99 protein-coding genes (1 of these 99 running past the window's edge) are annotated in these 115,343 nt (G+C 53.4%); 47 read left to right on the top strand and 52 right to left on the bottom strand.

Features of this window, described 5'->3' with window-relative positions; translation table 11 throughout:
* The 4 genes from PAG01S_RS18420 to PAG01S_RS18405 all read left to right on the top strand — a co-directional run.
* Nucleotides 1-214: the 3' end of a response regulator gene (locus tag PAG01S_RS18420; protein WP_010256840.1), read on the top strand. The gene continues 485 nt to the left of window position 1, outside the view; 214 of the gene's 699 nt are visible here — the last part of the coding sequence; its start codon lies off the left edge, out of view; it ends in the stop codon at nucleotides 212-214.
* Entirely contained in the window at nucleotides 211-1,380 is a 1,170-nt protein-coding gene (locus tag PAG01S_RS18415) for a sensor histidine kinase (protein ID WP_062759541.1), read from the top strand. Before PAG01S_RS18420 ends, PAG01S_RS18415 begins: the two co-directional genes overlap by 4 nt.
* Before the next feature lie 93 nt (nucleotides 1,381-1,473).
* Nucleotides 1,474-2,607, top strand: a complete 1,134-nt coding sequence (locus tag PAG01S_RS18410) for an efflux RND transporter periplasmic adaptor subunit (RefSeq protein WP_010256842.1) — start codon at nucleotides 1,474-1,476, stop codon at nucleotides 2,605-2,607.
* Nucleotides 2,604-5,648 (top strand): efflux RND transporter permease subunit, encoded by a 3,045-nt coding sequence (locus PAG01S_RS18405; protein ID WP_062759540.1) that lies wholly within the window; start codon nucleotides 2,604-2,606, stop codon nucleotides 5,646-5,648. Before PAG01S_RS18410 ends, PAG01S_RS18405 begins: the two co-directional genes overlap by 4 nt.
* A gap of 50 nt (nucleotides 5,649-5,698) precedes the next feature.
* On the opposite strand, the gene PAG01S_RS18400 is transcribed toward PAG01S_RS18405, so the two are convergent.
* Both PAG01S_RS18400 and PAG01S_RS18395 read right to left on the bottom strand, forming a co-directional pair.
* Nucleotides 5,699-5,944, bottom strand: coding sequence for a hypothetical protein (locus PAG01S_RS18400; protein ID WP_010256845.1), 246 nt, complete (start codon nucleotides 5,942-5,944; stop codon nucleotides 5,699-5,701).
* Nucleotides 5,945-6,015: 71 nt separating this feature from the next.
* Nucleotides 6,016-6,921, bottom strand: a complete 906-nt coding sequence (locus PAG01S_RS18395) for a LysR family transcriptional regulator (RefSeq protein ID WP_022624205.1) — start codon at nucleotides 6,919-6,921, stop codon at nucleotides 6,016-6,018.
* 104 nt (nucleotides 6,922-7,025) lie between these two features.
* Here PAG01S_RS18395 and budA point away from each other — a divergent pair, with 104 nt between their 5' ends.
* The 8 genes from budA to PAG01S_RS18355 all read left to right on the top strand — a co-directional run bounded on the left by budA (nucleotide 7,026) and on the right by PAG01S_RS18355 (nucleotide 15,303).
* Entirely contained in the window at nucleotides 7,026-7,808 is a 783-nt protein-coding gene (budA, locus tag PAG01S_RS18390; RefSeq protein ID WP_033781025.1) for an acetolactate decarboxylase, read from the top strand.
* A 14-nt stretch (nucleotides 7,809-7,822) separates the two neighbouring features.
* Nucleotides 7,823-9,502, top strand: coding sequence for an acetolactate synthase AlsS (alsS, locus tag PAG01S_RS18385; RefSeq protein ID WP_010256852.1), 1,680 nt, complete (start codon nucleotides 7,823-7,825; stop codon nucleotides 9,500-9,502).
* Between the two features lie 21 nt (nucleotides 9,503-9,523).
* On the top strand, nucleotides 9,524-10,297 hold the full coding sequence (locus PAG01S_RS18380; RefSeq protein ID WP_062759539.1) for a (S)-acetoin forming diacetyl reductase: 774 nt from the start codon (nucleotides 9,524-9,526) through the stop codon (nucleotides 10,295-10,297).
* Nucleotides 10,298-10,502: 205 nt separating this feature from the next.
* Entirely contained in the window at nucleotides 10,503-11,954 is a 1,452-nt protein-coding gene (locus PAG01S_RS18375; RefSeq protein WP_073970698.1) for a flagellin N-terminal helical domain-containing protein, read from the top strand.
* A gap of 341 nt (nucleotides 11,955-12,295) precedes the next feature.
* Nucleotides 12,296-13,609: a CitMHS family transporter gene (locus tag PAG01S_RS18370; RefSeq protein ID WP_031292261.1), complete on the top strand. Its 1,314-nt coding sequence runs from the start codon at nucleotides 12,296-12,298 to the stop codon at nucleotides 13,607-13,609.
* Between the two features lie 167 nt (nucleotides 13,610-13,776).
* The gene (locus PAG01S_RS18365) at nucleotides 13,777-14,616 is read left to right on the top strand and encodes an MBL fold metallo-hydrolase (RefSeq protein ID WP_062759537.1); all 840 of its coding nucleotides are present in this window, start codon (nucleotides 13,777-13,779) and stop codon (nucleotides 14,614-14,616) included.
* 184 nt (nucleotides 14,617-14,800) lie between these two features.
* On the top strand, nucleotides 14,801-15,052 hold the full coding sequence (gene yefM / locus PAG01S_RS18360; RefSeq protein WP_010256861.1) for a YoeB-YefM toxin-antitoxin system antitoxin YefM: 252 nt from the start codon (nucleotides 14,801-14,803) through the stop codon (nucleotides 15,050-15,052).
* Nucleotides 15,049-15,303, top strand: a complete 255-nt coding sequence (locus PAG01S_RS18355; protein WP_010256862.1) for a Txe/YoeB family addiction module toxin — start codon at nucleotides 15,049-15,051, stop codon at nucleotides 15,301-15,303. The genes yefM and PAG01S_RS18355 overlap by 4 nt, the downstream gene beginning before the upstream one ends.
* A gap of 55 nt (nucleotides 15,304-15,358) precedes the next feature.
* Here the strand turns inward: PAG01S_RS18355 and PAG01S_RS18350 are convergent, their stop codons facing one another.
* Nucleotides 15,359-17,905: an excinuclease ABC subunit UvrA gene (locus PAG01S_RS18350; protein ID WP_062759536.1), complete on the bottom strand. Its 2,547-nt coding sequence runs from the start codon at nucleotides 17,903-17,905 to the stop codon at nucleotides 15,359-15,361.
* A gap of 663 nt (nucleotides 17,906-18,568) precedes the next feature.
* Here PAG01S_RS18350 and PAG01S_RS18345 point away from each other — a divergent pair.
* The 3 genes from PAG01S_RS18345 to PAG01S_RS18330 all read left to right on the top strand — a co-directional run bounded on the left by PAG01S_RS18345 (nucleotide 18,569) and on the right by PAG01S_RS18330 (nucleotide 20,507).
* Nucleotides 18,569-19,027 (top strand): STM2901 family protein, encoded by a 459-nt coding sequence (locus PAG01S_RS18345; RefSeq protein WP_031292265.1) that lies wholly within the window; start codon nucleotides 18,569-18,571, stop codon nucleotides 19,025-19,027.
* Complete coding sequence (locus PAG01S_RS18340; RefSeq protein WP_022624214.1) at nucleotides 19,021-19,314, top strand: DUF1493 family protein; 294 nt, start codon at nucleotides 19,021-19,023, stop codon at nucleotides 19,312-19,314. Before PAG01S_RS18345 ends, PAG01S_RS18340 begins: the two co-directional genes overlap by 7 nt.
* A gap of 99 nt (nucleotides 19,315-19,413) precedes the next feature.
* Nucleotides 19,414-20,507, top strand: a protein-coding gene (locus PAG01S_RS18330; protein WP_088234242.1) for an IS3 family transposase whose coding sequence is annotated in 2 segments (ribosomal slippage) — nucleotides 19,414-19,645 and nucleotides 19,645-20,507 — 1,095 coding nt in all. Because the reading frame shifts where the segments join, the coding sequence is not laid out codon by codon here.
* Between the two features lie 213 nt (nucleotides 20,508-20,720).
* Here the strand turns inward: PAG01S_RS18330 and PAG01S_RS18325 are convergent.
* Nucleotides 20,721-22,199 (bottom strand): YsnF/AvaK domain-containing protein, encoded by a 1,479-nt coding sequence (locus tag PAG01S_RS18325; RefSeq protein ID WP_062759533.1) that lies wholly within the window; start codon nucleotides 22,197-22,199, stop codon nucleotides 20,721-20,723.
* A 286-nt stretch (nucleotides 22,200-22,485) separates the two neighbouring features.
* On the bottom strand, nucleotides 22,486-23,055 hold the full coding sequence (locus tag PAG01S_RS18320) for a pyridoxamine 5'-phosphate oxidase family protein (RefSeq protein WP_062759532.1): 570 nt from the start codon (nucleotides 23,053-23,055) through the stop codon (nucleotides 22,486-22,488).
* Between the two features lie 258 nt (nucleotides 23,056-23,313).
* Between PAG01S_RS18320 and PAG01S_RS18315 the strand changes: the two genes are divergently transcribed.
* Entirely contained in the window at nucleotides 23,314-23,886 is a 573-nt protein-coding gene (locus PAG01S_RS18315; protein ID WP_010256885.1) for a GNAT family N-acetyltransferase, read from the top strand.
* 55 nt (nucleotides 23,887-23,941) lie between these two features.
* On the opposite strand, the gene PAG01S_RS18310 is transcribed toward PAG01S_RS18315, so the two are convergent.
* The 3 genes from PAG01S_RS18310 to PAG01S_RS18290 all read right to left on the bottom strand — a co-directional run bounded on the left by PAG01S_RS18310 (nucleotide 23,942) and on the right by PAG01S_RS18290 (nucleotide 28,517).
* Nucleotides 23,942-26,077, bottom strand: a complete 2,136-nt coding sequence (locus PAG01S_RS18310) for a putative bifunctional diguanylate cyclase/phosphodiesterase (protein ID WP_062759531.1) — start codon at nucleotides 26,075-26,077, stop codon at nucleotides 23,942-23,944.
* 405 nt (nucleotides 26,078-26,482) lie between these two features.
* Complete coding sequence (locus tag PAG01S_RS18300; RefSeq protein ID WP_010256895.1) at nucleotides 26,483-26,722, bottom strand: hypothetical protein; 240 nt, start codon at nucleotides 26,720-26,722, stop codon at nucleotides 26,483-26,485.
* 361 nt (nucleotides 26,723-27,083) lie between these two features.
* Nucleotides 27,084-28,517 carry a methyl-accepting chemotaxis protein gene (locus tag PAG01S_RS18290; protein ID WP_062759528.1) on the bottom strand — a complete coding sequence of 478 codons (1,434 nt, stop codon included), beginning with the start codon at nucleotides 28,515-28,517 and terminating at the stop codon, nucleotides 27,084-27,086.
* Nucleotides 28,518-28,863: 346 nt separating this feature from the next.
* On the opposite strand from PAG01S_RS18290, the gene PAG01S_RS18285 reads away from it, so the two are divergent.
* Complete coding sequence (locus PAG01S_RS18285) at nucleotides 28,864-30,645, top strand: sensor domain-containing diguanylate cyclase (protein WP_029519494.1); 1,782 nt, start codon at nucleotides 28,864-28,866, stop codon at nucleotides 30,643-30,645.
* A 24-nt stretch (nucleotides 30,646-30,669) separates the two neighbouring features.
* On the opposite strand, the gene PAG01S_RS18280 is transcribed toward PAG01S_RS18285, so the two are convergent.
* Together PAG01S_RS18280 and PAG01S_RS22485 are read right to left on the bottom strand one after the other, a co-directional pair.
* Nucleotides 30,670-32,253 (bottom strand): sensor domain-containing diguanylate cyclase, encoded by a 1,584-nt coding sequence (locus tag PAG01S_RS18280; protein ID WP_062759527.1) that lies wholly within the window; start codon nucleotides 32,251-32,253, stop codon nucleotides 30,670-30,672.
* Between the two features lie 398 nt (nucleotides 32,254-32,651).
* Nucleotides 32,652-32,825: a hypothetical protein gene (locus tag PAG01S_RS22485; RefSeq protein WP_010256913.1), complete on the bottom strand. Its 174-nt coding sequence runs from the start codon at nucleotides 32,823-32,825 to the stop codon at nucleotides 32,652-32,654.
* 518 nt (nucleotides 32,826-33,343) lie between these two features.
* Between PAG01S_RS22485 and PAG01S_RS18270 the strand changes: the two genes are divergently transcribed.
* Nucleotides 33,344-34,255 carry a GNAT family N-acetyltransferase gene (locus PAG01S_RS18270; protein ID WP_010256914.1) on the top strand — a complete coding sequence of 304 codons (912 nt, stop codon included), beginning with the start codon at nucleotides 33,344-33,346 and terminating at the stop codon, nucleotides 34,253-34,255.
* A gap of 1 nt (nucleotide 34,256) precedes the next feature.
* On the opposite strand, the gene PAG01S_RS18265 is transcribed toward PAG01S_RS18270, so the two are convergent.
* Nucleotides 34,257-34,502 carry a hypothetical protein gene (locus PAG01S_RS18265; RefSeq protein WP_010256916.1) on the bottom strand — a complete coding sequence of 82 codons (246 nt, stop codon included), beginning with the start codon at nucleotides 34,500-34,502 and terminating at the stop codon, nucleotides 34,257-34,259.
* A gap of 382 nt (nucleotides 34,503-34,884) precedes the next feature.
* Here PAG01S_RS18265 and PAG01S_RS18260 point away from each other — a divergent pair, with 382 nt between their 5' ends.
* Entirely contained in the window at nucleotides 34,885-35,430 is a 546-nt protein-coding gene (locus tag PAG01S_RS18260; RefSeq protein WP_010256917.1) for a chorismate mutase, read from the top strand.
* Nucleotides 35,431-35,452: 22 nt separating this feature from the next.
* Nucleotides 35,453-36,643 carry a cytochrome P450 gene (locus PAG01S_RS18255; RefSeq protein WP_062759526.1) on the top strand — a complete coding sequence of 397 codons (1,191 nt, stop codon included), beginning with the start codon at nucleotides 35,453-35,455 and terminating at the stop codon, nucleotides 36,641-36,643.
* A 20-nt stretch (nucleotides 36,644-36,663) separates the two neighbouring features.
* On the opposite strand, the gene PAG01S_RS18250 is transcribed toward PAG01S_RS18255, so the two are convergent.
* From PAG01S_RS18250 to PAG01S_RS18220, 7 genes are all read right to left on the bottom strand, one after another.
* The gene (locus tag PAG01S_RS18250; protein ID WP_033759898.1) at nucleotides 36,664-37,668 is read right to left on the bottom strand and encodes a substrate-binding domain-containing protein; all 1,005 of its coding nucleotides are present in this window, start codon (nucleotides 37,666-37,668) and stop codon (nucleotides 36,664-36,666) included.
* Nucleotides 37,669-37,697: 29 nt separating this feature from the next.
* Nucleotides 37,698-39,113: a sucrose-6-phosphate hydrolase gene (locus tag PAG01S_RS18245; RefSeq protein WP_062759525.1), complete on the bottom strand. Its 1,416-nt coding sequence runs from the start codon at nucleotides 39,111-39,113 to the stop codon at nucleotides 37,698-37,700.
* Entirely contained in the window at nucleotides 39,113-40,483 is a 1,371-nt protein-coding gene (locus tag PAG01S_RS18240; protein WP_010256928.1) for a sucrose-specific PTS transporter subunit IIBC, read from the bottom strand. Before PAG01S_RS18240 ends, PAG01S_RS18245 begins: the two co-directional genes overlap by 1 nt.
* 67 nt (nucleotides 40,484-40,550) lie before the next feature.
* Nucleotides 40,551-42,086 carry a carbohydrate porin gene (locus tag PAG01S_RS18235; protein WP_062759524.1) on the bottom strand — a complete coding sequence of 512 codons (1,536 nt, stop codon included), beginning with the start codon at nucleotides 42,084-42,086 and terminating at the stop codon, nucleotides 40,551-40,553.
* A gap of 157 nt (nucleotides 42,087-42,243) precedes the next feature.
* A complete protein-coding gene (cscK, locus tag PAG01S_RS18230; RefSeq protein ID WP_022624231.1) occupies nucleotides 42,244-43,170 on the bottom strand; it encodes a fructokinase in 927 nt (308 codons plus the stop codon).
* Between the two features lie 219 nt (nucleotides 43,171-43,389).
* On the bottom strand, nucleotides 43,390-44,361 hold the full coding sequence (locus PAG01S_RS18225) for a ParB family protein (protein WP_010671957.1): 972 nt from the start codon (nucleotides 44,359-44,361) through the stop codon (nucleotides 43,390-43,392).
* The gene (locus tag PAG01S_RS18220; RefSeq protein ID WP_010256940.1) at nucleotides 44,358-45,560 is read right to left on the bottom strand and encodes an AAA family ATPase; all 1,203 of its coding nucleotides are present in this window, start codon (nucleotides 45,558-45,560) and stop codon (nucleotides 44,358-44,360) included. The genes PAG01S_RS18225 and PAG01S_RS18220 overlap by 4 nt, the downstream gene beginning before the upstream one ends.
* Before the next feature lie 2,040 nt (nucleotides 45,561-47,600).
* Here PAG01S_RS18220 and PAG01S_RS18215 point away from each other — a divergent pair.
* Complete coding sequence (locus tag PAG01S_RS18215; RefSeq protein WP_010256943.1) at nucleotides 47,601-48,674, top strand: RepB family plasmid replication initiator protein; 1,074 nt, start codon at nucleotides 47,601-47,603, stop codon at nucleotides 48,672-48,674.
* A 1,368-nt stretch (nucleotides 48,675-50,042) separates the two neighbouring features.
* Here the strand turns inward: PAG01S_RS18215 and PAG01S_RS18210 are convergent.
* From PAG01S_RS18210 to PAG01S_RS18195, 4 genes are all read right to left on the bottom strand, one after another.
* Nucleotides 50,043-51,230, bottom strand: a complete 1,188-nt coding sequence (locus tag PAG01S_RS18210; RefSeq protein WP_062759523.1) for a diguanylate phosphodiesterase — start codon at nucleotides 51,228-51,230, stop codon at nucleotides 50,043-50,045.
* Nucleotides 51,231-51,481: 251 nt separating this feature from the next.
* Complete coding sequence (locus PAG01S_RS18205; protein ID WP_033759908.1) at nucleotides 51,482-51,691, bottom strand: YdgH/BhsA/McbA-like domain containing protein; 210 nt, start codon at nucleotides 51,689-51,691, stop codon at nucleotides 51,482-51,484.
* A gap of 199 nt (nucleotides 51,692-51,890) precedes the next feature.
* Nucleotides 51,891-53,675 carry a sensor domain-containing diguanylate cyclase gene (locus tag PAG01S_RS18200; protein ID WP_062759522.1) on the bottom strand — a complete coding sequence of 595 codons (1,785 nt, stop codon included), beginning with the start codon at nucleotides 53,673-53,675 and terminating at the stop codon, nucleotides 51,891-51,893.
* 520 nt (nucleotides 53,676-54,195) lie between these two features.
* Nucleotides 54,196-54,420 carry a DUF3606 domain-containing protein gene (locus PAG01S_RS18195; RefSeq protein ID WP_010256955.1) on the bottom strand — a complete coding sequence of 75 codons (225 nt, stop codon included), beginning with the start codon at nucleotides 54,418-54,420 and terminating at the stop codon, nucleotides 54,196-54,198.
* Between the two features lie 368 nt (nucleotides 54,421-54,788).
* Here PAG01S_RS18195 and PAG01S_RS18190 point away from each other — a divergent pair, with 368 nt between their 5' ends.
* Together PAG01S_RS18190 and PAG01S_RS18185 are read left to right on the top strand one after the other, a co-directional pair.
* A complete protein-coding gene (locus PAG01S_RS18190; protein ID WP_062759521.1) occupies nucleotides 54,789-55,028 on the top strand; it encodes a hypothetical protein in 240 nt (79 codons plus the stop codon).
* A gap of 175 nt (nucleotides 55,029-55,203) precedes the next feature.
* Nucleotides 55,204-55,692 (top strand): Hsp20 family protein, encoded by a 489-nt coding sequence (locus PAG01S_RS18185; protein WP_010256958.1) that lies wholly within the window; start codon nucleotides 55,204-55,206, stop codon nucleotides 55,690-55,692.
* Nucleotides 55,693-55,765: 73 nt separating this feature from the next.
* Here PAG01S_RS18185 and PAG01S_RS18180 read toward each other — a convergent pair whose 3' ends face one another.
* The 3 genes from PAG01S_RS18180 to PAG01S_RS18170 all read right to left on the bottom strand — a co-directional run bounded on the left by PAG01S_RS18180 (nucleotide 55,766) and on the right by PAG01S_RS18170 (nucleotide 58,324).
* Nucleotides 55,766-56,530, bottom strand: a complete 765-nt coding sequence (locus PAG01S_RS18180; RefSeq protein WP_010256962.1) for a MerR family transcriptional regulator — start codon at nucleotides 56,528-56,530, stop codon at nucleotides 55,766-55,768.
* Nucleotides 56,531-56,725: 195 nt separating this feature from the next.
* Entirely contained in the window at nucleotides 56,726-56,935 is a 210-nt protein-coding gene (locus PAG01S_RS18175) for a CsbD family protein (protein ID WP_010256969.1), read from the bottom strand.
* 171 nt (nucleotides 56,936-57,106) lie between these two features.
* Nucleotides 57,107-58,324, bottom strand: a complete 1,218-nt coding sequence (locus tag PAG01S_RS18170; protein WP_010256973.1) for a diguanylate phosphodiesterase — start codon at nucleotides 58,322-58,324, stop codon at nucleotides 57,107-57,109.
* A 958-nt stretch (nucleotides 58,325-59,282) separates the two neighbouring features.
* On the opposite strand from PAG01S_RS18170, the gene PAG01S_RS22680 reads away from it, so the two are divergent.
* Nucleotides 59,283-59,516: a hypothetical protein gene (locus tag PAG01S_RS22680; RefSeq protein WP_033781058.1), complete on the top strand. Its 234-nt coding sequence runs from the start codon at nucleotides 59,283-59,285 to the stop codon at nucleotides 59,514-59,516.
* 75 nt (nucleotides 59,517-59,591) lie between these two features.
* Here the strand turns inward: PAG01S_RS22680 and PAG01S_RS18160 are convergent, their stop codons facing one another.
* Nucleotides 59,592-59,921 carry a hypothetical protein gene (locus PAG01S_RS18160; RefSeq protein ID WP_010256979.1) on the bottom strand — a complete coding sequence of 110 codons (330 nt, stop codon included), beginning with the start codon at nucleotides 59,919-59,921 and terminating at the stop codon, nucleotides 59,592-59,594.
* Nucleotides 59,922-60,563: 642 nt separating this feature from the next.
* On the opposite strand from PAG01S_RS18160, the gene PAG01S_RS18155 reads away from it, so the two are divergent.
* Both PAG01S_RS18155 and PAG01S_RS18150 read left to right on the top strand, forming a co-directional pair.
* Nucleotides 60,564-62,222, top strand: a complete 1,659-nt coding sequence (locus PAG01S_RS18155; RefSeq protein WP_010256982.1) for a methyl-accepting chemotaxis protein — start codon at nucleotides 60,564-60,566, stop codon at nucleotides 62,220-62,222.
* A gap of 602 nt (nucleotides 62,223-62,824) precedes the next feature.
* A complete protein-coding gene (locus PAG01S_RS18150) occupies nucleotides 62,825-64,750 on the top strand; it encodes a methyl-accepting chemotaxis protein (RefSeq protein WP_062759520.1) in 1,926 nt (641 codons plus the stop codon).
* A gap of 55 nt (nucleotides 64,751-64,805) precedes the next feature.
* Here the strand turns inward: PAG01S_RS18150 and PAG01S_RS18145 are convergent, their stop codons facing one another.
* From PAG01S_RS18145 to PAG01S_RS18135, 3 genes are all read right to left on the bottom strand, one after another.
* Nucleotides 64,806-65,606 (bottom strand): MBL fold metallo-hydrolase, encoded by an 801-nt coding sequence (locus tag PAG01S_RS18145; protein ID WP_010671947.1) that lies wholly within the window; start codon nucleotides 65,604-65,606, stop codon nucleotides 64,806-64,808.
* 77 nt (nucleotides 65,607-65,683) lie between these two features.
* Complete coding sequence (locus PAG01S_RS18140) at nucleotides 65,684-66,799, bottom strand: metallophosphoesterase (RefSeq protein ID WP_062759519.1); 1,116 nt, start codon at nucleotides 66,797-66,799, stop codon at nucleotides 65,684-65,686.
* 237 nt (nucleotides 66,800-67,036) lie between these two features.
* A complete protein-coding gene (locus PAG01S_RS18135; protein ID WP_062759518.1) occupies nucleotides 67,037-69,364 on the bottom strand; it encodes an FdhF/YdeP family oxidoreductase in 2,328 nt (775 codons plus the stop codon).
* Between the two features lie 267 nt (nucleotides 69,365-69,631).
* On the opposite strand from PAG01S_RS18135, the gene PAG01S_RS18130 reads away from it, so the two are divergent.
* Nucleotides 69,632-70,162, top strand: a complete 531-nt coding sequence (locus PAG01S_RS18130; RefSeq protein ID WP_245006274.1) for a cyclophilin-like fold protein — start codon at nucleotides 69,632-69,634, stop codon at nucleotides 70,160-70,162.
* A gap of 173 nt (nucleotides 70,163-70,335) precedes the next feature.
* On the opposite strand, the gene yajD is transcribed toward PAG01S_RS18130, so the two are convergent.
* Nucleotides 70,336-70,683 carry an HNH nuclease YajD gene (gene yajD / locus PAG01S_RS18125; protein WP_003850685.1) on the bottom strand — a complete coding sequence of 116 codons (348 nt, stop codon included), beginning with the start codon at nucleotides 70,681-70,683 and terminating at the stop codon, nucleotides 70,336-70,338.
* 120 nt (nucleotides 70,684-70,803) lie between these two features.
* Complete coding sequence (locus PAG01S_RS18120; protein WP_170933490.1) at nucleotides 70,804-71,085, bottom strand: helix-turn-helix domain-containing protein; 282 nt, start codon at nucleotides 71,083-71,085, stop codon at nucleotides 70,804-70,806.
* Between the two features lie 254 nt (nucleotides 71,086-71,339).
* Here PAG01S_RS18120 and PAG01S_RS18115 point away from each other — a divergent pair, with 254 nt between their 5' ends.
* The gene (locus tag PAG01S_RS18115) at nucleotides 71,340-74,444 is read left to right on the top strand and encodes an efflux RND transporter permease subunit (protein WP_045139847.1); all 3,105 of its coding nucleotides are present in this window, start codon (nucleotides 71,340-71,342) and stop codon (nucleotides 74,442-74,444) included.
* Nucleotides 74,445-74,503: 59 nt separating this feature from the next.
* Here PAG01S_RS18115 and PAG01S_RS18110 read toward each other — a convergent pair whose 3' ends face one another.
* Together PAG01S_RS18110 and PAG01S_RS18105 are read right to left on the bottom strand one after the other, a co-directional pair.
* Entirely contained in the window at nucleotides 74,504-75,529 is a 1,026-nt protein-coding gene (locus PAG01S_RS18110; protein WP_062759517.1) for an alpha/beta hydrolase, read from the bottom strand.
* A gap of 68 nt (nucleotides 75,530-75,597) precedes the next feature.
* A complete protein-coding gene (locus tag PAG01S_RS18105) occupies nucleotides 75,598-76,722 on the bottom strand; it encodes an MFS transporter (RefSeq protein WP_081114162.1) in 1,125 nt (374 codons plus the stop codon).
* Between the two features lie 202 nt (nucleotides 76,723-76,924).
* Here PAG01S_RS18105 and PAG01S_RS18100 point away from each other — a divergent pair, with 202 nt between their 5' ends.
* On the top strand, nucleotides 76,925-77,821 hold the full coding sequence (locus PAG01S_RS18100) for a LysR family transcriptional regulator (RefSeq protein ID WP_062759515.1): 897 nt from the start codon (nucleotides 76,925-76,927) through the stop codon (nucleotides 77,819-77,821).
* Between the two features lie 63 nt (nucleotides 77,822-77,884).
* On the opposite strand, the gene PAG01S_RS21955 is transcribed toward PAG01S_RS18100, so the two are convergent.
* Entirely contained in the window at nucleotides 77,885-78,061 is a 177-nt protein-coding gene (locus tag PAG01S_RS21955; protein ID WP_010257023.1) for a con-10 family general stress protein, read from the bottom strand.
* A gap of 124 nt (nucleotides 78,062-78,185) precedes the next feature.
* Here PAG01S_RS21955 and PAG01S_RS18095 point away from each other — a divergent pair, with 124 nt between their 5' ends.
* Complete coding sequence (locus tag PAG01S_RS18095; protein ID WP_245006275.1) at nucleotides 78,186-78,371, top strand: hypothetical protein; 186 nt, start codon at nucleotides 78,186-78,188, stop codon at nucleotides 78,369-78,371.
* Between the two features lie 44 nt (nucleotides 78,372-78,415).
* On the opposite strand, the gene PAG01S_RS18090 is transcribed toward PAG01S_RS18095, so the two are convergent.
* Nucleotides 78,416-78,703 carry a type II toxin-antitoxin system RelE family toxin gene (locus PAG01S_RS18090; protein ID WP_010257030.1) on the bottom strand — a complete coding sequence of 96 codons (288 nt, stop codon included), beginning with the start codon at nucleotides 78,701-78,703 and terminating at the stop codon, nucleotides 78,416-78,418.
* Nucleotides 78,703-78,942: a type II toxin-antitoxin system RelB/DinJ family antitoxin gene (locus PAG01S_RS18085; protein WP_062759514.1), complete on the bottom strand. Its 240-nt coding sequence runs from the start codon at nucleotides 78,940-78,942 to the stop codon at nucleotides 78,703-78,705. The genes PAG01S_RS18090 and PAG01S_RS18085 overlap by 1 nt, the downstream gene beginning before the upstream one ends.
* 359 nt (nucleotides 78,943-79,301) lie before the next feature.
* Here PAG01S_RS18085 and PAG01S_RS18080 point away from each other — a divergent pair, with 359 nt between their 5' ends.
* Nucleotides 79,302-81,275, top strand: a complete 1,974-nt coding sequence (locus tag PAG01S_RS18080; RefSeq protein ID WP_062759513.1) for a methyl-accepting chemotaxis protein — start codon at nucleotides 79,302-79,304, stop codon at nucleotides 81,273-81,275.
* Nucleotides 81,276-81,379: 104 nt separating this feature from the next.
* A complete protein-coding gene (gene ahr / locus PAG01S_RS18075) occupies nucleotides 81,380-82,396 on the top strand; it encodes an NADPH-dependent aldehyde reductase Ahr (RefSeq protein ID WP_010257039.1) in 1,017 nt (338 codons plus the stop codon).
* 49 nt (nucleotides 82,397-82,445) lie between these two features.
* Here ahr and PAG01S_RS18070 read toward each other — a convergent pair whose 3' ends face one another.
* Complete coding sequence (locus PAG01S_RS18070; RefSeq protein WP_062759512.1) at nucleotides 82,446-83,114, bottom strand: DUF2268 domain-containing putative Zn-dependent protease; 669 nt, start codon at nucleotides 83,112-83,114, stop codon at nucleotides 82,446-82,448.
* Nucleotides 83,115-83,464: 350 nt separating this feature from the next.
* On the opposite strand from PAG01S_RS18070, the gene PAG01S_RS18065 reads away from it, so the two are divergent.
* Both PAG01S_RS18065 and PAG01S_RS18060 read left to right on the top strand, forming a co-directional pair.
* Nucleotides 83,465-84,244: an MBL fold metallo-hydrolase gene (locus PAG01S_RS18065; RefSeq protein WP_010671936.1), complete on the top strand. Its 780-nt coding sequence runs from the start codon at nucleotides 83,465-83,467 to the stop codon at nucleotides 84,242-84,244.
* Between the two features lie 74 nt (nucleotides 84,245-84,318).
* Nucleotides 84,319-85,311 (top strand): GlxA family transcriptional regulator, encoded by a 993-nt coding sequence (locus PAG01S_RS18060; protein ID WP_062759511.1) that lies wholly within the window; start codon nucleotides 84,319-84,321, stop codon nucleotides 85,309-85,311.
* Between the two features lie 91 nt (nucleotides 85,312-85,402).
* Here the strand turns inward: PAG01S_RS18060 and PAG01S_RS18055 are convergent, their stop codons facing one another.
* Nucleotides 85,403-85,804 carry an H-NS family histone-like protein gene (locus tag PAG01S_RS18055; RefSeq protein WP_010257048.1) on the bottom strand — a complete coding sequence of 134 codons (402 nt, stop codon included), beginning with the start codon at nucleotides 85,802-85,804 and terminating at the stop codon, nucleotides 85,403-85,405.
* Nucleotides 85,805-86,079: 275 nt separating this feature from the next.
* Here PAG01S_RS18055 and PAG01S_RS18050 point away from each other — a divergent pair, with 275 nt between their 5' ends.
* A complete protein-coding gene (locus tag PAG01S_RS18050; protein WP_062759510.1) occupies nucleotides 86,080-87,642 on the top strand; it encodes a sensor domain-containing diguanylate cyclase in 1,563 nt (520 codons plus the stop codon).
* Between the two features lie 68 nt (nucleotides 87,643-87,710).
* Nucleotides 87,711-88,157 (top strand): VOC family protein, encoded by a 447-nt coding sequence (locus PAG01S_RS18045; RefSeq protein WP_010671933.1) that lies wholly within the window; start codon nucleotides 87,711-87,713, stop codon nucleotides 88,155-88,157.
* Between the two features lie 229 nt (nucleotides 88,158-88,386).
* On the opposite strand, the gene PAG01S_RS18040 is transcribed toward PAG01S_RS18045, so the two are convergent.
* Nucleotides 88,387-88,788, bottom strand: a complete 402-nt coding sequence (locus PAG01S_RS18040) for an H-NS family histone-like protein (RefSeq protein ID WP_010257055.1) — start codon at nucleotides 88,786-88,788, stop codon at nucleotides 88,387-88,389.
* An 872-nt stretch (nucleotides 88,789-89,660) separates the two neighbouring features.
* Between PAG01S_RS18040 and PAG01S_RS21950 the strand changes: the two genes are divergently transcribed.
* Complete coding sequence (locus PAG01S_RS21950) at nucleotides 89,661-89,846, top strand: DUF2256 domain-containing protein (protein ID WP_010671932.1); 186 nt, start codon at nucleotides 89,661-89,663, stop codon at nucleotides 89,844-89,846.
* Between the two features lie 52 nt (nucleotides 89,847-89,898).
* On the opposite strand, the gene PAG01S_RS18035 is transcribed toward PAG01S_RS21950, so the two are convergent.
* The 3 genes from PAG01S_RS18035 to PAG01S_RS18025 all read right to left on the bottom strand — a co-directional run bounded on the left by PAG01S_RS18035 (nucleotide 89,899) and on the right by PAG01S_RS18025 (nucleotide 91,149).
* Nucleotides 89,899-90,201 (bottom strand): hypothetical protein, encoded by a 303-nt coding sequence (locus PAG01S_RS18035; RefSeq protein ID WP_029519489.1) that lies wholly within the window; start codon nucleotides 90,199-90,201, stop codon nucleotides 89,899-89,901.
* 105 nt (nucleotides 90,202-90,306) lie between these two features.
* Nucleotides 90,307-90,849 (bottom strand): YfaZ family outer membrane protein, encoded by a 543-nt coding sequence (locus PAG01S_RS18030; RefSeq protein WP_033770122.1) that lies wholly within the window; start codon nucleotides 90,847-90,849, stop codon nucleotides 90,307-90,309.
* A gap of 63 nt (nucleotides 90,850-90,912) precedes the next feature.
* A complete protein-coding gene (locus PAG01S_RS18025) occupies nucleotides 90,913-91,149 on the bottom strand; it encodes a YgdI/YgdR family lipoprotein (RefSeq protein ID WP_010257065.1) in 237 nt (78 codons plus the stop codon).
* Between the two features lie 971 nt (nucleotides 91,150-92,120).
* Here PAG01S_RS18025 and PAG01S_RS18015 point away from each other — a divergent pair.
* The 3 genes from PAG01S_RS18015 (at nucleotide 92,121) to feoB (ending at nucleotide 95,548) form a co-directional block, all read left to right on the top strand.
* The gene (locus tag PAG01S_RS18015) at nucleotides 92,121-92,501 is read left to right on the top strand and encodes a YgiW/YdeI family stress tolerance OB fold protein (RefSeq protein WP_010671929.1); all 381 of its coding nucleotides are present in this window, start codon (nucleotides 92,121-92,123) and stop codon (nucleotides 92,499-92,501) included.
* A 495-nt stretch (nucleotides 92,502-92,996) separates the two neighbouring features.
* On the top strand, nucleotides 92,997-93,221 hold the full coding sequence (locus PAG01S_RS18010) for a FeoA domain-containing protein (protein WP_010257073.1): 225 nt from the start codon (nucleotides 92,997-92,999) through the stop codon (nucleotides 93,219-93,221).
* Entirely contained in the window at nucleotides 93,221-95,548 is a 2,328-nt protein-coding gene (gene feoB, locus PAG01S_RS18005) for a Fe(2+) transporter permease subunit FeoB (protein ID WP_062759508.1), read from the top strand. Before PAG01S_RS18010 ends, feoB begins: the two co-directional genes overlap by 1 nt.
* 436 nt (nucleotides 95,549-95,984) lie before the next feature.
* Here the strand turns inward: feoB and PAG01S_RS18000 are convergent, their stop codons facing one another.
* The gene (locus PAG01S_RS18000; RefSeq protein ID WP_033759959.1) at nucleotides 95,985-97,022 is read right to left on the bottom strand and encodes a tyrosine-type recombinase/integrase; all 1,038 of its coding nucleotides are present in this window, start codon (nucleotides 97,020-97,022) and stop codon (nucleotides 95,985-95,987) included.
* A gap of 932 nt (nucleotides 97,023-97,954) precedes the next feature.
* Here PAG01S_RS18000 and PAG01S_RS17995 point away from each other — a divergent pair.
* A complete protein-coding gene (locus tag PAG01S_RS17995) occupies nucleotides 97,955-98,425 on the top strand; it encodes an SgcJ/EcaC family oxidoreductase (protein ID WP_045139858.1) in 471 nt (156 codons plus the stop codon).
* Nucleotides 98,426-98,722: 297 nt separating this feature from the next.
* Here PAG01S_RS17995 and PAG01S_RS17990 read toward each other — a convergent pair whose 3' ends face one another.
* The 5 genes from PAG01S_RS17990 to ssuD form a co-directional block, all read right to left on the bottom strand.
* Nucleotides 98,723-99,940: an acyl-CoA dehydrogenase family protein gene (locus PAG01S_RS17990; protein WP_062759507.1), complete on the bottom strand. Its 1,218-nt coding sequence runs from the start codon at nucleotides 99,938-99,940 to the stop codon at nucleotides 98,723-98,725.
* Nucleotides 99,933-101,393, bottom strand: a complete 1,461-nt coding sequence (locus tag PAG01S_RS17985; protein ID WP_033781082.1) for an MFS transporter — start codon at nucleotides 101,391-101,393, stop codon at nucleotides 99,933-99,935. The genes PAG01S_RS17990 and PAG01S_RS17985 overlap by 8 nt, the downstream gene beginning before the upstream one ends.
* Before the next feature lie 384 nt (nucleotides 101,394-101,777).
* A complete protein-coding gene (locus PAG01S_RS17980) occupies nucleotides 101,778-103,163 on the bottom strand; it encodes an LLM class flavin-dependent oxidoreductase (protein WP_062759506.1) in 1,386 nt (461 codons plus the stop codon).
* A 68-nt stretch (nucleotides 103,164-103,231) separates the two neighbouring features.
* Nucleotides 103,232-104,644 carry an FAD/NAD(P)-binding protein gene (locus tag PAG01S_RS17975; protein WP_062759505.1) on the bottom strand — a complete coding sequence of 471 codons (1,413 nt, stop codon included), beginning with the start codon at nucleotides 104,642-104,644 and terminating at the stop codon, nucleotides 103,232-103,234.
* Between the two features lie 19 nt (nucleotides 104,645-104,663).
* Nucleotides 104,664-105,836: an FMNH2-dependent alkanesulfonate monooxygenase gene (gene ssuD / locus PAG01S_RS17970; protein WP_062759504.1), complete on the bottom strand. Its 1,173-nt coding sequence runs from the start codon at nucleotides 105,834-105,836 to the stop codon at nucleotides 104,664-104,666.
* A 274-nt stretch (nucleotides 105,837-106,110) separates the two neighbouring features.
* On the opposite strand from ssuD, the gene PAG01S_RS17965 reads away from it, so the two are divergent.
* On the top strand, nucleotides 106,111-108,000 hold the full coding sequence (locus tag PAG01S_RS17965; protein WP_050680244.1) for a sigma-54-dependent Fis family transcriptional regulator: 1,890 nt from the start codon (nucleotides 106,111-106,113) through the stop codon (nucleotides 107,998-108,000).
* Nucleotides 108,001-108,119: 119 nt separating this feature from the next.
* Complete coding sequence (locus PAG01S_RS17960) at nucleotides 108,120-109,046, top strand: sulfonate ABC transporter substrate-binding protein (RefSeq protein WP_170933491.1); 927 nt, start codon at nucleotides 108,120-108,122, stop codon at nucleotides 109,044-109,046.
* Between the two features lie 315 nt (nucleotides 109,047-109,361).
* Here PAG01S_RS17960 and yahO read toward each other — a convergent pair whose 3' ends face one another.
* The 3 genes from yahO to PAG01S_RS17945 all read right to left on the bottom strand — a co-directional run bounded on the left by yahO (nucleotide 109,362) and on the right by PAG01S_RS17945 (nucleotide 111,371).
* Nucleotides 109,362-109,631, bottom strand: coding sequence for a DUF1471 family periplasmic protein YahO (gene yahO, locus PAG01S_RS17955; RefSeq protein ID WP_010257103.1), 270 nt, complete (start codon nucleotides 109,629-109,631; stop codon nucleotides 109,362-109,364).
* A gap of 275 nt (nucleotides 109,632-109,906) precedes the next feature.
* On the bottom strand, nucleotides 109,907-111,043 hold the full coding sequence (locus PAG01S_RS17950; RefSeq protein WP_062759503.1) for an HlyD family secretion protein: 1,137 nt from the start codon (nucleotides 111,041-111,043) through the stop codon (nucleotides 109,907-109,909).
* 1 nt (nucleotide 111,044) lies between these two features.
* Nucleotides 111,045-111,371, bottom strand: coding sequence for a DUF3302 domain-containing protein (locus PAG01S_RS17945; protein ID WP_033759973.1), 327 nt, complete (start codon nucleotides 111,369-111,371; stop codon nucleotides 111,045-111,047).
* A gap of 594 nt (nucleotides 111,372-111,965) precedes the next feature.
* On the opposite strand from PAG01S_RS17945, the gene pqiB reads away from it, so the two are divergent.
* The 4 genes from pqiB (at nucleotide 111,966) to PAG01S_RS17925 (ending at nucleotide 114,971) form a co-directional block, all read left to right on the top strand.
* Complete coding sequence (pqiB, locus tag PAG01S_RS17940) at nucleotides 111,966-113,618, top strand: intermembrane transport protein PqiB (protein WP_062759502.1); 1,653 nt, start codon at nucleotides 111,966-111,968, stop codon at nucleotides 113,616-113,618.
* A gap of 140 nt (nucleotides 113,619-113,758) precedes the next feature.
* Nucleotides 113,759-114,010: a type II toxin-antitoxin system Phd/YefM family antitoxin gene (locus tag PAG01S_RS17935; protein WP_022624281.1), complete on the top strand. Its 252-nt coding sequence runs from the start codon at nucleotides 113,759-113,761 to the stop codon at nucleotides 114,008-114,010.
* Nucleotides 114,007-114,294: a type II toxin-antitoxin system RelE family toxin gene (locus PAG01S_RS17930; protein WP_010257115.1), complete on the top strand. Its 288-nt coding sequence runs from the start codon at nucleotides 114,007-114,009 to the stop codon at nucleotides 114,292-114,294. The genes PAG01S_RS17935 and PAG01S_RS17930 overlap by 4 nt, the downstream gene beginning before the upstream one ends.
* A gap of 362 nt (nucleotides 114,295-114,656) precedes the next feature.
* The gene (locus PAG01S_RS17925; RefSeq protein ID WP_062759501.1) at nucleotides 114,657-114,971 is read left to right on the top strand and encodes a hypothetical protein; all 315 of its coding nucleotides are present in this window, start codon (nucleotides 114,657-114,659) and stop codon (nucleotides 114,969-114,971) included.
* Here PAG01S_RS17925 and PAG01S_RS17920 read toward each other — a convergent pair.
* Nucleotides 114,968-115,343 (bottom strand): DUF4225 domain-containing protein (locus PAG01S_RS17920; protein ID WP_155724513.1); only part of this gene is annotated, 376 nt, incomplete at its 5' end. The genes PAG01S_RS17925 and PAG01S_RS17920 overlap by 4 nt on opposite strands.

Genomic DNA, 115,343 nt, shown 5'->3' with positions numbered 1-115,343 from the left:
GACCGAATTTTCCCTGTTGGTCACCCTGATGCGCGCTCCGACGCGTCCGTTTACCCGCCTGTTTCTGCTGGAGCACTGTCTGCCGGAAAGCGATGCGCTTGAGCGGGTGGTCGATACCCACGTCTATAACCTGCGTCGCAAACTGGAAGCCGCGGGCATTTCAGATGTCTTACCGGCGGTTCGCAGCGTCGGTTACCGGTTCAGACAGCCATGAAGAACGATACGCATACCTCACTGTGGCGCTGGATCTGCATCCGGGTGCTGTTTCTGGCGATTGGCAGCGTGGTACTCATCGCCATCTGTATGTGGCTGCGCTTCGCAGTGCAGGCGTACTGGGTCTATTACCGGATGCCGCCCGCGCTGCTGGAGGAGTTCACCCAGCTGCGCCACCACCCTGCCAGCGATCCGGCACGCTTTCATCAGATTATCGACCAGTGGTGGGGTATCAACTTCTCGGATCCCTCGCTGGCCTCGTCGGACTGGCTGACCGTATTCGTGCTGGTGGTGGTCATGATCCCGTTTATGGTGGTGATGGCGCTGCGTTTCGCCCGTCCGCTGTCGGCGCAGTTCAGCCAGCTAGCGACCGCAGCGCGAGCGGTATCGAAAGGGGAATTTGGCCGAACGGCGGCGGTGGTGAAAGAAGCGCCACAGGAGCTGGTGCGCTTTACCGAAGATTTTAATCAGATGACGCAGCAGCTGGCGCGTTACGAGCGTGAGCTGCGCACCTCGCATGTAGCGATGGCGCATGAACTTCGCTCGCCACTGACGGCCGCAATGGGCCGCCTGCAGGGCATTCTGGATGGCGTCTTTCCTGCCGAACCGCAACAGCTGGCGATGATCATGAAGCAACTGATGCAGCTCAGTCGCCTGACAGACGAACTGCATCTCTTGTCACTGGCGGATGCCGGGCAGCTTACCCTGAACCACGAGTGGTTTAATCTCAGCGAGTTACTGCGCGAGCGCTCCGGCTGGCTTCTGCCGCAGGCAGAACAGGCGGGGATTGCCATCAGCGTGACATCACCCAACGATCTGCGGCTGTATGCCGATACCTTCCGGCTGGGCCAGGTAGTGACCATCATCTGTGAGAATGCAATGCGCTACGCTGCCGACGGTGGCGCGTTGCTGATCACCGCCAGCAGGAACGATCAGGCGATCACAATGACCTTCCGCGATTACGGTCAGGGTGTGGAGCCGGACTTCCTGCCGCAATTGTTTGACCGCTTTACCCGCGCTGACTCCTCACGCGCCCGCCACTCCGGCGGCAGCGGTCTGGGACTGTCGATCGCCAAAGCGATCGTCGAGGCGCACGGCGGGTCGCTTCACGCCACACTGCCCGCCGACGGCGGTCTGCTGATCGGGATAACGCTGCCGGCGAGATAAATTGTTCTGGCTTGACCATTTCTTGATGGTTCATGGAACGTTTCTGGACACATGCCGGGTTCAATGAGCACAACTCATTAAAGGAACCCGGTTATGACAGACTTCTTATCGGATGCTGCCCGCCAGGTGTGGCGTCATCTCTTCGGTATTCACATCTTTGCGCCGATCATCTTCGTGCTGCTCGGGGTATTCATCATGACCGGTTGCCGGGACAATAGTTCTGCTCCGCCTGCCGCCCCGCTCCGCCCGGTTAAATCGGTGATTGCTCCACCGCTCAGCAGTGATGCATCGCTGGTGCTGACTGGCGAAATCCGCGCTCATGAAGAGGTCGCGCTAGCCTTCAGACTGGATGGCCGGGTGGTGAGCCGTGCGGTTGAGCTGGGCGATCGCGTCAGCGCCGGGCAATCGCTGGCAGCGCTGGAAAATGATCAGTCACGCAATCAGCTAAGCAGCGCACGGGCCGATCTCGACAGCGCACGCGCCGCCGAACGGGTCGCCGCGCTTAACCTGCATCGGATGCGGCTGCTGATGCCCGGAGGGGCCATCGCCCGCAGCCAGCTGGACAGCGCCCAGGCGGACTGGCAGAGCGCACAGTCCCGCCGTCTCAGCAGCGAAGCGGCTCTGAAAAATGCCCAGGATAACCTCAGCTGGACTCAGCTGACTGCGCCTGCAGCAGGCCGGATCACCGCCATCACGGTTCAGCCAGGTCAGGTGGTCAGCGCCGGACAAAATGTGATGACGCTGGCAGCAGGGGATGCACGCGATGCGGTGTTTGACCTGACAACGCCTGCGCTGCTGCATCCTGATGATCGGACACCGCTGAAAGTGACGCTGCTCGCCGATCCCGGCGTGCAGGCCAGTGGCACAGTGCGTGACATCAGCCCGCAGGCCGATCCACAGACCCGCACATGGCGGCTGCGCATCTCACTGAATCAGCCGCCTGAGGCGATGGCACCCGGTGCCACAGTCATTGTCACCCTTCCCGATGCGCAGCCGCCGGTCATCGCCCTGCCCGCCAGCGCCCTGACCCGCTCCGCAGACAAACCCGCGCTGCTGGTCGTTGATGCGGCGTCACGCCTGCAGCTTCGTCCGGTAGTGCTGGCCCGCTTTAACGCGCAGCAAATCTTCGTCACTGCCGGGATCAAGCCGGGAGAGCGCGTCGTCACCGCCGGAGTCAGCACCCTGCAACCTGGCGAAAAAGTGGCGCTTTCGCAGGAGGCTCCATGAAAAAAACGTCTGGCTTTAACCTCTCCGGCTGGGCGCTGGCGCATCAGCAACTGGTGATCTTTTTCATGCTGCTGGTCATGGCGGCGGGTGTGCTGAGCTATGAACATCTGTCACGCAATGAAGACCCGGCGTTTACTATCAAAACCGCCGTAATATCAGCCCAATGGCCAGGCGCTGATGTGAACACCACGGTGCAACTGCTCACTGACGTACTGGAACAGAAAGTGCAGGAGATCCCGTCGCTGGATGCGGTTGAGAGCGAAACCCGGGCCGGACAAACCGTCATCTATGTCAACCTGCGCGATGACACGCCGCCCTCTCAGGTGGCCGGCATCTGGTACCAGCTGCGTAAAAAGATGCAGGATGTTGCCCCTTCACTGCCGCAGGGCGTGCAGGGTCCGGCCGTTAACGACGAATTTGATGACACCTTCGGCACCATTTATGGCTTCACGGCGGAGGGTTTTACCGCCAGAGAGCTACGCGACCGGGTCGATAACCTGCGTCGCAATCTGGCCAGTCTGCCCGACATCGGTAAAACCAGCCTGTTAGGTGTACAGGAGCAGCAGGTGGTTATCGCCTTTTCGCCGCGCAAGCTGAACGGCATGGGGCTCGATTTACAGCAGGTCAGCGACGCCATTAAAGCTCAGAACGATGTCGTCCCGGCGGGCAGCCTGCGTACCGACCGCGAGAATATTGCGCTGCGGGTCAGCGGCACCCTGACTTCGGTTGAAAATCTGCGGGCGATTACCCTGCATATCGGTGAGCGTTTTATTCCGCTGACCGATCTGGCCACCATCAGCCTGCAACCTGCCGAACCTCCGGCGCCGACGTTTAGAGTTAACGGCGTTCCGGCTATCGGGCTGGCGATCTCCATGGCCGGCAGCGGCAACATGCTCGATTTCGGTCAGCAGCTCAGTCAGCGCATGCAGATGCTGGCCAGTCAGTTACCGCACGGTATTACTATGACCCGCGTGGCCGACCAGTCTTCCGTGGTGAAAAACGCGGTCAGCGGCTTTGTCCGGATACTGGGCGAAGCAGTCGTCATCGTGTTAGCCGTCTCCTTTGTCTCGCTGGGACTGCGTGCCGGTCTGGTCGTTGCGGCGGCGATCCCGCTGGTACTGGCAATGACCTTTACCGGCATGTTAATGGCAGGCATCGGACTCCAGCGCATCTCGCTTGGCGCGCTAATCATCGCGCTGGGGCTGCTGGTGGATGATGCCATGATCACCGTCGAGGCAATGGTGGCGCGACTGGAAGCGGGCGACAGCAAGTGGCAGGCCGCCACCTATGCTTTTAAAACCACCGCCTTTCCGATGCTGACCGGTACGCTGGTAATGATCGCCGGGTTCATTCCGGTCGGGTTCGCCGCCTCCAGTGCCGGAGAGTATTGCTACTCATTGTTTGTGGTGATCGCCCTGGCGCTGCTCTGCTCGTGGGTCGTCGCGGTCATCTTCTCTCCGCTCACCGGCTGCTGGCTGCTGTCGGCCAGGCACATCAAGGCCGATAAGCCGCCGGGCGTGCTGACGCGCAGCTATCACCGGCTGCTGGAGGTGATTCTGCGTCACCGGCTGGTGACGATTGGCACAGCGATGGCGGTGCTGCTGGTCAGCCTTTACGCCACCACTTTTATGCAGGGTGAGTTTTTCCCTGCATCGGATCGCCCCGAGCTGCTGGTCAGCCTGACGCTTCCCGCCAGTGCAGCCCAGGCTGAAACCACCCGCCGAACCGCACAGCTGGAACAGATGCTGCGCAACGATCGGGATGTGGCGAACTACACCAGCTACGTTGGCTCGGGCGCAATACGCTTTTATCTGCCGATGGATGTGCTGCTGGATAATGAAAACATCGCGCAGCTGGTGGTGGTGGCGAAAGATCTGGCGGCACGCGATCGGCTGCGCAGCAGGCTGGAGCAGAAGCTGGCGGTGGATTTCAGTGATATCACTACCCGGGTATCGCCGCTGGAGCTGGGGCCACCGGTCGGCTGGCCGCTGAAATATCGCATCACCGGCCCGGATAATGCCAGGGTGCGTCAGGCGGCCGATCGGCTGGCGGCGCTGATCGCCCGCTCATCGCTGACACGCGAGGTCAATCTTACCGCCGGAGAGCCAGAACGGGTCATGACGCTGGCGGTGAACCAGACCGCAGCCCGCGCAGCCGGACTCTCTTCCGAAACGATAGCCACCGCGCTGAATACTCTGATGTCCGGCAGCGTGGTGACCACCCTGCGCGATCGTAACCGCCTGATCGACGTCGTGCTGCGCAGCAATGACCCGGAGCGGCAGGACACTGACACACTGGCAGGATTGATGATCACCAATGCCAGCGGACAGAAAATCCCGCTGCGACAGGTGGCAACCCTGAACTGGGGAGTGGATGACCCGGTGATATGGCGACGTCAGCGGCTGGCTTACATCACCGTACAGACCGATATTGCGCCCGGTCAGCGGGCTGAACAGGTCTCGCAGCAGCTCGCACCAGCCGTCGCCGCCCTGCGCGCCTCGCTGCCGGCCGGATACGGTATTGAAGAAGGTGGCGTGGCGGCCGAATCGGACAAAGGCAACGGTTCAGTGTTTGCTCTGCTGCCGGTAACAATCTGCGTCATGCTGGTCTTGCTGATGATTCAGCTGCAACGCTTCTCCGGCATGCTGCTGGCGCTGAGCATGGCACCGTTTGGCCTGCCCGGCATCGTATCCGCAATGCTGCCGGCTGGCACACCGCTGGGGTTCGTGGCGCTGCTGGGGATTATTGCCCTGGCGGGAATCATCATCCGCAACGCGGTAATCATGATCAGTGAAGTCGATGCGAATAGCCGGGCCGGACTGTCCGCGGGTGAGGCAATCCGGCAGGCTGCCCATCACCGTGCACGTCCCATTCTGCTGACTGCCTGTGCGGCAATACTCGGCATGATCCCCATCGCCCATCAGGTTTTCTGGGGGCCCATGGCACTGGCGATTATTGGCGGTCTGATCAGCGGTACGCTGGTAACGCTCACGGTGCTGCCCGCCGCGTTAAGTCTGTTGATGCAGCGCGGCTCACGTTAAAACAACACCCGGCGATCCCGTGCTGAGAACGGCGGGATCGCCGGAAAGGATCAGTTCATCACCTCGACCAGAATCAGCGGGCACTTTCTGACTTTGCAGGCCTGACTGTAGGCTAGCGAGCAGACCGAGCAGAGATCGCGCACGTCAGACTGGTACTCATACTCCATGAAATAGCGGAACTGGCCGCCCGCAGAATCTGTTCTCCAGAATCGCTGCGGCTCCAGAATTTCATCCAGTTGCCTGAATGTCAGGGCTGACGGGTTGTGAAACCCGACTCTTACGCGGTATGTAGTCATGCACCGATTATTGGCATCCCGGTCCATGGCCGCCAGTTGGTTATTGTTTTCAGTTCAATAGCTGGCGCTTATCAACCCGCTTCGCCTGGTGCGGCAGGCTGCTCTGCCAGCAGCGCCAGCAGGTGCAGTACTGCTTTTGACGGGTGAAGCCGACGCCAGGCAAAGGCAACATCCGTAAATAGCGTGTTGTTTTCGATATCGCAGAAGCTGACCCCGGGGTTATCGACGCAGCGCATCGACTCCGGCACCAGCGCAATCCCGCAGCCCGCCGCCACCATGCCCAGCGACGTAGTGATCTGCGGAGCCTGCTGAAAAGTGTGGCGCGAAAAGCCCGCCCGCAGACAGGCAGTGACAATCAACTCATACAGGCTGGGCGAGACGTCGCGCGGGAAGATCACCAGGGTTTCTCCCGCCAGTGCGGATAGTGCCACGGTGGGTGTGCCGCTGAGGGGATGGCAGCGCGGCAGCGCAATCAGCATCTTTTCGGTGGAGATGACGCGCAGATTAAACGCCTTGCTGCTTTCACACGGCAGCCGGATAAAAGCGGCATCCAGCAATCCTTCCTGTAAATCCTGCATCAGCAAAGACATATTCTCTTCGCGGGTCAGCAGCTCCATCGCCGGATAACGTTCTTTAAACTGGCGGATCAGGGTGAAGATGCGTGGATTAAACGCCACCGAGCTGGCAAAGCCCAGCGACAGCTGACCACTGATCCCGCGCGCAATACCGCGTGCGTTCTCCAGCGCCTGATCGGCCAGTTGCACAATCTGCCGGGCATCCGCCAGAAACGCTTCGCCCGCTTCGGTGAGTTCCACTCCGCGCGTCAGGCGCTTCAGCAACGGTGTGCCAATTTCCTGCTCCAGCCGCAGTATCTGCTGACTCAGCGGCGGCTGCGATATGCCCAGTATCTCGGCGGCACGAGTGAAGTGAAGCGTCTCGGCTACGGCAACAAAATAACGCAGATGGCGAAGTTCCATATCAAAAACGTCTCAAAGTTAACAGGTTTCGCTATTGGACCCACCGACTGAATCGGTTCACCATTAGGTTAACACGGCTTAACGGTTAATCGATGAGGCATCAAATGAGCAATTGTGTAACTGATTGTTCCTGTGAGGATCAACTAAAACATACTGTCCTGACGCTTTCACAGGATGCACCAGAAAGCGTTATCTATCAGACCTCTTTAATGAGTGCGCTGCTGAGCGGCGTTTACGACGGCAATGTCCGTATTGCCGACCTGCTGCGTAAAGGGGATTTCGGCCTGGGTACCTTTAACCGGCTGGATGGCGAAATGATCGCGTTTGATAGCAAGGTCTATCAGCTGCACGCCGACGGCAGCGCGCACCCGGCCGATCCGGCGCAGAAAACTCCGTTCGCCGTGATGACCTTTTTTAAACCGCAGCATCTGTATGAATTTGACCGGCCGATGTCGCGTGAGGCGATCCATCAGGTGATCGACAACGAAATCACCTCCGATAACCAGTTCTGCGCGCTGCGCATCAGCGGTCGTTTCAGTCGCGTCGAGACCCGCACCGTGCCATGCCAGTGTCGTCCCTATCGCTCAATGCCGGAAGTTCTGGGCGATCAGCCGACCTTTGCCTTCAGCCAGCGCGCGGGCGAACTGATCGGATTCCGTACACCGCAATATATGCAGGGCATTAACGTTGCGGGCTATCACGAACATTTTATTACCGACGACCGCGAAGGCGGCGGCCACATTCTCGATTATGCGCTGGAACAGGGCACCCTGACCTTTGGTGCCATCAGCAAGCTGGTCGTGGATTTGCCGCAGGACAGCGATTTTCTCAATGCCGACCTGAACCCCGCCAATCTTGACGCCGCGATTCGTGCGGTAGAAAGCTAATCAGAGGAATGACGATGAAAACTCCAACCGATACCACACTCTGGACCTGTGGCGCTGACCTGGTGGTGGCGCAACTTGAGGCACAGGGCGTCCGCCACGTCTTTGGTATTCCTGGCGCAAAAATTGATAAAGTCTTCGACTCACTGCTGGATTCCTCCATCCAGACCATCCCGGTTCGCCACGAAGCTAACGCTGCATTTATGGCCGCCGCAGTGGGCCGCCTTACCGGCAATGCGGGCGTGGCGCTGGTCACCTCCGGGCCGGGCTGCTCCAACCTGATCACCGGCATGGCCACCGCCACCAGCGAAGGCGATCCGGTGGTGGCTATCGGCGGTCAGGTGAAGCGCTCCGACAGCGCCAAGCAGGTTCATCAGAGCATGGACACGGTTTCAATGTTTCGCCCAATCACTAAATATGCGGTTGAGGTCACCGACCCCGCTGCACTTTCTGAATGCCTGTCGAATGCGTTTCGCCACGCCGAACATGGCCGGGGCGGCGGTGCCTTTATCAGCCTGCCACAGGATATTGTCGATCAGCCGGTTACCGGCAAAGCGTTGAGCAGCAAAGGCCGCCCTGTACTGGGCGCCGCACCTGACTCAATGATCGACGCCGTCAGCGAAGCTATCGCCGGGGCTAAAAATCCGGTCATCCTGTTGGGATTAATGGCGAGCCAGACAGAGAACAGCGAAGCGATTCATGAGCTGCTGACACGCAGTCACATTCCGGTTACCAGCACCTATCAGGCAGCAGGAGCGGTCAGACAGGATCACTTCTCACGCTTCGCCGGGCGCGTCGGGCTGTTTAACAACCAGGCGGGCGACAGGCTGCTGCAACAGGCTGACCTGATCGTCACCATCGGCTACAGCCCGGTGGAATATGAACCGGCGATGTGGAACAGCGGTAACGCCACCCTGATTCATATCGACGTAATACCCGCTGAGACCGACAACCGCTATCTGCCGGACGCAGAACTGGTGGGTGATATCGCCGCCACGGTGCGTAAACTCGCCGCGCGCATCACTGCCCCACTCCAGCTGACCCCGGAAGCCGCCACCATCCTTGAGGATCGTCAGCAGCAGCGCAAATTGCTGGCGATGCAGGGTGCCAGCCTCAATCAGTTTGCTCTGCATCCGCTGCGCATTGTGCGCGCCATGCAGGACATCATTAACAGTGACGTCAGCCTTACCGTCGATATGGGCAGCTTCCACATCTGGATCGCCCGCTATCTCTACAGCTTCCGCGCCCGTCAGATCATGATCTCCAACGGTCAGCAGACGATGGGTGTGGCCCTGCCGTGGGCGATTGGTGCCTGGCTGGTCGAGCCGCAGCGCAAAGTGGTTTCAGTTTCCGGCGATGGTGGTTTCCTGCAATCCAGCATGGAGCTGGAAACTGCCGTCCGCTTAAAAGCCAACATTCTGCACATCGTCTGGGTCGATAACGCCTACAACATGGTGGCGATGCAGGAAGAGAAAAAATATCACCGCGTCTCGGGCGTCAATTTTGGGCCGGTCGATTTCAAAGCCTATGCCGAAGCGTTTGGGGCAGCGGGCTTTGCGGTGACCAGTGCGGCAGAGCTGGAGCCGACGCTGCGTAAAGCGATGGATGTTCAGGGGCCCGCCGTGGTCGCGGTGCCGGTCGATTACACCGACAACCCGCTGCTGATGGGTCAGCTGCATCTGAGCCAGCTTCTTTAATTTCTCAAAAAGGAAATCATGATGAAAAACAGAGTGGCATTTGTGACCGGCGCAGGCCAGGGCATTGGTGAAGCGATCGCCCTGCGTCTGGCGAAAGATGGACTGGCGGTTGCAGTAGCCGATTTTAATCAGGAGACCGCACGCCAGGTCGCGGAGAAGATCAACCAGCAGGGTGGCAAAGCGATTGCGCTGAAAGTCGATGTCTCGCAGCGTGATCAGGTGATGGAAGCGGTAGAAGAGGCGCGCCGCACGCTGGGCGGCTTTGACGTCATCGTCAATAATGCCGGTATTGCGCCCTCCACGCCGATTGCTGAGATCACCGAAGCGGTGGTCGACAAGGTCTACAACGTCAATGTCAAAGGGGTGATCTGGGGCATGCAGGCCGCGATTAAAGCATTTGCTGCACAAGGTCACGGCGGCAAAATTATCAACGCCTGTTCTCAGGCGGGTCATGTCGGTAATCCGGAGCTGGCGGTTTACAGCTCCAGTAAGTTTGCCGTGCGCGGCCTGACGCAGACCGCTGCGCGCGATCTGGCACCTGCCGGCATCACGGTCAACGCCTTCTGCCCTGGCATTGTCAGAACACCGATGTGGGAAGAGATCGACCGCCAGATCTCTGAAGCAGCCGGCAAGCCCGCCGGCTACGGCACCGAGGAATTTGCGAAACGCATTACGCTGGGACGTCTTTCTGAACCGGAAGATGTGGCTGCCTGCGTCGCCTACCTGGCCAGTCCCGATTCCGATTACATGACCGGTCAGTCGCTGTTGATTGATGGCGGCATGGTGTTTAACTGATCTTCGTTCGCCTGCTGCGTCATCGCGTGGCAGGCGTTTTTCCTGACCGGGTTGAACCGTTAATTTTTTTTATCTGAAAAGCGGTTAACCATCAGCCTCTTGACCGTCTGCCCCCGTATTTCCTGCCTTTTTGTCGCCACAGAGATTAAAGCTGCTTATCACCCTGCCGATAAAACAGAGACTCCTCTCCCTGTTCGAAGCGACCATGTTAACGATCAACCATAACGAAACCGCCGCGATTACGAACAAAACGCGGTACAGCACTGACTCTGTTCTGGGACGAACGGTTGAACGGTTATCATCAGGGATGAGAATTAACAGTGCCAAAGATGACGCGGCAGGTCAGGCGATTGCCAACCGCATGACGGCCAATATCAACGCCGATGCGGTGGTAGCGCGTGGCCTCAATGACGCCATCAGCTATTCCCAGACCGCCAGTGGCGGCCTTGGCAGTATCGTCGATCTGCTGATCCAGGCGCGCACCCTGTCGGTCCAGGCAGCCAACGGCACGCTGTCGGACGCCGATCGACAGAGCATCAACGGCCAGTATCAGCAGATTATGGCAGGCATCAATGAAGTGGCAAACCACACCGAGATTTTTGGCCGCTATCCACTGGCGACTAATAATCCCGATCTTCCCCCTGCGAAACTGGGTAACGTTGACCCTATCAACACGAAGTTTCCGGTGCCCGGCAAGAATTACTCCTTCACCTCGGGCGTGATTCCGCTGGCCTATATCCCGGCAGGCTCGACGGCGATAAGCATCACCATCGACTCACTGGGTATGGATGACGATCTCCAGCTCTTTACCCGCGACGGTAAACACCTGGTCGGTACACCACTGGACGGCAGTGCGCCTGATTACACCTGGGCCAGCAAAAGCATCACTAATGCGGCTACCGCGGATAGTCGCCTGCTGACCAGCAGTAACGGATTTGCCAGCGGTGCGGCTTATGACAGCTCGCAGTTGCTGGAGGGCGGCCCGAGCTGGACGCTGGCAGGCAGTAACAGCAGCACCTACAACGGCATGAACATCACTTACAGCGGTGACGGCGATCGCTATGAGGATGTCGCCAGCGGCGATTTCAACAACGGCACCATCACCAGTAACCGGCTTGAGCGCATCACGCTGGATACCGTCAGCGAGGATTTGATTGTGGTGGTGGTGGGCAATGGTTCCTTCACCGGTAATCTGACCTGGGGAAATCTGCCGGAACCCAAAAGCCTGCCTGCAACGCCGCCGAAGAAGAGCGAACCTATGGAGGTGGTCACCAGCGCCGATTACGGTCAGCCTATTCAGTCGGATACTATTCCGGCAACGCCATCGGATACCAAAACGCTGGGGCTGAACAACACAACGCTGCTTACAGAGGGCGATATCTCAACCACCATGAAAGCACTGGATAGCGCGCTCGAGAAGATCAGCGGTTATCAGTCGACCTATGGCGCAAAGATCAACCGTTACGAATCGAACCGTAATGTGTTATCGCAGCAGGGTGTGGATACCTCAGCGGCTCGCAGCCGCATACAGGATGCGGACTATGCTGAAGAAGCAAGCCAGCTGGCACGTAGCCAGATTATTCAGCAGGGTCAGACGGCCGTCAGCAAAATGGCGAATAAAACCCCTGAGATGATTATTCAGCTGTTAGGCAGCTAATAACGTTAACTGGCTGAGCATCAAGGCTCAGCCGGTTACCCTGTTTCTCCACCACTCTACTACCCGCCTGATTCAGCCCCCAGCTGGCCCGAAACCCCGGTTACACTTCGACACCCTTTGATCTCAGTCACACAATCTCGTTTAAGAACCGTTTAAAGATGATCATGATCACCCTTCTTTGTTAAAGAAATGCTAAATACTGACAACTATTTATTATCATCTTTGAATGCAGGGTTAATTAAAACAACAGGTTAATCATTACCACGCTAAGTAATTACCTGAATTTTCCTGTCGATATGTAACTTTTTCATTACTTTTCCGCCATTGCGAGGGCTGTTAATTTGCTGACGATACTGGGTTTTTCCATGGTTGTTTGCTTCATGTATCTGATCATGACCAAACGCATGTCAGCCTTGATTGCGCTGATCCTGATACCAACCATATTTGCGCTGATTGGCGGTTTTTACGCAGGCCTGGGTGCCATGATGTTGGACGGCGTCAAAAAGCTGGCCCCTACCGGCGTGATGCTGACCTTCTCCATTCTCTATTTCGGTCTGATGATCGATGCCGGATTGTTTGACCCACTGGTGCGCTTTATTCTTCGGATGGTGCGCGGTGACCCACTGAAAGTGCTGGTCGGAACGGCGGTACTAACGCTGCTGGTTTCGCTGGATGGTGACAGCTCTACCACTTACATGATCGCCATTGCCGCATTCCTGCCGCTCTATCACCGGCTGGGCATGAACGTGCTGATGATGACCTGTCTGGTGAACCTTGCCAGCGGCATCATGAACCTCTCACCCTGGGGAGGTCCGACAGCCCGTGCCGCGGCGGCACTGCGCATTGACGCCCTTGATATCTTTATTCCGATGCTGCCAGCCATGCTGCTGGCCTGTGCCAGCCTGGTGGCGATGGCGGTGCTGTTTGGCCTGCGTGAGCGTAAGCGCCTTGGCGTGATGACCATGAAAGATCACCATCTCGACAACATTGAGCTGGGGCTGGGCGATGCCGAAGAGTGCGCAGCCAATCGCCGTCCGAAAATGTTCTGGCCTAACTTCATCCTGACCACCGTGCTGCTGGTGCTGCTGGTGATTGGTTTAATGCCGATTCAGATCCTGTTTATGCTGGCGTTTGCGATTGCGGTGATGCTCAACTATCCCACGCTGGAGGAGCAGAAAGCCCGCATCAGCTCCCATGCCGGTAACGTGCTGGCGGTGACCGCATTAATTTTTGCCGCCGGTATTTTCACCGGCATCCTCTCCGGCACCGGCATGGTTGACGCCATGGCGAAGAGTCTGCTGGCTGTGATCCCGCCCAGTTTCGGCCCTTTCCTGGCGGTGTTCACCGCGTTGGTCAGTCTGCCGTTTACCTTCTTTATGTCGAATGATGCCTTTTACTTCGGCATTCTGCCGGTTATCGCCCAGACGGCGGCCAGCTACGGCATTACCGCAGAAGAGATTGCCCGCGCTTCTATTGTCGGCCAGCCATTCCACCTGCTGAGTCCGCTGGTGCCGTCAGTCTACCTGCTGGTGGGTCTGGCGAAAGTCGACATCGGCGACCACCAGCGCTTTGCAATTAAGTGGGGGATTCTGGTCAGTCTGGTGCTGATGGCGGGCGGTCTGCTGACCGGTGCTTTCCCGCTGTTCCACACCTGATAATCCTCTGCTTTCTGGCGGATAACCGGCAATTTTTCCCGGTTATCCGCTTCACCGCTCCGCCTACTGCGTCATCCCTCTCTACACTCTATAGCCAGGCTGATGTGCTACGCGCCGGACAGGCCGTAGCCTCTCAGAGATATCCCCATTGCCCCTATGGAGGCCCGATGAAAATTCACCACCTTAACTGTGGCTGTATGTGTCCGCTGGGCGGCGCGTTCTATGATGGATTCAGTAAAGGCCTGAAAGCACATCTGGTCTGTCACTGTCTGTTGATTGAGACGGATCGCGACGGGCTGGTGCTGGTGGATACCGGCTTTGGTCGTCAGGATATCCATGCGCCCGGCAGCCGCCTGTCCGGCTTTTTCCGCGCATTAAACAATATTCAGCGCCGCGATGAACTGACCGCACTGTCACAGTTTACGTCACTGGGTTTCCGGGCTGAGGATGTGCGGCATATTATTCTGACCCATCTCGACTTTGATCATGCTGGCGGACTGACCGATTTTCCGCAGGCGCGAATCCATCTGTTGCAGCAGGAGGTTGATACTGCGCATCAGCGCCATAGCTGGCTGTCACGGGAACGTTACCGGCCCGGACAATGGGGTGGGATCAGCAACTGGGAGACCTATCAGCCGCAGGGAGAAAAGTGGTTTGGTTTTGAGGCGGTTAATCGCCTGCGTGACTTACCGCCGGAGATTTTGCTGGTGCCGCCGGCGGGCCATACGCCGGGTCACGCGGGTATCGCGATTCAGCAACCCGATGGCTGGCTGCTGCACGGCGGCGATGCCTGGTTTTACCGCGGCGAAATGCGGCAGCAGACGCGACACTGCACGCCGGGACTGCGCTTTTACCAGTGGATGATGGGCATGGATAACGTGGCCAGACGACACAATCAGCAGCGACTGCGTGAGCTCTCCTGCCAGCGCGGCGGCGAAATCACCTTTTTTTGCAGTCACGACGCCCGTGAGCTGGATGCGTTACAGGTTAATGCGCCGCTGCGCTGATGAGAAAATACCCGTATTCACTGATTCGAGCAGCATGGTGACCGGATGAAAACTCAGGGTTATGGTTTGTCAGGCGCCTGTTACTTTGTCGCTTTCGCGATTTCATATCCAGTCTTCTCACTTAAGCTTCCTTGTCATAGCTTATCATTGTACAATGATTTGTATTACTTACTACGGAGGTACTATGAGAGCAATCAGTTACAGCGAAGCCCGACAGAATCTGTCTGCCACTATGGTTCAGACAGTTGAAGATAAAGCGCCGGTATTGATCACTCGCCAGAACGGTGAATCCTGCGTGCTGATGTCGCTTGAGGAATATAACTCACTGGAAGAGACGGCATACCTGCTGCGGTCACCTAAAAATGCGCGCAGGTTGATGGATTCTATCGAAAGCCTGCAAAGCGGTAACGGGACTGACAGGGATATTATTGAGTGAAACTAACCTGGTCCGCAGAAGCCTGGGAAGATTATCTCTACTGGCAGGATGCCGATAAAAAAACCGTTAAAAAGATAAACGAGCTGCTCAAAGATGCCAGCAGGACGCCTTTTGAAGGCAAAGGAAAACCCGAGCCGTTAAAGCATAATCTTGCAGGTTTCTGGTCACGCAGAATCACGGCAGAACATCGGCTGGTGTACGCTGTCAGCGGGGATGCTCTATTGATTGCCTCATGCCGTTATCATTACTGACGGGCTCAGGAGCTTGCGCCTGAGCCCTTACAATGCACCAGTTTCAGCGGCGTAATCATCCACCGCAATCCGGATCGCCCGCCCTCTTTTTCAGCTGTGCGGAAAGCCAGGGCGCAGTCAGACTCTCTTCAGATGCGCTGACCTCTTCCGGTGAGCCGGAGGAGACAACCCTTCCTCCTTTAAGACCCGAGCCGGGACCCAGATCAATCACCCAGTCCGCCTCTGCCACTATGCGCATGTTGTGTTCCGCCATAATTACGGTATGACCACGCTTTACCAGTTCATCCAGCACTACCAGCAGCTTATCCATGTCAGACGGGTGCAATCCTGTTGAAGGTTCATCAAGCAGATAAAGCGTGGGCGTACGCTGGACCCGCTGCAGCTCCCAGGCAAGCTTGATACGCTGGCACTCGCCGCCCGACAGTTCAGTGGCGGGCTGACCCAGGGTCAGATATCCCAGCCCCAGCGACGTCAGTGCCTTAAGCGAACGCTGGATCCCGTCATGTCCATGAAACACCTTAGTGGCGTCGTCCACGGTCAGATCAAGCACATCCGCTATCGTCAGGTTGTTCCATTTCACCTCCAGCGTTTCGGGGTTATAACGGCTTCCCGCGCAGACGGAACAGGTTGCGGTAGCGCTCGGCATGAAGAGCAGCTCAATCGAAATCTGTCCCTGCCCTTCACAGGCAGGACAGCGTCCGGCTGGCAGATTGAAGGAAAACCGGCTGGCGCTGAAGCCTTTGGCTTTCGCCGCGTCGGTGTCTGCAAACAGCCTGCGGACAATGTCGAAAAATCCGGTGTAAGTGGCCAGATTCGAGCGTGGCGTCCGGCCGATAGGACGCTGATCGATTCTGACCAACCGGCCGATGGCGTCACTTCCGCTGACAACCTGACCCTTAACGTCCGGCACCAGATCCTCTTCCTCACCCTCCTCGATGTCAGGCGTTTTGTCAAAACGTCCGAGCATTTCCGGAAGCACGCGATTCAGCAACGTCGATTTTCCGGAGCCGGACACGCCGGTGACGGCCGTCATTCTCCCCAGAGGGATGGCGATATCCACTCCGGCAATATTGTTGCAATAGACCTGTTCAAAGCAGAGCCAGCTCTCTGCAGGCCGGCGCTGGCGCAGCCCGGTATAGCTTCGTGAGAAAAGATAGGCCGAGGTGGGTGACGCACTGACTTCTTCAAGCCCTGCTGGTTCGCCGTTATAAACGATCTCACCGCCATGCGTTCCCGGACCGGGGCCGACCTCAATGAGCCAGTCTGCCTCGGCGATGAGGTCAATATTATGTTCGACGACCACCAGAGAATTACCGGCACGCACCAGGTTCTTCAGGGATGCGAGCAGCGATTTGACATCATCGGGATGCAGTCCGGCTGACGGCTCATCCAGCACATAAAGCACGCCAAACAGCCGCGATATCAGCTGGGTGGCCAGACGCACGCGCTGTAGCTCGCCGGATGAGAGTACGGTGGTACGGCGTCCCGGCGCCAGATGACCCAGACCCAGCGTTTCCAGCTGCTCAAGCCGCATACAGATATCCGACGCCATCCGGATGACCGCCTCACGCAGTGCCGCCTCTGCCGGCAGGTCCGGTGATGCGCCACGCGCATAAGGCTTCAGCAGTTCAGCGAGCTTTGAGACCGACAGCTCACTCAGGCTGGCAATGTCATGCCCGGCAAAGGTCACGGACAGCGCATCCCGGTTTAGCCTTTTACCGTGGCATTCAGAACAGGGAGTGACCGTCACAAAGCGCGCCAGCCGTTTCTTCGTCGTCTCGCTGCCACCCGAATAACTCTGCAGCACGATTTTTGCTGCACTGGTGTACGTGCCGGTATAAGCCGGCTCTTCGCCCGCCGCCAGCGCGTTTTCGCGCTGCTCAGCATTCAGACCGACAAAAATTGGCACCGATGGCTGTTCGTCAGTCAGCAGTATCCACTGCTGATCACGGGCTGAAAGCGTATTCCAGGGCGCATCAACATCGTAGCCGAGCGTCTCAAGGATGCTGCGCAGATTTTTGTTATGCCAGCCTCTGGGCCAGGAAGCGATAGCTCCCTGGCGGATGCTCAGTGAGCTATCCGGCACCATCGACTCGGTTTTAACGGTGTGCACTCTTCCCAGTCCCTGGCAATGCGGACAGGCACCTTCAGGATTGTTAGGCGAGAAAAAATCGGCGGTCATAAAGGGAACGCCTTCAGGCCTTACGCCCGCACGGGAAAACAGCAGACGCAGCGTGACAGAAATCCGGGTGAGGCTGCCCACCGTTGAACGCTCCTGCGCGCCAGCCCGGCTCTGCTGAAGCGCCACCGCGGGTGGAAGTCCGTCAATATTATCCACATCCGGTGCAGCAGCCTGATCGATCAGACGACGCGCATGTGGCGACACCGACTCGATAAACCGGCGCTGGGCTTCCGCATAGAGGGTATCAAAGGCGAGGGACGATTTACCGGAGCCTGAAACCCCGGTGAACACCACCATGGCGTTGCGGGGAAATCGCAGCGAAACATCTTTGAGATTATGTGTTCTTGCACCCTGTACCGAGATATAAGGATCAATGTGCTCATCAGCGCGGTAATGATCGGCGTTGCGTTGTTCTGTCATGATTTCCCTGATTGATAATGCACGGCAGATTCACGATCGCCTGCCGTTAATGACTAAAAATTGCAGATGCTAATCCGGCGTTCAGGCTATCCGGCCCGCTTTGGGAATAGAAACAACAGCAAGGGTAGTCAGGGATCGCGGTCTGCACAACGCGAGGGGGGTTCATCGCTTCGTGGCAGCACAGACTGGTAACCAGCGTGTACAGGAAGCCTTCTTATCTCTTAAGAAAACCCTGGAGCAAACTTAAATAAGGCAAAGCCGTCACTAGCAAATCGCTTATGTGACTCTAATGTAGATTCCTGTGGTATCGATAAATGCAGGTCTATGTAAGGTATGGATATAGACAATGGGAAATGTTTAATACCCCAGGAACCTTTCTATAACCTTTATCTCTCTATGGCCAGGTATGCGCCCCAGAGTGCCTGATGACGCCCCGCTCCCGTTATTCAGCGCGCTGACGGCATAAAAAATCATTTAAGACATAAGGATAGCGAAACCATGCCCATTTCTGAAATGATGCCGCGAGTGCCTGTAGGGAGATGAGGTGAAATTACCGTTTTTTATTATCCTGTCCCAGACCGTCAGGTTGTCAAGCATGAACGCGCGAGGTATTGTTTAAAAAGCATCAGGATGATGAATGAAGTGAACTTGTGGGAGCTGGCAGTGGATACGACTGAAGAACTCAATAACACCTATTTCTACGCAGGTAGACCGAACCTCACCGCTGGTGAGCTCTTTTTCATGATTTTCTGTGAAGAAGTCGCTGAACAGCTGGGCATTGATGACTTCGGAGCGATCGTGGCCATCCTGTCTGGACGTAATGTCCTGACTACCCGCACCAAACCGCGCGATGCTCTCAAAGGTACCTCCTATGCCTCACGGGCAGCACGCAGAGTATTCCCTAACGCCAAGTTTCCTTTCGGCATACAGCTCCCCACCATCGTAGGGGGATACCCGCCCCGGACCGCGCGTATCCTTTTTACGCATAAGCTCAGCACCTTTGTTGGTCGGGCGATACCCGTCGTGGGCTGGGTGATTCTGGCAAGAGACGTTGCCGATATCAGTTTCAATTCGGTCAGACTGTACAATGCCATCGCTCGCGGGGAGGATAAGTTATGGTAGATGACACACAGGCACGCGTAATGGCACTCATTGAGCCGTGGAACGGCCGATCGCTGCTTACGTTCCGGAAAAAAACACTCACGCCAGAGATGTCGCTTAATCAGGACATGAAGCTTGACCCGGAGGACGCTGCGGAATGCCTTCAGAACGTCTTCGATGCGTTTGGAATGGATTCTGATCTGGTGACTTTCAGCCTCTACTATCCAAAAAACCCGCGCGAGGCCATCCCTCTTACTATCGGGATGGTAATCGAGTCAGCCCGTGCCAGGCGATGGTGCTATGACTGATATGACCTGCTCCCCGTTGATTAGTACACCCCGATGTTAGTAATGTCTTCATAAGCCACATGAGGGCATCCCCATGAAGAAGCGTTTTCCTACGAACAGATCATCAGTATCCTCCGCGAGGCCGAAGCCGGGGTTTCTGCACGGGAACTCTGCCGTAAGTATTCTATTTCAGACGCTACTTTCTACACCTGGCGCAAGAAGTTTGGCGGCATGGAAGTCCCTGAGGTAAAGCGGCTTAAGTTACTTGAAGAGGAGAACGTCCGCCTTAAGAAGCTGCTCGCCGAAGCCATGCTGGATAAGGAGGCGCTTCAGGTGGCTTTGGGTCGAAAGTTCTGACGACAGACCAGAAGCGGGAAGCCGTGGAAGTCATATGTGATGCAACGGGTCTGTCGCAACGTCGTGCCTGCAGGCTGGCAGGTCTGTCTCTTTCAACCTGCCGTTATTCAGCTCAGCGTCCGGCTGCTGACGCGCAGCTATCTCTACGCATCACAGAGCTGGCACCTGAACGCCGTCGCTTTGGTTACCGGCGGATCTGGCAGTTATTGCGTCGTGAGGGCCTTCACGTCAACCACAAGCGGGTATACCGCATTTATCACCTTAACGGCCTGAGTGTGAAGCGCAGACGACGTCGTAAGGGTCTGGCGACTGAGCGGCTTCCGCTGCTTCGCCCGGATGCGCCCAATCTGACCTGGTCAATGGATTTCGTCATGGATGAACTGGCCACCGGTCGCAGGATCAAGTGCCTTAACTGCGTCGATGACTTCACAAAGGAATGCCTGACTGTCACTGTTGCCTTTGGGATTTCAGGCGTGCAGGTCACGCATATTCTGGACAGTATTGCGCTGTTTCGCGGATATCCGGCTACGATAAGAACTGACCAGGGGCCGGAGTTTACCTGTAGAGCACTTGACCAATGGGCCTTTGAGCATTGCGTGGAGCTGCGGCTTATTCAGCCCGGTAAACCGACACAGAACGGATTTATTGAGAGTTTTAACGGACGCTTTCGCGATGAATGTCTGAATAAGCACTGGTTCAGCGATATTGTTCATGCCCGGAAAATCATTAATGACTGGCGGCAGGACTATAACGAGTCCAGACCTCATTCATCGCTGAATTACCAGACGCCGTCTGAATTTGCAGCAGGCTGGAGAAATGGAAAATCAGAAGGTGAACAAACCGACATTACTAACTGATCGTTGTATCTAATACTAGGGGCAGGTCACGAATAACGTACACACACTTAAGACGAGAGCTCTATACAACTTTCAATGTGGCCATTCTCCGTCAACGGGTGTCAGGTCTAAGTGATGCCATTAAATTGCCTACAGAATTTCAGTGTGATTTATGAAAAAAACCCGTCTGCGACGGGTTTTCAGGCATAGAAGGCGACAATCACCGCTCCGGTATTACGGCTTTTCAAACTTGTTTTCGACTTTCTCTTTCGCTTCCGCGATTTTATCACCGGCCTTTTCCGCGAAACCCTCTTTATGCGCTGGCTCGCTGCCTGGCGTTACCGGACGGGTGTCGTGGTCAGCGCGGGCCTGACGCGTGCTTTCAAGCAACGGATCGGCCACAGTACGATTCCCGGTCAGCCGATCTGCGCCGAGAGGATCTGTACTGGCATGGTCAATATCCACTTCCTGACGGCGTACCGAATCGTTGATAGTTTCAACCCGATCGCTTGTCTCTTTGCGTAACACCACCTCTTCAATGATCTCCGCGGTCTTATTAATCACGGGCTGCTCATGCGTCTCTTCCACTTCGACAGTTTTTTCAGACCAGTCAACATGGGTGGGTGAACCTGATTCATTCACCGGACGACGGAAGATTGCGGCGTGCTGCTCATGCAGCGAGACATTTTCTGAGACCTGATCGGTGACAGTGTAGCGGCGAACGCGGGTTGAACCTTCGCTGACCAGACGTTTACCCACTTCCAGTCGCTCCTCTGCCAGACGCAGTACATCCTCGTCACTTTCGTCACCGGTCAGGGCGGTACGGGCAGCGCCACGATGGGCAGGATCGCTAGAGAGCGGATCGGCGGCGGCATTATCCTGAAGCGTTCCACTGGCAGGTGCTGTCAGACCATCACTGGTCGCGTAACCTGGCGCGTAATCATCGGGCAGCGCCGCACTGCGCTCGGTAAGTTCTTCATGTGCATCAAGGATGCCCAAGGCGCGAGGTAACTCATCTTCATCGGCCCGCAGCGACAGCACTACTCCGCCGGTTCGCATCGCGTCTTCATACACTTCGGCCTGATCCTCCTCCAGCGTATTGCCGAACAGGCGTTGCCAGAAACCAGGGTGACGGGCCTCCTGACCTTCGGTACGCAAACGATCACCGGAGATGATATCAATGTCATCATCAAGGAACCCGGCCTTGATCAGGTTACGCTTTGCACCCTCTGCCAGTGAGATATTGCTGAACATTGTTACGATTGTTTCACGCGCCATGTTGTGTTCCTCGGTGATGGATTCGGACGGCTCTGAATAGCGTGTTCGGGTCAGGTGAGCGTGCTGTTTGCGCAGGGAGACGACCTGTTCTGTCGCTTCCTCACTGACAACTTTGCGGATATGCCACTCCTCTTTCAGCACCAGATGACGAACGATCTCGATTTCCTCTTCAACGACAGGAATGATCAGAACGCCATTTTCTTCACGGATCTCCGGCATCTCAGCCAGCCGTTCCGATTTAGGAATGCGTTCTATTTCCGCCGTCTGATGCCGGAGCATCAGCGCAATCTTCTGCTGATGCTCAGTGACCTGTCGGGTAACCCTGACATGACCGTCGATGACCCGCTGTTTCGAGACCTCAACGGTTTCCTCCGCCAGGCTTAGCACCTGGTCGCTACCCTCTGACCCTGGTTTTTCAGGAGGTTGATTGTTCATGTTTAACCTGCCTGTGATACAGAGCGATCATTTGTACTTTTCTTTACCTTGAGCATAAGTCACTGCTTTTCGGTTAGTTAAAGCCTGGCACAAACAATGACAAAAGATAGGAAAAAGCAGAAAAACGCCATCATATGAAGATAACGTGGTGCTAAAATCGGATAAGCGGTGAGGCAGATAAAAAACAGCTAACGAAGCGGCAGACAGTGAAATCTCTTTTATCGTGTGCGCGAAAAGAGGATCAATCAGGCGTTGACCTGACCTGAAGTGAATCAGGCACATCGGGTCAGGGATTGAGCCACTCGCTTTCCTGCAACTCGCCGTTAGCCGAATAGCGAAACAGGCCGCGCTGATTTTCGTTTCGCTGAAGCTGATAAGCGTCCAGCACACCGGCCTGCAAAATCACCACGCCAAAACGGGATTCCCCGGTTTCCGCTGCCGTCGCGTCAGACGTCTCGTTAGCCGTTGTCCGCGCTTCCCCAGGAGGTCCGCCGGTGTAAGTCTGCCGCGTGTGCTGCGGTAACGCACGCCAGGCTGCCCGGGCAACATCACTTCCCGCCGCATAACACGCAACCCGCCCTGCCAGCCGTAACTGCAGGCGACGCTGATGGCAATATCCCAGCACGGTGACCTGCGGATTCGCCGCCATCTCCTGCCACTTCGGGCTGCGAACATCCGTATGAAATGTCAGCATCCTGCGGTCGTCGGCACACTTGCGCAGAACCACGGTGCGCGCCTGAGGTTGTAGCAGAGCATCGACCGTACAGAGCATCAGATAACGAAATCCACCCTGTGGATCGGTTGCAGATTCCTGCAGCGCAGCCCAGGCTCCAGTTTCAAACGTTTTCAATTCCATGGGGATTACTCTCATCAGGGTCAATTTCAGCCATCTGGCTAAAAGCGTAGCAATGAAGTGGGCAGAAGGCCTGACAGCGCAGCGATAAGAGCAAATGTGGCAAGCGGGAGCTGGACAATGCACGAGAGCAGGAGCTGGTGAAATAGCGTCGGGATTGCGGGATACCTCGCAGAGCGGCAAAAGCGCGTCCCGCCAGTCAGCCACTCTGTGTTATTTTGCGCCATCGCCACAGAGATCCGATCCGCAGGGAGTTGCACGATGACAACTGAAGAGTCTGCTGAAATACTGCTGAAAGTCACCTCGCCGCGCCTGACTTATCGGTCACTTCGGCAGGAAGACTGGCCCTTCTATCTGGCAGTCAGTCAGGATAGATCGGTGATGCAGTACATCAGCGATCCGCGCAGCGCTGAAGAGATCAGAACCCACTCATTTGATGTCCGCCTGCCCGCCTGGTACAAGGGCTGCAGGCACTGGCTCTGTCTGGTTATCGGAGAAAAAACATCCGGTGCTCCGGCTGGCTTTTGCGGGTTTATCGATCGTGGAGAGGGTATTGCGGAGTTTGGCTTTATTCTGGCCGCAGATGCGCAGGGCAAAGGCTACGGCAGCGAGTCTCTGCATGCCATTATCACCTTCTGCTTTGAGCAACAGGAATACCGCAAACTGATCGCGACGGTGACGGCAGGCAATGCGGCCTCACGCCGGACCCTGATTTCAGCGGGCTTTGTGCAGGAGGGGACGTTGCGGCAGAACTTCTTCCTCAACGGCCAGTGGCAGGATGACTGGATCTTCGGCTTGCTGAAACAGGAATACCAGCCCGCACACTCACCCTGAGGCGCAGACTATCAGCGTCGGGCATCCTCCGCTACGCTCGCCACAATCAGACCGATTAGCGTGGCGTAACGTCATAACCGCTGGCGATAGCGACAGCGGGCGCACAGTACTCCTCTCCGCACAGCATCGCCTCAAAGTCCGCCGGCGTCAGTGGCTGGCACAGGCCATTGCCCTGCATAATGTCGCATCCGGCGGCCGTAACAAAAGCGATCTGCTCTTTATCTTCCACGCCTTCGGCGGCCACCCGGATACCCAGGCTTTTGCCGAGCGCGGTAATGGCCCGGAACATCATACGCACCCGCATGCTGGAACCCAGCTCGTGCGTCATCGACTTATCGATTTTAAAACCCGTCACAACGCTATAGCGCAGCAGGTTAATCGCCCCCAGCGTACGCCCGTAATGATCGATAACGAACGAGGCTCCCGTTCGGCGTACGGCGTCAACCTGAACCGGCATATCCTGCATCAGCACGGCCAGCAGTGGCTCATCCACTTCCAGCTCAACAAAACCGGCATCGCCTCCGGCACTCTCACGTATTACCGTCTCCAGGCTGTTCCCTGCAAGCTGGCGCGGAAACAGGTTAATGCTGACGCGAAGCTGAGGAGAGCGAACCTGCCACTGCCGGACCTGTGCCAGAGCACTGCGGATGATCCATTCACCCAGCGTGACTGAAAGCGGACTTTTAACCAGCATGCCGATAAATTCAGCCGGCAACAGCAGCCCGCGCGTCGGATGCTGCCAGCGTACCAGTGTCTCGCAGCCAATAAGCTTTCCGCTTTCAACGTCGTAGCGGGGCTGATAGTAAAGAGTGAACTGCTGCTGCCGCACCGCCGTTTCCAGTTCGCGCTCAAAGCGGCGGCGCTGCTGCTCCGCTTCACGAAACGCGGGCATAAACAGCATGCTGCAGCCTTTACCCGACGCTTTGGCGCGATAGAGCGCCAGATCAGCGGCGGACATCACCGAAGAGGGATCCCTGCCGTGCTCCGGATAGGAGGCGATGCCGGTGCTGGCACCGACCACCACCGGTGAGTCGTGATAGCGGAACGGCGTCTGAACGGCCGCAATCAGTTTCTCCGCCGTGATCGCCGCCTCTGCGCTGCCGCCCGCTAACAGGATCACAAATTCATCACCGCCCAGGCGCGCAGCCGTCACGGCACTGGCGCACACCGCACGAATCTGTTCGGCAACGTGGCACAATAACGCATCGCCTGCAGCATGCCCCAGCGTATCGTTAACCTCTTTAAAACCATCGAGATCGGTCATCAGTAACGTATAGGGGACGCCCGCCCTGGTCAGCTGGCCGACCTGATCCATAAACGCGCTGCGGCTGGCGAGACGTGTCAGCATATCCAGTGAGGCCAGCTCACAGAGCCGCGCCTCACTCTCATAGCGGGCCGTGACATCGCGGATGATCATGCCCACCAGCCGTTCGCCCTCTTCACGCCAGCCCGAAAAAGAGACCTCTGCCGGAAATTCACGACCTTCACGCGTAACACCCCATATCTGCAAAGAGCGTGGGTGCGAGATAGCTGCTTCGTCAGAGGTAATCCGGACCAGTTCATTACGGTAGTCAGTCTGACAGCGAGCAGGGATCAGCTCGCTGATATACTGGCCTCGCATCTCCTCTGCGCTGTAGCCGAACAGCGCGGTGGCGGCCGGGTTCCAGAAGGTTATGCCACGCCGAAGGTCGGTGCAGACAATGGCGTCAGGCGAAGTGGATGAGATCGCCTCGAGTCGCTGCTGGCTGGTGTAGCGCAATAACTCCAGACGATGCATCTCCATGCGATCCATCACCAGGGCAGCAATATCGTTCAGATGCTTTCGATCCTCTGCAGTTAACGGCTCACGAGGATGGCTGTCGGTCAGGCAGACCGTGCCAATATGATGCCCATCCGGGGTCGAGAGCGGGATTCCCGCGTAAAAGCGGATAAAGGGGTAGCCGTGAACCAGCGGACTGTCGCGGAAGCGCGGATCTTTCAGCGTATCGGGCACGCAGAGGATATCGCCCTGCGCCAGGGTATGGTGGCAGAAGGCGACGTTGCGCGCCGTACCTGAAATATTTAAACCGTAACGGGAGGCAAAAAACTGCCGCTTTTCATCAATAAGCGAGACAAAAGCGACCGGCACCCGAAACAGCCGCGCGGCAAGCGTAGTGAGGCGATCCAGCGCATCGGTCGGCGGTGAATCCATCAGATGATACTGCTTAAGTGCGTCGAGGCGAGCCGCCTCGGCATCATGATAAACTGGACGTTTCAGCGTAACTCTCCTCTGGTGTTATCTGCTGTGGCTGGCCTGACACAGCATAAAGAGGACACGTTCAATCAGACAGAACGCGCAGAGTTCGCTGCCGATCCGTTGCCGGAAGAAAGGCCCGTCAGTAAACCCGGCAGCAACAGGTTGCTGCGCTGAGCCCGATAAAGATGACACCGCAGACAGCGAGGCATCAGTTAACACGTTATCCCTGCCAGAGAGGGTGCGGCGGACCGCACAGTATTATCTGGCCAGAGCATATCAGACAGGCGGTAATGCGCCTCGCTTAGCTCTGTATATCGGCCCGACATGACTTTACTTAAGAGAAAACAGAGGATGAACGCCTTACTTTTTCAGCTTTGGTACCAGTTGATAGTGCGGATGCTCTCCGGCGAGCAGCATCAGCAGTTCATACTCTCCCTGACTGAGCAGCGCAGGATTTTTCGATGCTTCTTTCGTCTGCCAGACACGCTGGCTAAGATCGAAACGCTCGGCTGCAATCTCCTGAGAGAGACCGGCCGCAAGGCGCAGCTCACGCACGTTGTGCTGGACGGCGACAGGCCGCTGTAAAATCTGATTTCCCATATAAACGCTCCGCATACGGTGCCCCGGCGAGATGGCCGGGCAGAAGTACACGCCTGCGGCCAAAACATAAATTTGAGTTAAGTTTTAACAGCCCGGCGTTTTACACTTATCAGGAAAGCGTAACGCACCAGTAAAAACAGAGAAAATAACCTGAATTATATTTAAATCACTGCCCGGATAATTTTTGCACCGCTGAGAATAGTAATTGTCATTCTGAATGGTGGCGTTGATCGAATGATGATCAACGTCAATCACAGTCACAAAAAATGACCGTTTCATTCCTCTTTTAAAAAGAGTGAACGTTAATCGTTATTCCGTGCCGGACAGACATTATCTACAGTTCAGAAAAAATACGTTCAGGCTATGCCCGCGCAAACGTTGCCCAGCCGCCTTTTTCATCAGGCGTGACGCGTTTAGGCTCTACGGCAAGAGGGTGATGCGGCAGGGTAAAGCGCGTAATCACGCTGCCCAGCGTTTCAGTCTGTCCACTGAGACTGCCTGCCGTCGCCGAAACCTGCTGAACCAGCGTCGCATTCTGCTGCGTTACGCGGTCAAGTTCTGCAACGGCGACCGTGACCTGGGCAATCCCTTTGCTCTGTTCATCCGAAGCCAGCGCAATCTGTCCGATCAGTTCATTCACGCCGCCGACGCCGCGCAGCACGGCCTCCATGGTGGTTCCTGCGCTCTCAGCCGCCCGCCGTCCATCGTCAACGCGTGCCACGGTATCGGCAATCAGCTCTTCGATCTCTTTAGAGGCAGCAGCACTTCGCTGTGCCAGTGAACGCACCTCACTGGCGACCACCGCGAAGCCGCGGCCCTGTTCGCCCGCACGGGCGGCTTCTACAGCGGCGTTTAACGCCAGAATGTTGGTCTGAAACGCAATACCATTAATAGTGGTGGTGAACTGCCGGATTTTTTCTGATCCCTGAGCGATGCTGGTGATGGCTGCCGATACCAACTGAACCAGTTCCACGCCCTGCTGAGTCGTATCCGTGGTGCTGGCAGCCAGTTCACGTGCCTCGCGGGCATTCTGTGCATTGTGACGCACGGTGACGGTAATCTCCTCCATGCTGGCTGCGGTCTGCTCCAGCGCAGCAGCCTGAGTGGATGTCCGGTCGGAGAGATCGGCGTTACCCGCAGCAATGTCCCCCGCTTCACGATGAAGAATGGCTGCGTTGTCTCGGATAGCGCTGACCGTCTGCAACAGACTGTGCTGCATCTCTTTGACCAGCGGCACCAGTTGCCCGACACAGTTGCGCCCCAGATCTTCCGGCTCGCGCGTCAGATCGCCATCGGCAATAATTTTTAAATGACCGCGAATTTTACCTACCGGACGCACCAGATGGACGACCAGATAGCGGTCACAAAACAGCAGCAACGCCACTGCCGCCAGCAGTGCTGCCAGCAATACTCCCTCAAGCCGATGCCGGTCAGCCTTCAGGGGTGCCTGATTCCCGGCCAGCTGCTGCGTCACCTTGTCCAGCTGCGCACGTGCAACCGTTGCGTATTCTGAGGGGGTTGTCGTAAGTGCCGCGCGGACGTTATCCCAGTCAGCATCGGCCGGGGTTGAGGCGACGAGCGCGTTTTTATCGGCTGACGTACCGCTCTGCATGACGATAGCGCTGTGCGCCAGAAAGCTCAGTTGCTGCGTCAGAACGGCTGAACGATCGGTTTGACGAAAGATATCGCGCACGACCTGGCTGCTGTAGCCACCGGCCAGCACGACGATGCCCAGTGAGACGATCATCATCCACAGCACAACGCGGCGGATAGTGAAATGCCTGAGTGAATTCATGAGGTTTCCCCGATGTTGTCATTGGTGTAGTTAAAATTAAACAAAAATAAGTTATGTCATCTACTTTAGTGCGTTATTATATAGTGCACTATGTTTATACTCTGTATACTGGCAGGATATTTAAGAAATTAAAAGTTTTTAACGACAAAATAATAGAATCGTGATTACTAAAATATTTCGTTAAAGAAAAGTGATTTGCTATTCTGACCAGCAATGCCGTGCAGTGGGATAAAAAATAAATGGTCATGACTCTTTCTTTTTGCAGAATTTGCCTGTAGTCATGACATCATACCCTTCAATTTTTCTGTTTAATTTCGCGCCGTAACCAGCCGGTGCGGAGGAATCCATGCTTATGAGTCTCAGCGGCGGCGACGATTGCCGCACGCGAACCCTGCACGCGCTGCGCAGTAACGACGAAAGTCGTGACGATGTGTTGCGACAGTTCGTCCGGCTGGCCAGCCAGGCACTCGGTATACCCGGCAGCTTTATCTCCGTACTGGATGATGAGATGCAGCATGTTAAGGCTGCGCAAAATTTCACACTCACTCAATCCTCCCGGCAGGACTCGCTCTGCCGGCATGCAGTGGACAGTGACAGCACCGTGGTAGTACCCGATACGTTGCTGGATACCCGCTTTGCTGAGCATCCGCTGATTGTTGGCGCGCCTTTTATCCGCTTTTATGCCGGCGTACCGCTTAAAAGCAGCACAGGTCTGATACTGGGTACGCTGTGCGTGACTGACACCGCGCCTCATCCCTTTAATGCGGATCAGGTCGCCATGCTAAAGATGCTGGCGGCACTGGTGATGTCATTTCTTGAGGCCTGGTACTCGGCTGGCTTTGCCGACCCGGTAACCGGTCTGCCCAACCGCCAGCGTCTGATTCGCGACCTGCAGTTTCTTGCCGCCTCCGGTGACACCACGCCACGGCGGCTGGTGCTGATTGACTGTATCGATATGCCGCGCGCCTACGAGCTTGCGCGCTCAATGGGCATGGGACCGGTTGAAAGCCTGTTGAAAGATGTGGCGACACTGCTGCCGCTGCGCCTGAGGCCTGCGCCAGGAGAGATGCTCTACACCGTAGCCACCGGGCGCTTTGCCCTGCTGACACGTCAGGAGAGCAGACTCACTGCCAACTGGGTGGCAAACAAGCTGGCCGGGATCAGCGCGGATCTCGGCGATGGGCTGTCGGTTGCACTGATGACCCACACCGGTGAGGCGAGTTTCAATACCGGGGAGATGCCTGCCCAGGAGATCCTGCGGCGTGCGGTCAGCGCGCTGCACGAGGCCATCACACGCGACGTCGCCTCGATGCCTTTCAGCGAGGCCACTGATACGCGCCATACGCAGGACTTCACCCTGATGCATGACCTGGCCATCGCGATACGCCAGGATAAGGGGTTATGGCTGGCGTATCAGCCTAAAATCTGTCTGCACAGCGGCAAGCCAATTGGCCTGGAGGCCCTGATCCGCTGGCAGCATCCGCAGCGCGGCGAACTGTCTCCTGCACAGTTTTTACCCTTTGCCGTGCAAACCGAGCTGCTCAGCGAACTGACCACCTGGGTGACAGAGCACGCAATCGCCCGGCTCTCCCGGCTGCGCAACAGCTATATTCAGTTGCCCATCACCATTAACGTCAGCAGCAGCGATTTTTCACGTGACGGTTTTGCCGACGAGCTGGAAGAGCAGATGATCAGGGCGAAGCTCCCGGTTTCGCTGCTGGGCATTGAGTGTCTGGAGACGGAACGGATTCTGGAGAGCGCGACCGCAATGCGGGGGCTTGAGATGCTGAAACTTCGTGGATTCGGTATTTCACTGGATGACTTTGGTACCGGCTACAGCAACATCAGTTATCTGCGGCGCATTCCGCTGGATGTGATCAAGCTGGACCGTTCACTGATCAGCGAAATTTCATCTGACACCGCATCGCGCGTCATCGCCCGCAGTATTATTGCGATGCTTAAAGATCTCGATTATATGGTGCTGGCTGAGGGCGTGGAGAATGCGGAAACCGTTACGGCGCTGACCGAGTTCGGCTGCGACCAGGCGCAGGGCTTTTTCTACTCCAGGCCGCTGCCGGAAGCGGCACTGGATGAGTGGCTCGGCTGGCGATTACGCAGTAAGTGCTGAGCCTGTCCCACCCACCCCGGAATCTTACCCGGCCGAATCAGACGCGCTGAAATCCTCAGCTCCGGCAATGATGACGGTATTACGCCCGGCGGCTTTTGCTTCGTAAAGCGCTTCATCGGCACGCCGCAGCAGAGAGTCGCGATCGCTATCCTGATCGCTCCGTGAAGCCACCCCGGCTGATATCGTCATCGTTCCGGCAAACGGGAAGGTGGTGGCGCTGACGGTTTCACGGATGCGTTCCGCGGTGCGGACGGCATCAGCCAGCGTGGTATGCGGCAGCAGCAGAATAAACTCCTCGCCACCAAACCGGCTGACGATATCGCCGGTGCGACAGGCCTGACGCAGCAACGCTGCCAGGCTCACCAGAACCGCATCGCCCGCGTCATGCCCGTACCAGTCGTTTATCTTCTTAAAATGGTCAATATCAATGGCGATGGCACACTGTTCATGCTCACTGTCTGACTGCGCCGCCAGCGCCGAAAATCCGCGTCGGTTGCAGAGCCCGGTCAGCGGATCGGTCATCGCTTCATCGTTTAACGCGGCAAGATGACCCGCAACGGCGTGCCGATGAGCCTGCACGGCTTCTTTGAGCCGATCAGCCTCGTAATACCAGGTTTTGACTGTGGCGAGAGATTCCGCCTGGGCTTCGCTGCCGCCATCGCGCACTCTGTCCGCCAGCTTTTCCAGTGGAGAGGCGATCCGACCGGCCATAAAGGCAATAATGGCCGCTGTTACGGCAATAATGCCCAGAACGAACCAGACGGCGCTTTCTGCCGTGCGCATCAGAATATGCCTGACCGTTTCAGAGGTGCCGGTAATAAAAACGTTCCAGCCGGTTTTATGCAGTGTGCCATAGCCGGTCAGATAGTGCTGCCCCTCACTCTCCAGCGTGAAATGCCCGCTTTCCGTCGTGGCGAGCCGTTTCTGCAGTGCCAGACTCAGCAGCATCTTTGTTCCGACGCGCGCCGCGTCATGACTGAAAATAATCAGCCCTTCATTGCTGACCACGCTGACCGTTGAACCATTGGAATAGAAATGCTGGCTCAGGATTTCGCTCAGCATGCTCTGTTTCTTGAGATAAATAGTCCCGCCAATGTAGCCCAGATAGCGGCCATCTTCGCTGAACAGAGGTTGTGATAAAAACACCACATAGTTACCGGCCGCGGAGGTAAAAGGAGCTGAGATAAAAGGCTTTTGGGTCGCTATGGCCTGCAGGCTGGCAAGTGAGTGCAGCTTCACGCCAATAAGATTCAGACTATCGGGTGAGGTTGCTGCAATAATGGCACCATGATTTACCACCACCACCGAGTTGAAAAAACCCGACTGCATTCGCAGGCGATCGCTCTCTCCTTCCAGTCGTTTAATATCACTAAGCCCCTTGATCTGCGACGCACTCCAGGCCAGTTCACGTTGTGCTGTCGCCAGGTAACGATCGGTGGTATCAGCCAGCTTGCGGGCATAGGCAATGTTCCCTTCAAGCAGACTGTCTTCGATGTTGGCCTTCTGAAACAGCAGCAGCGCACTCAGCAGCAGACCGGAGGTCAGAATGACGCCCCCGATGGAAAGCAAAGTCAGCAGCGAGCGAAGGCGCATTTTTTCATGGGGCATTGCAGTAGGGATCCGGATTAAGTGTCATCTGAGTGTAACAGTAGACGTTTCACGTCAAGGGCCGAACAGAAGATGATTTACACAGGATCACGGCGCATTGCCGGGCGCAGCACACAACCGTCCAGCCCTGCATAAAGGATTGTTTAGCGTTTCGATAGCCCTGATAAGCAACAGCAGAAAATGATTAAGCGGTAATAATGATACTGAGCAGGCCGGTATCTGTGCAGATGACGCACTATTATTACCGCTGACCGTGATAACAACGCCATATGGTCGCTGAAAATAACGGGGCAGGCTCTGCCCCGTTTATCATTACGTTAAAAATATGCGTAGAACAGTTAAATAAAACCTGCATCAATAATAAGTAATTGTGCATCAGCCTTATCTTTTAAGCGAATTTAACGCCAGAACGATTTAATATAAGAGCGGCTGCTGAGCCTTTTAATAAAATGATGCGGACAGGTATAGCGGCGCCCTTCCCACTCCAGATTAAACCACTGAAATTCATCATTTTTAATTTTTTCCAGCAGGGTCATTGCCTGCATCGGCGTCTGAAAAGCATAAGCTTTCATCACGCCCTCCTGGGTGCATAAATCAATATGAACCATGTAACCCCCGGGTGTTAAAAAGATCGAACATTTTATAATTATTGAAAATCCTCTTTATCATAATCCATTTATCGGCTGCCGATTATCTGATTCCGTATTATTTACGTAAAAATTTCGCATCTATTCCCCATTTAAATTTTTGGGCAACCCTGCCTTATTTCATCAATTAATTTGACCATGTATACGAAATCCAGCCAGACCCGAATAGATCGTAACCCATGTTTAATGCAGCTCAGAGGGTGGCGACGATAAGCGATCGCAGAAGATGACGTATACCTGCTCACATTGTCAGCATTGCACCGTCTGGCAGGTCCAGAGCCGTCATGCAGAGGGGATGTAATGGTGCTGGCTGAGAGGTTGAGATGGTCATAAACAGAGCACATCGTTTACACTCTCATCAGCCTCATCTGCAATCCGGTAACGGTACAGATGTATCGCGGAGCGAGGCAGGAGATCACTGACGGCGGGCAATAAGGAATCTTATGCTGGATTATATGGTGTCGCTCTACCGTACTGTTCCTGTCTCATCTGAACGTCTCAGCGACTGGCTTGCCAGCTGGCTGGCGCAGCAGCAGACACGATGCCACGATCACCATTTTTCTGCCGCCTTTCCATGGCGTGAAACCGGTCTGCCCCAGCACGCCTTTTTGCAGCGAGAACTGACGATAAACGGCCAGCGTTATCTCACCGGGCCGCGCTATCTGGGTGGCGATCCTGCACAGCCCTTTATTGAGGTTGTTGCGCGTGACGGCATCATCGATTACAGGGTCGCTAGCGCCATTATGCAGGCATGGCAGCCGCTGAAACCTCTGAAGCTGCGCATCCTGTTGCCTGCGACTTATCCTGACATCGGTATAACAGATCAACTGCTTTTCCTCAGCGACCTGGCTTCACTCTCTGTTCCTGTCGACGAAGATATTTCACTGGTGACAGCCCGCCGGAAGGATTATCCCGCCTGTATCACGGCGATTAACCGCGCCTATCGTGCCAGCTGGCACACGCTGCCGCATCTGCGCGATCAGCTACTGGCAACCAGCAGGCAGGAATTACGGGAGGATATCGCCGCGGGACATGTGTTTCTGATTATCTGGCAGGGAATAGTGGCAGGGCTGATGATTTGTGTCCCCCGGCGACTGACCTTTATTGAGGGGTTTCAGATTATGGATGAGGTGATTATGCCCGCTTATCAGGGCCGTGGACTCGCCGCGCGCGCTCAGCAGCGTTTGCTGCAGCAGCTTCATCATCATTATGGTGAGAAGGCACTGCTGACCGGTACCATTCTGCCCGGTAACACCCCTTCACTGCGCAGCGCGCAAAATGCCGGGCGACGCTGCGTGCTGAAATATCAGTTTTTTACCCCTGCCGATTTACGTGCGAGCCGACGGGCAATTTAAATCACCATAAAGCCAGCTCAATCAACTTATCCTGCACACTGTAAACGCGCTGCTTAAGGCTCAGGCTCTCGTCTGCGCTGATCCATTTTGCAGCAAACGCACCATTAATTTTTTCCAGTGCGATTTTGGTGCTGCTTTTCAGACCTTCGTGCCAGTTCGCGTCTGAACGTTTTGCCGCCTGTTTTTCCAGGCTCTCAACTAACGCCGCGACACTTTTACCACCGGTAGTAGCTTCGGATACAGACATACCTACCTCGTTTTGCTGCTAAAAAACGGCCACACTCGCGGAACATATTATACCTGAACCCTGATCGGCATGGCGCTTTCCTGCGCGCACTACCCGGCATGCCTCGTAAACTCATTCTGGCATCACAGAGATGACTTAAATGGCGCAACGCCACCTGCATCAGGGGGGAATCCACTCAAACGTCATATCCAATCAACCCGCCAGCATTGCAAATTAATGTGAATTTTTAATGACCATAAAGATAAAAAATAACTTTAAAATTAATGACCTGTTCTCATTTCACTGACCCGCCTTGTGATTCACATTTTGAAAACAAAATAATCACACATAGTTATTTTTTCATGCATAAATTAGTGCCAGTTTTCATTTATGGAGCAGGCAAATGACTCACTTTGTGGCAATTTTTTTCTCTTCACTGTTTATGTGCAGTAACGTTTTTGCAGGTTCGGTTTCATCTGTTTCTCTTGGATCACTCTCTTCTGCGCTCAATGAACGGATGCAGGTGATGAAAGCGGTGGCGGGTTATAAAGCACTGCATCATTTACCTATTGAGGATCTGCCTCGGGAGCAGGTGGTGCTGGATCATATGCTGCAAAACGCACAACAGGCCGGGCTTGAACCCCACTCAGTGGAGCCGTTTGTGCACGCTTTGATGAACGCCAGCAAGGCGATCCAGTATCGCTATCGGGCTGACTGGCTCTCATCACCAGACAGCGCTGTTCCTGTCAGGGATCTGGCCGAGACCAGACAGCAGATACAACAGCTGGATACCCAGCTCCTGACGGCGATCAGCCAGCGGCTGATGACCGGCGCCTTCTCGCAGGAGGACAAAGAATTTCTGATGTCACACCTCACGGCACCTCACCTCAGTGAGAGTGATAAAAACAGCCTGTTCGCTTCCCTCTCCCGCATTCAGCGCCAGCACTAATCCTCTATCAGCGGAGTACGCTATGCAGCTTCATGAACTCATGGACCCCGACTACTCTGACAATCCCTTTCCCCTTTATCGAAAACTGCATCAGCAGGGACCGCTTATCCCTGCCGGAGATAAGATCATCATCAGCGGCAGTCACGCCGTGGTGGACGCCCTGCTGAACGACCGGCGGGTCGGTAAAAATTATATGGAAAGTGTCAGAGTAAGATTTGGTGATGATGCAGCCGGACTGCCGATGTTTCAGGGTATCAGCAGAATGTTTCTGGTGCTGAACCCACCCGATCATAACCGGTTAAGAGGACTGGTTATGAAGGCGTTCAGCGGCCGGGAGATTAAATCTCTTCGGGAGATGGCGCTGACGATAGCCAATGAACTGGTTGATGAACTGGAAGGGCGTCGTGCCTGCGATCTGGCTCAGGCATTCGCTTTTCCGCTACCGGTGCGCATTATCTGCCGGATGCTTGATGTCTCAGAATCTGATGCACCAGAACTGGGTCGCCTTACCTCTGCGCTGGTCAGGGTTTTCGATCCTCAAATCAGTCCGCCAGATTTGCTGAAAGCCGCTGAAGCTTTTGCCGTACTGGAAAGTTATTTCAGTGCCGTGATCGTATCCCGACGTGATAGCACCGCCAGCGATCTGGTGTCGCTTTTTCTGCGCAGCGGCAGTGACGGCGACCGGCTGGATCACGATGAGATCATCGCCAATGTGATACTGCTGTTTCTTGCCGGTCATGAAACTACGTCAAACATGCTGTGCAACACCATTCTGGCCCTGCATGCTCATCCGCAGGAACTTGCGAGCCTGAAACAGAATCATGCGCTGATACCCGATGCCATAGAGGAATGTCTGCGCTACGACAGTTCGGTCCAGATGCTTTACCGCACGACTCTGGAAGAGATTGAGGTGGCAGGAGAGCTCATCCCGCCCGGAACCCGCTTCTTCCTTAGCCTTGGTGCAGCCAATCACGACCTGCTGGTATTTACCTCTCCGGAACGGCTGAATATCCGGCGGCATGAGGGGCGCTGTCTGGCATTCGGTGGCGGTATACATCACTGTATGGGCTACCGGCTGGCACTGGCAGAAATGGAGGTGGCGCTGGAAGTATTACTGACGCGATTGCCAGAGATGCGGCCCGTGGCCGCTGGTGTTCGCCGCAACCACAGAGCTAATCTGCGCGGCGTCAGCGCCCTGCCGGTCGAATGGTAAAGCACTGCAACGCCCGGCGGTTAACCGCGCAGCCGCAGCGTGGCGGGCAGGATAAGCTGACTGTCAGCGGGATCCTCACCAGCGATCATCGTGGTCAGCATAGAAAAGCAGGCCTGCGCCAGTGCCGGGACATTCTGCTCAACCGTGTCGATCGGAATGGAGAGTGAATCATAGAGATAGTGATCGTCGAAACTGGCAATGCGGATGTCGCTGGTCAGCAGGTTATGCTCGCTAATGTAGCGCAGTACTCCCTCCAGCAGACCGCAGGCGGCGGTGAACATCGCTTTAGGGGGGCGTCCCAGCCTGCGACAGAGCGCGGCAAACATCTCATAGCCACTGCCGGGATGGTAGTTACCCTGAATTATCCACTCCGGCCGCAGCGTCACACCCGCCCGCATCAGTCCCTCTTTGAATCCCGCCAGACGATCCTGGGTCGGGGAGAGGTCAGACTGTCCGCCAAGAAAGTAGATCTCCTCCGGACAGGTGCGCGCCAGCTTTTCGACCAGCTCAGCGGTGGGCGTCACAGAGTCGGTGATGACCCAGGGCAGCCTGGTATTGTTCATGTGGCGGTCAAACAGCAGCACCGGCAGCTGTTCGCTGAGGCTGACATAGTCGCTGTCGCTCAACATACTGGAGGCGACAATCAACCCGTCGACCTGACGCGCCACCAGGTTATTGACCACGGCCATCTCCTGACCGGCATTTTCATCGGTGCAGGAGATCAACAGTTGCAGACCGGCGGCGCGACAGAGATTTTCCAGCGCATGGGAAAAGGCCGCAAAGCCGTGGTTGGTGATCTCCGGCACCACCAGCCCCAGCGTATGACTGCGGGCGTCATGTAGCATACGGGCGTGTATGCTGGGCTGATAATGGTGTTCACGGGCCAGTGTCAGAACCCGCTCACGCGTCTCCTTCGCCACCCGTAACTCTTCGCCACGGCCGTTGAGCACCAGGCTGGCAGTGGCTTTAGAAACCCCAGCCAGCCCGGCGATGTCACTGATGGTAACGCGTTTGGTTTTTCTCACGGCAAGGCATCGGTTAGTGAAACAAGGGCTTATTCTACCATGCAGCGACGTAACGACCAGTAGCGGGCCTGCAGTTCTGCGCGACCGCGCAGGGTTAGTATCGCCGGATGGTCCGGAAAATAACGGCTGCTCATCACCCCTTCCCCGTCGTTGATGAAGATCTCAACGCTGGAGTGGTCACACAGGATCTGCAACCGGCGTGCAGCCCCTGTCCAGTAACGATAGGTCCATTGACCCGATACCAGGCTGCGACGGGCAAGCCGCAGTTCATTCTGCTGCCACGTCAGGATCAGCGTATCGGTGAAATTGAGTTCTATATCGCCCAGGCTCTCCAGCTCAAGCTCAAGCTCCAGCCGCTGCGCGGCAATCGGCGGCGCGTCATCGGCGCGGCCCTGATAATGCAGCTCCCTCTCCCGCAGCGCCTGCAGTTCTGCAATCGGCTGCTGACAGAGCCGGCCATTGCGGGAGCTCAGCTCGCGCAGACAGGTCATCTGATGGATCCAGTGATGCGCCACGGTTGGCTGGGCCATCTCTTCACCGTCTGGCGTTCCCATCCAGCCCACCAGCAGACGCCGGCCGTCAGCGGTCAGCGTGGTTTGTGGTGCATAGAATTCAAACCCGGCATCCATTTCGTTCAGCGGGCCATGCAGGTAGGCAGGCTGCTGATAATCCAGCGAGCCACTGAGCCAGGCGCAGGCGTGACTGTTCAGGTAGCGTTTCTCTTCAGGCACAACACCCTGCGGACAGCAGATCAGATACGTGCTGTCGCCGAGGGTGAACATATCCGGGCACTCCCACATGTAGCCAGCGGCGTCCAGCCCGCCCAGTTCGCTGCCTGCAATCTCGCCGAGATTCTGCCATTCGCGCAGATTATCAGAACGCAACAGCAGCACCCTGCCCTGCAGCTGGGTAGTCTGCGCGGCCAGCACCATGTACCAGTAATCTTCATGACGCCACACTTTGGGATCGCGAACGTGGCCGGTGTAACCCTCCGGCACGGCGATAACCGGACCGAATTTGTCAAAACCGTCCGCGCTGTTCTGCTGCGCCAGACACTGCCACGCGGTGCGTGAACCATCATCAAACTTCACATTGCCGGTGTAGATCAGCGTCAGTACACCGTTATCGTCTACCGCACTGCCCGAGTAACAACCGCCGCGGTCATACTCCTCGTCCGGCATCAGGGCGATGGGCTGATGCTGCCAGTGCAGCAGATCGGCTGAGCGCCAGTGTCCCCAGCATTTTTGCTGATGCGCGCACTCCAGCGCGTTCCACTGATAGAAGAGATGATATTCACCGTCGAAATGGATAAAACCATTGGGATCGTTTAGCAGGCCGGTTACCGGTGCCAGATGCCAGCCAGGATAGTGGCTGTCGCTGAGCGCCTTTGGCATACTCTGCATCACCGCCTGCAGAATGGCGGCAAGACGTGTTGATGAGGCCATTATTCAGAATCCGTTTTGTATTTAAGCAGGTAAGAGATCACAAACGCAGTGGTAAACGCGATTGCGATGCCGATGACATAGTTGAGCAGAGAGCCCGCCTGGACAATCGCCATGCCCGGCAGACCGGTCAGCCCGACCGCAGTCATATAAACATGGACCGACACCACCCAGGCACCACCGAGCGCGCCACCCACCAGACCCGCTATAAAGGGTTTCATAAAGCGCAGGTTAATACCAAAAATAGCCGCCTCGGTAATCCCCAGCAGCGCGGAAAACGCTGAAGGCAGCGAAATCGCTTTGATCTTCGCATCGCGGGTTTTAAACCATACGGCCAGACAGGCACCGCCCTGAGCCACGTTCGCCATCGCCCAGATAGGCAACAGGAAGTTCACGCCGATGGAAGGATTGCCCAGCAGTCCGGCTTCGATAGCGTGAAAGCTGTGATGGACGCCGGTAATCACAATCACCGAATAGAGTCCACCAAACACCAGTCCTGCCAGCCAGCCGGCGTGCGCAATCAGCGTACTGAGAATAAAGGAGATGCCATCACCCAGCATACGACCCGCCGGACCGATAATCAGCAGCGCAATAAAGCCGGAGATAATCACCGTCAGGAACGGGGTCAGGATCAGATCCAGCGCATCCGGGATAACCCGACGCAGCTGCTTTTCCAGCATGCTCATAAACCAGACCGCCAGCAGCACCGGGAACACCGTGCCCTGATAGCCAATCATCGCCACTTCAATGCCGAAGAAGTTCATGGTGTGGAAACCGGCGGCGACGCCCCAGGCGTTGGTCAGCGCCGGATGAGTGAGAATGCCGCCCAGTGTCGCACCAAGAAACGGGTTACCACCAAACTCGCGGGCAGCCGTAAAGCCAATCAGGATCGGCAGGATAATAAAGGCCGCCGAGCTGCACATATCCAGCATGATATAGAGCGCATTTTCCGGATTGACCCAGCCGTAAGTTTTGACCATCCCCAGCAGGCCCATCAGCAGACCTGATGCCACAATCGCCGGAATGATCGGCACAAAGATGTTCGACAACAGGCGGGCGATGCGCTGGAAAGGGTTGAGCTTACGTGCGGCTATATCAGCGGCCTCAGATTTGCTCGATTCACTGATGCCCGCCTCGGCGATAAAGGCAGCGTAGACCTTGTTCACCACGCCGGTGCCGAAGATAACCTGAAGCTGGCCCGCATTGCGGAAGCAGCCTTTAACGCCTTCAATCCGGCCAATCGCGGTCGTATCCGCTTTTTCATCATCCGCCAGCACCAGCCGCAGCCGGGTGGCACAGTGAGCAGCGCTGGCGATGTTTTCTTTACCACCCAGCAGGGGCAGCAATGCCCGCGATATTTTTACATAGTCCATACACACCTCAATCTTGTTATGTTTTTATCCATCCTGATCTCTGGCCCCGGCATCCGGGGCCGCCCGGTCAGAACCAGGTTTCCATCTGTACGCCGAAGTTCCATTCGCCACCGGCATCGAATCCTTTACTGCCGAAAGCGTCGTCACTGGCATAGTTATCCAGCCGGTGATCCCAGTTCATCCAGGTTGCAAAGAGACGAATTTCCGGACGTTTGAGGAAGTCACCGACATCACCGGCTTTCAGGGTTGGCGCAACGGTGAGTTTGGTAAAGCTGCCGCTGACCGCATTACGGTTGTTGTAGCCTTCGGGACGCAGATCCATGTACTGATAAGAGCCTTCATACTGCATCTCAAAGTTCTGGGTGATTTCCTGAATCAGCCGCAGGTTGACTGTCGCCCAGTCATAGCTGTCACCTTTGACGTAACGATCCTCACTACGCTGAGCCAGTAAAGCAGGTGCAATGTGCCAGCCACCGCCCAGCGGGGTAATACCGTAACTCGCCAGACGCCAGGTGTCCGCTTCCGGCAACAGTGCGCCATCAGAACCAATCGACTTCACCTCTGCGCCCAGTCCATGACCATAAAGCAGTGCAGTTTTCGACGTGCCTTCTCTCAGCCCATAAAAGCTGTCGTTATGCAGGCCAAGCAGCGCATGTACGCCGGTTTCTGCCGCATCGATTTTGACTCTGAGGCCGTCGATGTCACGGCGATCGTCGTTATCCTTTGCCCGCATACCGCTGACCATCAGCTGTACCGGCCCGACAAAGTTATTCAGCGACAGGATGTAGTTCTGCGCAGTGTTTTCATTGTTTTCAATGTCGCCAAAGGTACGACCATAAAGGGAAATGTTATTGCGCGCCTGATCGCTCCATTTCATGTCGTAAATACCGGCACCGGTACCGGCAAGAAACACCACATCGGAGTCGATCCAGTGAATATCAAAGTTATCGCGATCAAAACGCTTACCGGCCCAGACCGTGGCGTTATCGAATGCGCCGCTGAAGGTGGGAAGCTGCCCGAGCTCGACAAATGCCTGACGCAGGTTAAGATCGCTGCTGGCGGCGGTCCAGTCGTTGTAGGTGCGCTGTCCATCGGCCAGCATCGCTTTGAAACGGGTGGTCGCGCCGTTGTCCAGCGTCTGTTTATGTTCAAGGTTGAGCTCAACGTAGGTATCCGGTTCATTACCAAGGCGACCAACGTGACCGCCGGTTTCCCCGGCAGGGGTAACGGTCGGGCCACCCTGAGTTTTGGCGGCCGAGCTGTTCATCAGCAATCCTGAACGGGCATAACCGTGGAACTCGAAGCCACCTTCATCGGCTGATTTTTGTTCCAGTTTCGCGGTGCGCTGCGCGACCTCAGCGGTGGAGTTTTGGGTCTGTTGTTGCACGGCAGCCAGCTGCTGTGCCTGCTTCTCAGCCATCTGTGCCTGTTTCTCCGCGACCTGTGCGCGGGTTTCCGCTGCATTCGCTCGCTGCTCGGCTGCCTGCAGTCGCTGCTCCATGGCCGCAAGGCGTGCTTCAATGCTGCTCATACTGGAGTCGGCCCAGACTGATGTGGAAAGTAATATCGTTGAGAGACTCACTGCTAACGTGCTTTTTTTCATTTTTTTATGTCCCTGAAGAGAGGCTATCATCACCGGATTTTTTGCTAAACCGGTTTAGGCGCAAATCATAGCCACGGGTAATTTCCCTGCGCAATGAAAATTGCTAAACCGGTTTAGTGATTGTGAGATAGCTCCCAAAACAGGGGCAATAAGATAATCAGCCTGGCAGGTCGTCCAGCTGGTGGAGTCGCGGAAGTGCTGTCATGGCCCCTTTAGCCGTGGTTGCCAGTGCACCGCAGCGTTGTGCACTGGTAAGGCAGATGGCCAGCTGCGATTCATCGGCAGGAAGACCCGACTTAGCCAGCCCCCAGAGTAATCCGGCCACGAAGGCATCACCTGCGCCCGTGGTGTCGATGCTGGCCACGGGCGAAGTAGCATAGTGGTATAGCTGGCCCTGATAGCAGGCGATCACACCTTCCCTGCCCCGCGTGACCAGCAATAATTTTATGCTGAATCGCACTGCCAGCTGCGGCATGGTGATAGCCGGTTCCTGATCCGGACAGAGAAAATTGAGTTCCTCGTCGGACAGTTTAACCACGTCCGCATGGCTCAGCGCCTCGTTCACCACCGCATGCAGCAGTTCCGGATCGGGCCAGAGGTCATGACGCAGATTTAAATCGAAACTGACATGCCCGCCTGCTGCCCGGATCTGCTCCATGGCAGTCAGGGTCGCCGTGCGTGAAGGTTCAGCTGATAAGGCAATCGAACAGCAGTGCAGCCACTCCCCGTGCCGGAATACGGGCAGGTCTTGCACCTCAAGAAACAGGTCAGCACTCGGCCTCACCATAAAGGTAAAGGAACGTTCGCCATGGTCATCCAGTCCGACCACCACGGTTGAAGTGCGGTGCTGCGTATCAGCGATCATGTAGCGGGTATCAACCTTCTCTTCAATGAGCGTTTGCCGCATAAACTCACCAAAGGGATCATCCCCTACCCGCCCGATAAAAGCGCTGTTTCCCTGCAGACGGGCAACTCCAACGGCGACATTGGCGGGCGCCCCACCCGGACACTGCATCAGGCGACCCGGCATTTCGGGAAGCAAATCAACCACGGCATCCCCGAGGCACCATACGCGTACAGACATAAAAAACTCCTCTGATTAAACCTGATAGCTAAACCGTTTTAGCTATAGCGATAAACCGTGCTGAGTTCAAGTATTACCCTGCGGAAATGATGCGTAATTAACAGAAGTCGTTATCAGGCGAAGCGATAAGGTACGCATTGCACAATCGGGAGGCCGGTGGAGGAAAGAATTAAAAAACCGGCACAGGGGCCGGTTCTGGTATCAAAAACGTAAAGAGGATTATTTTAATGTGGAGAGTATCTGTCTGATTGACGCGTCGATCTGTTCAGCAATCTCTTTTGGCAGACGGCTGAATTCATACTGCACAGTGCGCTTCTCATCATTAGTTTTACGACGCGCATAGGTATTAGCTGTGGTAAAAGTAGCCAGCTTTTCCGTCACCGTCTTGCTGACGGGTGCAGGTTTTTTTAACTGACGACGGGCGCTTTTAAAGCCGTTAAGAATCGCGCTCTTCTTCTCATCCGCATTGGCGCTTAGCAGGGAATCATCAGCTTTAAGCGTTTGCTTAATATCGCTGACCAGCGCGGTGACATCAACCGCTTCCGCTTTCGCCTCTTCCCAGACATCGAGCAGTAGTTGGTAATCCTGAAGTGTCAGCTCTGATACGACCGGAAAGAGTTCAATAAATTCAGCGGGTACGGCTGCGGCCTGGAACGCACGTGAGACCTTTGCGTTTGAGATGCCTTCTGCTTTAGCAATCTCTGTTTTGCTCATGCCATTTTCGTTCATCAGCATAAAGCGCAGGCCTAATTCACGCAGGTTATGCTCTTTTGCTGTCTGAATGTCCGCAGCCAGCTGACGCGCATCACTAAGGCTCAGTTCATCAGCGGTGACCAGTACTTCCAGACTGGCACCGGAAAGGATGCATGCGGCGCGGCGGCGCGAACCATCCATGATTTCAATCCGGTCACCGTTGACACGACCAATAGCCGGAAAAAATTGCTGCAGCGTAATAGTACGGGTGATCTCCTGAAGCGATTCCGGCGTCAGCGTGCTCTGGTCACGTCCGTTGATTTTTGGGTCAACGCTGGTTCTGGTTTCAATATCATCATGCAGGATTAGCTGGCGCACAAAGGTGGCCTTCGCGCCCGACTTCAGCGTAAATGTGCGCGACTGGCTGCTGCTGTCGATCATGTTTGCGATAGCAGAATCACCAAACTTGCGCCCGATGCGCTGTATAGGTTTGCTCACAGGGTACTCCTGATATATTCAATGCGGTCAAACACAGCCCTTGAGAACTGCTCGGCTTCATATTTAGCTTTGCGCAGAGCGTCCGCACTGCCCGGATAAGAGGAGGGATTGGCACTGATCACCGTATCAAAGGATTCGCCGCAGCGTTCAAATCCATCCAGTCGCGGCAGGCTGCAGTCGAGCATCGATTTAGTAAACACTTCCCTGGCATAGCTTTGCGAAGTCAGGTGATCGTGTTTAGAAGTCATTTTGGACATAAAGCCGATATTGGCTTTAAGCCGTGGCTCAATGCCTTCGGACTCAATACGCTCCAGCATTTCAGGCAGACGCGTCAGATACTTCATAGTGGAGTGGAAATCGACCTGTGCCGGGGGCGTCGGCGTCAGCAATACATCACTGGCCGCAATTGCATTCAGCATGAATGAATCAAGGTGAGGTCCGGTATCAAGGAAGATAAAATCGTAGTCACCCGCCAGACGATCAATCACGTTGCGGCGTAGTACTTCCGAAGGCGCAACGCCTGGCAGATGCTCAGCAACCAGCTCTTCCCAGTCGCTTGCAACAAAACCATCGTCGATAGAGGCTGGGATCACATCAACGCCTGGCATGACAGTAGGTTTAATGAATTGTTTACGAAGCTGGTCAGCATCCAGATCGTTCAGCATCGCCTGCGCTGCCGTCTCCAGAACTGAACCGACACTGTTGGTATGGCTCAGGAACATCGTGCTTGATGCCTGTGGATCCAGGTCGATAACCAAAATACGCAGGTCATTATGTAACATAGAAGGATGTGCACGCATACCGTGGGCCAGCGTGACTGTGCTCACTGTTTTTGAGACACCACCTTTAAGGCTGACAACGAATACGACAAAGGGGCCATCGTGCCGATCGCGATATTTCGGAACTTTACGATGCTGATAGATGTCGACCACATTCTGGATAGTCAGGGCATATTGTGAGGTGCTGCCGGTCTGTTTTTTCCCAAACTGATAACCTGCTGCTTCCATATCACCAATTGCGGCGACAACAGCATGCTTACTCAGCAATGGCATGTTGGCGACAGCATTTCGGGAGAAGGTCTGGTAAAAACCGGTCTGGTTAAATTCCTGACGCTGCTGCTCAATATGGTTACTCAGTCCATGTAACATGGAATTGGCACGTGTGGCCATTTCCAGCACTCCACCATAATCACGCTTCATAAGCCCCTCTGCGTTAATGTTTTTTGCATACTACACAAAAAGCACATACCTGCCAATTTTTTAGAAAAATGCCAAAAACCTGGATTTTTTCTCCGCGATGGTGAGATGCAAGCAGCATTACTTTTGTGAATCACTGGAAAGTGAATCGCTCTGCTTTTTTGTCTTACAGGCTGGTTGAGACAGAGAACTTAAAATGGCGACATTAAACGAATATTTTAAGGACTAATGATTCGGAGCGGTGCATTCCGATTCTGATAAATCATCTGCCAGTCTGCAGGTTGCTCGTTAAATTGTTTTCGTGTTTTCAATGGTGTTTTCAGCATGAAAATTCAATAAAAGTTATTATAAATCATTTAATTACGTGTGAAATGCCCTGGTGAAAAATTTCCAGGATTAATGCACTTTCACTCAACATTTACTGCTGATGTAGAGTTTTACTCAGAAGCTATTACAGTGCTTTTGAACCTGAAGGAGTAGGCATAACGGTAAAGTACGCAAGTATTCGTTACCGCTATCATTGCTAAATTAAGATCACTGCTTCCAAATCTATACCTTTTATGCCTTGTCATTATGTAGCGTTCATAATCTGCGTTGCTGCCTGTCAACATAATGTCAGGCGTTTTTCCGCATAGGATTTTTATTGCAAGGCTTAATCCAGAAAAGATAGGGATTTAATTCCCTTCATCATTATGTGATGTCACGAATCAAAATCATGGAAGAGTTAAGACTGCCGATTTAAGAGCATGAGTAGGAGTAGGAGTAGAGAACAGGCTTAATGCGGCAAGGCTTAGAGCAATATTAATTGAGGCAAGTCACCATAATGTAGCTATGCCGGACAGTCAGAATTAACGCTCTGCTGTGCTTGATTCAGATCCGGATACTATCTCTTCATCTTCATCTTCATGTCATTCTTACATTCCTGAAATTACTTCATTCATGCTAAGCCTATTTATTAGTTTAAGTTATTATGCCGAAAGCATTTTTTCTTACTGTCGTTCTTCCTGTTGTTCCTTCACTGGCGCTTTATTAATTTCTTCCGGGAACGTTATTTTAAGTGCTTTTTTAGTATGTCTGACAGATTCTGAGTACTGACAAAACAAAGATATTACGTTAAGTAAAAATCGCATGGTGTTTTCATCATGAAAATAAAAAATAATTCATTATTTATCAAATAGATAGGCGGTTAATGTCATGGTAAGTTTCTGTATTTTCACTGGCCGATCTTCTGAGACCTGATTCAAACTCATTAACCTTATAGATTTAAAGGTTATAGGTGTATGCAACATTCCAGTCTTACCTATGCTCAGCGTTAGATCGTTTTAGCAGTAAAAGACCTTCTCAGATGTGCTTCTGATAAACCGCACATTCAGAACTGAAGGTGAAAATCACTTCTGACCGGGACTCTCAGCTAATTCTTTGTTTTGTGTGTTTTATCCCCGTTATCCACAGGCCAGATCCAATTGGTCGATCCTCAATAGATCAAATTGAGATCCTTAACAGATCCCTGCAGCGTCTGAAGCCTTGTGACACAAGGCCTGGAAGGGGGTCAGTAACCACTGTAGCGAGAAGAATAACCACTATAACGAGTATAACAACCACTATAGCGAGAAAAGCAACCGCGCTGGCGAGTACTCAACAACCACTATAGCGAGTAAGTGGCCTGAATCGGTGTGCATAACCCTGATTATGTGTAGATGACGGCTTTTTCCAGAGTGCTTGCGATGAAAGAGGGAGATCCAGTAAAGGGGGAGGGCGGTGGCTCGACTCTTTTTCAGTTAGTTTTCTCAGGTTATCCACTGAATAGATCCAATAACAGATCCATTTAAGATCCTTATTAAGTTCCTTAAAGATCCCAGCACCGCCTCAGGCCACGGAATGACTACGTTAAAGCCGGGTCGCTAACCACTATAACGAGTAAAACAACCACTATATCGAGAGAAATAACCACTATGGTAAGTAGATTAACCGCTGTAGTGAGTGATAGTATCCACTGTATCGAGTAACAGCGGCTCTCGCCTGTTCACATCACGGATCTTCCTAATGCCAAGAAAAGAACCAGATATCCTGAACATAGCTGATGCGTTTAGCGAAACAGATAAACGTACAGGTGAAGTTGTTACTCTTACCCCCAACAGTAACAACACCGTCCAGCCGGTAGCATTGATGCGACTCGGTTTATTTGTTCCGACGTTAAAATCCACAGCGCGCAGTCAGAAAAACCAGATGAACGCCATGGATGTGACCCAGGATCTTAAACAGTTATCCCTGGTCAGGTCAGAAGGCTATGACAACATTAAGATTCTGGGTGCCCGCCTGGATATGGATAATGATTTCAAAACCTGGGTCGGGATCATTCGTGCATTCGCTACGCATGAGTGTCTGGGAGACACGGTAACGCTCTCTTTCGTTGAATTTGCCAAACTATGCGGCATACCCTCAGTGCGTCTCTCCTCGAAGCTCAGGAGCCGTCTGGATGCTTCGCTGACGCGTATTGCCTCTAACACCCTGACTTTTACCAGCAAGGGCGGAGAGAACTACACGACGCACCTGGTGCAGTCTGCGAAATACAGCATCAAGAAGGACACGGTAACGCTGCAGGCCGATCCCAAGATCTTTGAGCTGTATCAGTTCGACAGAAAGGTTCTGCTGCAGCTTAAAGCCATCAATGAGCTGGCACGCAAAGAGTCTGCTCAGGCGCTCTACACCTTCATTGAAAGCCTTCCGCCGAAGCCTGCGCCGATATCTATGGCGCGTCTGCGCGCAAGACTTAACCTGACATCGCGTGTGATTACCCAGAATGCCACCGTCAGAAAGGCCATGGAGCAGTTAAAAGAGATCGGCTATCTCGACTACACCGAAACCCGACGTGGCTCATCAGTCTACTTCTGGGTTCATTATCGTCATCCTAAGCTGCGCCCGGCCGAACTGCCGCTCAGTAAGTCAGGCCTGATCGATGATGAGATGGATGAGTTTGACGATCTTGATATCGATTCCGACGTAATTGACGTCAGCCTGCCTGAACCGGTGATTGAAGAGGATAGCAGTGAGCTGGTGATGGTCTCGCGTGAAGAAAAAGAGCTACTGAACAAAATCAGGAAGCAGAAGAAGCAATGACACGCTTTCTGCTAGCATGCATGCTACTCCGCTTTCAATCTCTTATCGGGAACGCCGGGCTGAAAGACAATAACCACTGTAGCGAGTAACGTTACTCACTATAGTGGTTACCAGCACGACAGCAACATACGTAACGCCTGTCTGAACAGGGCTAATCGCGCTATTCATTACTCTCCATCGGCAAGACCTGAATTGAGTCCGGTGCTGTGTTTACTCTCTATAGTGGTTAGTCTCTCCCGGAAGAGCTGTCTCAAAAAGCGTAATAGCCAGAATGAGACCCAATGTTCACTCGCTATAGTGGTTACTTACCTGATCACAGCACAGAAAGTACGCCCGTCATGAAGTATTCACGCAGGCTGTGCAGGGGAATCGGTGTCATTACTCTACTCGCTATAGTGGTTATCTCCTCCGTTACCGCGCTTTTTCATCTCCCTTTTGTCCATCCAGGGTGGGTAAACTACTCGCTACAGTGGTTATCAGGTTGTTTTATCGCTAAAGCGTTCAGTTAATGATCGGATATTGGCGCTGATGAATGCGATATTCTCGCTACAGTGGTTGTTAATTGGGAGCAGAAATGGGGAGCATACTCGCTATAGTGGTTGTTATTGTCACTGGCCTATGCTCGATATAGTGGTTACCTTAAATATAGTAAGCACTCACTATCATTTATTGCACTGTCAGTAAAAGACTTCCTGTTAAATTGCCAAATGCCCACACTTAAAAATGGTTACTCGCCACAGCCGTTAAACGGTGTGCCGTGCTTCAGATTTTTGCAGTTTTAGAGCTTAGCTGCATTCATAAAAGCACCTTTGCGAGGCCCCACACAGGGCGGATTCTGCAATCAAGGGTCAAAATTCATTGTTGAGAGGGAGATCGGTTTTTTACTCGCTATAGTGGTTATGACTGAATGAAACCGTACCTGGAGTACCTGAAACAAAGGGTAATGCGCCTTCGCGCTGCAATTTAGAAGGACGGATGACGATTTACTTGCTCTGCTTACTCGCTACAGTGGTTTCCGAACCCTGAATATCGTTACTTTACTCACTACAGTGGATAGGCGATGAAGTTTGATCCTAAAGAAGGATCCGCCACTGATTTGCTTACTGGAAGAGTTAAACAGGTAACTTTACTCGCTACAGTGGTTATCAAATAGAGCTAAGCCAGGATGAGTACAGAGATTAAGGTATGGCCGGAACCATCAGGAAGGCGCTGCCGTTATCCCTGTCACAAGAACGGGTCCGATGGGGGCGCGGGGGAGGGGAGGTGTTTAGCGGGGCCGCTGCGGCTATGATACTGCTCTGCAGGACATCGGTGAAGAAAGCGGCCTCGCGCTGACGTACCGCTTTATCACCGTTGGGACAGAGAGTGTTACATCGCCTCCCGGTATTCCGGCCAGGCAACGGATTGTGCTTCATAGCGCCCTGCGGCTGCGAACAGCGTGCCCTGGAAGTTGATCACACCTGCAGCCTCCAGCCACATCCACTCTTCTGCCTGTACGATCCCTGCCGCGATGACGGTAATTTCCAGCGCGGAACAGCATTTAATAATCGCCTGAACCACCGCCTGCTTTGGCCCACTGCGATGAACATCGCGGGTGATACCGGCATCAATACGAATGCGGTCGGGCTGAATGTGAGTCAGCAAGGACAATCCCGCGGAGCCGTCACCAAAATTGTCGATCGACAGACTGATTCCGACCGCTTTTAGCGCGCGTACGGCTTCAGAGAACGCTTCCAGCTGCGAGATCACTGCGGTTTCACTTACGCCAACAACAACCTGTTCAGGAACCAGTCCCGCCTGCTGAATAGCGGTCACAATATGATCGACGGCATTGGGTATCACCACCAGCGTCATAGGCAGCAGGCTGACGTACAGTGTCATACCGTCCGGGCAGACCAGGCCAGCATGGGCAAACGTCTTTTTCACGGTTTCCAGATCGTTAACATAAAGCTGATCGCCTGAGATGTCGTCGGCGGGAGCAGGTCGCAGAGTGGTCGCTTCAATCGCTGTGACCTGACGAGCGAGGGGATCCACCACCGGGCGAAAGCTGACGCCTTCTGTCTCCGGACGGGAGTCCGGCACATCATTGTGCTCAGAAATAAACTCCCAGTAACCCGGGGGGAGGACCTCGTAGTAGTTCTCTTTCTCACGAGACTCTACAAACGTGCGCAGGAATTGCAGTGCCCGATCATCATAGGTCAGACGATATTTTGACGTCCCTTTATCCAGCACGGCCTGCAGGAGCGATGAGCGATCGTGTTCACGCAGGTCAAAGAGTGCCATGCCCGCATTACCAAAGCGGCGGTAAGGCGCATAGTCGCGCATCAGCTCCACCACATTGTGGTGCCGTCGATCTGCACAAATTCTCTGATAGACTGCCTGAATGCCCGCTTCCGGACCCTCAAGCAATTGAAAAAAATGGGTACCGTTAAATAATAATATGCCGGTCACGTCGTGAGCCGCATTTATTTTGCTGGCGTTGTCGACCATCGCGGGCAGGGTTCTGATGGGAAAGTCATCTGAAATATGGCTGCGGTATATTATGGTAGTCAGCATGTGCAGCTCCGTTTTATAAGATTGTTGCGCACACGCTAGCATTGTTCAAAAAATGTTTCATCTCTCCTTATTCACTGTCGCACAGACTGCACCACGGCAGGTGACAATAAGCGAAACGGCAAATTGTGGGGCACGGTTCCAACAATCGTAATGGGATCAGAGACGCTGAACCTGAGCAGACGAACTCATGCTTCCTGCATAATAAAAAAGGCCGCCGTAATGGCAGCCTCATCGTATTGAAGGGGTAAATGTTATTTGATCAGTTCAGCAGAGACATAAGCTCGATTATCAACGCGTGCGCCGGTAATTTTATAGGATGCACCTGCATCTTTGGCCTGTGCCGCGACTTTAGCTTCAGCAGCATCCAGGGTAGACGCGGTAGCGGTAATAGTCTGGGCAAAACTACCGAATGAAATCAGAGAAAGTGCAGTAACAGCAACGAAAATTTTGATGGGGTTCATGGTCAATTCCTTAGCGTATTTCAGTCAGGGAGAGGCGTTTTGCCTCGATGGAATGAATGATAGGCGCGATCTCGCCAGACTGACATAGCTAACTTTTGCTGATATTGATCAAATATTTTGAATATGACTTATAGGGAATATCAGAGCTCGATCTGATAGCTGAAAATGCAATCTGATATCAGATTGCGCCAGCTCCAGATTAATGACACTCGCCACGCAGCTTCCAGTGCAGCCAGTGATCCAATGCTTCTTCGTTTAACGGCTTCGAATAGAAATATCCCTGAGCCTGATCGCAGCCATACTCGGTCAGGGATGTTACTGCATCCGGACACTCAACCCCTTCTGCCACCACGGTATAGTCCAGCTCTTTAAGCATGGCGATGATGCTGCGTGCAATAATGCGTGAAGCCGTGTCAGAGGAAAGCTCACTGATCAGGGAACGATCCAGCTTAATCACATCAAGCGGCATGCGACGCAGATAACTGATATTGCTGTGGCCGGAACCGAAATCATCGAGTGAAATAGTGAATCCTCGTGCTCTGAGCATCTCCAGCCCGCGCAGGGCGGTCGGGCTTTCAAGGATACGTTCGGTTTCCAGACATTCGATTCCCAGCAGAGAGGTCGGGAGCTTAGATTTGACCATCTTACTTTCCAGTGCTGAAGCGAACCCCTCGCGCGCAAAGTCACGTACGCTGACGTTTATCGTTAGCGGCAGCTGGATACAGTTATTCCTCAGCCGGCTAAGGCGCTCAACCGCCCGATCGATAATCCAGGCTGTCAGCACAGAGAGCAGATCGGTCTGCTCAGCCAGCGGGATAAAGGCGGCAGGTGAAAGTTCGCCCCGGCTGGGATGTTGCCAGCGGATAAGCGCTTCCAGACCCACGGGTTTACCACTTTGCAGGCAAATTTTCGGCTGATAGACCATATATAGCCCGGTGTTCTCGCGTAATGCCGTTTTAAGATCGGTCATCAGCAGGAAATCTTCCGAACGCTGCGTTTCAGCCTCAGCGTCAAAGCGCTGAGAGGGCAGGCCGCGGCCGACCGCTTCATGCAGCGCACTGACCGCACGGCCTAATATTTCAGATGCTGGCATGCTGCCAGCGACAAAGTCAGCCTCACCAGTATGGGGAGTCAGCGCGACTGACAGACCTTCATCCATGTCCGCACTGATACCTTCCAGACGACCGGCTACCCACGCGGCACTGAGTCGGCTATCCGCTCGGGTCAGGATAGCAAAGCGGCCGGTGGCCACCGTATAGATCATCTCCCCAACCGCCGGACGCAGGCGTAGCGGCAGCAGAGTGGCCATATCTTTCAGCAGGCTCTCAACCGGGCTCATTCCCATGGTGCGGGCCAGTTCATAAGCACGCGACATATCGATGCAATCAATCAGAACCAGACGGCGTGGCGTGGTATCGCCGGCAACGGCAAGATATTGCAAATCACGTATCAGGCGCTGACGGTTAGGCAGCCCGGTCACCGGATCGGTAAAACCCGCCGAGTGCCAGGCTTCAAGAAAAGACATTACCAGCGTAGAGAGCAGCGTTAAGGTCGTCACCTGGTCACTGGGAAACGCATGCGGCTCGGTGTCGGTCACACATAGTGTGCCCAGAATAATGCCATCGCGTGTTTTCAGTGGCACACCGACATAAAAGCGGATAAAGGGTGAGCCAGTGATCAGGGGATGCGTGACAAAACGCGCATCGTAATAAGTATCAGGGACGATCACCGCACTGTCGCTATCAACCACGTGTCGACAAAGTGAATCCGCACGCGTTGAGCGTTGCAGTTCAAAATTGTGTGATGCCTGAACGGTCTGGAACTCATCATCCAGCACCGATATAAAGCTGCCCGGGATACCCAGGGCCTGACTGGCTAACCGGACAAACTTCCGGAGAACTTCATCGCGGCTTTCATCAGGGTCGCGCAACGCCTGTAAGGCGCGGCTGCGGCGCTCATTGTCGCCGTTTAAATTGTTTAACATGTGTGTAGAACCCCCGCACCGGCTGATTACGGAGCGAAAAAAGAAAACTGTCCGGAGCGAAATGTGATTCGGGCGGCAGGAAATATGGCGTGATTTTTTATTTTCAACTGGATAATAAGGGACTATGCAGCGGGTGTCTCTTAATATTTTCTTTAACGCATTAAAGGGGTTGTTACGATTCGAAAATTTAATCGAAGATGCGCCTGATTATTTACATTTGTACATTTTATATAGCCAGGAGAGGGTTTTTACGGTTGTTAATGTTTATGTTCCATCAGGAGATGAATAAGCATTCAGGGTGGTTAATGTTATTTCTAAGTCAGTTTTACAATTAAACAGGTCTGCAGCCAGAGACGGATCGCTATCCGCTGGTTGATCAGGAAGATAACCTATTAAAAATACAGGTAAAAGCCTGTAAAGATGAAGACCGGCAGATATGACCTGTCAGTGTACTCCTGACTGCTATAGGTCAATCCACCGCAAGATTGCCAGTAACGCGTCGCTTCAGAAAGTAATCAATTTAACCTTTCATGCCGTGTGTGAATTGTGTCGGACGACGTGGCGGCGGGTTTTGCTCCAGCCAGTCACGAACCTGTTCGGTCCGCGGCCCTCGCTCGCGGATCGCGCGTGTCAGCCTTTCCTGAGTTGTCCTCAGTTCCTGGGTCCAGTAGGTGATTTGCCACTGTTCACGAATTTCCACCTGCGACAGATCGTCGGGCGAGCGACGCTGGATAGGATTTTTCATTCATTATCCTCCTCTTTTTCAATGATTCTGCCTGAACATGACCCTCAGGCTATACCTCTATCCTGATGAAGAAAGGGCGCTTGAGGTAGCGGAATAATCCCTGAATGGCCCTTAAGGCAAATAACAGGATAATTCCTGGCAGGAGGAATAAAGCACTCTATGGAAATAGAAAAGTCTCCGTCAGGGCGAAATATGCCGCTTCGCTTATAAAAAATCATGCATAATTTTTAAACCTGAAATTTGACATTTATTTAAAATAGTCAATTATTCTGTGGTCTTTTCGTTATGGCCGCTCTCAGGTTGCTTCGCTTTTATTGATGGTGAAGCGCTGTGCCTTTGCGGTTTAATCATGTTGAAGGAGTCTTTGTTTGGTGAATCGTCCCCCCAAGCCGCCTGTGGTCGTCCAGAGTAATGTGCGTGAACTTCGTCTTGCCGCCGGGCTCTCACAGCAGAGCGCCGCTGAGCGTTTTGACCTTAGCCTGCGCGTCTGGCAAACCAAAGAAGCCGCAGGTAACCCGACACTATTAAGTCAGGGAGAATATGAGTTGCTGTTATTACTGGCTGGCTGTCATCCCCATTTTGCTCTTGCACCTCAGAGCAAAAAGTAACGGCTGCGTTAATACCCTGAAATTTATTTCTGTGGTAACCGGCTGTCTGATAACGGTAAAAAAATTATATTTACCAACTTGAAAACTGACTACTGATCCCTATTTATGGAGATGATCGGAAATATGAGCCCGATCAGATGAACTTTTGGATGAACCTGTTCAGGAGATTATCACCATGTCAGTACAACAATTTTCAGTGTTCCCTTCGCTGTCTGATTCAGTCTTTTCAGACCGCTTTAACCGCATCGATAAATTGTTCAGTCAGCTTACTGGCGACAGCCCGGTAACGTCGGTTCCCGCTTACGATCTGCAGCGGGTAGAGGATAATCGCTATGCGTTGACCGTCAGTGTACCTGGCTGGAAAGAGCATGAACTGGAGATCGAGTTACGAGGCGGACGGCTTTCAGTGGCCGGTCACAGAGAGAAACCGTCACAGGAAGCGTCTGGCGAGGCCCGGGAAGAGAACACCAGCTGGATCCACCGCGGCATTTCCCGACACGATTTCCAGCTGAGCTTTTCCATTCCAGAGCACATGAAGGTCACCGGAGCCAGCCTGGCGGAAGGTCTGCTTAGCATTGATCTGATCCAGGAAATACCGGAGAGCGAGAAACCGCGCCGTATCCCGATTGCGATCGGCGGTCAGCGTACTCTTGAACATCAGTAATATGAACAGGGCGGAAACGGCACAGGCTGTTTCCGCCTTTTTATTCACTGGCAGGTAAGAAAGTCAAAAGAGTTCAGGCGCTGGCTGCCATAAGGCTGATTTGCGACGGTAAGCCGGTATTCGTTCCGGTCAGCATGATCGGTTCACCCGCCTCAAGACTGGAGTGAAATGCAGCCTTCATCGATGCACTGATACCATCACCACACCACATCAGATGATGCTCAAAGCGGCGTTGCGCCACGGCGGGGATACCTGACGCATCTGCTGCAACTTCAACCCGAAAGCCCTGTCCGTTAAGCCGTATCGCTTCCATCCAGATCTCGGTTTCATCTGTGACGCTGACTGCTTCAAGAAACAGCGGTACGGTGCTGCGTCGTTGTGAGGCCAGCGCCAGGCGCTCCCACTGACTGACTACCGCTGAATGAAAGCGCTGCTGGCGCCGCGCCGCACCTTCGCTGAGGTCAGTGCGCAGCCAGAGGTTGAGCGGCCGCAGGTAGCGATTAACATAATCATCACCACAATAGTCGGTATTCATCATCTGTAGTTCGCGATCAACATCTGCGTCCGTATTATGCGCCAGCAGATGCAACATATCCTCTTCCCGGCAGGCCCAGCCGCCAGGCAGCGCAACGCTGGGCCAGTTAAATGCAGTATGGATATCAAAGAGCGTATGGCCCCCTGAGGTCATTTCACGCACACAGAGCGCACGCGTAAGCTGATTATCTGAGTAACCAGCAGGGCCAGGCGGCGTTATCAGCCCAGCACGGCGCCAGCGGCGCAGAGTTTCAGGAAGAACACCGACGAGACCACATACGGTGTCGGTAGAGTGCTGGGGCATAATTGATATCCGAAAGGCATTGAGATCCCATGAACAGGGAAGATGACGCAGTATGCGCGTCAGGAATAAATAAAGAAACAATCATTTCCAAAATCTGCCGGTTTATCGTGTGCTGAGATGGCAGTGGGTGAGGGGGATTAAACAGGGGTACAGGGCAGATGCCGGACGCAGAGACGCCCGGCGATTAAGCACACGTTACCAGTGGTACTTGTTGGAATCTTCCCACTCTTTCACTTCTTTTTCGGCACGATCTTTCTCGTAGCCGTAGCGTTCCTGAATTTTACCGACCAGCTGATCGCGCTTCCCTTCTACAACGGTCATATCATCATCCGTAAGATCACCCCATTTTTCCTTAACTTTACCTTTGAACTGCTTCCAGTTACCGCCAATGCGATCTTCGTTCATGGTGACTCTCCCATTTCCGGTTGTTGTCCAGTGACCTGATGAATATCTGTGTTGCCTGAAGGCTGTCAGATGAATCAAGCATGGCACAGCTTTTGCCTTTTGCAGCGAAGCGGTGTGAGCCGCATCAAATTATGGGCAAAAGGGAAGGAAAGGGGATTATCACGGCGGGGTCTATTCCGGGCGTCGTGCTGGCCAGCTTACTGCAGGCAGGGCATTGAGGGCTGGACGGGCAAACAGAAAGCCCTGGTAATAGCGTACCCCGGCACCTTCCAGCCAGAGCCACTCTTCAATTTTTTCAACCCCTTCCGCAATAACCGTAATTTCCAGCGCCTGACAGCATTTAATGATGGCCATCACAATCGCCTGACGCGGGCCACTGCGGTGGATATCGGTGATCAGCTTGCGATCGATTTTAACTTTGTCGGGCTGGAAATCGGCTAACAGCGACAGGCCAGCGAAACCGGCGCCAAAATCGTCGAGCGCCAGGCTGATCCCGGCCGCTTTCAGCTGCTGGACAGCAAACTGGAATGCGTCGAAGCGCGAGATGATCTCATCTTCGGTCACCTCAACCACCACCTGCTCTGGTCGCAATCCCTGCTGCCTGATCTGCTGGATAAGATGTTCAACAGCATCATCGATTACCACCAGCGACATGGGCAGCAGGTTGACGGAGAGCGTCTGCTCGCGCAACCCCAGATGTCTGGCCAGCTGGAAAGCGTAGGTTTTAGAGTGCAGATCGCCCTGATAGCGCTCGCTTTCTGGCAACTGCGAAAAGTAATCAGCGGGCGATGCGCCGTGCTGGCCACGTATCAAGGCTTCACAGGAGACAATCCGGCGATTCGCTGTATCCACAATAGGCTGTAGCGCAAATTCACAACGCTGACCCGGTGCCGGTTGCCAGGCTGGCTGAGATTCGGAGGTGACGGGTGTTGTCAGCGTCCACTGACTGGCAGGATCAATTTTGATAAACGTCTCTTTATCCCGCCCCTCGACGAAAGAACGCAGGAACTTCACCACCCGGTCATCTCTGATCCGTTCATCACTCAGGGTAACCCGCTTAAGCAGGGCATCCACTACGGTGTGTTTCTGATAATCACGTAAATCAAATAAGGCCATACCGGCATGACCGAAGCGACGCGCAGGGGCGTAATCCCGCATCAGCTCAATCAGGTTAAAATGCCGCTCATCCTGACTGATACGCTGGAAAACCGTGTGAACGTTGTCGACGCTACCCTCCAGCACCTGAAAAAAGTGCTGTCCGTCATAGAGCAGTATCCCGGTGACTTCAGCCTCAGCATTTTTGATACTGGCGCGCTCCACCAGCGCTTTCAATCTCTCTGGCGAGACAGAACCCGCAAGCTGGCTACGGTAAATAAGGGTGGAGAGCATAATCAGACTCACGTGGCAGAAAGTTACTGATTAAACATATCACAGAAATATTGCTGGTTAAGGGCACAACTACGACCATTATGCCGTTATATTTGCAGCATTAATTTAATCGTAGATTCAGGTAGTACTAAAGGATTCGACAATCAGGACATCAGATCGCAGTGCGGCAATAACCGGGCATAGAAATGAAGGGAAAAGAAAAACCCCCATAAAATCGGGGGCGAACAGCAGATATAGCGCATTATTATAACGTTACAGCATCCCTGGTGAGGCGCTGGTCAATCTGATATTGCCAGATTATTACGCACTTTTTATTCTCCTTACCACGTCATTCTGGCGAGGCTTTTAAGCGGGTAAAAATCCGTTTATTTGCTATTTCGGAAAATTGTTTTGAGATTCAATCCACTGTTTCAGGCTTCAGGCGATGTCAGCACAACCAATGAATTATCAGGTTACAAATCAACCACTTTTCCAGACACTCCCTTAACGTCATCAGCACAGTAGTCAGCAACGCATGAACGTTGTCGGTCTGCAGAGACAATCAGATGTTGATATCTGCCTTATCTGAAAAAAGTGCCCCCTGTAAAAGGGGGCAAGGGTAGGAGTCAGATCGCTCTGTAAAAGAAGTGGATTTCATTACAGAGCCATTCAAAGATAGGGCAAAAACGATGTTTATGCCGCTACGGTTAACTCTTTTTTTAATTAGATATCAAACAATTAAAAAGCTAACAATATTCAATGGCTATTTAAATCAATACTTTAATCAGATATGAAAACGATTTCTAAGATTAGGATTAAAGTCCTGTTTCGGCTGCTGCTTCTGCTATAAATGGCCACAATTAAGCCATTGCTTAGCGATCTGAGACTGGTAAACAGAGCAGACTTGACCCTTAAAGCGAATAATTGTACTGTTTATATATACAGCATGTTATCGATTGAGAGCCGGTGTGGGGTAGAGATGTCACAGGATGATGAGGTCTGGTCAGCATTCAAAGAGGCGGTGAGGCGGGATGATACCGGTCAGTGCACAGTGAGTACCCGGGATTTTGTGGCTGAACTGGAACAACGCAAATCACCTCACACGCTTCGGGCCGCGAATACCTGGATAGAGATGCATATCACGACTTTCAGTGATATCTCAATTGAGCCCGGGGAATGTCGACTGTTCCGTGTGCCTGCGGCGCGTGATTAAAACGTGCCGCAGCGCAGACAGGATAAGAAAGGGTTTCAGCCTGACTGCTGTAACAGATACAGGCTGAAGCAGGCATCAGAGCCTGGATGTGTTCCGACGCATGTCAGACCGATCCTGGAATTTAGGATTCGCGGGGAAGCTCTTCTCGCACGCCATGCGCGCCAGATTCAATGCGACTTTGCGTTTTTTAAGCTTTAACTTCGGCAACCACTCTTTGAACTGTGCCGTTAGCGACGCTGCCTGCTGCTCGTTGGTGACACGACAGATAAATAGCTTGCTCTTGGTCTGACGACTGACATCAATGGCATAGATCTCTACACCTGCGCTGCACACTTCATATTCAACATCCGTAAACTGCATGTGTGGCCAAAGACCGGTTCTGGTTTCAAATGTGGCTAAATCCATGACGACTACCTTTTTTTATTTTAAGCGTTATTGCTACCCAACAGACTAAAGCCTGGTCGGGCCAGTGAGCATAGACCAGATTCAGCATTCCGCCAGCGATTTCACTGATTTAATCTGGCCCTGACACAAAAGGCTAAAATCTCCCACCGTCGCCTGTTATCTGACAGGTAGCCAGTCATCCTCTTATCAGAAAATCTGATGACAGACTGTCATGCTGGTTTTTCACCCCTTCAGCTCTTCAGCTTTACAAGCCCTGCCTTTGCTGCGTCTGCGACGGTATCCCACGAATTTAAATCGCCTTCTCCTTAACAATTATCGTCAGCATCGCTGTTGAATTAGCGGGCTAATTATCAGATCCAAATGAATGGCTGCTTCCGCTTCATTGTGACCATCCGGCAGTGGAAATCTTCTGACAGGAGATGTGGCAAATTTATCTCAGATGATGAGATGTAAAAAGGTGTGTCAAAATAAAAATGAATAAATGGCAGAGTAGTGTTCTGGCTAGTTCACTCTGTACCATTCGCAAGGAAAAATAAAAAAATATATTCGCCATGCTTAATTAAAGCCCTGCAGACAAGAGCCGATAAGAACGATCCAACTTTAAATTATGTCCAGATTATTCTTTTTTTGCCGGGGGCAAGTATGACTATTACACAACGTCTGGTATTGATTTTCTCACTGCTTGCAATGTCACTGATTGCGCTGGTGATTATCTCTTTATCAGTAATTTCGGGCTTTCAATCCCGCTTTGAATATGTACAGATGAACGCAATACCCAGCATTCGCGATCTCAATAAATCGATCAGCGTGACCAATCAGTTGGGTATTGCGCTTTATCGCCACCACAGCACCAGCGATGCGGCAAAATTCCCTGCTGCAGAAGAGCGCATTGAGAATCTGCTTACGCAGATTAAGTCGCTCAATGATTACTACATGGCTAACGACATCTCGAACGATGAAGACAAAGCGATGACGGAACAGGCCTATAAAAATCTGGATGCGGTCCGCAGCGCATTGCCGGCATTTCTTGCCGCGTCACGCGCCCATAATGATGCGGTCACGCTGCCGTTATTGCAGAGTGAGGGCGGTATTGGTGCCGCATCCCGTAAGATGGAAGCGGATTTCACTCGTCAGATTCAGCTGAATATCGATATTGGCGAACAGCTCAGGGCGGAGAACAAGCGCGTTTATAGCCAGACCCTGTGGGCGATGTCTGGCGGATCGCTGCTGCTTATTCTGATACTGGCCGGTTTCTCCACTAAGGTGATTCTCGGCATCAAAAAGAGCCTCTCAGGCATGGTCAATACCATGACGCAGGTGAGTCATACCCTCGACCTGACTCATACCGCGGAGGTCCGCAGTAAGGATGAGATCGGCAAAACGGCGATGGCATTTAATCAGCTGCTGGCGCGCGTTTCCGGCACGCTGCTCTCCGTCAGTCACGCCGCGCAATCGGTGAGTACCGGATCAACGCAGATAGCGGCGGGCAACGAAGATCTCTCTGCACGCACGGAAGAACAGGCGGCTTCACTGGAGCAAACCTCAGCCAGCATGGCGACACTGAGCGAAACGGTGCGACAGAACTCAGAAGGTGCGCAACAGGCCAGCAGCCTGGCAAATAACGCGAATCACATGTCAATCCAGAATGGGACGGCGGTGAAGCAGATGCTCAGCACCATGGATGAAATCCGCGCCAGCTCTGCCAAAATCTCTGAAATTACCGGACTGATTGAAGGCATCGCGTTTCAGACCAATATTCTGGCGCTGAATGCGGCAGTCGAGGCAGCGCGTGCAGGCGAGCATGGTCGCGGCTTCGCCGTTGTTGCCTCTGAAGTGCGCAATCTGGCGCAGCGCTCCTCTTCTGCCGCCCGTGAAATTAAGGATCTTATCTCAACATCGGTTTCACAGGTCGAGCACGGTTTAGAGCAGGCCAGCGGCGTTGGATCTAACAGTGAAAATGTCCGTCAGGCGATTCAGCAGGTGGCCGATCTGGTCAATGAGATTGCGGCGGCTACCTCTGAGCAGAGTAAAGGCATTGAACAGGTTCATCAGGCCATTGGCCAGATGGATGAAGTGACGCAACAGAACGCCTCGCTGGTGGAAGAGGCCTCATCCGCCTCTAAGTCGCTGCAGGAGCAGGCAGAAACGCTGTCGGGGCTGGTGGCGACCTTTAAGCTGGAAAGCGATAACCGTGCAGTACAGTCGCAGCAGACCGCTGCAGTACGGCGTCCGGTATTACACACAAAGCAGCCTGAGCACCAGACCATCGACCTGACTAAGGCGAACTGGGAAAGTTTTTAATAGTTGAGCAGTAACTTAAGGGCCTCCACAATGTGGGGGCTTTTTTTATCTTAAATCAAAATAAATAAAGCGGCTTTTCCTGAAATAAATATAATATGAAATCGATTTCATTTTAAAATCGCAAATAACTCTTTAGGGTTATAAGGTTTAAATTGGAATTTGCCGGGCGTAGATATTTGTTTTGATAGTCTGGTGATAATGAGTCAGATACAGGCAGGATGTCAGTTATCGGCTATTCATGATGTAACTTGAATTTATTTATCTTCAAAACAATAACGCTGAAGTCAGGCTCGTTGCTTAATGCTTTTTGCCAGGTGTTTTTATTTCAATTTTATGATTTGTAAGGTATTTTTTTAAGTTTGGCTTAGGCGGATATTGAAGTAAATATTGTCATTTTATTCACTGTAAAATAACGCAGCGCAATCTATACTCCCTTCCGTGTTATATGTACTTCTGATTTTTTTACGAAACTCCTTTCTTCATAGCGACATTGTGCTGCATGAGGCATCTCTGGCTATGTCAAAGAAACGGTAAAAATAATATTACGAAAGCTATTTCGTGCGCTACACACCTGCACGTCTCACACATCAGAGCGGAAAAGAATGAAAAAAATACTCGACCGGATTAATTTGCCAGCGAAATTCCTGTTACTCGGATCCTTTGCGCTGGTGCTGTTTATTTTACCCACCTTTCTGTTTATTCAGACGGGCAACCAGCTTATCGATACAAAGAAAGTTGAGCTCACCGGGATTCCGGTTGAGAAAAAAGTTCTTCAGTTACTTAACCTGCTACAGCGTCATCGGGCTGAAAGCGCAATCGCAATTGGCCAGAATAAACCAGATAACCCGCCGCGTATGGCATTAGTGGCCCAGATTAATAGTCTGTCTGAGAGCATTGCTGCCGATTTGCGCCAAAGCGATGAGCAGGCGCAGCCATTAAAGCGCCTTGAGCAGGTTAATCAGGAGTGGCGTCAGTTACAGGAGGACCTCAATGGCGGCCGACTGACGCTGGCGAGCAGCCTGACGAATCATACTCATCTGATTCAGGTGCTGCTGGACACCAATCAGGATGTGCTGGATTTTTATCAACTTTCACTGGATGCCGATTTAAATACCTACCAGCTGATCGTGAGTATCTTTAGTCGCCTGCCGCTGCTCACTGAAACGCTGGGTCAGATTCGCGGCAATGGTGCCTCGCTGATTGCCAGCGGTAAAGTATCTGATGCCGAGCGTAGTCGTCTGGCATTTCAGCTTGATAATGGCAAAACGGCACTGTCGCAGTTCAGCAGCAATATGGATAAGGTGTTTATGATTGAACCGGATCTCAAAGCGACCTTTGGTGATCTGGCGCAGAATGCGAAACAGCAGGCCCTGAGTGCATTGCAACTGGCTGAAGGCGCTATCGTAACCGGACAGGTCAGCATTACGCCGGTTGAATACGTGCGGGTCTTAACTGAGGCGATTAACCGCTACGGCATGCTGGGTAATCAGAGCAGCGATCGACTGCAGGGATTACTGCTATCGCAAATTGATGAGCGTCGTCAGGGACAGTATCTGTTACTGGCAGGTCTGTTTGCTGTCGCGCTGCTGGCCATTCTGCTGGCCGTCATGATTACCCGTTCAGTGACCCGTCCGGTTAAAGAAGCGGTCGAAGTTGCCAGCCGCGTCGCGGCGGGCGATCTGACGGCACAGCTGAACGTTTCCGGCAGCAATGAGATGGCTGAGCTGCTGAATGCACTGATGCGGATGCAGCAGCGTCTTGCTCAGCTGGTGTCGGATATCAAAGGTAACGCGGCTACCATCGCCAACTCCTCAGAAGAGATTGCCCGTGGCAATGGCGATCTGTCGTCGCGCACCGAGCAACAGGCGGCTTCACTGGCTGAAACGGCTGCCAGCATGGAGCAGCTGGCGGCAATCATTCAGCAGAACGCGGATAACACGCGCTTTGCCTCTGCCCGTGCAGAATCTGCCACGCAGGCTGCACTCTCCAGTGGTGCAGCAATGGATTCGGTGATGGAGACCATGCACAAAATTCGTGGCAGCTCAGGTAAAATTGAAGAGATTACCTCGGTGATCGACAGTATCGCCTTCCAGACCAACATTCTGGCACTGAATGCGGCCGTTGAAGCGGCACGCGCCGGTGAGCAGGGTAAAGGTTTTGCGGTCGTCGCGTCGGAAGTGCGGGCACTGGCACAACGTTCAGCCAGTGCAGCTAAAGAGATCAAGGGTCTGATTGAGCAGTCAGTCGGCCACGCGCAGGAAGGGATCGCCATGGCGCAGAACGCAGGCGATAAGGTGAAACAGAGCGTCAGCGCCATTGAACAGACCTCTCAGCTGATGCGCGACATCACTTCTTCATCCGAAGAGCAGAGCAGTGGCATCTCGCAGGTCAATATTGCGGTGAACCAGATGGATCAGGTGACGCAGCAGAACGCCGTGCTGGTAGAAGAGTCGGCCTCCTCAGCTGATGAACTCGCCGCGCGCGCAGGGCAGTTACGTACGATGGTTGCGGTGTTCCAGACCGCATAATGGTGTTAAACAGCCGCCTGTGGGCGGCTGTTCTCTTCTCAGCATTTATTCCGCGCTACGCCTGATGATCCTGCAGACAGGCCAGATACTTCTCTCCCGACCGCATCACCTTCTCTTTTGCCTGCTGATGGATATCCTGCCCTTCAAACGCGCCATACAGTTGCCCGAATGTCACGCCGGAGAGCCTATGCAGTATGTCGCCTACCGTAGCGGCTGACAGCGGCAGCATATTCGGGTAGCTCCACATAAACGACACGCCATGCGCACCCGGCGTGACCTGGATAATATCACCCGCCAGAATCATCCCATCACCTTCGTCCCAGTGCAGCACGCTGCCGCCGGGAAAATGGCCGCCCAGCCGTAACAGCGTCACAGAGGGCATCAGCGTCAGCGACTCGCCCTGCCATAACTGGATATGCGGACTCTTCCGCACAATCCATTGGCGATCCCGGGCGTGCAGATGAATGGGCGCATTAAACGCTTCAGCCCACTCCTGCATGGTGGTGTAGTAGTGCGGATGTGAAATCGCGATAGCATCAATGCCGCCCAGCGCCGCGATCAGCGTGTAGGTGGCATCATCAAGGTTGGCAATGCAGTCCCACAGTACGTTGCCATGCGGCGTGCGCAGCAGAAAAGCGCGCTGGTTGATAGCAAACTCAGGCACGGTTTTAAGACTTAACAGCGCATCGCTGTGAGCCGTCCACTTATTGGCGTGGCTGGCGCGCAGTTCATCAAACGCGATCCAGCGCTGACCGGCGGCTGGAACGTACTGGCGTTCATCATCACAGATTTTACAGTGCTGATGAGTGGAATGAGCGGGATAAGCTGTTCCGCAGGCGGTACATAACATCGTCATGGTGATCTCCTTTGTCTCACTCAATCTTATGCACACCTGCGAAAACCGCACTTTCCTGACGCCATTTTGTTACGCGATTACGGCTGGCGGCGAAGGGTAATCCGGGTGAGTTCTGAGGGACGACCCAGCCTCACCGCCATGCCTGGCCAGAGTGCCGTGCCGTTATTCACATAGAGCTGCATTCCGCCGACCTGATAAAGCCCGGAAACAAACCCGGCGTTGGGTTTAGCAAACAGCCTGTCCAGCCCGATAATCAGGCCGCCATGTGTATGTCCTGAGAGCTGCACATCCACGCCCTGCGCTGCGTTCTGGCGTGCATTGCGTGGCTGGTGATCCAGCAGGATTACCGGCGCGTTTTCAGGTGCCTGTTCCAGCGCGCGGGCCAGATCCGGGCCGACCGCGTTTCTGCCGGGTGCGGAGGCGTCCGGCAGGCCGGCAATCACCAGCTTTGCGGTTCCGCGCTGGATCACGGTATGGCTGTTGAGCAGAGGTTGCAGACCCAGTGAGGCCAGATGCGCCGTCCAGATTGCCTGATGGAAGAAATATTCGTGGTTGCCGGTGATAGCCCATACGCCGTCAGGCGCTGCCAGCCCGCGCAGCGGCGCAACGTCCTGCCGCCGATGCGCCAGGCTGCCATCGATCACATCGCCTGTGACCACAATCAGATCGGCTTTGAGAGACATTGCCCGTTCAACCATTGCGGCGGTCCAGGCCGCATTAAACAACCGGGTGATATGCAGGTCGGTCAGCTGCAGCAGCTGATAGCCATCGAACTCAGCGGGCAGGTTGGGCAGCGCAAGAGTCACATCTTTGACCGGCGGCACGCGTATCGCCTGCTGAACGCCAAAGGCAGCCAGCCCCATCGCCAGCACAACGGCCAGATAGCGAACACCGGGAACCAGCTCCAGCGGATGACGCAACAGCAGGGCAATCAGCATGACCGCATCCATCAGCATCTGAAGCAGCGCCAGCAGCAGCACTGTGCTGTACGCCCAGTTAAACAGAATGATGATGATGCGGGGCATTTCAGCGGAGAAGATCCCGCCCGAGGTAAAACGGCTCACCAGAAGATATTGTGAAGCCAGCAGCACCAGAGCGGAGAGCAGGATCTTTATAGCCAGTGGCAGGGACAAAGGAATAATGACGCGCGCAATTACATACCAGCTGGGTAAGCTGAAAATCAGGTGAAACATGGCATTTTTCCGGTAGGGCGCTGAACATCTGCGCAGGCAAAAAAGAGTCGATCGTTTATAGAGCCGTTTTCAGGACTGTAGTGTATATGATGTTACCGTCAGGCTTGCTTCACGTCGGGTGCTTTACAGGCGGTAAAGCAGGCAGAGAGGATCGATAAAACTTCAGGGCGCAACAATGAGAACAGCGTGACCGGAGCACCGGCCACGCTGGCAACATTCACGTATTGAGACGCCTGACTAGCGTAAAACGCTTGAGGTCGTCCGGGTCTCGTCAGTGACACGTTTCATGGATATCGGAATACTTTTATAGGCGGGAATGCCGCTTTTGGTATCGTGGCTGTCGAGCGGAACCATCACATTGGCTTCGGGATAGTAAGCGCCGACCGAACCTGGGGCCATATCAATAATCACGATGGTCAGGTTTTTCATCTGGCGCGAGGTGGGATTGCCATCCGGGTCCAGCGCCATCAGATCGACACGGTCACCGACCCGTAACTGTCGCTTCTCCGCCTCTTCTGCATTGATAAACAGCACATCGCGGCGGCCTGTCACGCCACGATAGCGGTCATTCAGCCCGTAAAGCGTGGTGTTGTACTGATCGTGACTGCGCAGGGTAGTGAGCACCAGATCATGGCACTTCAGCGAGCGGGGATCTTCATTGATGCCCTGCATCACTTTAAACTGCGCACGGCCAGATGGCGTCAGCCATACGCGCTCTGAGGCGGCATTATAGAGCCGGAAACCTCCCGGATGCTTAATCCTCTCATTGAAGTTTTCAAACGCCGGGAACACCGCTTCAATGGCATCGCGGATGCGGCTGTAATCGGCTGCCATGGCCGACCAGTCAACCACGCTGTCCGGCAGCGTTGCCTTCGCCAGTGAGGCGACCAGCGCCGGTTCAGACTTCAGATGGGGTGAGGCGGGATCCAGCGAACCGCGTGAGGCATGCACCATCGACATCGAATCTTCCACGGTGACGCTCTGCGCGCCGGTTGCCTGAACATCGGTCTCTGTTCGGCCCAGCACCGGCAGCAGATAATTATGTTTACCCAGTAACAGGTGCGAGCGGTTCAGTTTGGTCGCCATATGCACCACCAGATCAAGATTGCGCATCGCCGGGAATGTGACCTGGGGATCGGAAATCGCTTCCGCCAGGTTGCCGCCCAGACACAGCAACGCTTTGGCTTTGCCGTCGCGCATCGCCTTTATTGCCTCAATGGCGCCGTGACCATGCTTCTGCGGCGGGCGGAAACCAAACACCCTCTCTATGCCATCCAGCAGCGACTGCGGCGGGATCTCTGTGATGCCCACTGTGCGATCGCCCTGCACATTGGAGTGACCGCGTAACGGACAGATACCTGCACCCGGCTTGCCGATATTGCCGCGCATCAGCAGCAGGTTAGCGATTTGCTGCACGTTCTGAGTGCCGTACTGGTGCTGAGTAATTCCCATGCCATAACAGATGATGGTACGTTCAGCGCTGGCGTAGAGCCGGGCGATATGCTGGATCTCCTCACGGGCCATGCCCGAGACTTTCAGGATATGCTCCCAGTCCGTGCTCTCCAGGTCGGCTTTCAGGGCGTCAAAGCCTTCAGTGTGCTCAGTAATGAATGCTTCATCAATGACGCCGGGTTCGCCTTTGCTCAGCGCCTCCTCGTGCATAGTGAGAAGGATCTTCATCACCCCTTTCAGCATCGCTGCGTCACCGCCCACCCTGACCTTGTAGTAGGTCGATGCCAGTTCAGTGGAGCTCATTGACAGCATCTCAATCGGGCTCTGCGGCGAAGTAAAACGCTCCAGGCCACGTTCACGCAGCGGGTTGATCGCCACAATAGTGGCACCGCGTTTCGACACTTCCCGTAGCGTGCCCAGCATGCGCGGATGGTTGGTACCTGGGTTGTGGCCGATACAAAGGACCAGGTCGCAGTGATCAAAATCTTCCAGCTCTACCGTCCCTTTGCCGACGCCAATTGACTCCGGAAGCCCGACACTGGTCGGTTCATGGCACATGTTTGAGCAGTCAGGGAAGTTATTGGTGCCATATTCGCGGGCGAAAAGTTGCCACAGAAACGCCGCTTCATTGGAGGCGCGTCCCGAAGTATAAAACTCTACGCTGTCCGGATCGTCGTAGCTGCGCAGATGTTCTCCAATCTCCCGGAATGCCGTCTCCCATTCGATGGGCTGATAGGTATCTGTAGCGGCATCGTACTTCATCGGATGGGTCAGGCGGCCTTCGCCCTCCAGATGCAGTGCGCTGCGCTCCCACAGCTCAGTCACGGTATGAGCGGCAAAAAATTCCGGTGTGGTGCGTTTGCTGGTGGCTTCCCAGGAGACGGCTTTTGCGCCGTTTTCGCAGAACTCAAAAGATGAGGCATGTTGCGGGTCGGGCCAGGCGCAGCCCGGACAGTCAAAGCCCTGCGGCTGGTTGACTTTAAACAGGGCGATCACATCCTGTTTCACTGACATCTGGCCGCGGATAGCATCGGCAACCGCCTTCAATGCCCCCCATCCTCCGGCGGCACCCCCATAAGGAGCGATGCCATTTGTGCGATTTTGCTCTTTCATAATGCTCCACATTGTCTCTGTTGTTATTTGTTAAGCCTGGTACAGAAATAGTTGCAACAACGTGGAAACTGGCTGTTATTCAGGGAAAATATTTCTCAAAATGTTTCGACAGTCCGAAACGTAAGCCGCAAATCAGTTCAGCACATCAGATGAAGCGCAGCGCATCCGGGCTGTTGCAGAATAAGCGGCGCGCGAGTTCCGCCGACAGGGTGATGGTGCAGCGAAAGGGTGAAGGATAAATCTTTACCATCAGATAACGGCGGGTAAGTGAGCCAGTTTATTCAGGGCTGGACGGCGATCGCAGTAACGCACTCCATGTCTGAACAGATGCGCCATAATCCGGAGAGCAACCTTATGAAAAGAGCCTTACTTTTTCTGATCTTACTTTCCACCTATAGTCTGATACCCGCTAAAGCCAGTGGCCCGGTTCGGGCAGGAGAGCTGCGTCCCATGAAGATTATTATGACGATCAACCATCAGTCGTATGAGATTGCGCTGGCGGATAACGCCACCGCGGAAGCATTTGTACAGCAACTCCCGCTGACCATGACGATGGAGGAGCTGAACGGCAATGAGAAGTTTGCAGACCTGCCTGCTGCTCTTAATAGCGATCCGCATAAACCCGGCACGATCCAGCAGGGCGATGTGATGCTGTATGGCAATAAGACGCTGGTTCTTTTTTACGAGACATTCCAGAGCTCCTATAGCTACACGCCAATAGGAAAGGTGCTGTCGACAGATAGCCTCAAAAAGCGTGTCGGTGAGGGGGGGATTGACGTACGGTTCTCCCGGCCATAACTGATATCAAAATCTGAAATAACCGGCTGGTAAAGGATTCATATCGCGCTGAGTCTGGCCAAGGTGGCATCTGGCATGACGGACTACGTTATGTTCTGGCCGCGGCCAGACATTGTGATTCTCTTCGGGAAGCGACACTGTCAGGCAGGTCGGCCAGCCTGACAGTTCAGCCATTACTTCTTCTTATTCAGCATCGACTTCAGGTCAGCAAAGGGATTGTAGGTGGCCTCACCAACATCTTTTTGTGCGTCCTCGCCAGCCACTACACGGGTGCCATACTGGTCAGCCTCGGTGTACTTTGAGTGCTCGTGGTCATGACAATAGAGACACAACAACTCCCAGTTACTGCCATCTTCCGGGTTGTTGGTGTGGTCGTGATCGATATGGTGAACCGTCAGTTCGCGCAGGTTTGAATAAACAAACTCGCGTGAGCAGCGTCCACACACCCACGGATAGATTTTAAGTGCTTTCTCACGGTAGCCGCTTTCCAGCCGCGTATAGTTTTTAGGGATCAAAGCCATTGCCGGGATAACCTGTTATGCAGAGAAAATTTCACGATAGTGATGCCAATATATCCCATAACGGAACAGAAGAAGAAATCATCGTGTTCCGCGGGACGGCAGGCTTTAAAATCCAGAGGGTTAGATGAAAATCAGCGTAGCCGCCTTTACGCCACATGCTCTCGCGTATTTAGAAAGATTCTCCACGCTGGCTGACGTAATGTTTTTTTCCATACGTGAGAGCGTGGAGGGGGCGATACCCATTCTGGCTGCGACATCAGCACTATTTAATCCTGCATGACTGCGCCACTCGGCTAACAAGGCCTGTAGTCGCTCCTTGCGCGCTTCAGCTTCATAGGCTGCCTGAAAATCATCTCTTTGCATCAGTCTGGCTTTCATCTCAGCCAGGGTTTTATGCGCCATTGAGCATCTCCTGAAGTCTGCGACAAGAGCGGCGATTTTACAGTGCTTACTGGAGCAGTCCAGAGACTCAAACTCGCGCCAGCACCAAACAGATTAATCAACAGAAGAGCGCCAGAATATCGCCGCACTCAGCCAGCCTTAAGAAAAGATCACGTCAGGATGTTCAGCCTGAGGTTACACCCTATAATCAACGCTGTTTGTTAGCCTGCAGGAATGCAGGTTTTGCACCCGCCCAAAAGGAAGAGATCCCGCTGATGTTTTCTCGTTTTTTTATTTATCGTCCCGTTTTTGCATGGGTTGTTGCCATTTTAATCATGCTGCTTGGCGCGCTCTCCATTACCCTGTTGCCGGTTGAACAATATCCCGATGTTGCGCCGCCTTCGGTGAATATCAGCGCAACGTACACCGGTGCTTCTGCGGAGACGCTGGAGAACAGCGTCACGCAGGTGATCGAGCAGCAGCTTACCGGGCTGGATAATCTGCTCTATTTTACCTCCAGCAGCAGTTCACAGGGGAATGTGTCGGTTACCGTCACCTTCAGTCAGGGCACCGATCCGGACACGGCTCAGGTGCAGGTGCAGAACAAGGTGCAGCAGGCGCTCTCCCGTCTGCCCAGCGAAGTGCAGCAGCTTGGTGTTACCGTCACCAAATCGCAGTCAAACTTCCTGCTGGTGATGGGGTTGTATGACACCACGGGCAAAAGCAACAGCACGGATATCGGTGACTGGCTGGTCAGTAATATGCAGGAGCCGCTGGCCAGGACCGAAGGGGTCGGTGACATCCAGGTGTTCGGCGGTCAGTACGCGATGCGCATCTGGCTCGATCCCTTCAAACTAAACTCCTTTGCGTTGCAGCCCTCCGATGTGTCGGCGGCGATACGCTCGCAGAACATTCAGGTTTCAGCCGGTAAAATCGGCGGCCTGCCATCGCCTGATAATCAGCAGCTCACCGCCACGGTCAGAGCGCAGTCGCGACTGCAAACGCCAGAGCAGTTCCGAAACATCATCGTCAAAAGCGACAAAAGCGGTGCCATCGTGCGTGTGGGTGATGTGGCGCGGGTGGAGCTGGGCGGCGAATCCTATGACATGACCACCCGACTCAACGGGCATCCTGCGGCGGGTGTCGGTGTGATGCTGGCGCCGGGCGCGAATGCGCTGGCCACCGCGACGCTGGTGAAAAACAAAGTTGAAGAGTATCGCCACTCAATGCCGGAAGGTTATGAGGTGGCTTATGCGCTCGACAGCACTGACTTCATCAAAATCTCCGTTGAGGATGTGGTGATCACCCTGATCGAAGCGATCGCGCTGGTGGTAGTGGTGATGTACCTGTTCCTGCAGAATATCCGTGCGACGCTGATCCCGGCGCTGGCGGTGCCGGTGGTACTGCTCGGCACCTTTGGCGTACTGGCGCTGTGCGGCTACACCATCAATACCCTGACGCTGTTTGCTATGGTGCTGGCCATCGGGCTGCTGGTGGATGATGCCATCGTGGTCGTCGAAAACGTCGAACGCATTATGCATGACGAAGGTCTGCCGGCGCGTGAGGCAACGGAAAAGTCGATGAAAGAGATCTCCGGCGCGCTGGTGGCTATCGCGCTGGTGCTCTCCGCGGTATTTCTGCCCATGGCCTTTTTCGCCGGGTCGACCGGTGTGATTTACCGGCAGTTCTCCATCACCATCATCGCCGCCATGACCTTCTCCGTGGTGGTGGCACTGACCCTGACGCCTGCACTGTGTGGCATGTTGCTGCGGCCGACCTCACCCCATCGTAAAGGCTTCTTTGGCGGTTTTAACCGCTTTTATGCCGCCACCGAGCGCCAGTATCGTCACAAAGTGGTGAGCACTCTGCGCCGTCCGCTGATCATGGTATCGCTTTATGCGGCAATGGGCGTTGTGCTGTTTGTGATGTTTACCCGCTTGCCGGGTAGTTTCCTGCCGACTGAAGATCAGGGCAGCATCATGCTTCAGGCGACATTGCCAGCGGGTGCTACGGCCAGCCGTACTGAGGCAGTCAATCAGCAGATAGTTGACTGGTTCCTGACCGAAGAGAAACAGAATATTGATGTGGTCTTCACCATCAACGGTTTTAACTTCAGCGGTGCTGCGCAGAATGCCGGTATGGCGTTTATCAAGCTTAAGAACTGGGATCAGCGACCGGGTAGTGAAAACTCTGCCGAAGCGATTGCCGGGCGCGCCACCTACGCGCTGGCGTCGATTCGGGATGCGCAGATCTTTGCGCTGACGCCGCCGTCGGTGCCGGGTCTGGGACAGAACAACGGTTTTACTTATGAGCTGCTGGCCAGCGGTGGCACCACGCGTGAGCAACTGGGCAACCTGCGCGATCAGCTCTTACAAAGCGCAGCGCAAAGCCCGGAACTGCTCGGCGTGCGGGCCAATATCCTGCCGCAAACGCCGCAGTTGCAGGTCGATATTGATACCAGCAAAGCGGTGGCACTGGGACTGCAGCTGGATGACGTGACCGATACGCTGACCAGCGCCTGGGGCGGTGCCTATATCAATGACTTCATCGACCGGGGTCGGGTAAAGCGGGTCTATGTGCAGGGCGACGGTCAGTATCGTTCATCACCTTCTGATCTGGATAAATGGTACATCCGTAACAGTGAGGGCACCATGACGCCATTCTCGGCGTTTGCCTCGACCCGATGGACCATGGGACCCGAAAGCCTTAACCGCTACAACGGCTCTGCCTCCTACGAAATACAGGGGCAGAACGCCGAAGGGTTCAGCTCCGGCGATGCCATGAACACCATTGAGCGACTGGCCAATGAACTCCCGGCAGGGACCACAGGGGCATGGAGCGGTCTTTCGCTGCAGGAGAAGCAGGCGGGCGGGCAGTCAACCACGCTGTATGCGATCTCGATTCTGGTGGTGTTCCTCTGTCTTGCTGCGCTGTATGAGAGCTGGTCGGTGCCTTTCTCCGTGCTGTTAGCGGTGCCGCTCGGCGTGCTGGGTACCGTGCTGGCGGTGGCACTGCGCGGATTAAGCAACGATATCTACTTCCAGGTGGCGTTGCTGACCACGGTCGGACTCACCTCCAAAAACGCGATACTGATCATCGAATTTGCGGAGGATGCGGTTCGTCGGGGAAGTTCGCTGAGCGCGGCTGCGTTGCAGGCAGCGCGAACCCGTCTGCGGCCAATTATGATGACGTCGCTGGCCTTTATCGCCGGGGTGATCCCGCTGGCGGTGGCGACGGGCGCCGGTGCTAACAGCCGCATCGCCATCGGCACCGGTATCATCGGCGGTACGCTGGCAGGCACGGTACTGGCGCTGTTCTTTGTTCCGCTCTTCTTTGTGCTGGTGAAGCACTACCTGACCCGCCATCGCAAAGGCCAATAACGCAGAAAGCCCGTCTGCAGGCGGCTGCAGACGGGCTGGAGTCAATGATCAGCGGAAGATTACAAATGCTGTTTAAAGAAGGCGGTCAGCTTCGCAAACGGGATCAGGTCAGTGCGGTCATAAAGGTCCACATGGCCTGCATCAGGCACGATATAGAGCTCTTTGGGCTGTGCCGCACGCTGGAACGCATCTTCGCTGAACTCGCGTGAATGCGCTTTATCACCCGTGATGAAGAGCATCGGGCGCGGTGAGATGGTCTCAATGTCATTAAACGGATAGAAGTTCATGAATTTCACGTTGCTGGTGAGCGTCGGGTGCGTGGTCAGCGCAGCTGAACTGTTTTTCGGTGTGAACTCACCGCGAGGCGTCCGGTAAAAATCATAGAACTCTTTGGCTATCGGAGGCGAATCAGCATCGATTTTATGTGGTGTACCACTGGTGTACTCAGTTTTACCCCCGGTGAACTCTACATAGCGTTGCTGTGCCGCCGCTTCAATGATTTGCTTGCGCTGCGCCAGTGTCTGGCTTTTATTCAGCGCATTACGGTTGGCTGACCCCATGTCATACATGCTGACGGTAGCAATGGCTTTCATGCGGGGATCAATCTTCGCTGCGCTGATGACAAAACTGCCACTGCCACAGATACCCAGCACACCAATCCTGTCGCGATCGACAAATTCGCGGGTACCCAGGTAATCCACGGCGGCGCTGAAGTCTTCGGCATAGATATCCGGAGAGACCGCGTTGCGTGGCTGGCCTTCACTTTCGCCCCAGAATGAAAGATCAATTGCCAGGGTAACAAATCCCTGCTCAGCCATTTTCTGCGCATAGAGGCTGGCGCTCTGCTCTTTGACTGCGCCCATCGGATGACCTACCACAATTGCCGGAAGGCGCACCGTTTTACCGGCCTCTTTCGGTCTGTACAGCGTGCCGGTCACACCCATCTGATACTGGTTTTTAAAGGTGACTTTCTCGCGGGTGACTTTCTCGCTTTGATAAAAGTTATCGGCGCCGCGTGACATATCGGCAGCGCTGGCCGCAAATGAACTGATCAACAGTCCAAACATCAGGGTTAATGCTCTCATAAGAAGATCCTTATCGGGGTTGACGACATGAGGGCAACGGGTTGCCCGGTTAAACAACACATCTGCTATCAGGCAGCGCTTTCCTTACGGGCGGTGATCATCGCCAGTCCGGCGGCAGTGACCAGTAATGTGGCGCTGATGGCAAAGGTGGTCTGCCAGCCTGCATGGTCAAAGGCCAGGCCACCCAGCGTCGACCCCAAAGCAATCGACAGCTGTACGATGGCCACCATTAATCCGCCACCGGTCTCGGCATTATCCGGAAAGGTTCTGGCGATCCAGGCCCACCATCCGGTTGGTGCCGCTGTTGCCACCAGTCCCCAGATGCCAAGCAGTGGCGCCACCAGCCACAGGTGATGACCAAACACCATGAGCAGCACCGCAACCAGCGCCATAATCAACGGGATGATCATCAGGGTCAGATAGAATCCGCGCTGCAAAACAGCACTGATAATCAGCGTGCCGATAAAGCCGGCGACACCAATGGTCAGCAGCACCAGCGACAGCGCAGAAACGTCAACCTGCGTCACGGTTTCCAGAAACGGACGGAGATAGGTAAACAGGGTGAACTGGCCCATAAAGAGCAGGCCGCAGGCGGTCATACCCACCGTAACCAGCGGCGAACGCAGCAGCTGCAGAATTTTTCCGCTGCGCTGCCGGGCCGAGTTGACCGGCATCGATGGCAGCGTGAACGCCTGCCAGATCAGGGCGATCAAGGCTACCGGCACCAGGCTGAAAAAAGCCCCGCGCCAGCCAATGACAGAACCGAGATAGCTGCCCAGCGGTGCAGCGATAACCGTCGCCAGCGCATTGCCGCCGTTGAAAATGGCCAGCGCGCGCGGCACCTGCCCGGTGGGGACCAGCCGGATAGCGACCGCCGCTGACATCGACCAGAAACCGCCAATCACCACGCCAATCAATGCCCGGCCAGTCATGTAAGTCAGATAGTTGGGTGCCATCGCCACCATCAATCCGGATAGTGCCATTACCAGCGTGAGCGCCAGCAACAGAATTTTGCGGTCGAGGTTCCCTGCGATGCGGGTTATTGAGAGGCTGGTGATCACTGCCAGTGCGCCGGAGATAGCGATGCCCTGTCCGACCAGACCTTCGCTGACCGCCAGATCTTGTGATAACGGCGATAACAGGCTGACCGGCATGAATTCAGAGGCGATGAGCGCGAATACACACAACGTCATTGCCCATACACCACCCCAGTGCGCTTCTTTATGCCGGGGGGAACAGTCAGTTGTTTCCGTGGAAGTCATGTTGTGTCCTGTTTCATTGTTTGCGGTGCTGATGAACTCAGGAAATTTTACTGTTTCGCTTTATATTGACTAGCTAATGAATCCTTAATGGGGTTATAACCAGAACTTATAAATCTATCGGCGGGAGTGCAGTATGAAGCGCAACATGAATGACCTGCAGGCTTTTATTACCGTGGCGCGTGAGGGCAGCTTTACCCGCGCGGCAGCGCTGCTGGGCGTGACGCAGCCTGCATTGAGTCAGACCATTACCGCGCTGGAAAACCGGATGGAGATTCGGCTGCTTACCCGCACGACCCGTAACGTCTCACCGACCGCGGCGGGTGAACGGTTAATCCAGGCGATTGGCAACCGATTCGATGAAATTGAGGCGGAACTGGATATGCTGACCGCGATGCGGGACAAGCCAGCCGGCACGGTACGGATCACCTGCGGGCCGCATATTCTTAGCTCGCTCCTGATGCCAAAGCTGGCGCCATTGCTGGCGGCTTATCCTGATATCCGGCTTGAGTTCGATGCTAATCATGGCTTACGCAATATCGTGGCCGACCGATTTGATGCAGGGGTCAGGATGGGGGACACCATTGATAAAGACATGGTAGCGATGCCGATAAGCCCGCCATTACGGATGGCTGCGGTGGCCACGCCCGACTACTTTCGGCGTCATGCTGCGCCGCAGGTTCCACAGGATCTACTGCATCACAACTGCATTAACATGCGGCAGGCGACAGCGGGTGGGTTGTACGTCTGGGAGTTTGACGGTGAAGAGGGGCCGTTAAATGTACGGGTGGATGGACAGCTAACGTTCAACACTTCGGCACACATTGCAGAAGCGGCTCTCGCCGGGCTGGGGATCGCTTTCCTGCCTGAGCAGGAAGTCGCAGAAGGGCTGGAGCAGGGCACCTTGATCCGCGTGCTGGAGCGCTGGTGCGAGCCGTTTCCCGGCTATTACCTCTACTATCCCAGCCGCAAGCAACATTCACCCGCTTTTACCCTGGTCAGAGAGGCATTAAGGCTAAAAGAGGGGGCATGATGAACCTTATTGGAATAGATGCCATTCCATGGCGTAATACGTCCTAAAGCGCTTTATTCAGAATTACTTAGAAGGACGGCGACTAATTTTGCCTCCTTTCCGACCGGCTTCCCTGGCTTTTTCAGGATCGTTTTTGAAATTGCCCCCACTGGCCTTGCCTCCTGCACTGCCAGCTTCACTCGCCCGTTCTGGATCGTTGGCAAAATTGCCGGCACCACCTCTGTATTTCTGTTGTGTCATAGGAAGACCTCATATCAATGTTCCATTAGATAAAAAGGACTAGCTAGTCACACCTGCAAGCATAGTCGCCCGCTTCGTTTATGCAAATGCACAGAATTAAAGTATTGATAAGACTGATTTTAATTTGTCGCAGGGTGATAGCTGGCAGCAGCTGGATGAGAAAATCACGTTCGCCGCGCAGGATGAACAGCAGGAAGCGAGGGAATCAATGGGCTACGGTTCCGGCGACACGCTGCCAGATTTACGCGACCTGCCTGCCGAAGCTCGGGAGCGCTGCGAACAGCACTGGAACCAGCAGAGTGACAGGTAAACAGGAATAGCGCCGCTTTGTTTGTTAGCGGTGAAGTCGCCTGTTTAAGAGAGACGCCTGGAAGCGGCAGAATAAACCTCTGAGCGCTCTCTTTTCCCGACAGCCACCACAAAAACCACCACCCGGTCATCAATAACCTGGTATACAAGTCGATAACCGGATGACTTTAGCTTGATCTTATAGCAGTCAGGTATCCCGCTGAGTTTGTTCGCCTCAATTCTGGGTGACTCAAGACACTCAGCCAGCTTCTTTTTAAGCTGTTCACGTACTGTCGGGCCCAGCTTGCGCCACTCTTTCAGTGCCCTCTGATCGAACTCCAGTTGCCAGGTCATTAAAGGTCATCCAGTGTGACCCGGACAGGCTCAGGGTATCGCAGGCGTTCTTTAACTATGTCTACTAACGCCGCATCTTCGTCACTGAGTAACGTTTGCTTAAAGGGAAGACGTTCATTATCTGCAATATATTCAAGCATCAGGCGCAGCGCATCAGAAGGAGTCACACCCATTTTTTCGAGCGCAGCATAGGATCGTGTCTTCAGGTCATCATCGATTCGAATGTTAATTGTGCCCATAGCGAGTTCCTTTGTATTTACACTTGACATTACAATTGTCGCACTGATGAGTCTGTATCGCAAACAGTAAACATCAGTCACCCGCACAGCCTTATATCTTCCCGATAAAATCACGCTAAAGCTTATTTTATGCTACGAAAATATAACATCTTCATCCATTAAACCAACTGCAGCAATCGTTAAAGGTTTTCCCGCCACTGGCGATAACCAACAGGCGTTGAGCGCGCCGATCATTGATGAACCCGGCACTCCGCGACGAGTTCTGAACGCGAACGGACCTGCTTTTAGCCCTCCTTTTATACACACCAGAAAGCGCTGATTTAAGCGCAAATTACTCAAATAAAAGCGAAAATAATAATATGTCGATCATTAAGACGATCAAAAGACACCTGCCTGTTGCCCGTCTTAGGCGTAGCAGTCAGCCTGCCAATGGCACCTACGATTGTCGTGCGTTGCCAGATTCACTGGCCTCCGTGGGTTTAAGCTCGCGGGCGGGCGGCATCCTGATGACCTTCGTTCCGCCTGAAGCCGATTTTCAGCGGGTCAGTCAGGCCTGGCAGCGATTCAATTCCGCCGACCTGACTGTGTTGACGCTCTCTTCCAACGGCGCGCTGAGCAGCAGCAGATCGCAAAGCACCTACTGTGATGGCAATGGCCCGGAGGGAAGCTACCTCTGGCTGCCGGATACACTGATCGCACGCCATGAGACGCATATTGTTGATCTGCATGTCGCCGACACGCAGACGGCCAGCCAGCGCATCACCGCCATCCAGCAGGAGCTGGCGCGCTTGCAGGTGCGGATGCCGCTCTCGGCCGATCGTACTTTCGCCATGATTTACTGCGACGGATTATCGGCATCCGAAGGCTTTCTGATGCAGGCCTGGTATAACAGCGGGCGCTTTCCCTGCCTGGCGATTGGCGGTTCTGCCGGGGGTAAAATCACCTTTGATGGCACCTGGATTGGTACAGGTGGCAAGGTGTTGCAGGGCAAGGCTGTGATTGTGTTCTGCCAGATGGCGCCAGGAAAATCATTTGCTCCTTTTAAAAGCCAGAACTTTACGCCACGCGATCAGAGCTGGCTGATTGCTGAAGCCGATCCGGTTGCGCGTACTGTGACGTCAGTATTTAACCGCCAGGGGCAGCAGCAATCGTTTGTTGCGGCGCTGTGTGAACATCTCAACTGCAACGAAGCGCAACTGAGCGAACGGCTGAAGGGACTCACTTTCGGCGTTAAAGTTGGCGGCGAGTACTTTATTCGCTCAATCGCCAAAATTGAATCGGGCGGCGTACACTTTTTCTGCGATCTTGAGTTTGGCGATCGACTGTTCCTGATGGAAGAGAAAGACTTTAAACAGACGACGCAGCAGGAGTGGCAGGCTTTTACCGCTCAGCATGGCAAACCCGCGGCGATCCTGATGAACGACTGTATCCTGCGCCGTGTCGGTAATGCCGATAAGCTGCATAATGCCCATTTCTTCAAAGGCATTGCCGCCGCCGGTTTTTCCAGCTTCGGCGAAATCCTGGGTGTGCCCATCAATCAGACGCTCTCCGCGCTGGTGTTCTTTAATCATGACGTCAAAGCGATGAGCCAGTTCCCGGTAGAGTACGCCGGCTACGCGGCACACTACGCGCAGCGAGCGTTGCGCCGCTGGGAAGCGCTGAACAGCATCCAGACGCGGGTGCTGGATCGGGTTATCACTTATCAGCAGGCGCTGACGCCGCTGATGGAGGCGCTGCCGGTGCTGGAAACAGCCACTCAGAGCCAGGGAGAAACCCTGAGCCTGGCAGAGAGCAGTATCCGTAACATCAGTAACATCGCCACCGAGAGTCAGCAGGCGCAGGGCCGGCTGGATGATGGTCTGGACGATCTGGAGAAAATTTCCAACGGCATCAATGAGATTACGCATGGCATCAGCAATATTGCTTTCCAGACCAACATCCTGGCGCTGAATGCCGCAGTAGAAGCGGCTCGTGCAGGCGAGGCTGGGCGGGGATTTGCTGTGGTCGCGGGCGAAGTTCGTCGTCTGGCGCACTCCTCAAAAGAGCAGGCTGAAGCTACGGCCAGTAACATCGGTGAGGCAGTCAGCACCATCTCACGTATCCGGCTGGTGGCCAGTGATTCGGCGCAGACCGCCGCCCAGATGGCAGAGCGCAGTATCAGTGCAGCCGATACGCTGGCGGCCATGAATCAACAGACGCGACATGAGCGCGCTGACATTGCGAAGCATCTCGGTAGCCTGCGTGAACTGACGCAGGGGATGGATGCGATGCAGGAAGCCGTCGCGCAGCTCAAGGTGTTACAAACTCTTTCCGGTGCGCAGGTTAAGGGCTGATTTATCAGCATAAAAGACAAAAAAGTGCGGTGTAAGCGTAACGACCAGGCAGGGCGGGCTTTCAGTTGTTACACTTGTCGGTGATTAACCACGCAGAGGTATGAATGAAAATTAAAAGTTATGCAGCCATGCAGGCTGGCCAGGCCCTTGAACTCTATGAGTACGATGCCGCCGAACTGGCAGCCGAAGAAGTCGAAGTCCAGGTCGAATATTGTGGCGTCTGCCACTCAGATCTGTCGATGATCGACAACGAGTGGGGCATCTCTCAGTTCCCGGTGATTGCAGGACATGAAGTTATTGGCCGGGTTTCAGCCCTGGGCGAAGCGGCTAAGAACAAAGGTCTTTCAGTCGGCCAGCGTGTAGGAATCGGCTGGACAGCAAAAAGCTGTCAGCACTGCGATGCCTGTATTAACGGCGAGCAGGTTAACTGTCAGCAGGGCAGCATCCCGACCATCATGAACAAAGGTGGTTTTGCCGAGAAGCTGCGTGCTGACTGGCAATGGGTTATTCCGCTGCCAGAAAAACTGGATGTGGCGAGCGCCGGTCCGCTGCTGTGTGGCGGTATCACCGTGTTTAAACCGCTGCTGATGAGCAACATCACGGCAACCAGCCGTGTGGGTGTGATTGGTATCGGCGGACTGGGCCATATCGCAATCAAGATCCTGCACGCGATGGGTGCCGAAGTGGTGGCATTCAGCTCAACGCCAGATAAGAAGCAGTCGATCCTGGATATGGGCGCGGATGAAGTGGTTAACAGCCGTGATCCAGAAGCTCTGAAAAAGCAGGCAGGCCGTTTTGACCTGATCCTGAGTACTGTGGCGGTCGACCTGGACTGGAAACCTTATTTCGCTGCGCTGGCACCTCAGGGTAAATTCCACACCGTGGGTGCCGTAATGAAGCCGATTGAAGTGAGTGCTTTTGATCTGATCCTGGGCGACAAAGCGGTGACCGGTTCATCAACCGGCTCACCAGGCCAGCTGCGTTCGCTGCTGCGACTCGCCTCGCGTGCGGATATTGCGCCACAGGTTGAGTTCTTCCCGATGTCTGACATCAATAAAGCGCTGGATCACGTTCGCGCCGGTAAAGCCAATTACCGTGTGGTTCTGAAAGCCGATTTCTGATGCGAATCTGAAATGACATGCCGCAGCCTGCTGCGGCATTTTTTTATCCTCAATTTGTCAGCAGTCCCTTAGCCAGCCCCGCGGCAATCACCTCATCGGCTGTCACGCTGAACCATTTCTCTGTAGCACATTCCGCGTTATCACGGCGCCATGCGGCAACCATCTGGTAGCCCAGCGTATAGCCATACCATCGGCGAAAGTCACCCGTGCCGAAGAACCAGGCAGAATGATCATAATGAGGACTTTGCAGCGTGGTCAGCGGCACTGGATTAGCCTGCAACTCGCTTAGCTCTATGGCTTGCTCCCAGGGCTCTGCTGCCGTTTTAAGCAGCCAGCAGACGAACTGACCCGCCAGACCTTCGCTGACCAGCGCTTCACCCAGCGTCCAGCCATATCCCGGCCCGCGCATTCGCAAACAGTGATGGACTTCATGCACGATATGCCGCACCAGCGTGCCATTTTCCAGCATCCCGGGCAGATTCGGATTTGCCAGGTCAATGGCCAGGCCGAACAGGGTGGGCCCGTAAGCCCGGCCTGCAAAACCGGTTTCAGGTATTACTGCCTCCGGCATGCACTGAACCAGAATATCCAGACGAGGGACACGTGTCACGGAGGAGAGGTGCTCGCAGGCGAGCTCAGCGGCCCTGACTATTGACGATTTATAAGGCCCAACATCACCCGATGCCTCCAGCCAGTGCAATTTCCATAAGTCGTTCACAAACTCTCCTGTCAAAGGTTGATAATCAGAACACAGGTCCGGGACCCGCCAGAGCTACTAATACCTTAACCGGCAATGCTTTAAACAGACACCGGAAGAAAGCGTTATCGTTGTCGGTAAAGAGTTAAAAGCAACTTCCGGAACGCCTGCCATTCCTGAACATTCAGGGCTGTCTCGTCGCGACGCCAGCACCGATAGATACCCTGCCACAAGAAAATAGTGCAGTTTGGCCCGTTTCCATCGAACACTGTCCTCTGAGCCTGTCACGCGCAGGTAAACAGTGCCGTAAAGTGATCTTATGGTAGCCAGTAAGCCTGGCTGATTTCACTGAAACTGTTTACGGAGCCAAAATGAAGCTGACCCAGATTCGTAATGCCACCCTGCTACTGGACTATGCAGGCAAAAAATTCCTGATCGACCCGATGCTGGCCGAAAAAGAGGCCTGGCCCGGATTTGCCGGAAATGCCCGTCCCCATCTGAGAAATCCGATGGTTGAGCTGCCTGTCCCGGTCGCTGCACTGCTGGCAGTCGATGCGGTGATTATCACCCACACGCATATGGATCACTGGGATGAGGCTGCGCAGCAGCTAGTGCCGAAGACGATGATGATCTACAGCCAGGATGAAACGGATGCAGCGCTGATTCGTTCGCAGGGGTTTGAAAATGTTCGCGTGCTGCAGGATGAGAATCCGTTTGTTGATGGCCTGACGATTTATAAAACCGACGGTCAGCACGGCAGCAATGCGTTATATGCCGACAAAGTGATGGGCGATATTCTGGGTGACGCCTGTGGTCTGGTCTTTACCCATCCGGCAGAAAAAACCCTCTATATAGCTGGCGATACCGTGTGGGTTAAACCTTATGTCAGAGCGCTGCAACGCTTTCAACCACAGGTGGTGGTAATGAATATCGGCAATGCAACCAACGATCTCTATGGCCCGATTATCATGGGAAAAGAGGATACCCAGCGCACGCTGAATATCCTGCCTGACGCAACGCTGGTTGCCTCACACATGGAGGCGATCAACCACTGTTTGCTGACGCGCGCGGAGCTGCGTGCCTGGACTACCGAACAGGGTATTGCTGACCAGGTGCTGATCCCGGAAGATGGTGAAACAATGACGTTCTGAGCGTCGTGGCACTAACCCGGCACAATTGTGCCGTGAGTTCTCAACACTACGCTGCCACACAATAAGGGGAGAGGATGGCTGTTCTGAAAGTCGCGGTGCTGGCAACAGCCGGTTTTAGTCCGTTTCATTTTTCAGTTCCCTGTATTCTGTTCGGCTCAGCCCTGCCGCAGCCGGATCTGTTTCATGTTGATATCTGCGCACTGAAACCAGGCCCGGTCATCTCAGAGATGGGGTTGTCAATTACGGTGGAACAGGGTCTTGACCCGCTTGATCAGGCGGACATTATTATCGTGCCCTACTGGCATAATCCGGCTGAAAAACCTGCGCAGGCGCTGCTTGATAAGCTGGTGGCAGCCTGGCAGCGCGGCGCAGAGATCGTTGGACTATGTCTGGGCACTTACGTACTGGCTTATGCAGGTTTGCTCGATAAGCATCGTGCTGCCACTCACTGGGAATTTGAGCGTGACTTCAGCGAGCGCTTTCCACAGGTTCACCTCGACAGTAATGCTCTTTATACCAGGGACACTCGTCTGATCACTTCTGCCGGCACCGCGGCGGGCATCGACTGCTGTCTGGATATCATCCGTCACCACTATGGCAGCGCCATGGCTAATCGGGTAGCCAGACGCATGGTGGTGCCGCCTTACCGTGAAGGCGGTCAGGCGCAGTTCATTGAGCGGCCGGTTCCGGAAACAACGCGTGACAGTAAGATCAACGCGTTGCTGGCGTCGCTGCGACAGACTCTGCATCAGCCGCAGGATCTTGACTCACTTTCGCGGACGCTTGGCATGAGCAGGCGAACGCTGACGCGTCATTTTCACAAGGCGACAGGCATGTCCCTGGGAGAGTGGCTGACAGCAGAGCGTCTGCAACGCAGCCAGCTATTACTCGAAACCACCGGCATCAGCATTGAATGTGTGGCAGAAAAGGTGGGTTTTGATTCGCCCGTGTCATTTCGTCAGCGTTTTAAATCCCGGTTTGGCGTCTCTCCCAGTGAGTGGCGCCGGACATTTCGGGGGCCGCATCCGGTGATGAGTGATGAGACATTACGACAGGACGATGAGTGACCAGGCCCGGATGAATTTCTGCGCCTGTGACTTTGCCTGCCGGAATATTCCCGCGTAATGACGGTCACTATTCCGGCAGAAATAAATGCGACTACAGCAGGAAATCATCCAGCGACTGGCCGTTTTCAATGGCCGCCTTAATTACGGAGGGCGTTCGGCCCTGACCCGTCCAGTAACGAACCTGACCATTTTCGTCATTGTAACGGTATTTCGCCGGACGCTTTGCGCGTTTCTTTTTGCCGGTTACCGAGGGGGATGCGCTATTCACCAGCTCCGCCGGGTTAATCCCTTCTTCCATTAACAGCTCCTGGTAGAACGCCAGTTTTTCTGCTTTCTCACGGGCTTCCGCTGCCCGCGCGTTTTCCTCTTCACGACGTTCATTTACCACGGTCTCTAATTTCTGGCGTAACTCTTCCAGCATATCTAAAGCCATATTGCGCGCCTCTGCACGAAGCGTGCGGATATTGTTCAGGCTGCTCAGGTTCTTACTCATAACAAATCCTCAAATACTCAACTTAATCAATGAAGTGCAAATTATTCAGCTGGCAAGGGTAACATTTACCCACGTGATATTTGAAGCGCTAGTGTAGCCTTATTCGCTATTAATCCTCTATTAAGGGTGCTGGTTGAACCAACAAAGAAGAAATTTTAAGCGAAATCTGCTGGTTAATTGCGGATTATCATTGTTGAAACAGGATTGTGGGATTTGCATTTTTGCTTTTGATTAACTGTGCTTAAATCAGTCAACAGGGTTTATTAAGGACAGGCATGAAGTTTCGCCAAAAAAATGAGGGTTCAGCGCCAAAAATCTCGCCGCTGCTAAGAAGTATTATCCTTTCAGGCGTATTGCTCAGCGTGGCGGTGATTGGCTTAAATGTGTGGACGCTGCGGGAAGACTGGAACGAAACCGTCGATAAAGCTGAAGATACGGCGGTTAATCTGTCGCTGTCACAGGCGCGCCAGGCGGACGATACATTTTTGCAGACCGAGCTCTCTTTGCGCGAGGTGCAACGCGAGCTCGAAAAGCAGATTGCCACAACCGGTGTAGATGGCGAGGCGCTGAGCCAGACGATGCGCCTGTTGCAGAGCCACCTGCCACAACTACACGGCTTGTTCTACTATGATGCGCAGGGGAAATGGATAGCGACTTCTATGAGCCGGATACCGCCTGACATCAATAATTCCGATCGTGAATATTTCGATTATCACCGCACCAGCCCGCGCGATACCCTGCACGTCGGCCCGGTGCTTCGCAGCCGCACCACTCACGAGCTGGTGATCCCGGTTACACTGCGTGTGAACGATGCCTTTAACGGCTTTCGGGGTGTCTTACTCGCCACCATCAAAGTGGACTATTTCCGCCGTTTCTACAGCTATTATGAACTTAGCGAAGGCGATGTACTGGTACTGATGCTGGCAGACAGTACCGTGCTTTACGCCCGTCCGATGCCAGATAGCTACATCGGCAAAAACCTCTCAGTAAGTCCGCTTTTCCTCAGGATGCTGGCCCATGCGGATAAAGGCAGCGGTCAGTGGACCGCTGCGCTTGATGGTAAAAAACGCATCTTTGGCTTTGTCCGCTCACAGCGATACCCGCTGGTGGTGGCCGCGGGATATGACAAGCGCGCGCTGTTTAACCACTGGCTCAAGAGCTGGGTACATGATCTGATTCTGAGCCTGGCGCTGCTGATTGTTATTCTTTTACTGGGTGCATTTGTACTGCGTCAGGCACGGCATACGCTGCGTTATCAGCTTGAGCTGACCCGATTACGCGATGATCTGACCGCGGCTAATCGCGCACTGGAAAATCTGGCACAGAGTGACGGGCTGACGGGTGTTGCCAACCGGCGCCATTTTGATCACATGCTGACTGAATGCCTGCAGAACGCGGAGCGCAGTGGCCAGCCGGTGTCATTAATCCTGCTCGATATCGATTATTTTAAACGTTTCAACGATACCTACGGCCATGTGGCGGGTGACGACTGCCTGAAAAAAGTGGCTACTGTTCTGAAAAACGCCGCCCGCCGCAAAAACGAACTTACGGCCCGATATGGCGGCGAAGAGTTTGCCATTATTCTGCCCGGACAGCCGTTGTCAGCCGCCTTGAACTTCGCTGAATTGATCATCGACGCCGTTAACAGGCTCGATATTCCGCATCTCACCACGGAACTGCCGCAAAAGCACGTCACCCTGAGTGCAGGCTGCGCCGTCTATCTTGCTTCAGACTCACAACAGGAAAAAGAATCGCTGATAGCGCGCGCGGATGAGGCTTTGTATCACGCGAAACGGGCAGGGCGTAACCAGGCCATGTGTGAAGAACGTAGCGGCTGAGCATCCGTGATCAAATCCTGAATCCTGCCTGTGGCATGGTGACAGCTCAACTTAAACAGGGAGCGGCCATGTCAAACGATACCGGTTTCACTCATCTTGCTTTACAGGTACGGGATTTAGAGAAGAGCGTAGATTTTTATCAGCGTTATGCCGGGATGCAGGTGATACATCAGCGTAAACCTGGCATTCCTGAAGCACAGAAAGTGGCATGGCTGTCGGATTTAACCCGACCTTTTGCGCTGGTGCTGGTGCAATCTGACAACAATGAAGATACGCCGCTGGGTCCATTTGGTCATATAGGCGTGGCCTGTAGCAGCCGTGAAGAGATAGATGAAAAAGTGGCACTCGCTCGGCTCGAAGGTGTGTTGCGACGCGACGCGCAGCAATCTGGTGTGCCAGTCGGCTACTGGGCATTTTTTGCCGATCCTGATGGCAATACGCTTGAGCTCTCTTATGGTCAGCAGATCGGACTGGAAATTATCACAGCCCGCAACACGCAATCGCTGAATAAATAAAGCGGTTGAGAGAACAGAATGAATCCCATTACTTGTTGCGTGACTGCGTAAAGCTTTTCAGTTATTGAGTTCAGGGTAACGCCTGAGCAGGATTATGGATGGAGAGACAATATCAAGATGAGAAAGGAAAGGGTACAGGCTGGCCGGTAATTGAGATACCTGAGCCTGACGATTTATGGTGAAAAAACCGCCTGCCTGATGCAGGCGGTGTTTCATTATGCATACTGAATTAAATCAGGAAATCATCCAGCGATTTACCTGCATCAATGGCAGATTTAATAGCAGATGGGGTACGGCCCTGGCCAGTCCACTGCTTAACCTCACCATTTTCGTCGGTGTACTGATATTTAGCCGGACGAGGAGCGCGTTTTTTCTTCACGGCTGGTGCAGTCGGCATACCATTTAACAGTTCGTTAGGATCGATACCTTCCTGCAACAGTAATTCACGGTATTTTGCCAGTTTCTCAGCTTTTTCACGATTAGCTGCTTCAGAAGCCTGTGCTTCTTCACGTCGCTCACTCACCACAACCGACAGTTTTTCCAGCATTTCTTCCAGGGCAGCAAGGTCAAGCTCGCGAGCGTTTGCGCGAAGGGTACGGATATTATTCAAGCTGTTGAGAGTGTCACTCATCAAAGTCACCATAGTCATGTTCAGATAATAAAATACAGAGCGGGTTCACGCTGATGCTTTTCGTCAGACCTGCTTTTTTAAGATGCTTGCCTTCGAAGAATCAAAATACAGAACCGATAGTTCAGCGCCAACATATTAATCGCTTTCTCAAAGAGTTTAAACTGTAATTAACGTAAGACCCTTAAACAAAAGTAAAGTTACTCTTTTTTTTACACTCTCCGCTCAAAATGTCAAAAAGGTGCCTCATCTGATGATGTTCAATAATTTAGTTACGTTATGGATAAACCGGGCTTTCACGCCGCTTTTCCAGCAGAATCGCTTCGCTAATCACGGAGCTGCTTTGTTCCGAGAGGCAGTCACCGTGCATACTTCTCCAGATAAAGCTGGATATGTCCATGAGGCCACCATAATAGGGTTGTAAAGGACGCATAGCAAAATTACTAAAAAATAACCATCAGGCGGCTGATTTATTCAGACTATATGTAAGGTCATGAAATCAGATTAATTTATCACTTAATTAACGTTCTGGTTAAGGCGATCATCACCAGACGGGTTATGGCTTTGTTTTAAAAGCCTGGAGAGACAAACCCCAGTAAAGGGGGATAAAACAGTCAGATTCACGCGTGACCTGTATGACCCTGGATTGATTATTTAGGGGCGTAATGACTTTTTAGCCGCCGTATGGGGCCAGAGAGGCTGTCCGCTAATCAAGGCAACCTGAGCCACATCATCCGGGTACCATATTGCCTTATGCGCCGATGAAGCGGTAAACAGTGCGATCTCAATTGCCCTCAATACTTACTCACAAGCAAGCTAAACTGTATAAGAGACGCTATTGTCAGCGTTATAAGGGGTTCTCAGGAGAGACTGGCGTGTTCAAAGGCAATAAAAAGTCATTACCGGTTCGCTACTGCAAAACGTGTAATAAACCGATGTCATGGCGAAAAAAGTGGGAACGATGCTGGGACGAGGTGTTGTATTGCTCGGAACGGTGCCGGCGGCAGCGTACTGATCGGCAAGAGGATGATACAGAAATAAAACCTGAACCTGACCTCTGACGCTGACTAGAGCTGGCCAGGGATTAACCTGGCCTCAGTCAGGGGAATGGGGCTATTGCTGTACCTCGATCTGTTGCCAGCCTCTTTTAAACATACAATCTTTAACCAGTATCTCTCGCTGGCTTTCATTGGCGTCGCTGGTGGAGTAATCGGTGTCAGTGGTTTTATATTTACTGTCTTTTGAGGTGTATTTACCGCTAACGACATTGTCAGGGGGTAAATCCCGCAGTGCCTGGGCCCGACAGGCTGTTTCCGTTATTGTTTCCTGCTGTTCAGATGCATCTGGCTTGACCCATTTATACTGCACACATCCGGTCAGACAGAGAGTAAATAACATCAGCATAAGAGGTTTCATAATCTGTTTCTCAGTGCTCCCCGCCTGAGTTGAGACGAGTGATTGAGTAAGGAAACCGATCGGCAGGGTTTCCTCACCACAAAAAAAGGGAAGAGTCATCCGACGTTAAAATGTCAGGCCGCCACCGATATAGGGACCATCGATCAGGGTATGACCCGGACGTCCATCTTTGCCATCAACACCCGCATAGCGATAGCCCACTTTTAACACCAGTGGATCCACAGGTGACCAGCTGACACCGCCATTGGCCTCAACGAAATTCTTAACGCTGTTGGTCAACTGTTCCGGGGCGGAATAACCTTCTCCATACAACGCAAAATTAGCGGGCAGATTGATTTTCACACCGCCGCCAACAGGAAACGCAACGCCGTTATCTCCTTTTTTGCCGCCGATGTAAGCGGCTTTAACGCCAGCCGTCAGCATCACAGGTCCAATTTCAAGGTTATAACCGGTACCCGCCTGACCAATCTGAACACCATCCGCCGTATTTTTGATCCACTGACCATCAACATAAAGCCCGCCGGATGAACGGCCGATTTCTGCGTCCAGTACCGAGGTGTTTTTACTTTGTTCGGCATTCAGGCCAATGGCCATGGCTGAGGAGGATGCACACAATAATAAGCCAAAGCCAATTACAGAAATTTTCATTGCTCAGTTTTTCCACAGAATCAGATTTTCAGGATAATGATTAAGATTGCTATTAAAGCAGGATTACTTTTGCACAATCTCTTTAACATCGTGCTGTTGTAACTGATGCATGTTTCCATCCGTGTCTTTATAAGAGATCATGCCTGTTTCTTTATCTTTTGCGGGTTTGCCATGAGTCGTAATCATGTGCCCATCGTTGGTGGAGATCACATAATTGCTTGAGCAGGCGGAAAGGGACATAACAGAAGTTATCATCGCAATAGCAAAAGCGAATTTCTTGCCAGAATTAAAAGATGTCATTTTACTTTCCTGTCGTTTCTTTTTAAGAAGATGCGGCATTATTCGCTGTGATTGTTAAACGACATGCTAACAATCCGGCTGTTTGCCTCTTTATCAGGATGATAATGATCTGGATCAATATCATGGGTTGCTCAGGAGTAAGCAACCATGGCGGGTATTGATTGTTTTGCGACCAGTACTTGCGGAAGCGAAGGCAGAAGGTTGTACTGAGAGAATCAGGAAGAAAACCAGCAAGGTAGAGGAAAAGAAACTTAAGCTCGAATCCGCAAAAATGAATCTGAAAGAACAACAGGCTGATGCTCAAAGACTGAATTAAACTGATTTACTCGTAGGCTCACGCTGGCGAATCTCCGAACATCGGTAAATTCCGCATGTTCCTTTATCTCTTGTCAGTTTGGGTGGGCATCAGGCTATCACCACTCTCCTCTTCTTTTTATGCATTTTCAGACAGTATCAGGCAACATTCTTACCCTTTTAATGCCAGAAAGGGCTGCATTCCGAATGGGAGCCGTTGTCGATACACTGCATACTCAGCGTTACTGGGTTCTGTTACTATCATCGGGAACCAGGCATAAAAAAAACCACTCAGTTGAGTGGTTGTAAAAAGAAAAAAATAGTTAATGAGCAAAACTGCGATACATAATGTTTTAATACTGGGATATATCTATGCCAGGAAATAATATCCGTTAACAGACATGTTAGCTATGGGATTTATATGAAATGATGCAAAGTGAAAGCGTAACAATGACCATAATACAGTGAATGTTAAAAGTTCAGCTCTCACGTAACTGTTTATCTATCAATTTATTTTGTTAACAACATGGATTTAACTTTGATTGTTTTTCTGATGCGGATTTATCGTGCTCATCATGCTCATTACATTTTTAAAACACATGGAGGTAATCACTTTTCTTAAGATCCCGTTAAGATCTGCATCGTAAATTAGCCCGACAATTTTAACGGAGATAAATTTGAAAAAGATTCTTTTAGCAGCATTGTTTGCCGGTATGAGTTTTGGAGTTTCTGCACAGGAAGGTTTTGTTAATCCAGCAGGGCAGGGGTATTCTCAGGGCGGATTTAAAGGTCCGACACCCGGCGTCTCTTCTGTCGCTCAGGTTAAGACGCTGCGTGATGACGCATGGGTCGTTCTGGAAGGTAACATCATCAGACAAGTGGGGCATGAACTTTATGAGTTCAAAGATGCTACCGGAACGATTAATGTCGATATTGATGACAAGCGCTGGATGGGACAATCGTTATCACCGAGTGATAAAGTCCGTCTTGAAGGTGAAGTTGATAAAGACTGGAACAGTGTTGAGATTGATGTAAAAACGGTTCGGGTTCTTAAGTAATCCTTATTCGCTCATCACCTGGTGGTGGCCTGAAAATCAGGGCACTGCCATTGTGAAAATGATCCTTCCAGGACGCCTTTCTTTCATTACAGCAGCCGCAATTTAGTTACAACACCCTATTTGAGCAGATTACGTTACCGGCGATATCCTGCCAGATTGGTTTTTTTGATTAAACCTGAACGGAGCCGTTCTGTGAATCCGAGTGCTCATTGACCAGCCGCCCCGCACGGCCCGAAGGGCCGTAATAGTTATTTACGGCAAACTGAATGATGTAACTAAACGGGTGCTCTCTGCTAGAGTGCGGGAATGATTATACATTCTCCACATCCGCCTTTAACTGTTGAACCCGCGCCTGGAAGAACCCCCATTTAATGCGCTGTTGACCTGCCGTTGACCCTGACGGCAGTTTTCTTCTGCCTGCCCGATGCCAGATCAAAAACCGAAACGAGTATCATTTATAGAATGAGTGCTTCTTACTTTTAGGCAGGGCGTGATATGGCAATTAATATGGGCAGCACCTACCGGATCCTTGGCTATCAGCCATCGGTAAATTCCGCCTGGCGCCAGAAATTACTGACAATGGGTATGCTTCCCGGCGCAGTTATTGAGGTCATTCGCGTGGCGCCAATGGGCGATCCGGTGCAGATCTCTACCCGCCGTGTCAGCCTGGCGGTGCGGCAGCGTGACCTGGACGACATCATCCTGGAGGAAATCGTCTGATGAAGAAGATAACCATCGGGCTGATTGGTAACCCTAATACCGGCAAAACCACGCTGTTTAACCAGCTCACCGGTGCCCGACAGCGGGTCGGGAACTGGGCTGGCGTCACGGTTGAGCGCAAAGAGGGTCAATTTTTTACCGCGCAGTCAGATGTCAGGCTTATTGATCTGCCAGGCACCCGATCGCTGACAACGCTATCTGCTGAAAGCTCGATAGATGAGAGCATCGCCTGCCAGTATCTCTATCAGGATCACGCCGATGTGGTGATTAACGTCGTCGATGCCTCCAGTCTGGAAAGTAATCTGTTCCTGACCTTTCAGCTGCTGGAACTGGGCGTACCCTGCATTGTCGCCCTGAACATGCAGGATATTGCCGCCAGCCAGAACATCACTATTGATGTCGCAGCACTGTCAGCTCATCTGGGATGTCCGGTCATTTCACTGACCTCAACCAAAGGTGATGGCATTGCCCAGCTCAAAGCGCTGATTGACCAGCCCCATATTTACCGCGCAACTGAACGGGTACGTTATCCGGCCGCGATTGAAACGGCCATTGAGCAGCTCTGCCAACAGATGCCCGCCGCCATAGCCCCACAAAAACGCTATTGGCTGGCCTTGCAACTGCTGGAAGGGGATATCAACAGTCAGAAACTTTGTCCGGCGCTGGTTCCGCATTTGCCCGAGATTATGCAGCAGGCCGGAGGAGAGACCGGCGTACAGATTGACGATTACCGCTATCGCACCATCAATGCGCTTTGCGCGGCAGTGAGTAACATTCATCAAGCAATGCCCGCCGGTCTGACCCGCAGGATCGATAAAATTGTGCTGAACCGCTGGCTGGGCATTCCGATATTCCTGGCAGTGATGTATGTGATGTTTGTTCTTTCAATTAACATTGGTGCTGCGCTACAGCCACTGTTCGACAGCAGTTCGGTGGCGATATTCATTCATGGTGCGCAATGGCTGGGCTATGTCTGCCACTTCCCTGACTGGCTGACGGTTTTCCTGGCGCAGGGTATCGGTGCCGGTATCAATACCGTGCTGCCGATCATTCCGCAGATTGGCCTGATGTTTCTGTTCCTCGCTTTCCTTGAAGACTCCGGCTACATGGCGCGCGCCGCTTTTGTGATGGATCGTCTGATGCAGTCACTGGGCCTGCCGGGAAAATCCTTTGTGCCGCTGATTGTCGGCTTTGGCTGTAATGTCCCGTCGGTCATGGGGACACGGACGCTGGATACACCGCGTGAGCGTCTGCTGACGGTGTTGATTGCGCCTTTTATGTCATGTGGCGCACGGCTGGCGATTTTTGCGGTTTTCGCTGCGGCATTCTTTAACACCCACAGTTCCAGCCTGGTTTTCTCCCTCTACCTGCTTGGCATTGTGGTGGCCATCGCGACCGGGCTGGTGCTTAAGCATACCCTGCTGGGCGGAGAAGCCTCGCCGTTTATCATGGAGTTGCCGGTCTATCACCGGCCTCACCTCAAAAGCCTGCTGTTGCAGACCTGGCAACGGCTGAAAATGTTTGTGGTGCGAGCCGGACAGGTTATTATCCTGGTGAGCATGCTGATTGGCGTACTGAGCAGTTTTGCCTTTAATGGCCAGATGGTTAATGACATTAACCACTCTGCGCTGGCGGCGACCAGCAAAGCGATCACCCCCGTGCTGTTGCCGATTGGGGTCACTCAGGATAACTGGCAGGCAACAGTGGGGCTGGTGAGCGGCATCATGGCGAAAGAGGTCGTGGTCGGCACGCTCAACAGCCTTTACACCACAGAGGCAATCCAGAGCAGTCCATTTGATCCGCAGGCTTTTGACCTGCCTGGTGAGCTTAAAGAGGCGCTGACAGAGACTTGGGCGGGGTTAACGGCTGCCTTCAGAATTGATGCGCTGGCCCATCCCATCGATGCCAGTAAAGGCGATGGTGAGATGGCGACCGGTTCGATGGGCGTGATGTCTGCCAAATTTGGCAGTGGCTTTGCCGCTTACAGTTACTTAATTTTTGTCCTGCTCTATGTTCCCTGCGTCTCGGTCATGGGGGCTATTGCGCGGGAAGCCGGTCAAAAATGGATGATGTTCTCATTCTTCTGGGGACTCAATATTGCCTACGCCACCGCCACGCTGTTTTACCAGACCGTCACTTTTGCCGACCATCCTGCATTTAGTGCGACCTGCCTGATAATTGTGCTGGTGCTGAACGGAATCATCCTGCTGGCATTGCGAAAAGCGGGAAGCCGGGTGCAGTCAATACCGGTCATGCTCAGGGAGGAAAAGGGGAGTTGCAGCGGCTGCCACGGCGGCTGTGATAAGCAGAAAGGCTTTGCCCGGTAAAAATAAGTACTGATGACATTCACTCTTTCCGCTGCCGGCGATTCCTGGCCGCAGCGGACAGGTGAGGATTGCCCTGTTGATTGTTCTTACGAATTTGAAGCCAGAATGGTGGGATGATTAGCGTATGAGCAGTGACAAAGGCAGCATGACAATTAACCCCGCCAGAAGCATTATCCTTCCCGCTAAGGCGGATACTTACCAAAGCAGGTCTGACCATGCACTGCAGCATGCCCTTATTATGGATAGCAGCTCCTGTTTTGCAGACAGATTCGCAGCATGCGGTATGGCAGTAAGGATAAATCAATTAAATCAGCCGGATGAACGCTGTGGATGCTCGACGCAGCGTTTATCCGTACCGGCTTACACACAGGCTGTCCACTTTTTCTGTGGATAACTTCAGCCTGAAAAAGGGGCTTTATTCTCTTTTCAGGAGCCATCAGCCAGGATAATCAGGGTCACTATATTGCTCCATAAACTCCACCATGGCACCTTTGTGTGCATCCACATGGCGGATATAGCGCATCAGTGTTTCTGGTTTTTTCCACGTGCCTTCCTGCATGATCCTGGCAATCGGATAGCCTTTATCTGCCATATCCTGCGCAGCACCCACCCTGGCGCTGTGGCCACTCCAGCCGGTGTAGCGATTTTTGTTGGCCTTTACTGCGCCCTCTTTTCCGGCAGTGCGCCATGCCCGACTAAAAATCTGTTCCAGTGCCCTTGTGCTCATCGGCTTTTCGGCAATCAGTGGCCGGCCAGACCGATGTACTGCAGTAAACAGCCAGGCATCAGGCTGGCTGGATAGCCCGGACGCTTCAATCCACTCTTCCAGTCGCTGAGTTGAACGGGCGCTGAGCGCCTTAATCAATCCGCCGGTCTGCACAATAGTTTTTGTCCATGCCACATCCAGAATGATGCGACCATCACCGGCACGCATCACATCCCGCACCCGCAAACGCGACAGTTCACTGATACGCAATAGCGTTGCATAAGCCACATGTAAAAAAGCCAGATCGCGAAGCGCCTGAAGGTTATCAGAACCTGACCATTCTTTATCCAGCGCCAGCAGGTCACTCAGCCTGAAGGGCACAGCCTGGCCTGCACGCTCTCCGTTGATCACCGCCACACGATTTATCTTTTTCATCGTCCGGAAAACCAGCGGAGAGACATTGGGCACCGGCAACCCGGCGTTACGGTGTAACATCGAAATTAACGCCGCGTGTGAAGTGACGGTTGAGGAGGCCCGGCCGCTTTCAGCCAGAAAAGAGAGATAGTCACGCAAATCGTCTGCACTCATCGGCAGGAAGCTGCGCTGGTTATCTTCCGACCAGCGATTGCAGATTCGCATCACGCTAAGCAGCTGTCGCCAGGTGTTAGGTGAGAAAGCCTCTTTATCCTGAACGAACTGCCGGAGCCGCTCGGTGATATCGCTATTCCGGTCAACCGTCAGAGGGGTTAACGGTACTAACTCACTCATATTTGCTCACTTATCAACCAAAAACGCCGATGATCGCGCTACGTTAATTCTGAGAACTAAGCAGGGGGATAACCGGGCAGAATTTACGTAGCGTTGTCATTTTCAGGACGAACTCTACTGCTATCCATCTTAACCCGGCACCTTCCCTATGTCATGACTTCGTATAAGAACAATTATACGAAGTTAGTGTGGCGTAACCGATCCCGTCTGGCTTTTAACGGATTGACGCTCATCGCAGTCAGTCAGGGAAGGTATAGGTCACACGCTTTATCGATAGCTGAACGTAACTCACTGCGAGTTGTTCAAGTGAAACCACGATGCAAAAAAATGTCTCAAACTAAGGCGCGTTTAAACCAAGGTATGAACGGTTTAATCATTATTTAAATAAATCAGCGCATCACGATGCTTTATTTTTCCAGCGCAATAATGAGCAGGAGCATCAAAATAGAGATGTTGAAAAATGGCAGACGACGTTAATTAGTTAGTCAGTTAAATTAATGACTCATAAAAAGGTTCCATATAACACTGCTCAAAGGCAATACCCTTTGAAAGTTTTATAGAGCACATAAATTAAACACAACTTCCCGATATTACGTTCATAGCTCTGAACAGGCGACATGTCATTTACGCTACCAAAAGAGACCCAGGCATTAACCCTCAGAACAAAAAACTAAATACCAGCTTATCGCCGATTTAAATACCAGACAGCACTTCCTTTCATCTATCTTGTTCCCCTGCATATCAAAAGCGTCGATAAGTATATGCATCAGCTTTTTAATCGAATAAAGCGGCTAATGTATTTATCGCAGCGGTCTTATTCTGGCTGATCAGCAGGATTAAAACGTATTAACGAGTTATACACATTTTATGGCGGCGTCTGGAAGAACGCACAGAACGTCGGCTTCACCCAGGGTAAATATGAGGATGTTTTCATGAAAAAAACGTTATTATCGCTGTGCCTTTTAGGTCTTTCCTGCGCCCCAGTTGTTACGCAGGCACAACAGTCCGTGGCCTGTGTCAGAGCCTCAGAGCAGGATGTGGCCAACCTGTTTGACGCCTGGAATGACTCTCTGGCAACCGGTGATGCAACCAAAGTCTCTGAATTATATGTCAGCGATGCCGTTTTGCTGCCGACCATTTCAAATCAGGTACGTCTGACCGATCAGGAACGTATCGATTATTTTAAAGATTTCCTGAAAAAAGGGCCGAGCGGTAAAATTGATTCCCGGACTATCAGAATCGGTTGTAATAAAGCGATTGATACCGGCGTTTATACATTTACTTTTAAAGATAACACGCACGTCACAGCACGTTACACTTTCACTTATGTCTGGGATGGTAAGGGCTGGAAAATCTCAACCCATCACTCTTCAGCTATGCCAGAGCCTGTAAGCAAGCCTTAAAACAGACGCACTGATGAAAAAAGAGCCAGCGTCATGGTGTGATGCTGGCTCTTTTTCCCTTTGCGCGAAAATAAACGCTCGGGCTTGAAGATAATAACGCCTGACTCATACTTAAGAAATGGCAATTAATATTCTTCGCATTTAGCGTGTCTGTTTCCTGTATCACGGACAGTATAAGTGCTATTAAATGGCCAGCATCAGTTTCCCATCCGAATAAACTGAAATCTGTCGGTTTGGTACTTCCATTGCAGGCTGATCAATTCCCAAACGCAAATATCTGCCCATGAAATAGCGGTTTTACACTCCATTTCCATTGCCTATCTGCCAGATGAAGGTCGGATCGGTGCCGTTCACCTCCCAGTCACCCACATTACGTAGCTTGTAGATCACCGGATTGTGCGACGACACTGTTCGTGCATTACGCCAGTGCCGGTCAAGTGCCTTGCTGACTCGGGTATCAGATGCACCCAGCGCATTGAAGAATTCTGTTGCCGCACGCGTCACCAGCTCAACGGCCACCGCCTGTGCCTGAGCGGACTCTACTTCGGCCAGCACGTTTGCCGCATGAAGCTGTGCCTCATCTGCGCCACTCAGTTGCAGCTCAAATGCTTGCTGCAACGAGTGGGTCGCCCGGTCGACGGCGGCTTCGGCTGCCCATGCCCAGCTGCTTATCTGACCGACCACCTGCAACACCTGAACATCCTGCTTCACCTGCGGCGCATTACCGTGGCTGTAAATACGCTTACGCTGCGCCACGCCCTGAGCAGCATCGCGCACCACCGCCCGCCCGATGCCCGCCAGCGTGGCCAGTAAGACATGCTGATAGAATGCCGTCTGATAGCGGAAACGCTCACTGAAATCATAGACATGTGGCAGTTCAACCCGGGCCTGATGAAAGCGCGTAGTACCACTGCCGGTCAGTCGCTGCCCGAAGCCATCCCAGTCATCATCGCGCTCCACCTCATTCTGGTGGGTGTTCACCAGGGCAATCACGTCACGACCGTTATCCGCGCGCTGAGCATAGACATCAATCCAGTCCGCATAGAGTGTGCCGGTGCTGTAGAACTTCTCACCGCTGATCCGCCATCCCCCCTCATCGGGAGAAACCTGAGTGTTGACTTCACCCAGCTTAACCGCGCCGATCTCGCTCCAGCCGCTGCCCACCAGCTCACCGTCCACAAAGCGGCGGAACCAGCGACGCCGATCCTCACTGGCTGGCTGGTTCAGGCGATCCTCAATAAATGCGAAGTGCGCACGCAGCGCCTGTGGCAGGTTGGAATCTGCCTCAGCCAGTTCGGTCAGCAGAGCAAATAACTGCGGCAGCGAAACCCCAAAGCCGCCTTCTTCTTTAGGGATACGCAGGGTGCCAAAGCGCGCCGCTTTCAGCCAGCGAATCGGTTCATGCAACAGTGTGCGTTCGGTTTCACGGGCACTTGCCCCCTCAGCGATGCGGGCGAACAGCGGCCTGAAATGCTGAACCAGTTCGGCAAATTCGGTGCGATTTAATTCAGACATGATCCTCTCCTGAGTCGGGTTGTTCATCGATGTCCTGTCGTGTCGGTTCAAAACGAATGATTAACAGGAAAATAATCGGGATAAGTGCGGCCAGTGAGACAATCCAGAACATATTGGTGCCGTAACGCGCCTGCAAAATTGGCAGAATAAACAGCGCCAGCGCGCTGCCCACACCGGAGAGCGAACGACTAAAGCCGACACCGGTGGCGCGTATGTGGGTCGGGTAGGAGAGCGCCGGATAGATCATCAACTGTGCGCCGGGTCCGAATCCCTCTGCAAAGAGCCACAAACCCAGCATCAGTACCGCAAACACCACGCCAGCTGTCGCCTGCGGATGACCGATCAATGCCAGCGAAATCAGCGCGATAAACTGCAGCGCAAATCCGGCGATTGCGACATGCCGTGAGGGAAATTTCCACGCCAGTCGCATCCCCAACAGCCCGCCGGTAAAGGCGAACAACGCATTCAGTCCCAGCGAGGCAGAGATAGTTTCAAATACGCCCGCGCCGAGAAATTGCGCCAGGATAGAGGGCAGGAAGAAAGCGATGGCGGTGTATTCAAATGAAATACAGACGTTCATCACCGCACTGACGACCGTGCGCTCCAGATAAGGCTTCTGAAACAGTACGCGGAAACGCACTTTCGGCTTCGCTTTCACCGCATCGGTTTTAGCGGGCGGCTCCTCATGCGCAACAATGCCGTAAGAGTCACGCAGAATACGCACCGCACCGCTCAGGTCGCCCTGATTCGCCGCCCACAGCGGTGACTCATTCATAAACTTACTGCGCACCGCAATAATCAGTAGCGCCGGTACGGCGCCAAACAGCAGCGAGGCGCGCCACAGCCAGTCGATATGTTCGGCGGGCAGCAGGAAATAGAGCGCAAAAATAATAAAGAAGCAGGCAGACGAAGCGGCATACCACATCGGGCACCAGGCTGCGAGGCGCGATGCTTTATTGCCCTTGCCGGAGAACTTAGAGAATTCTGCCAGATAGGCCATGGCAACCGGCAGATCGATCCCGACGCCGATGCCCATCAGAAAACGGGCACCAATCAACACCCAGACGTTGGGGGCCAGACCTGCCGCAATGGCGGAGACGACAAAAAACAACATGTCCGCCATAAAAACTGAGTAACGGCCATATTTATCGGTCAGCCAGCCGCCGACCAGATTACCCACAATGGTGCCGATCATGATTGACGACGTCACCAGGCCCGTGAGTACCGGGGTTAAACCAAACTCCTTTACCACATCATCGATGCCGTAGGAGAGGGTAGTGAGATCGTAGGCATCAAGAAACACGCCGCCCAGCGCCAGGAAAACAATCCAGCGCGCATAGCTGTTTTTTTCGGTGTTACTGTTGATCAGCCGGGCCACATCACTCACCGATCGAACCGGTTGAGAGTGAGGCGGTGGCGCAGTTAAGGTGTTGTCAATTTCTAATGTACTCATCGTATCCTCGTTATTATATTCAGCAGGTAACGAGGGTTTTATATGAATTACTGGCATAGTTAACAACCAACAAAATCAGATAACTATTATAATTAATTCAATAAGATAGGATTATATTTCACCCACGCCAGACCCCGCATGAAATATTAAAATTCATCCGGTAGTGTTCAGCGAAATGTTGTTTTTTATACTGCTGAAACGGTTGAAGTTTCAGCAGTATATGGCAGACCTGTTTAGCAACGGTTAACAGCAATGACCGGTCCGGTAATGCCTGTCCATTAACCGGCGACAAGACGTACTCTTGTCTCCTTGCACCTTGCTATGCGCCGGTTATTCATGCCGGGCAGCCAGCCGTCTCTGTTATGAAACTTCCACCCTTGCTGCTCACTGTTCCAGATCCGCACTCCGGCGATAACCGGCACCCGGATGCGGCGACGCCAGCCGCGGCCCCTTGCCAAATAACTTTTCACGCAGCGTGCCGGGCTGATACTCCTGCTTGTAGACGCCACGCTTTTGCAGTTCCGGCACCAGCAGTTCCACCACGTCAGTAAAGGTTTCGTGTGTTACGGCGTAGGCGAGGTTAAAACCATCGACGTCTGTCTCTTCGACCCAGCTTTGCAGCTCATCGGCCACCGTTTTAGCGCTGCCCACCAGCAGCGGACCAAATCCGCCAATGCCCACCCAGTCTGCCAGGCCCTGCACCGTCCATTGGCGGTTGGGATCGGCAGTGGAGAATGTCTCAACCGCCGACTGAATCGCATTGGTGTGCAGATGTTTCAGTACCTGATCCGGCTGATACTGCCCGAAATCGATGCCGGTCCAGCCTGAGATCAGCGCCAGCGCGCCTTCGTAACTGACATAGCGCTTGTACTCCTGCCATTTGGCCTGCGCCGCCAGGTCGGTTTCGCCAACAATGACTGTCTGCAGGTTGAAGATCAGTATGGAACGGGGATCGCGTCCCGCTTCAGCGGCTCTCCGGCGAATATCCGCCACGGTTTTCTTCAGCAGCACTTTTGAAGGGGCCGCTACGAACACGCATTCGGCATGCTCCGCCGCAAACGCTTTACCGCGGCTGGAGGCGCCTGCCTGATATAGTACCGGCGTGCGCTGCGGCGAAGGTTCACACAGATGGATGCCGGGCACCTGGAAGAATTTACCCTGATGATTTATCGGATGGATTTTATTCGGGTCACTGAAAATATGACGTTCACGATCGCGCAGGACCGCGCCATCTTCCCAGCTTCCCTCCAGCAGCTTATAGATAACCTGCAGATATTCATCGGCATAGTCGTAGCGCGCATCGTGGTCGGTCTGGGCCTGATGTCCGATATTACGCGCACCGCTTTCCAGATAGGAGGTTACAATATTCCAGCCAATGCGGCCTTTGGTCAGATGATCCAGCGTCGAGATCCGCCGCGCAAACGGGTAGGGGTGTTCAAACGACAGTGAGGCGGTCAGGCCAAAGCCCAGATGTTCCGTCACCAGCGCCATCGGCGTGATTAACGCCAGCGGATCGTTTACCGGCACCTGCGTGGCGTGCCGAATCGCGGCCTGGTTATTGCCATTGAGCACGTCGTATACCCCAAGCACATCAGCAATAAACAGTCCATCAAACCTGCCGCGCTCCAGCAGGCGTGCTAAGTCGGTCCAGTACTCCAGATCTTTGTACTGCCAGGAACGATCCCGGGGATGCGCCCATAAGCCGGGCGATTGATGACCGACACAGTTCATATCGAAAGCATTCAGGCGAATTTCACGTTGCGATGACATAGCGACTCCTGGGCGGATGCGGCAATCGCTTGCCACCCACCTTTTAGTGATTGTTCCGGAAGGGTGATTCAGTAGATGAGTGAGCCGGGACATCGCTCGCTGAGGGGCAGCGGCGTGGTGGAGAGTAGCTGCCGTGCTACGGACTCAGCGTGTTCTGCAACCTGCGGTAATCCCATGAGTTCGCCAAAGCGACCACGCGCGGCAGGCCCGGCTACATAGAGATGAGGATTGGCATCACCCTGCGCATTCAGCGTCTGTGACAGCGCGTTAACCTGAATGCCCAGCGCCAGCGGATCGGGCTGAATCACGCCGTCGCCGTGGAGCTGGCGCAGCAGCGCGTTACTTTTAAGCAGTGCGTTGTGCGCTGGCCCGGTGGTGACAATCACTTTTTCCACCACCCGGATTTCTGATTGCGCTCCACGCCGGCGCAGCGTCAGCTGAAGATTGTTTCCCACCGCTTCCGCGCCCATCAGCCGCGCCGCCAGCAGTGACAACTGACCGCTCGCCTGCTGCTGGTTGAGAATCTGACTTACCTGCGGGGCAATCCGGTAGCGGTGAACATCCCACCAGGGGCGAAGATGGTGCAGAAAACGCTGCTGCTCATGCAGTGAAAGGCTCTGCCAGATACGCTGGCCGTTACGGCGGATATCATCCAGCACCAGCTGCCAGGGCAGATTTAACGCGGCTGCCTGTTTTACCTCCTGACGCACCCGATGTAACCAGCCACGTGCGCTGGCGGGCTGTGGCTGACTGTAATCCAGGGTGTAGCTCTCATCGCTGCCGCTCAGGTTGGCTCGCGGCAGCTGTCCACGGCGTGAGAAGGCGGTAATCTCTCCGCGATGCTGCTGGCGATGCAGCGATGCCACCACATCGGACATGGTCAGCCCTGAACCGATAATCGCTACCCGATCGTCAGGTGCGACCTGTGCCAGCGCGCCATTCTGCCAGGGATTGGCAATCAACCCCGGATGCCCCTGTAAGGGCTTCAGCAGCGCAGGCAGGTCCGGCGGTGGATGGCTGATGGCCAGCACCACCTGATCGGCCCGGATCTTCTGCCCTGAGGCTGTGGTCACTACACCATGCTGCAGCGCAACCGCGCTATCACGCAGATGACTAAGTTTTACCGGCGAATGCTGCTGCTGATGCACAAACTGCGCATTGACCCAGCGACTAAACTCCCCGCGTTGCGGGTAGACATTGCCGTCACGCCACAACGCGTCCGGGTCGGCCTGAAAGGCGGGCGATGCGCGATAGTCGCGGTCAAATATGCCCTCCTCATCCCCAGCAAGCTGCATTCTGGCGGCTGGCACATTGATGCGGTGGGCCGGATCGGTGGTGCCGTATGCCACACCCTGAGCAAGCTGCGCTCGTGGTTCAATCACCGTCACATGCAACCCTGCCTGGCCAGCCCGGGCCAGATGGATTGCCAGCGCGGTGCCGGTAAAACCACCACCGATAATGACTATCTGCTGCTGTGACATAAGCGAACCTTCTCTTCTGTTAACTGGCGCTGGCCTGTTTATCAGGACGACGGTCGCCGCCAATGGTTTCACCAAAAGGACCGGTGTTCACGCTGCGCTGTTTCTTTTCGGCGTTGGCAGCCAGCGGTAACAGCGGCATCACCAGTTCAGCGAAACGGTGCGCCTCTTCAAGGTGCGGATAGCCGGAGAAAATAAAGTTCTCGATCCCCAGCGCCTGATACTCCCGGATGCGATCGGCTACCTGCTGCGGACTCCCCACCAGCGCAGTACCGGCACCGCCGCGCACCAGGCCGACGCCTGCCCAGAGATTGGGGCCAATGCGCAGGCTGTCTCGCGAGCCCTGATGCAGCGCGCTCATCCGCGCCTGTCCGGCTGAGTCCATGCGGGCAAAGATCTTCTGCGCGGCGGCAATAGTCTCTTCATCCAGATGAGAAATCAGCCGATCCGCAGCCGCCCATGCTTCCTCTTCGGTTTCACGGACAATGACATGCAGCCGGATGCCGTAGGAGAGGCTACGACCACTCTCCTGCGCCCGCTGACGAACCACCGCCAGTTTTTCCGCCACCTGTTCAACCGGCTCGCCCCACGTCAGATAAGTGTCGATCTGATTCGCCGCAACGTCGATAGCGGCATCAGACGAGCCACCAAAATAGAGCGGTGGGCCATTTTCCTGCACCGGCGGGAAGAGGATCTCAGCGCCTTCCACGCGGATGTGCTCACCCGAAAAATCGACCTTCTCGCCTTTCAGCAGGCGGGAGTAGACCTCAAGAAACTCTCTGGTCACCTGATAGCGCTCTTCATGACTCAGAAAGATGCCGTCACCTTTGTTCTCAACCGGATCGCCGCCCGTGACCACGTTAATCAATAACCGTCCGCCAGAAAGCCGATCCAGCGTAGCCGCCATACGCGCCGCCAGGCTTGGCGGTTGCAGGCCAGGACGTACGGCTACTAAATAGTGCAGCTTTTTGGTGATCGGTGCCAGTGCAGAGGCGACCAGCCAGGAATCCTCGCAGCTCTTACCGGTCGGGATTAATACACCGTAGTAGCCCAGATTATCTGCCGCCAGCGCAACCTGCTGTAAATAGGGTAAATCGACTGCTCTGCCGCCTTCGGTGGTGCCAAGATAGCGCCCATCGCCATGGGTGGGCAGAAACCAGAAGAGGTTGAGGTTTTCCTGTGTCGCATGACTCATTAGCAGATTCCTTTATAACGATATTTGAATTTAATACATAGGCATAAATTCTTTAGTTATATAGCTTTTAGCAGGATGCGTGCCAGTCTGCTACTTAATATTTATCTCATTAATTCAACGATATATTCATAATTTCGCTTGATGCATATTGCTGCATTTGCGACAGGTAAAGTTACAGCCTGCTGCATTGGCAACAATCCGGTCCGGTTAGCCTCTCGTTTCCGCGTTAGCCACGCGGTATGGTCATGGCTTTCCAGTTAACCCGGTAAATGAGATGCAAATTACCAGCCCTGAGTTGATTGACCCCGCATCGCGCGCCTTTAAAAGCGTGCTGGATCAGCTTGCGCCTACCGACGCGACGGTGCTGATCATTGGTGAAACCGGCACCGGCAAAGAGGTGATGGCGCGCTATCTGCATCATCACAGCGCCCGCAGCAGACAGCCATTTCTGGCGGTCAACTGCGGTGCCCTCACTGAGAGTCTGGCGGAGTCGGAGCTCTTTGGTCATGAGAAAGGGGCATTTACCGGCGCACAGGATCGGCATCGCGGCTGGTTTGAGGCGGCAGAGGGCGGGACGCTGCTGCTGGATGAAGTCGGTGAACTGAGTGCGTCGCTGCAGGTGAAGCTGCTGCGCGTGCTGCAGGAACGCGAGATTACCCGTGTGGGTTCCTCCCGGGCTGTAAAGGTCAATGTGCGGGTCATTGCGGCCACCAACCGCGACCTGGCGGTGGCGATTCGTGAACGGCGCTTCCGGGAAGACCTTTACTACCGGCTGAATGTGGCCAGCGTCACGCTGCCGCCGCTGCGCCAGCGATGCGAAGATATCCCGGTGCTGGCCACTCACTTCCTGCAGCTCTATGCGCGCCGTCTGGGCCGACCTCAGTTACGTCTCAGTGAAGATGCTGTCGCCACGCTGATGGACTACAGCTGGCCGGGCAACATCCGCGAGCTGGAGAACACCCTGCATAATGCCGTCCTGCTCAGCAAAACCTCGCTGGTCACGCCGCAGCAGCTCCGGCTGAATAACCTCACGGGTAGCGAGTTACCACCGGGAGAGGAGGCGCTGGATCAGTTTTTACGGCAGCAGATGCAGCAGAGCGAAACACCGCTCTATCCCCGGGTGATTGAGGCGCTGATAAAGAATGCGCTGGAACTCACCCAAGGCAATCAACTGCAGGCCGCCGCGCTGCTTGGCATCAGTCGTCATACGCTGCGCACCCAACTGGGCCATCTGGGAGTGATTAAACCGCGCCGCACTTCACTGCGTCAGCGCGACACTTCTCTGAATCAGCAGCCCGAACGGGAGCGGGAACTGCGCATCGGTTATCAGAAATTTGGCAACCTCGGCATCCTGAAAGCGCGCCAGTCACTGGAACAGCAGCTGGCCGATAGAGGCGTCAGCGTGCTGTGGAGTGAGTTTCCTGCGGGTCCGCAGCTTCTGCATGCGCTGAGCCAACAGGAGATCGATTTCGGCACGACCGGTGAAGTTCCCCCCTTGTTTGCGCAGGCCAGCAACAGCCCGATGGTTTATGTGGCCTGGGAACCCGCCGCGCCGCAGAGCGTGGCACTGCTGGTACCGAACAGCAGCCCGGTTCAGCAGATTGGCGATCTCAGAGGAAAACGCATCGCCGTAAATCGTGGTTCCAACGTTCACTATCTGCTGCTGCAGATTCTGGATGAAGCGGGTTTAGGGCTGGATGATGTGCGCATCGTCTATGCACCGCCCAAATATCCGCTGACGCCCAGCGATCTCAACGCAGTGGATGCCTGGATGATGTGGGATCCGCTGCTCAGCGATGCAGAGAACAGCGGACAGTTCAGGGTGATCGCTGATGGCACCGGCCGGGTCAATAATCATCAGTTTTACCTTGCCGAACGCGGGTTCGCCGCGCAGTCGGGCGATCTGCTGCAGGTTCTGCTCACCGCGCTGGAGCAGACTGGCCGCTACATCGATGCACACCGTGCTGAAGCCGCTGCGTTGCTCTCCACCGAACTCGGGATATCAGCGCCTTCACTGATGCATGCCTTAGCGCGGCGCAGCCACCAGACCCAGCGCATGAACTTAGCCATCATTCGGGAACAGCAGACCATCGCTGACCGCTTCTATGCACTGGGGCTATTGAGTCGCGCCATTCGGGTACGTGAGTCGGTCTGGCATCCATAGCGTTTTTTTCGCTAAGCATCGAACATTTGATCGCTAAGCGCTTCAACCTGCGTTTGTTATGTTGCGCTGACAACAACCAGACTCAGGAATGAGAGATGAAAAGAGTTTTGCTTAGCGCAATGATTATTGCCGCCCAGGCGGGATTAGCGTTCAACACCCAGGCTGCAGCAGAGAAGCCCGAAACAGTTAACATTGGTTTTCAGAAAGCCAATATCTTTGCCCTGTTGAAATATCGCGGCACGCTGGATCAGGAATTTAAAAAACAGGGGATTGCGGTTCACTGGATTGAGTTCCCGGCCGGGCCGCAGATGCTGGAAGGCCTGAACATCGGCAGTATCGATCTGGCCGCAACCGGCGACGCGCCACCGACTTTTGCTCAGGCCGCACAGGCCGATCTGGTTTATCTGGCACATTCTCCCGCCAACCCCAAAACTGAGGCGATTGTGGTGCCCGCCGACTCCCCCATTAAAAGCGTGGCGGATCTCAAAGGCAAACGCGTGGCGCTGAATAAAGGCTCTGACGTTAACTATCTGCTGGTCACTGCGCTGGAACAGGCGGGGCTGAGCTATAAAGACATTACACCGGTATATCTGCCACCCGCCGATGCGCGTGCCGCTTTCCAGCGCGGTGCGGTGGATGCCTGGGTAATCTGGGATCCTTACTACGCAGAAGTTGAAACCAACGCCCACGCGCGGCTGATTAAAAATGCCGAAGGCCTGGTGCCACACTACACCTTCTATCTTGCCAGCCGTAAGTTTGCGGAAACCTGGCCGCAAATCGCCAGCCAGGTGGTGGATGAGCTTGGGTCGCTAAGTACCTGGGCCAATCAACATCAGGAAGAGGCGGCAAAAATCATGTCCACCTCAACCGGTCTGCCGCAGCCAATCTGGCAACGGGCGCTGGCAAGGATGCCGTTCGGGGCTGAGCGGATGACACCTGAAGTCTTCACGCAGCAGCAGGCTCTGGCCGATAAGTTTACCCAGATTGGTCTGTTACCAGTGAAGGTCGATATCCGCAGTGCAACCTGGTCGCTGGATAAGAAATAGGGGGAGGCGGGCGGCGGCTGATTAGGGGAACCTTCGCCTGACGGCTGATAACGCCATCGCCTGGAGTTAATGTAAGTGCAGGCGGATTAGCGTGACGTGTTATCCGCGCATCAGCCTGGGCAGATAAGGTCCTGTCACCGACGTTCAGCTCATCCTCGCTGAAAACGGTTTAAAGTCCTGATGGTGCTGTAAGAAAGATGCCCTTTACGTTAGTAAAGGGCATCGATTAACCTGTATTAAGAACATATTTCCTGAGGCTCCGAAAAAAATCATCTATTTCAGTCTGTATTTCAGACAGATAGCTTCGTTACTTCGCTATTTTTTCTTGTATACATCAGCGGTACCTTTAATTTTGTTATTCGTATTGGCTGAGGTCAGCACGAACACATCGCCGCCTTTTTTATCGGCCATTTCTGATAGCTCCGCTTTTGCATCTGAAGGGCTGGTCTCACCTGATGTTGAGATATCGCCTATCTTTTCATACTGATCCTTCACTTTCATAAAATCATTCTTTGACATCATTTCGGCAGCAAATGAGCCAAACGATAAAGAGCAAATAACCACACCAAAAATTAATTTTTTCATATGCGTATCCTCGGAATGTTATAAAAGACGATTAGCATTCGTAACTACATTTAAAACATAGCATATTCAATGCAAACAGCTATTTCAAAAGCTTATTTACGATCCTGTTTTGTGATAACCGATCAGTAATTTAATTAACCACCCATCGTGTTTTCAGGGTAATTTCAAATCAGGGCTTATTACAAAGTCAGGCCGCTCATAACTGTTCTGATTAACTTCTTCTGAAAGGGGGCAAACGGTTAATCGATGGAAAGTTAAGGATATATTTATCATCATCAGTGATCCAGGTAGAGGTAATGCACCCAGCTGGTCATTCTCAGCAAAATTTTACGCATGACCGAAACATGCGTGAAGTGGTCAGAATAGACCGCAACCTGAGCAAATATGCCGTCTGGCAATGCATCAACGTCCTGATTTGGGTTTAATTCAATTATGGCTAATACGCCGTCAGAACCTGAAGCAAGGCTCAGTGATTGCACCGTTCCCTGTGCCTGATAAGCTCCGCCAGGAACCACTGGCAAAACTCTGAGCAGTTTTCCTGAGAATACCTGTCCCGGAAGGGCATTAAAAACGACCTCTGCTTCATCTCCCGCCGTGAGGCGAAGCAGGGAATTTTGTCTGAACTGAGCAATGATCTGACGTTTTTGTACAGGAATGAATATCATGACCGGGCGCAGCGGCAGGGCGGCTGCGTAGCTTCCGGGACGGATTAAGACCTGAGTGACATAACCATCACTGGGTGCGCGAACAACCGTCTGATCCAGGTTATACCGGGCTTCTGCTAATTGCGCGCGCAGACTGGCTATCTGGGATTGTTCTCCTCCTGATACACTGGTCAACTGGCTTCTGAGCTGCTCCTGTTCCGCCAGAGAACCTTTTACCAGGGCATCCTGCGCCAGAAATGCCTGCCTGGCATTATCAATGTCACGTTCGGAGAATGGATTGACTTTCGCCTTACTGCCTTTGAGATAGCGTTGATAGTCCAGAAATAATCTATCCCGCTCAGCAGATACATGGGTTGTGTAGGCAACGGCTTCGCTTAATTGTCCTTTCATCGCTTCAATATTGTTAATAGCGGTGCTCAGGTCGGCTTGTAATCTTTCGACGCGGACCTGATAACGTGTCTGATCCAGGGTGAAGAGCATTTCTCCCTTTCTAATAAGCACTTCTTTTTTATCAGTAACTTCATTTACGACGCCGGTCACTTGTGGAGTAACAGGAATCGCGACAACCGCTTTTTGTGCCAGTGACGTATAGGGATGGTTATAATTCATTAGCAGAATTAGCGCACTGACCAGAAAAACGCCACCGAGGGCCGCTGTTGGCACTGTCCATTTATTGACGGGTATGCGAAATATTTTAAAAACAGCCCAGGCTATCGCAACGTAGCTTAAAATAATGAGCAGATCCATATCATCGCTCCGGTCGCAGCGGTTTCGAATCAGCCTGTAAACGCTCCAGTTCTGCTACGCGCTGCTGCAGTTCCAGTAATGAAGTGTACTGGTTCTGCATACCCCAACCACGATCCGGACGATAAAGAGTGGCCCAGATCCACAGGAAAGGCCATATGACATGCAGTGTAAACAAACTTACCCAACCTGCGACGTGAATTGCATCGGCATGAGGATGATTACGGGACTTTGCGATTAAATAGGGAATATCATGAAGAACGATAATTCCATAAAAAATAATTATGAAAACGAAGATCAGCATACCCAAAGCAAAATAGTTAAGGAACATAGGTGCCTCTGCTAAATTGGAATGCGAAGTGAAATTAGAACGTCTGCAAGAATGTTTCTATTCGTAAAAGAGTTAACCTGACACACCTTGTTGACAGACGCAATACCAGAAAGTCATGCAGCGCTCAGGGATTTGAGGCACTTCAGCGAGGACGTAGTTGGGCAATACTGTTCATTGGTGATGATTTTAGTGGATTTATTACACTTTAAACGCAGGATTATTCCTCTTTATTTTGAGTCGTTAACCTCCATGATATTGGTAACTGATTGATTTGATTTTATTAAAATAACATGACACGTTGATCACAGATTTGTATTTCTAAAGCTTTATTTAAAAAAATATCTTTATACTTATTAACTATCCTGTCCCGACGTTGTTGCGAATTATCCGATCCATTATTTACTGGAAAATAATAGATCTCCGTTTGATAGTAGATTTTATGATCCTGACTTATTGAAATTTAACGCTTAATGATGAGATTAACTATCATGGCCTCAGGAAAGACCAGCGAATACATAGCCCTGAGATCGAATCCTTCTTCAACAGAACGCCCTGAAAAGTTCAGGTTACTCTGTTCATACACGAGTCCATACTTTGTCGGATAAGCCTGATAGTGCTCATGTAAACCCCAACAAAAGATGGTCTTCTGTCTGGATCATTCCCTTTGTCACGCTGCTCATCGGTGCCTTTTTATTGTATTACCATAAAAGCCAGCAGGGACCTCTGGTGATTCTGATGACCGAAAACGCACAGGGGATTAAGGCAGGTAAAACCGTAATAAAAAACCGCAACATTGATGTGGGTGTCGTTGAAAGTACCGAGCTTACTGACGATCTTAAGCACGTCGAGATCAAGGTTCGCATGCACACTGGTATGCAAAAACTATTGAACGGCAATAGCGCTTTTTGGGTGGTCAGGCCTGAAATTGGATTCGAGGGGATAACGGGCTTAAGTACCTTGTTCTCAGGCGCCTATATAGCCTTACAGCCAGGTTCTCCGGGGCCAGCGCCGGAACGCTATCGGCTGTCAGATGCGCCTCCCCAGGCCTCACCGAATGCAAACGGGATCAGAATCACGCTTAATAGTCGTGAAGCGGGGCAACTCATGCCGGGCTACCCGGTACTGTTTCGCGGCCTGCGTGTCGGGTCAGTCGAGAACAGCCGGTTTGATATGGAAAAAAGGATGATGCGTTATCAGGTTTTTATCGCTTCGCCCTTTGATCAGCTTGTCACCTCAAACGTTCGTTTCTGGAAGAATAGTGGGATTGCTGTGGATTTATCCTCATCCGGGATGCGCGTGGAGATGGGCTCCATCACCACATTATTAAGTGGCGGGGTCAGTTTTGACCTGCCTGAAGGCGTGGCCCTGAGCCAGCAGGTTAAGGGCGTAGCAACTTATACTCTTTATGACGATCTGCGAAGCATCGCGAATTCTCGTTATACCGAACACCTCGACTTCGTGATGTTCTTTTCCGATTCTGTTCGCGGACTTCAGGCAGGCGCGCCTGTCGAGTTTCGTGGAATACGCCTGGGGACGGTTGCTCAGGTTGCTTTTAACTCGCCAGAGATAACCCAGAATTTTCGCAGCCATTATCAGGTTCCCGTACTGATTCACATTGAACCCCAGAGATTCATGAGCGGTATGAGGCAAGACTTTGACCTGGAGAAAAAGTTACAGCTGGGTAAAAAACAGGGGTTAAGAGGCTCGCTGAAAACAGGCAGTCTGCTTTCTGGTTCGCTGTTTATCGACTTAGACTATTATGCAAATGTTGAACCAGACAAAGGACCGGATATCGTCGCGGGTTACAAAGTCATCCCCACAACGCCTGGTGGTTTAAACCAGATACAGCAAAAGATTATGGCTATAGTGGATAAGATGAACAGCCTTCCGCTTCGGCCACTGATTTCAGTTGCGACCGGTACGCTAAAACAAAGTCAGCGCACCATGACAGAAATACAAAAATCGCTCAGGCATATTGATGGATTTATCAGCAGCCCTGCAATGAAAACACTGTCTGAGGATATGCAGCAAAGCCTGCAACAGCTCAGCCGCAGCATAAAAGGTATTCAGCCTGGATCGCCCGTATATCAAAAATTGACGGGGGATATGCAGCGTCTGGACCTTATGCTCAGAGAATTGCAGCCGCTTCTCAAGACCTTAGATAAGAAGAGCAACGCGCTGATTATTCAGGATGCTGCAACTGACGATCCTGTTCCTGTCGGCGCGAAAAAGAGAAATGAAAAATAATCCCATCTTCCGGCATTTCAAATAGCTCATTCAGCTTTTGCAGTTCATCAAACATAGCCATTTGTATCTATTGAAAGAGACTGGTTATCAGGTCTTCAGGCTGCTACTATAAAGACCTGTTAAGCAGTCCTGGAGGCTCTATGCCAAACATTATTTTAAGCGATACCAGTGCCAGCGTAAGCGAACTGAAGAAAAACCCGATGGCCACGGTTAGTGCAGGTGACGGTTATCCTGTCGCCATTCTTAACCGCAACCAGCCTGCATTCTATTGCGTCCCGGCTGAGCTTTATGAACAAATGCTTGATGCCCTTGACGATCAGGAACTGGTTAAGCTGGTCAGTGAACGCAGCGGCCAGCGTCTGCTTGATGTCGATTTGGATGCGCTTTTGTGAGTTATACCGTCAAATTCAGGGAAGAGGCTTTTAAAGAGTGGCAGAAGCTGGACAAATCTCTCCAGCAGCAGTTTGCCAAAAAACTGAAGAAATGTTGTGATAATCCCCATATTCCTTCTGCCAGACTACGTGGGATTAAAGACTGCTATAAAATCAAACTCAGAGCGTCCGGGTTTCGCCTGGTTTATCAGGTAATAGACGACCAGCTGGTGATTGCCGTTGTTGCTGTGGGTAAACGCGAGCGCAGCGATGTTTATCATCTTGCCAGTGAAAGGATGCGGTAGGGAGGGCGGATTTGGCCGTACACACCTATTTTTGACAGGGCTACAAATCTTATCAGGATTTACTACTAATAAGGGTCAGGAGGATGTTGGCATCAAAAACGTATATTGTGTTGGCAGAGATGAAAACGTTAGCTACGGTCTGTTTTGATACGCCGTAAAACCCGAAAAAGCTGGAACACATGACAAATTCCTTCCTGGCTGTGCGATGACTTAGGTGTAATATTATCAATAATTTGTAGGGGAATCTCACGTATGACATCTAATAGTAGTCGGGTCAATGTGGGGAAAACCGGGATCGATAACCGGACCACTTTTTGTTATATCTTGTGGTGTTCCCTGGAGCATTTTAAGGATGAAAAGCAATGATAGTAAGTGAAGATGCCCTGCTGCGCTCAGGCTTTAGCTCCGCAGACCTGCGAAAAGTCAAAAACAACCTGGAAAGTTATGGCGGTTCCCTGGGGGATGCCATTCAGGATCTGTCCAGACGCTTCACAATAGCGCTGACCGTTGTGCTGTGTTGTCTTGCTATCTTTATTTTTTTGCTCTTTGCTGGCTCCAGCGAGATCGTTTTTTCCGGCGGAATTGCGCTGCTCTGCGGTTGTGCGGTTGCCATTTTTGTACAACCGCCTGTGTTGTCTTATAAGTCCTGGCGATACCAGAGAGCGAACAGAAATTAGCGACTCTGCTGATCGGTCGTGAGAAGGTCAAAAACTACTTTCGCTTTGACGCCATAGTCCACGATTTTCATCGTTAATTTTGGTCTGCTCATGGTGTCAACTTTCCGGTAATAATCACGGGGCAACCACCGGAACAGATGCCACGCGCCGGGTTTTCTTGCCAGACCAAAAACACTGTAAACGCTGGCGCTCAGTGTAGCCGCATTGTAAAGTGCCATTCCTGTATTCGGGCTGAATCCCATGAACTGCGCAGCCTCTATTACCCCATCTGCAAAAATTCCTTCAGAGTGCGACTCTTTGCCGTAACGGAGATGACTGACTTCCTTCGATATGCCATTTACGCCGTCAATGAACAGCGTGGCACCGGCTAGT

The organism is Pantoea agglomerans NBRC 102470 (assembly GCF_001598475.1).
GTDB lineage: Bacteria > Pseudomonadota > Gammaproteobacteria > Enterobacterales > Enterobacteriaceae > Pantoea > Pantoea agglomerans.
Note: the sequence above shows the minus strand (reverse complement) of the source record. Positions and strands in the feature narration are given on the sequence as shown.

Coding starts and splice junctions, on each gene's coding strand:
- PAG01S_RS18380 (WP_062759539.1), top strand. CDS start 9,524: ATGAAAAACAGAGTGGCATTTGTGACCGGCGCAGGCCAGGGCATTGGT.
- PAG01S_RS22680 (WP_033781058.1), top strand. CDS start 59,283: ATGTCACAGGATGATGAGGTCTGGTCAGCATTCAAAGAGGCGGTGAGG.
- PAG01S_RS18065 (WP_010671936.1), top strand. CDS start 83,465: ATGAAGCTGACCCAGATTCGTAATGCCACCCTGCTACTGGACTATGCA.
- PAG01S_RS18050 (WP_062759510.1), top strand. CDS start 86,080: ATGAAGTTTCGCCAAAAAAATGAGGGTTCAGCGCCAAAAATCTCGCCG.
- PAG01S_RS18395 (WP_022624205.1), bottom strand. CDS start 6,921: ATGGAACTTCGCCATCTGCGTTATTTTGTTGCCGTAGCCGAGACGCTT.
- PAG01S_RS18320 (WP_062759532.1), bottom strand. CDS start 23,055: ATGGAATTGAAAACGTTTGAAACTGGAGCCTGGGCTGCGCTGCAGGAA.
- PAG01S_RS18115 (WP_045139847.1), top strand. CDS start 71,340: ATGTTTTCTCGTTTTTTTATTTATCGTCCCGTTTTTGCATGGGTTGTT.
- PAG01S_RS18030 (WP_033770122.1), bottom strand. CDS start 90,849: ATGAAAATTTCTGTAATTGGCTTTGGCTTATTATTGTGTGCATCCTCC.
- PAG01S_RS18265 (WP_010256916.1), bottom strand. CDS start 34,502: ATGTCTGTATCCGAAGCTACTACCGGTGGTAAAAGTGTCGCGGCGTTA.
- PAG01S_RS18105 (WP_081114162.1), bottom strand. CDS start 76,722: ATGACGTTGTGTGTATTCGCGCTCATCGCCTCTGAATTCATGCCGGTC.
- PAG01S_RS18110 (WP_062759517.1), bottom strand. CDS start 75,529: ATGAGAGCATTAACCCTGATGTTTGGACTGTTGATCAGTTCATTTGCG.
- PAG01S_RS18415 (WP_062759541.1), top strand. CDS start 211: ATGAAGAACGATACGCATACCTCACTGTGGCGCTGGATCTGCATCCGG.
- PAG01S_RS18255 (WP_062759526.1), top strand. CDS start 35,453: ATGCAGCTTCATGAACTCATGGACCCCGACTACTCTGACAATCCCTTT.
- budA (WP_033781025.1), top strand. CDS start 7,026: ATGAGCAATTGTGTAACTGATTGTTCCTGTGAGGATCAACTAAAACAT.
- ssuD (WP_062759504.1), bottom strand. CDS start 105,836: ATGAGTCATGCGACACAGGAAAACCTCAACCTCTTCTGGTTTCTGCCC.
- PAG01S_RS18155 (WP_010256982.1), top strand. CDS start 60,564: ATGACTATTACACAACGTCTGGTATTGATTTTCTCACTGCTTGCAATG.
- PAG01S_RS18405 (WP_062759540.1), top strand. CDS start 2,604: ATGAAAAAAACGTCTGGCTTTAACCTCTCCGGCTGGGCGCTGGCGCAT.
- PAG01S_RS18175 (WP_010256969.1), bottom strand. CDS start 56,935: ATGAACGAAGATCGCATTGGCGGTAACTGGAAGCAGTTCAAAGGTAAA.
- PAG01S_RS18090 (WP_010257030.1), bottom strand. CDS start 78,703: ATGACCTGGCAACTGGAGTTCGATCAGAGGGCACTGAAAGAGTGGCGC.
- PAG01S_RS17945 (WP_033759973.1), bottom strand. CDS start 111,371: ATGTTCCTTAACTATTTTGCTTTGGGTATGCTGATCTTCGTTTTCATA.
- PAG01S_RS17950 (WP_062759503.1), bottom strand. CDS start 111,043: ATGGATCTGCTCATTATTTTAAGCTACGTTGCGATAGCCTGGGCTGTT.
- PAG01S_RS17965 (WP_050680244.1), top strand. CDS start 106,111: ATGCAAATTACCAGCCCTGAGTTGATTGACCCCGCATCGCGCGCCTTT.
- PAG01S_RS18040 (WP_010257055.1), bottom strand. CDS start 88,788: ATGAGTGACACTCTCAACAGCTTGAATAATATCCGTACCCTTCGCGCA.
- PAG01S_RS18400 (WP_010256845.1), bottom strand. CDS start 5,944: ATGACTACATACCGCGTAAGAGTCGGGTTTCACAACCCGTCAGCCCTG.
- yajD (WP_003850685.1), bottom strand. CDS start 70,683: ATGGCTTTGATCCCTAAAAACTATACGCGGCTGGAAAGCGGCTACCGT.
- PAG01S_RS18135 (WP_062759518.1), bottom strand. CDS start 69,364: ATGAAAGAGCAAAATCGCACAAATGGCATCGCTCCTTATGGGGGTGCC.
- PAG01S_RS18240 (WP_010256928.1), bottom strand. CDS start 40,483: ATGGACTATGTAAAAATATCGCGGGCATTGCTGCCCCTGCTGGGTGGT.
- PAG01S_RS18280 (WP_062759527.1), bottom strand. CDS start 32,253: ATGCCCCATGAAAAAATGCGCCTTCGCTCGCTGCTGACTTTGCTTTCC.
- PAG01S_RS18025 (WP_010257065.1), bottom strand. CDS start 91,149: ATGACATCTTTTAATTCTGGCAAGAAATTCGCTTTTGCTATTGCGATG.
- PAG01S_RS18045 (WP_010671933.1), top strand. CDS start 87,711: ATGTCAAACGATACCGGTTTCACTCATCTTGCTTTACAGGTACGGGAT.
- PAG01S_RS17990 (WP_062759507.1), bottom strand. CDS start 99,940: ATGTCTGAATTAAATCGCACCGAATTTGCCGAACTGGTTCAGCATTTC.
- cscK (WP_022624231.1), bottom strand. CDS start 43,170: ATGTCTGTACGCGTATGGTGCCTCGGGGATGCCGTGGTTGATTTGCTT.
- yefM (WP_010256861.1), top strand. CDS start 14,801: ATGAGAGCAATCAGTTACAGCGAAGCCCGACAGAATCTGTCTGCCACT.
- PAG01S_RS18185 (WP_010256958.1), top strand. CDS start 55,204: ATGTCAGTACAACAATTTTCAGTGTTCCCTTCGCTGTCTGATTCAGTC.
- PAG01S_RS18010 (WP_010257073.1), top strand. CDS start 92,997: ATGGCAATTAATATGGGCAGCACCTACCGGATCCTTGGCTATCAGCCA.
- PAG01S_RS17975 (WP_062759505.1), bottom strand. CDS start 104,644: ATGTCACAGCAGCAGATAGTCATTATCGGTGGTGGTTTTACCGGCACC.
- PAG01S_RS18145 (WP_010671947.1), bottom strand. CDS start 65,606: ATGACGATGTTATGTACCGCCTGCGGAACAGCTTATCCCGCTCATTCC.
- PAG01S_RS18180 (WP_010256962.1), bottom strand. CDS start 56,530: ATGCCCCAGCACTCTACCGACACCGTATGTGGTCTCGTCGGTGTTCTT.
- PAG01S_RS17925 (WP_062759501.1), top strand. CDS start 114,657: ATGATAGTAAGTGAAGATGCCCTGCTGCGCTCAGGCTTTAGCTCCGCA.
- PAG01S_RS18235 (WP_062759524.1), bottom strand. CDS start 42,086: ATGAAAAAAAGCACGTTAGCAGTGAGTCTCTCAACGATATTACTTTCC.
- PAG01S_RS21955 (WP_010257023.1), bottom strand. CDS start 78,061: ATGACACAACAGAAATACAGAGGTGGTGCCGGCAATTTTGCCAACGAT.
- PAG01S_RS18080 (WP_062759513.1), top strand. CDS start 79,302: ATGTCGATCATTAAGACGATCAAAAGACACCTGCCTGTTGCCCGTCTT.
- PAG01S_RS18120 (WP_170933490.1), bottom strand. CDS start 71,085: ATGGCGCATAAAACCCTGGCTGAGATGAAAGCCAGACTGATGCAAAGA.
- PAG01S_RS18215 (WP_010256943.1), top strand. CDS start 47,601: ATGCCAAGAAAAGAACCAGATATCCTGAACATAGCTGATGCGTTTAGC.
- yahO (WP_010257103.1), bottom strand. CDS start 109,631: ATGAAAAAATTAATTTTTGGTGTGGTTATTTGCTCTTTATCGTTTGGC.
- PAG01S_RS18195 (WP_010256955.1), bottom strand. CDS start 54,420: ATGAAAAATCCTATCCAGCGTCGCTCGCCCGACGATCTGTCGCAGGTG.
- PAG01S_RS18315 (WP_010256885.1), top strand. CDS start 23,314: ATGACAACTGAAGAGTCTGCTGAAATACTGCTGAAAGTCACCTCGCCG.
- PAG01S_RS18365 (WP_062759537.1), top strand. CDS start 13,777: ATGAAAATTCACCACCTTAACTGTGGCTGTATGTGTCCGCTGGGCGGC.
- PAG01S_RS18245 (WP_062759525.1), bottom strand. CDS start 39,113: ATGGCCTCATCAACACGTCTTGCCGCCATTCTGCAGGCGGTGATGCAG.
- PAG01S_RS18205 (WP_033759908.1), bottom strand. CDS start 51,691: ATGAACCCCATCAAAATTTTCGTTGCTGTTACTGCACTTTCTCTGATT.
- PAG01S_RS18290 (WP_062759528.1), bottom strand. CDS start 28,517: ATGAATTCACTCAGGCATTTCACTATCCGCCGCGTTGTGCTGTGGATG.
- ahr (WP_010257039.1), top strand. CDS start 81,380: ATGAAAATTAAAAGTTATGCAGCCATGCAGGCTGGCCAGGCCCTTGAA.
- PAG01S_RS18285 (WP_029519494.1), top strand. CDS start 28,864: ATGCTTATGAGTCTCAGCGGCGGCGACGATTGCCGCACGCGAACCCTG.
- feoB (WP_062759508.1), top strand. CDS start 93,221: ATGAAGAAGATAACCATCGGGCTGATTGGTAACCCTAATACCGGCAAA.
- PAG01S_RS18300 (WP_010256895.1), bottom strand. CDS start 26,722: ATGGGAAATCAGATTTTACAGCGGCCTGTCGCCGTCCAGCACAACGTG.
- PAG01S_RS18150 (WP_062759520.1), top strand. CDS start 62,825: ATGAAAAAAATACTCGACCGGATTAATTTGCCAGCGAAATTCCTGTTA.
- alsS (WP_010256852.1), top strand. CDS start 7,823: ATGAAAACTCCAACCGATACCACACTCTGGACCTGTGGCGCTGACCTG.
- PAG01S_RS18410 (WP_010256842.1), top strand. CDS start 1,474: ATGACAGACTTCTTATCGGATGCTGCCCGCCAGGTGTGGCGTCATCTC.
- PAG01S_RS17935 (WP_022624281.1), top strand. CDS start 113,759: ATGCCAAACATTATTTTAAGCGATACCAGTGCCAGCGTAAGCGAACTG.
- PAG01S_RS18055 (WP_010257048.1), bottom strand. CDS start 85,804: ATGAGTAAGAACCTGAGCAGCCTGAACAATATCCGCACGCTTCGTGCA.
- PAG01S_RS18310 (WP_062759531.1), bottom strand. CDS start 26,077: ATGGATTCACCGCCGACCGATGCGCTGGATCGCCTCACTACGCTTGCC.
- PAG01S_RS18210 (WP_062759523.1), bottom strand. CDS start 51,230: ATGCTGACTACCATAATATACCGCAGCCATATTTCAGATGACTTTCCC.
- PAG01S_RS17960 (WP_170933491.1), top strand. CDS start 108,120: ATGATTATTGCCGCCCAGGCGGGATTAGCGTTCAACACCCAGGCTGCA.
- PAG01S_RS18325 (WP_062759533.1), bottom strand. CDS start 22,199: ATGAACAATCAACCTCCTGAAAAACCAGGGTCAGAGGGTAGCGACCAG.
- PAG01S_RS18000 (WP_033759959.1), bottom strand. CDS start 97,022: ATGAGTGAGTTAGTACCGTTAACCCCTCTGACGGTTGACCGGAATAGC.
- PAG01S_RS18340 (WP_022624214.1), top strand. CDS start 19,021: ATGGTAGATGACACACAGGCACGCGTAATGGCACTCATTGAGCCGTGG.
- PAG01S_RS17985 (WP_033781082.1), bottom strand. CDS start 101,393: ATGAGTACATTAGAAATTGACAACACCTTAACTGCGCCACCGCCTCAC.
- PAG01S_RS18085 (WP_062759514.1), bottom strand. CDS start 78,942: ATGGGCACAATTAACATTCGAATCGATGATGACCTGAAGACACGATCC.
- PAG01S_RS18270 (WP_010256914.1), top strand. CDS start 33,344: ATGCTGGATTATATGGTGTCGCTCTACCGTACTGTTCCTGTCTCATCT.
- PAG01S_RS18100 (WP_062759515.1), top strand. CDS start 76,925: ATGAAGCGCAACATGAATGACCTGCAGGCTTTTATTACCGTGGCGCGT.
- PAG01S_RS18260 (WP_010256917.1), top strand. CDS start 34,885: ATGACTCACTTTGTGGCAATTTTTTTCTCTTCACTGTTTATGTGCAGT.
- PAG01S_RS18170 (WP_010256973.1), bottom strand. CDS start 58,324: ATGCTCTCCACCCTTATTTACCGTAGCCAGCTTGCGGGTTCTGTCTCG.
- PAG01S_RS18060 (WP_062759511.1), top strand. CDS start 84,319: ATGGCTGTTCTGAAAGTCGCGGTGCTGGCAACAGCCGGTTTTAGTCCG.
- PAG01S_RS18160 (WP_010256979.1), bottom strand. CDS start 59,921: ATGGATTTAGCCACATTTGAAACCAGAACCGGTCTTTGGCCACACATG.
- PAG01S_RS22485 (WP_010256913.1), bottom strand. CDS start 32,825: ATGAAAGCTTATGCTTTTCAGACGCCGATGCAGGCAATGACCCTGCTG.
- PAG01S_RS18200 (WP_062759522.1), bottom strand. CDS start 53,675: ATGTTAAACAATTTAAACGGCGACAATGAGCGCCGCAGCCGCGCCTTA.
- PAG01S_RS17995 (WP_045139858.1), top strand. CDS start 97,955: ATGAAAAAAACGTTATTATCGCTGTGCCTTTTAGGTCTTTCCTGCGCC.
- PAG01S_RS18035 (WP_029519489.1), bottom strand. CDS start 90,201: ATGAAACCTCTTATGCTGATGTTATTTACTCTCTGTCTGACCGGATGT.
- PAG01S_RS18350 (WP_062759536.1), bottom strand. CDS start 17,905: ATGACAGAACAACGCAACGCCGATCATTACCGCGCTGATGAGCACATT.
- PAG01S_RS18140 (WP_062759519.1), bottom strand. CDS start 66,799: ATGTTTCACCTGATTTTCAGCTTACCCAGCTGGTATGTAATTGCGCGC.
- PAG01S_RS18220 (WP_010256940.1), bottom strand. CDS start 45,560: ATGAAGCGTGATTATGGTGGAGTGCTGGAAATGGCCACACGTGCCAAT.
- PAG01S_RS18375 (WP_073970698.1), top strand. CDS start 10,503: ATGTTAACGATCAACCATAACGAAACCGCCGCGATTACGAACAAAACG.
- PAG01S_RS17980 (WP_062759506.1), bottom strand. CDS start 103,163: ATGTCATCGCAACGTGAAATTCGCCTGAATGCTTTCGATATGAACTGT.